The organism is Rhizobium sp. 01T437 (assembly GCF_056398505.1).
Map to the genome: position 1 here is coordinate 57,087 of NZ_JBFTPM010000007.1, position 113,521 is coordinate 170,607.

The 113,521-nt window shown below is 61.2% G+C and carries 107 protein-coding genes, 2 other RNA genes, 1 pseudogene and 1 riboswitch (1 of these 111 running past the window's edge); of the genes and pseudogenes, 66 read left to right on the forward strand and 44 right to left on the reverse strand.

The window, feature by feature from the left end; genetic code table 11:
- Positions 1-44: 44 nt before the first annotated feature.
- Complete coding sequence (locus AC1DM5_RS16275) at positions 45-1,436, forward strand: serine hydrolase domain-containing protein (protein ID WP_477823730.1); 1,392 nt, start codon at positions 45-47, stop codon at positions 1,434-1,436.
- A gap of 39 nt (positions 1,437-1,475) precedes the next feature.
- Here the strand turns inward: AC1DM5_RS16275 and AC1DM5_RS16280 are convergent, their stop codons facing one another.
- The 3 genes from AC1DM5_RS16280 to AC1DM5_RS16290 form a co-directional block, all read right to left on the reverse strand.
- A complete protein-coding gene (locus AC1DM5_RS16280) occupies positions 1,476-2,444 on the reverse strand; it encodes a transglycosylase SLT domain-containing protein (RefSeq protein ID WP_477975265.1) in 969 nt (322 codons plus the stop codon).
- Between the two features lie 115 nt (positions 2,445-2,559).
- Complete coding sequence (locus tag AC1DM5_RS16285) at positions 2,560-3,195, reverse strand: LysE family translocator (RefSeq protein WP_477823728.1); 636 nt, start codon at positions 3,193-3,195, stop codon at positions 2,560-2,562.
- 57 nt (positions 3,196-3,252) lie between these two features.
- Positions 3,253-4,464: a pyrophosphate--fructose-6-phosphate 1-phosphotransferase gene (locus tag AC1DM5_RS16290; RefSeq protein ID WP_477823727.1), complete on the reverse strand. Its 1,212-nt coding sequence runs from the start codon at positions 4,462-4,464 to the stop codon at positions 3,253-3,255.
- 467 nt (positions 4,465-4,931) lie between these two features.
- Here AC1DM5_RS16290 and AC1DM5_RS16295 point away from each other — a divergent pair, with 467 nt between their 5' ends.
- The 17 genes from AC1DM5_RS16295 to murB all read left to right on the forward strand — a co-directional run bounded on the left by AC1DM5_RS16295 (position 4,932) and on the right by murB (position 23,239).
- Positions 4,932-5,639: a J domain-containing protein gene (locus AC1DM5_RS16295; protein ID WP_025669494.1), complete on the forward strand. Its 708-nt coding sequence runs from the start codon at positions 4,932-4,934 to the stop codon at positions 5,637-5,639.
- A complete protein-coding gene (locus tag AC1DM5_RS16300) occupies positions 5,636-6,397 on the forward strand; it encodes an N-acetylmuramoyl-L-alanine amidase (protein WP_477975267.1) in 762 nt (253 codons plus the stop codon). Before AC1DM5_RS16295 ends, AC1DM5_RS16300 begins: the two co-directional genes overlap by 4 nt.
- 263 nt (positions 6,398-6,660) lie before the next feature.
- Positions 6,661-7,278 carry a lytic transglycosylase domain-containing protein gene (locus AC1DM5_RS16305; RefSeq protein ID WP_477823725.1) on the forward strand — a complete coding sequence of 206 codons (618 nt, stop codon included), beginning with the start codon at positions 6,661-6,663 and terminating at the stop codon, positions 7,276-7,278.
- An 81-nt stretch (positions 7,279-7,359) separates the two neighbouring features.
- On the forward strand, positions 7,360-8,535 hold the full coding sequence (locus AC1DM5_RS16310; protein WP_477823724.1) for an NAD(P)/FAD-dependent oxidoreductase: 1,176 nt from the start codon (positions 7,360-7,362) through the stop codon (positions 8,533-8,535).
- A 58-nt stretch (positions 8,536-8,593) separates the two neighbouring features.
- Positions 8,594-8,987: RNase P RNA component class A (rnpB, locus tag AC1DM5_RS16315), an RNA gene on the forward strand.
- Positions 8,988-9,417: 430 nt separating this feature from the next.
- Positions 9,418-9,855 carry a division/cell wall cluster transcriptional repressor MraZ gene (gene mraZ, locus AC1DM5_RS16320; RefSeq protein WP_037099643.1) on the forward strand — a complete coding sequence of 146 codons (438 nt, stop codon included), beginning with the start codon at positions 9,418-9,420 and terminating at the stop codon, positions 9,853-9,855.
- A gap of 17 nt (positions 9,856-9,872) precedes the next feature.
- A complete protein-coding gene (gene rsmH / locus AC1DM5_RS16325) occupies positions 9,873-10,898 on the forward strand; it encodes a 16S rRNA (cytosine(1402)-N(4))-methyltransferase RsmH (protein WP_477823723.1) in 1,026 nt (341 codons plus the stop codon).
- Position 10,899: 1 nt separating this feature from the next.
- Entirely contained in the window at positions 10,900-11,325 is a 426-nt protein-coding gene (ftsL, locus tag AC1DM5_RS16330; RefSeq protein WP_477823722.1) for a cell division protein FtsL, read from the forward strand.
- Positions 11,325-13,073, forward strand: a complete 1,749-nt coding sequence (locus AC1DM5_RS16335) for a peptidoglycan D,D-transpeptidase FtsI family protein (RefSeq protein WP_477823721.1) — start codon at positions 11,325-11,327, stop codon at positions 13,071-13,073. Before ftsL ends, AC1DM5_RS16335 begins: the two co-directional genes overlap by 1 nt.
- Before the next feature lie 64 nt (positions 13,074-13,137).
- Positions 13,138-14,598 (forward strand): UDP-N-acetylmuramoyl-L-alanyl-D-glutamate--2,6-diaminopimelate ligase, encoded by a 1,461-nt coding sequence (locus AC1DM5_RS16340; protein WP_477823720.1) that lies wholly within the window; start codon positions 13,138-13,140, stop codon positions 14,596-14,598.
- Complete coding sequence (locus tag AC1DM5_RS16345) at positions 14,595-16,028, forward strand: UDP-N-acetylmuramoylalanyl-D-glutamyl-2,6-diaminopimelate--D-alanyl-D-alanine ligase (RefSeq protein WP_477823719.1); 1,434 nt, start codon at positions 14,595-14,597, stop codon at positions 16,026-16,028. The genes AC1DM5_RS16340 and AC1DM5_RS16345 overlap by 4 nt, the downstream gene beginning before the upstream one ends.
- Before the next feature lie 20 nt (positions 16,029-16,048).
- Positions 16,049-17,149 (forward strand): phospho-N-acetylmuramoyl-pentapeptide-transferase, encoded by a 1,101-nt coding sequence (gene mraY / locus AC1DM5_RS16350; protein WP_477823718.1) that lies wholly within the window; start codon positions 16,049-16,051, stop codon positions 17,147-17,149.
- A 7-nt stretch (positions 17,150-17,156) separates the two neighbouring features.
- Complete coding sequence (gene murD, locus AC1DM5_RS16355; RefSeq protein ID WP_477823717.1) at positions 17,157-18,569, forward strand: UDP-N-acetylmuramoyl-L-alanine--D-glutamate ligase; 1,413 nt, start codon at positions 17,157-17,159, stop codon at positions 18,567-18,569.
- Position 18,570: 1 nt separating this feature from the next.
- The gene (gene ftsW, locus AC1DM5_RS16360; protein ID WP_477823716.1) at positions 18,571-19,725 is read left to right on the forward strand and encodes a putative lipid II flippase FtsW; all 1,155 of its coding nucleotides are present in this window, start codon (positions 18,571-18,573) and stop codon (positions 19,723-19,725) included.
- A 6-nt stretch (positions 19,726-19,731) separates the two neighbouring features.
- Complete coding sequence (gene murG, locus AC1DM5_RS16365) at positions 19,732-20,856, forward strand: undecaprenyldiphospho-muramoylpentapeptide beta-N-acetylglucosaminyltransferase (protein ID WP_477823715.1); 1,125 nt, start codon at positions 19,732-19,734, stop codon at positions 20,854-20,856.
- Positions 20,853-22,268, forward strand: coding sequence for a UDP-N-acetylmuramate--L-alanine ligase (gene murC, locus AC1DM5_RS16370; protein WP_477823714.1), 1,416 nt, complete (start codon positions 20,853-20,855; stop codon positions 22,266-22,268). Before murG ends, murC begins: the two co-directional genes overlap by 4 nt.
- Positions 22,265-23,239 carry a UDP-N-acetylmuramate dehydrogenase gene (murB, locus tag AC1DM5_RS16375; protein ID WP_477823713.1) on the forward strand — a complete coding sequence of 325 codons (975 nt, stop codon included), beginning with the start codon at positions 22,265-22,267 and terminating at the stop codon, positions 23,237-23,239. Before murC ends, murB begins: the two co-directional genes overlap by 4 nt.
- A 3-nt stretch (positions 23,240-23,242) precedes the next feature.
- Here murB and AC1DM5_RS16380 read toward each other — a convergent pair whose 3' ends face one another.
- Positions 23,243-24,172, reverse strand: coding sequence for a UDP-glucose 4-epimerase family protein (locus tag AC1DM5_RS16380; RefSeq protein ID WP_477823712.1), 930 nt, complete (start codon positions 24,170-24,172; stop codon positions 23,243-23,245).
- 114 nt (positions 24,173-24,286) lie between these two features.
- Positions 24,287-25,597, reverse strand: coding sequence for an MFS transporter (locus AC1DM5_RS16385; protein ID WP_477975270.1), 1,311 nt, complete (start codon positions 25,595-25,597; stop codon positions 24,287-24,289).
- Positions 25,598-25,874: 277 nt separating this feature from the next.
- On the opposite strand from AC1DM5_RS16385, the gene aqpZ reads away from it, so the two are divergent.
- The 10 genes from aqpZ to ligA all read left to right on the forward strand — a co-directional run bounded on the left by aqpZ (position 25,875) and on the right by ligA (position 38,640).
- Positions 25,875-26,561 (forward strand): aquaporin Z, encoded by a 687-nt coding sequence (gene aqpZ, locus AC1DM5_RS16390; RefSeq protein WP_477824158.1) that lies wholly within the window; start codon positions 25,875-25,877, stop codon positions 26,559-26,561.
- A gap of 277 nt (positions 26,562-26,838) precedes the next feature.
- Positions 26,839-27,765 (forward strand): D-alanine--D-alanine ligase, encoded by a 927-nt coding sequence (locus AC1DM5_RS16395; protein ID WP_477975272.1) that lies wholly within the window; start codon positions 26,839-26,841, stop codon positions 27,763-27,765.
- A complete protein-coding gene (locus AC1DM5_RS16400) occupies positions 27,753-28,685 on the forward strand; it encodes a cell division protein FtsQ/DivIB (RefSeq protein ID WP_477824160.1) in 933 nt (310 codons plus the stop codon). The genes AC1DM5_RS16395 and AC1DM5_RS16400 overlap by 13 nt, the downstream gene beginning before the upstream one ends.
- Positions 28,682-30,013, forward strand: coding sequence for a cell division protein FtsA (gene ftsA / locus AC1DM5_RS16405; protein WP_037099606.1), 1,332 nt, complete (start codon positions 28,682-28,684; stop codon positions 30,011-30,013). Before AC1DM5_RS16400 ends, ftsA begins: the two co-directional genes overlap by 4 nt.
- Before the next feature lie 56 nt (positions 30,014-30,069).
- The gene (gene ftsZ / locus AC1DM5_RS16410) at positions 30,070-31,782 is read left to right on the forward strand and encodes a cell division protein FtsZ (RefSeq protein ID WP_477824162.1); all 1,713 of its coding nucleotides are present in this window, start codon (positions 30,070-30,072) and stop codon (positions 31,780-31,782) included.
- A 260-nt stretch (positions 31,783-32,042) separates the two neighbouring features.
- The gene (gene lpxC, locus AC1DM5_RS16415; protein WP_477824163.1) at positions 32,043-32,999 is read left to right on the forward strand and encodes a UDP-3-O-acyl-N-acetylglucosamine deacetylase; all 957 of its coding nucleotides are present in this window, start codon (positions 32,043-32,045) and stop codon (positions 32,997-32,999) included.
- A gap of 274 nt (positions 33,000-33,273) precedes the next feature.
- Entirely contained in the window at positions 33,274-34,143 is an 870-nt protein-coding gene (locus AC1DM5_RS16420) for an outer membrane protein assembly factor BamD (RefSeq protein WP_477824164.1), read from the forward strand.
- A 5-nt stretch (positions 34,144-34,148) separates the two neighbouring features.
- Positions 34,149-35,822, forward strand: coding sequence for a DNA repair protein RecN (gene recN, locus AC1DM5_RS16425; RefSeq protein WP_477824165.1), 1,674 nt, complete (start codon positions 34,149-34,151; stop codon positions 35,820-35,822).
- A gap of 68 nt (positions 35,823-35,890) precedes the next feature.
- The gene (locus AC1DM5_RS16430) at positions 35,891-36,409 is read left to right on the forward strand and encodes a DUF6886 family protein (RefSeq protein WP_477975274.1); all 519 of its coding nucleotides are present in this window, start codon (positions 35,891-35,893) and stop codon (positions 36,407-36,409) included.
- Positions 36,410-36,483: 74 nt separating this feature from the next.
- Positions 36,484-38,640 carry an NAD-dependent DNA ligase LigA gene (gene ligA, locus AC1DM5_RS16435; protein ID WP_477824167.1) on the forward strand — a complete coding sequence of 719 codons (2,157 nt, stop codon included), beginning with the start codon at positions 36,484-36,486 and terminating at the stop codon, positions 38,638-38,640.
- A 37-nt stretch (positions 38,641-38,677) separates the two neighbouring features.
- On the opposite strand, the gene AC1DM5_RS16440 is transcribed toward ligA, so the two are convergent.
- A complete protein-coding gene (locus AC1DM5_RS16440) occupies positions 38,678-39,208 on the reverse strand; it encodes a GNAT family N-acetyltransferase (RefSeq protein ID WP_477824168.1) in 531 nt (176 codons plus the stop codon).
- Positions 39,209-39,480: 272 nt separating this feature from the next.
- On the opposite strand from AC1DM5_RS16440, the gene AC1DM5_RS16445 reads away from it, so the two are divergent.
- Together AC1DM5_RS16445 and AC1DM5_RS16450 are read left to right on the forward strand one after the other, a co-directional pair.
- Complete coding sequence (locus AC1DM5_RS16445) at positions 39,481-40,071, forward strand: 3'-5' exonuclease (RefSeq protein ID WP_477824169.1); 591 nt, start codon at positions 39,481-39,483, stop codon at positions 40,069-40,071.
- A gap of 88 nt (positions 40,072-40,159) precedes the next feature.
- On the forward strand, positions 40,160-40,651 hold the full coding sequence (locus AC1DM5_RS16450) for a CreA family protein (RefSeq protein ID WP_477975276.1): 492 nt from the start codon (positions 40,160-40,162) through the stop codon (positions 40,649-40,651).
- A gap of 48 nt (positions 40,652-40,699) precedes the next feature.
- Here AC1DM5_RS16450 and AC1DM5_RS16455 read toward each other — a convergent pair whose 3' ends face one another.
- Complete coding sequence (locus tag AC1DM5_RS16455; RefSeq protein ID WP_037099584.1) at positions 40,700-41,170, reverse strand: chemotaxis protein CheW; 471 nt, start codon at positions 41,168-41,170, stop codon at positions 40,700-40,702.
- 2 nt (positions 41,171-41,172) lie between these two features.
- Complete coding sequence (locus tag AC1DM5_RS16460) at positions 41,173-43,137, reverse strand: methyl-accepting chemotaxis protein (protein WP_477975278.1); 1,965 nt, start codon at positions 43,135-43,137, stop codon at positions 41,173-41,175.
- 376 nt (positions 43,138-43,513) lie between these two features.
- On the opposite strand from AC1DM5_RS16460, the gene AC1DM5_RS16465 reads away from it, so the two are divergent.
- Positions 43,514-44,116: an SCO family protein gene (locus AC1DM5_RS16465; protein ID WP_477822066.1), complete on the forward strand. Its 603-nt coding sequence runs from the start codon at positions 43,514-43,516 to the stop codon at positions 44,114-44,116.
- A 59-nt stretch (positions 44,117-44,175) separates the two neighbouring features.
- Entirely contained in the window at positions 44,176-45,054 is an 879-nt protein-coding gene (locus AC1DM5_RS16470) for a 50S ribosomal protein L11 methyltransferase (RefSeq protein WP_477822065.1), read from the forward strand.
- A gap of 170 nt (positions 45,055-45,224) precedes the next feature.
- On the opposite strand, the gene AC1DM5_RS16475 is transcribed toward AC1DM5_RS16470, so the two are convergent.
- Positions 45,225-45,398 carry a hypothetical protein gene (locus tag AC1DM5_RS16475; RefSeq protein ID WP_007814367.1) on the reverse strand — a complete coding sequence of 58 codons (174 nt, stop codon included), beginning with the start codon at positions 45,396-45,398 and terminating at the stop codon, positions 45,225-45,227.
- Between the two features lie 278 nt (positions 45,399-45,676).
- On the opposite strand from AC1DM5_RS16475, the gene AC1DM5_RS16480 reads away from it, so the two are divergent.
- The gene (locus tag AC1DM5_RS16480; RefSeq protein WP_477822064.1) at positions 45,677-47,512 is read left to right on the forward strand and encodes an aminopeptidase P family protein; all 1,836 of its coding nucleotides are present in this window, start codon (positions 45,677-45,679) and stop codon (positions 47,510-47,512) included.
- Between the two features lie 24 nt (positions 47,513-47,536).
- Here AC1DM5_RS16480 and AC1DM5_RS16485 read toward each other — a convergent pair whose 3' ends face one another.
- Positions 47,537-47,845, reverse strand: a complete 309-nt coding sequence (locus tag AC1DM5_RS16485) for an AzlD family protein (protein WP_477822063.1) — start codon at positions 47,843-47,845, stop codon at positions 47,537-47,539.
- 1 nt (position 47,846) lies between these two features.
- On the reverse strand, positions 47,847-48,578 hold the full coding sequence (locus AC1DM5_RS16490; protein WP_037099573.1) for an AzlC family ABC transporter permease: 732 nt from the start codon (positions 48,576-48,578) through the stop codon (positions 47,847-47,849).
- Positions 48,579-48,711: 133 nt separating this feature from the next.
- Between AC1DM5_RS16490 and AC1DM5_RS16495 the strand changes: the two genes are divergently transcribed.
- A complete protein-coding gene (locus tag AC1DM5_RS16495; RefSeq protein WP_477822062.1) occupies positions 48,712-48,963 on the forward strand; it encodes a DUF2164 domain-containing protein in 252 nt (83 codons plus the stop codon).
- Here AC1DM5_RS16495 and pncA read toward each other — a convergent pair whose 3' ends face one another.
- The 4 genes from pncA to AC1DM5_RS16515 all read right to left on the reverse strand — a co-directional run bounded on the left by pncA (position 48,964) and on the right by AC1DM5_RS16515 (position 53,679).
- On the reverse strand, positions 48,964-49,590 hold the full coding sequence (gene pncA, locus AC1DM5_RS16500) for a bifunctional nicotinamidase/pyrazinamidase (protein WP_477822061.1): 627 nt from the start codon (positions 49,588-49,590) through the stop codon (positions 48,964-48,966).
- Between the two features lie 207 nt (positions 49,591-49,797).
- A complete protein-coding gene (locus tag AC1DM5_RS16505; protein WP_477975280.1) occupies positions 49,798-50,307 on the reverse strand; it encodes a GNAT family N-acetyltransferase in 510 nt (169 codons plus the stop codon).
- A 205-nt stretch (positions 50,308-50,512) separates the two neighbouring features.
- Positions 50,513-51,025, reverse strand: a complete 513-nt coding sequence (locus tag AC1DM5_RS16510; RefSeq protein ID WP_477822059.1) for a hypothetical protein — start codon at positions 51,023-51,025, stop codon at positions 50,513-50,515.
- Between the two features lie 161 nt (positions 51,026-51,186).
- Complete coding sequence (locus AC1DM5_RS16515) at positions 51,187-53,679, reverse strand: ATP-dependent helicase (RefSeq protein WP_477975282.1); 2,493 nt, start codon at positions 53,677-53,679, stop codon at positions 51,187-51,189.
- A gap of 171 nt (positions 53,680-53,850) precedes the next feature.
- On the opposite strand from AC1DM5_RS16515, the gene AC1DM5_RS16520 reads away from it, so the two are divergent.
- Positions 53,851-54,117 (forward strand): hypothetical protein, encoded by a 267-nt coding sequence (locus AC1DM5_RS16520; protein ID WP_477822057.1) that lies wholly within the window; start codon positions 53,851-53,853, stop codon positions 54,115-54,117.
- A gap of 9 nt (positions 54,118-54,126) precedes the next feature.
- Here AC1DM5_RS16520 and AC1DM5_RS16525 read toward each other — a convergent pair whose 3' ends face one another.
- From AC1DM5_RS16525 to AC1DM5_RS16555, 7 genes are all read right to left on the reverse strand, one after another.
- Positions 54,127-54,804 carry a YoaK family protein gene (locus AC1DM5_RS16525; RefSeq protein WP_477822056.1) on the reverse strand — a complete coding sequence of 226 codons (678 nt, stop codon included), beginning with the start codon at positions 54,802-54,804 and terminating at the stop codon, positions 54,127-54,129.
- Positions 54,805-54,831: 27 nt separating this feature from the next.
- The gene (locus AC1DM5_RS16530) at positions 54,832-55,713 is read right to left on the reverse strand and encodes a VOC family protein (protein ID WP_477822055.1); all 882 of its coding nucleotides are present in this window, start codon (positions 55,711-55,713) and stop codon (positions 54,832-54,834) included.
- 40 nt (positions 55,714-55,753) lie between these two features.
- Positions 55,754-56,575 (reverse strand): alpha/beta fold hydrolase, encoded by an 822-nt coding sequence (locus AC1DM5_RS16535; protein ID WP_007814395.1) that lies wholly within the window; start codon positions 56,573-56,575, stop codon positions 55,754-55,756.
- A 129-nt stretch (positions 56,576-56,704) separates the two neighbouring features.
- Entirely contained in the window at positions 56,705-57,133 is a 429-nt protein-coding gene (locus AC1DM5_RS16540; protein WP_477822054.1) for a DoxX family protein, read from the reverse strand.
- A gap of 11 nt (positions 57,134-57,144) precedes the next feature.
- The gene (locus AC1DM5_RS16545) at positions 57,145-59,031 is read right to left on the reverse strand and encodes an amidohydrolase (RefSeq protein ID WP_477822053.1); all 1,887 of its coding nucleotides are present in this window, start codon (positions 59,029-59,031) and stop codon (positions 57,145-57,147) included.
- A gap of 28 nt (positions 59,032-59,059) precedes the next feature.
- A complete protein-coding gene (locus tag AC1DM5_RS16550) occupies positions 59,060-59,329 on the reverse strand; it encodes a XapX domain-containing protein (RefSeq protein ID WP_477822052.1) in 270 nt (89 codons plus the stop codon).
- A 69-nt stretch (positions 59,330-59,398) separates the two neighbouring features.
- The gene (locus AC1DM5_RS16555; RefSeq protein WP_477822051.1) at positions 59,399-60,088 is read right to left on the reverse strand and encodes a hydrolase; all 690 of its coding nucleotides are present in this window, start codon (positions 60,086-60,088) and stop codon (positions 59,399-59,401) included.
- A gap of 332 nt (positions 60,089-60,420) precedes the next feature.
- On the opposite strand from AC1DM5_RS16555, the gene AC1DM5_RS16560 reads away from it, so the two are divergent.
- From AC1DM5_RS16560 to AC1DM5_RS16580, 5 genes and pseudogenes are all read left to right on the forward strand, one after another.
- Positions 60,421-60,903 carry a VOC family protein gene (locus AC1DM5_RS16560; protein ID WP_477822050.1) on the forward strand — a complete coding sequence of 161 codons (483 nt, stop codon included), beginning with the start codon at positions 60,421-60,423 and terminating at the stop codon, positions 60,901-60,903.
- Positions 60,904-61,641: 738 nt separating this feature from the next.
- Positions 61,642-61,878, forward strand: a pseudogene (locus tag AC1DM5_RS16565) (helix-turn-helix domain-containing protein); the annotation flags it as partial.
- A gap of 193 nt (positions 61,879-62,071) precedes the next feature.
- Entirely contained in the window at positions 62,072-63,274 is a 1,203-nt protein-coding gene (locus tag AC1DM5_RS16570) for an efflux RND transporter periplasmic adaptor subunit (RefSeq protein WP_477822049.1), read from the forward strand.
- Positions 63,271-66,426, forward strand: a complete 3,156-nt coding sequence (locus AC1DM5_RS16575; RefSeq protein WP_477975284.1) for an efflux RND transporter permease subunit — start codon at positions 63,271-63,273, stop codon at positions 66,424-66,426. Before AC1DM5_RS16570 ends, AC1DM5_RS16575 begins: the two co-directional genes overlap by 4 nt.
- A 282-nt stretch (positions 66,427-66,708) precedes the next feature.
- Positions 66,709-67,707, forward strand: coding sequence for a flagellin N-terminal helical domain-containing protein (locus AC1DM5_RS16580; protein ID WP_477822047.1), 999 nt, complete (start codon positions 66,709-66,711; stop codon positions 67,705-67,707).
- Positions 67,708-67,773: 66 nt separating this feature from the next.
- Here the strand turns inward: AC1DM5_RS16580 and AC1DM5_RS16585 are convergent, their stop codons facing one another.
- Positions 67,774-68,367, reverse strand: coding sequence for an NADPH-dependent FMN reductase (locus AC1DM5_RS16585; RefSeq protein ID WP_477822046.1), 594 nt, complete (start codon positions 68,365-68,367; stop codon positions 67,774-67,776).
- Between the two features lie 77 nt (positions 68,368-68,444).
- Here AC1DM5_RS16585 and AC1DM5_RS16590 point away from each other — a divergent pair, with 77 nt between their 5' ends.
- The 3 genes from AC1DM5_RS16590 to AC1DM5_RS16600 all read left to right on the forward strand — a co-directional run bounded on the left by AC1DM5_RS16590 (position 68,445) and on the right by AC1DM5_RS16600 (position 71,076).
- A complete protein-coding gene (locus tag AC1DM5_RS16590) occupies positions 68,445-68,855 on the forward strand; it encodes a winged helix-turn-helix transcriptional regulator (RefSeq protein WP_477822045.1) in 411 nt (136 codons plus the stop codon).
- A 164-nt stretch (positions 68,856-69,019) separates the two neighbouring features.
- Positions 69,020-69,685, forward strand: a complete 666-nt coding sequence (locus AC1DM5_RS16595; RefSeq protein ID WP_477822044.1) for a YiaD family glycine zipper/OmpA-like lipoprotein — start codon at positions 69,020-69,022, stop codon at positions 69,683-69,685.
- Between the two features lie 326 nt (positions 69,686-70,011).
- Positions 70,012-71,076, forward strand: coding sequence for an aspartate-semialdehyde dehydrogenase (locus tag AC1DM5_RS16600; RefSeq protein WP_477975286.1), 1,065 nt, complete (start codon positions 70,012-70,014; stop codon positions 71,074-71,076).
- 34 nt (positions 71,077-71,110) lie between these two features.
- On the opposite strand, the gene AC1DM5_RS16605 is transcribed toward AC1DM5_RS16600, so the two are convergent.
- Entirely contained in the window at positions 71,111-71,518 is a 408-nt protein-coding gene (locus AC1DM5_RS16605; protein WP_477822042.1) for a DUF2000 family protein, read from the reverse strand.
- 33 nt (positions 71,519-71,551) lie between these two features.
- Between AC1DM5_RS16605 and AC1DM5_RS16610 the strand changes: the two genes are divergently transcribed.
- Entirely contained in the window at positions 71,552-72,466 is a 915-nt protein-coding gene (locus tag AC1DM5_RS16610; protein WP_477822041.1) for an AraC family transcriptional regulator, read from the forward strand.
- Here AC1DM5_RS16610 and AC1DM5_RS16615 read toward each other — a convergent pair.
- Positions 72,461-73,168 carry a helix-turn-helix transcriptional regulator gene (locus AC1DM5_RS16615; protein ID WP_477822040.1) on the reverse strand — a complete coding sequence of 236 codons (708 nt, stop codon included), beginning with the start codon at positions 73,166-73,168 and terminating at the stop codon, positions 72,461-72,463. The two genes, AC1DM5_RS16610 and AC1DM5_RS16615, sit on opposite strands and share 6 nt — an antisense overlap.
- A gap of 88 nt (positions 73,169-73,256) precedes the next feature.
- Here AC1DM5_RS16615 and AC1DM5_RS16620 point away from each other — a divergent pair, with 88 nt between their 5' ends.
- Positions 73,257-73,655, forward strand: coding sequence for a VOC family protein (locus AC1DM5_RS16620; RefSeq protein ID WP_477822039.1), 399 nt, complete (start codon positions 73,257-73,259; stop codon positions 73,653-73,655).
- Between the two features lie 430 nt (positions 73,656-74,085).
- On the forward strand, positions 74,086-75,039 hold the full coding sequence (locus tag AC1DM5_RS16625) for an NmrA/HSCARG family protein (RefSeq protein WP_477822069.1): 954 nt from the start codon (positions 74,086-74,088) through the stop codon (positions 75,037-75,039).
- Between the two features lies 1 nt (position 75,040).
- Here AC1DM5_RS16625 and AC1DM5_RS16630 read toward each other — a convergent pair whose 3' ends face one another.
- The 3 genes from AC1DM5_RS16630 to AC1DM5_RS16640 form a co-directional block, all read right to left on the reverse strand.
- The gene (locus AC1DM5_RS16630) at positions 75,041-75,961 is read right to left on the reverse strand and encodes a LysR family transcriptional regulator (RefSeq protein ID WP_477975288.1); all 921 of its coding nucleotides are present in this window, start codon (positions 75,959-75,961) and stop codon (positions 75,041-75,043) included.
- 117 nt (positions 75,962-76,078) lie between these two features.
- Positions 76,079-77,173 (reverse strand): AbrB family transcriptional regulator, encoded by a 1,095-nt coding sequence (locus tag AC1DM5_RS16635; RefSeq protein ID WP_477822068.1) that lies wholly within the window; start codon positions 77,171-77,173, stop codon positions 76,079-76,081.
- A 152-nt stretch (positions 77,174-77,325) separates the two neighbouring features.
- Complete coding sequence (locus AC1DM5_RS16640; RefSeq protein ID WP_477822037.1) at positions 77,326-78,228, reverse strand: LysR family transcriptional regulator; 903 nt, start codon at positions 78,226-78,228, stop codon at positions 77,326-77,328.
- 91 nt (positions 78,229-78,319) lie between these two features.
- On the opposite strand from AC1DM5_RS16640, the gene AC1DM5_RS16645 reads away from it, so the two are divergent.
- The 3 genes from AC1DM5_RS16645 (at position 78,320) to AC1DM5_RS16655 (ending at position 84,688) form a co-directional block, all read left to right on the forward strand.
- Entirely contained in the window at positions 78,320-79,372 is a 1,053-nt protein-coding gene (locus tag AC1DM5_RS16645; protein WP_477822036.1) for an aldo/keto reductase, read from the forward strand.
- 100 nt (positions 79,373-79,472) lie between these two features.
- Entirely contained in the window at positions 79,473-80,885 is a 1,413-nt protein-coding gene (locus AC1DM5_RS16650) for an FAD-binding oxidoreductase (RefSeq protein ID WP_477822035.1), read from the forward strand.
- Between the two features lie 89 nt (positions 80,886-80,974).
- On the forward strand, positions 80,975-84,688 hold the full coding sequence (locus AC1DM5_RS16655) for an AsmA family protein (protein ID WP_477822034.1): 3,714 nt from the start codon (positions 80,975-80,977) through the stop codon (positions 84,686-84,688).
- A 12-nt stretch (positions 84,689-84,700) separates the two neighbouring features.
- Here AC1DM5_RS16655 and AC1DM5_RS16660 read toward each other — a convergent pair whose 3' ends face one another.
- The 4 genes from AC1DM5_RS16660 to ssrA form a co-directional block, all read right to left on the reverse strand.
- Positions 84,701-84,922, reverse strand: coding sequence for a ribbon-helix-helix domain-containing protein (locus AC1DM5_RS16660; protein WP_477822033.1), 222 nt, complete (start codon positions 84,920-84,922; stop codon positions 84,701-84,703).
- 83 nt (positions 84,923-85,005) lie between these two features.
- A complete protein-coding gene (locus AC1DM5_RS16665; protein ID WP_037070786.1) occupies positions 85,006-85,194 on the reverse strand; it encodes a DUF4169 family protein in 189 nt (62 codons plus the stop codon).
- Positions 85,195-85,241: 47 nt separating this feature from the next.
- On the reverse strand, positions 85,242-85,754 hold the full coding sequence (locus tag AC1DM5_RS16670; protein ID WP_113325497.1) for an SspB family protein: 513 nt from the start codon (positions 85,752-85,754) through the stop codon (positions 85,242-85,244).
- 131 nt (positions 85,755-85,885) lie between these two features.
- Positions 85,886-86,262, reverse strand: a transfer-messenger RNA (tmRNA) gene (gene ssrA / locus AC1DM5_RS16675).
- Positions 86,263-86,376: 114 nt separating this feature from the next.
- Here ssrA and AC1DM5_RS16680 point away from each other — a divergent pair.
- From AC1DM5_RS16680 to AC1DM5_RS16705, 6 genes are all read left to right on the forward strand, one after another.
- Entirely contained in the window at positions 86,377-87,171 is a 795-nt protein-coding gene (locus AC1DM5_RS16680; protein ID WP_477975290.1) for a thymidylate synthase, read from the forward strand.
- Between the two features lie 113 nt (positions 87,172-87,284).
- Positions 87,285-87,806: a dihydrofolate reductase gene (locus tag AC1DM5_RS16685; protein WP_477822031.1), complete on the forward strand. Its 522-nt coding sequence runs from the start codon at positions 87,285-87,287 to the stop codon at positions 87,804-87,806.
- Positions 87,807-87,952: 146 nt separating this feature from the next.
- On the forward strand, positions 87,953-89,053 hold the full coding sequence (gene hflK, locus AC1DM5_RS16690) for an FtsH protease activity modulator HflK (protein ID WP_477822030.1): 1,101 nt from the start codon (positions 87,953-87,955) through the stop codon (positions 89,051-89,053).
- A 3-nt stretch (positions 89,054-89,056) separates the two neighbouring features.
- The gene (hflC, locus tag AC1DM5_RS16695; RefSeq protein WP_477822029.1) at positions 89,057-90,022 is read left to right on the forward strand and encodes a protease modulator HflC; all 966 of its coding nucleotides are present in this window, start codon (positions 89,057-89,059) and stop codon (positions 90,020-90,022) included.
- Positions 90,023-90,033: 11 nt separating this feature from the next.
- Positions 90,034-90,219 carry a DUF2065 domain-containing protein gene (locus AC1DM5_RS16700; RefSeq protein ID WP_477822028.1) on the forward strand — a complete coding sequence of 62 codons (186 nt, stop codon included), beginning with the start codon at positions 90,034-90,036 and terminating at the stop codon, positions 90,217-90,219.
- A gap of 103 nt (positions 90,220-90,322) precedes the next feature.
- Positions 90,323-92,068, forward strand: coding sequence for a Do family serine endopeptidase (locus AC1DM5_RS16705; protein WP_477822027.1), 1,746 nt, complete (start codon positions 90,323-90,325; stop codon positions 92,066-92,068).
- A gap of 173 nt (positions 92,069-92,241) precedes the next feature.
- Here the strand turns inward: AC1DM5_RS16705 and serB are convergent, their stop codons facing one another.
- Positions 92,242-93,132: a phosphoserine phosphatase SerB gene (serB, locus tag AC1DM5_RS16710; protein ID WP_477822026.1), complete on the reverse strand. Its 891-nt coding sequence runs from the start codon at positions 93,130-93,132 to the stop codon at positions 92,242-92,244.
- Here serB and miaA point away from each other — a divergent pair.
- The gene (gene miaA, locus AC1DM5_RS16715; RefSeq protein ID WP_477822025.1) at positions 93,131-94,024 is read left to right on the forward strand and encodes a tRNA (adenosine(37)-N6)-dimethylallyltransferase MiaA; all 894 of its coding nucleotides are present in this window, start codon (positions 93,131-93,133) and stop codon (positions 94,022-94,024) included. The genes serB and miaA overlap by 2 nt on opposite strands.
- Before the next feature lie 12 nt (positions 94,025-94,036).
- Positions 94,037-94,585: a histidine phosphatase family protein gene (locus AC1DM5_RS16720; protein WP_477822024.1), complete on the forward strand. Its 549-nt coding sequence runs from the start codon at positions 94,037-94,039 to the stop codon at positions 94,583-94,585.
- Positions 94,586-94,594: 9 nt separating this feature from the next.
- Here AC1DM5_RS16720 and AC1DM5_RS16725 read toward each other — a convergent pair whose 3' ends face one another.
- The gene (locus AC1DM5_RS16725) at positions 94,595-96,625 is read right to left on the reverse strand and encodes an ATP-binding protein (protein WP_477975292.1); all 2,031 of its coding nucleotides are present in this window, start codon (positions 96,623-96,625) and stop codon (positions 94,595-94,597) included.
- Between the two features lie 342 nt (positions 96,626-96,967).
- Between AC1DM5_RS16725 and AC1DM5_RS16730 the strand changes: the two genes are divergently transcribed.
- Together AC1DM5_RS16730 and ilvN are read left to right on the forward strand one after the other, a co-directional pair.
- Complete coding sequence (locus tag AC1DM5_RS16730; RefSeq protein WP_477822022.1) at positions 96,968-98,761, forward strand: acetolactate synthase 3 large subunit; 1,794 nt, start codon at positions 96,968-96,970, stop codon at positions 98,759-98,761.
- A 26-nt stretch (positions 98,762-98,787) separates the two neighbouring features.
- Entirely contained in the window at positions 98,788-99,360 is a 573-nt protein-coding gene (gene ilvN / locus AC1DM5_RS16735; RefSeq protein WP_113323364.1) for an acetolactate synthase small subunit, read from the forward strand.
- Positions 99,361-99,441: 81 nt separating this feature from the next.
- Here ilvN and AC1DM5_RS16740 read toward each other — a convergent pair whose 3' ends face one another.
- Positions 99,442-100,536: a class I SAM-dependent methyltransferase gene (locus AC1DM5_RS16740; protein ID WP_477822021.1), complete on the reverse strand. Its 1,095-nt coding sequence runs from the start codon at positions 100,534-100,536 to the stop codon at positions 99,442-99,444.
- 52 nt (positions 100,537-100,588) lie between these two features.
- The gene (locus AC1DM5_RS16745; protein ID WP_477822020.1) at positions 100,589-101,434 is read right to left on the reverse strand and encodes an aldo/keto reductase; all 846 of its coding nucleotides are present in this window, start codon (positions 101,432-101,434) and stop codon (positions 100,589-100,591) included.
- A gap of 151 nt (positions 101,435-101,585) precedes the next feature.
- Here AC1DM5_RS16745 and AC1DM5_RS16750 point away from each other — a divergent pair, with 151 nt between their 5' ends.
- The gene (locus tag AC1DM5_RS16750) at positions 101,586-102,179 is read left to right on the forward strand and encodes a LysE family translocator (RefSeq protein WP_037099475.1); all 594 of its coding nucleotides are present in this window, start codon (positions 101,586-101,588) and stop codon (positions 102,177-102,179) included.
- On the opposite strand, the gene AC1DM5_RS16755 is transcribed toward AC1DM5_RS16750, so the two are convergent.
- The 3 genes from AC1DM5_RS16755 to AC1DM5_RS16765 form a co-directional block, all read right to left on the reverse strand.
- Entirely contained in the window at positions 102,171-102,641 is a 471-nt protein-coding gene (locus AC1DM5_RS16755) for a DUF2269 family protein (protein ID WP_477822019.1), read from the reverse strand. The genes AC1DM5_RS16750 and AC1DM5_RS16755 overlap by 9 nt on opposite strands.
- Positions 102,641-103,924 (reverse strand): SDR family oxidoreductase, encoded by a 1,284-nt coding sequence (locus tag AC1DM5_RS16760; protein WP_477975294.1) that lies wholly within the window; start codon positions 103,922-103,924, stop codon positions 102,641-102,643. The genes AC1DM5_RS16755 and AC1DM5_RS16760 overlap by 1 nt, the downstream gene beginning before the upstream one ends.
- A gap of 99 nt (positions 103,925-104,023) precedes the next feature.
- Positions 104,024-104,716: a hypothetical protein gene (locus AC1DM5_RS16765; protein ID WP_477822017.1), complete on the reverse strand. Its 693-nt coding sequence runs from the start codon at positions 104,714-104,716 to the stop codon at positions 104,024-104,026.
- A gap of 255 nt (positions 104,717-104,971) precedes the next feature.
- Between AC1DM5_RS16765 and nthA the strand changes: the two genes are divergently transcribed.
- The 4 genes from nthA to AC1DM5_RS16785 all read left to right on the forward strand — a co-directional run bounded on the left by nthA (position 104,972) and on the right by AC1DM5_RS16785 (position 107,420).
- Entirely contained in the window at positions 104,972-105,667 is a 696-nt protein-coding gene (gene nthA, locus AC1DM5_RS16770; RefSeq protein ID WP_477975296.1) for a nitrile hydratase subunit alpha, read from the forward strand.
- Positions 105,664-106,323 carry a nitrile hydratase subunit beta gene (gene nthB / locus AC1DM5_RS16775; protein ID WP_477822015.1) on the forward strand — a complete coding sequence of 220 codons (660 nt, stop codon included), beginning with the start codon at positions 105,664-105,666 and terminating at the stop codon, positions 106,321-106,323. Before nthA ends, nthB begins: the two co-directional genes overlap by 4 nt.
- Positions 106,310-106,681: a nitrile hydratase accessory protein gene (locus AC1DM5_RS16780; RefSeq protein ID WP_477822014.1), complete on the forward strand. Its 372-nt coding sequence runs from the start codon at positions 106,310-106,312 to the stop codon at positions 106,679-106,681. Before nthB ends, AC1DM5_RS16780 begins: the two co-directional genes overlap by 14 nt.
- Before the next feature lie 184 nt (positions 106,682-106,865).
- Entirely contained in the window at positions 106,866-107,420 is a 555-nt protein-coding gene (locus AC1DM5_RS16785) for a hypothetical protein (RefSeq protein ID WP_477822013.1), read from the forward strand.
- A 122-nt stretch (positions 107,421-107,542) separates the two neighbouring features.
- On the opposite strand, the gene AC1DM5_RS16790 is transcribed toward AC1DM5_RS16785, so the two are convergent.
- From AC1DM5_RS16790 to AC1DM5_RS16805, 4 genes are all read right to left on the reverse strand, one after another.
- The gene (locus AC1DM5_RS16790; RefSeq protein WP_477822012.1) at positions 107,543-108,325 is read right to left on the reverse strand and encodes an anti-sigma factor family protein; all 783 of its coding nucleotides are present in this window, start codon (positions 108,323-108,325) and stop codon (positions 107,543-107,545) included.
- Positions 108,322-108,837: an RNA polymerase sigma factor gene (locus tag AC1DM5_RS16795; protein ID WP_477822011.1), complete on the reverse strand. Its 516-nt coding sequence runs from the start codon at positions 108,835-108,837 to the stop codon at positions 108,322-108,324. The genes AC1DM5_RS16790 and AC1DM5_RS16795 overlap by 4 nt, the downstream gene beginning before the upstream one ends.
- A gap of 10 nt (positions 108,838-108,847) precedes the next feature.
- Positions 108,848-109,228 carry a COG4315 family predicted lipoprotein gene (locus AC1DM5_RS16800; protein WP_477822010.1) on the reverse strand — a complete coding sequence of 127 codons (381 nt, stop codon included), beginning with the start codon at positions 109,226-109,228 and terminating at the stop codon, positions 108,848-108,850.
- A 91-nt stretch (positions 109,229-109,319) separates the two neighbouring features.
- Positions 109,320-110,351 carry a sensor domain-containing diguanylate cyclase gene (locus AC1DM5_RS16805; protein WP_477975298.1) on the reverse strand — a complete coding sequence of 344 codons (1,032 nt, stop codon included), beginning with the start codon at positions 110,349-110,351 and terminating at the stop codon, positions 109,320-109,322.
- Positions 110,352-110,523: 172 nt separating this feature from the next.
- Positions 110,524-110,604: riboswitch (ZMP/ZTP riboswitch) on the forward strand.
- Between the two features lie 26 nt (positions 110,605-110,630).
- Between AC1DM5_RS16805 and AC1DM5_RS16810 the strand changes: the two genes are divergently transcribed.
- Both AC1DM5_RS16810 and AC1DM5_RS16815 read left to right on the forward strand, forming a co-directional pair.
- Positions 110,631-111,938 (forward strand): bifunctional folylpolyglutamate synthase/dihydrofolate synthase, encoded by a 1,308-nt coding sequence (locus tag AC1DM5_RS16810; protein ID WP_477975300.1) that lies wholly within the window; start codon positions 110,631-110,633, stop codon positions 111,936-111,938.
- Positions 111,939-111,997: 59 nt separating this feature from the next.
- Positions 111,998-113,125: an ATP-dependent DNA helicase gene (locus tag AC1DM5_RS16815; protein ID WP_477822067.1), complete on the forward strand. Its 1,128-nt coding sequence runs from the start codon at positions 111,998-112,000 to the stop codon at positions 113,123-113,125.
- Between the two features lie 68 nt (positions 113,126-113,193).
- Here AC1DM5_RS16815 and AC1DM5_RS16820 read toward each other — a convergent pair whose 3' ends face one another.
- Positions 113,194-113,521, reverse strand: the 3' portion of a protein-coding gene (locus AC1DM5_RS16820; RefSeq protein ID WP_007817771.1) for a MerR family transcriptional regulator. The gene runs 365 nt beyond the window's last position; 328 of the gene's 693 nt are visible here — the last part of the coding sequence; its start codon lies beyond the right edge, outside the window — the gene reads right to left on this strand; the stop codon is at positions 113,194-113,196.

Sequence of the window (113,521 nt, forward strand, 5' to 3'; positions counted from 1 at the left end):
CGTGAGCCAAGTTTCCTGCTTCTCTCCGTTCCGTGGAGGATTGCATGCGAGTTGTTCCGCGTATCTTCAAGGGCTTGACCCTGCTCGTCATTCTCGTTGCCATAGGCGCAGCCGCGTGGCTCGCCATAAGCCCACCGGAGCTCCTGAAGGTGGGCAATGGCTATGCCGCCAAGATCGTCTGCTCCAATGTCTTTATTGCCGGCCGCGATCCCGATGCCGTGCTCCACGACGATGTCCAAGCGCCTGGAAACCCACTGCTCAGGCTGATGCGCGTCGAGATCGATCGTGACAGCGGGCGGGTGACTTCGCGTTTCATGGGCCTGTTTGCGCCGAGCTACGCGCTTTATCGCGGCGCCCTCGGCTGTACGAGTGTGCCTGATGGCAATTTCGATGCAGCTGCTAGGGCCGCGCCGCTGGTGCCGGCGCCGCGGGTGGGTGAAAATGATGCGGTCTGGCCGGACGGCGACGGCGCCGATCCGGCGACTGGCAATGCCAAGGTCGCGGCGCTTCTGGCCGATGCCAAGCTTGCTGGGCCTGCCATGCGGGCGATGGTCGTCGTGCAGGATGGCCGCATCATAGCCGAAAGCTACGGGCCGGGCTTCAACGCCGATACGCCGCTGGTCGGCTGGTCGATGACGAAGACCGTCAATGCGGCGCTGATCGGCAGGCTGATGCTGTCAGGCAAGATCTCCTTCGATGACACGCATCTCCTGCCGCAATGGGCAAATGATTCGCGCGGCGATATCAAGCTCTCCGATTTGCTCGGCATGGAAAGCGGGCTCGCTTTCAACGAGGATTATGGCGCCGTCGCCGATGTGACGCGCATGCTCTACCTCGACCCCGATATGGTTTCCCTGCCGGCCGGTGCGCCTCTGGTGGCTGCTCCAGGCACGGATTTCCGTTATTCAAGCGGTACGGCCGTGCTTCTGTCACGTATCTGGATGAACAAGGTCGGCGATCCGCGGGCGGCCTTCGATTATCCCCGCGATGCGCTGTTTTCTCCACTCGGCATGACGAGCGCAGTCTTCGAAGCCGATGAGCGCGGTACGTTTACCGGCAGTTCCTATCTCTATGCCACGGGGCATGACTGGGCACGCTTCGGCCAGTTCCTGCTCCAGGATGGTGTGTGGAACGGCCAGAGGCTTTTGCCGGAAGGCTTTGTTGCAATGATGCGCACGCCGACGGCAAGCTCGGGCGGTAAATATACGCAAGGCCAGGCTTGGCTTGCGGGGCCGGGGGGCGGCACGAGCGCGGAATTCGGCCTGCCGCAGGATACGTTCTGGATGCAGGGCCATGACGGCCAGACGGTGGCAATCATTCCTTCGGCCAATCTCGTCTTCGTCCGCTTGGGGTTGACGCCGAGCTGGCTGGACTACAGGCCGCAGATCGTGCTGAAGGAAATTCTCAATACGCTTCAGTCGGCGAAAGCCGGCTGAGGCCCGTCACTGATGGTGTTTTGTATCAGTAATGGACTATCAGTAATTGCCTTGGGCGATGTCGGTCATGCCCTTGCGCTTGGCGTCATAATAGTAACCGCGGGCATAGAGACGAACGGCGTCGTCTTCCTTCTTGTCGGCTACCTGCCAGGCGCCCTGCAAGTACTTGCCTGCATATTTGATATTGGTTTCGGCGTCGAAGAGGCCGGCGGGATTGCCGCCGTAACCCATCGACTTTGCGGTGTTGTACTTGATCTGCATGAGACCGAAGTAGCCGCGCTTGTTGTAGGCCTTGGAATTGTAGCGGCTCTCGCGATGAACGACGCGGTGGAGCAGCGATTCCGGAATTTCGTAAAGCTTCGAATATTTGCTGATGAGTTTGCTAACGAAGCTCTTTTCGACGGTCGGCGCATCGTCGCTGTCGTCATCGCTGAACATCGGCGGGGCGGCCGGCGGATCGATCGGACCGGACTCGTCGAAGCCGTAGTCCATGGCGAAGCGCGGCGTGGTATCGACGGCGGCAAGCGCTGCGAGCGCGCCGTTCTGCGGTGTCGTGGCGGCAAAGGCAAGCTGCGTGGAGGGGCTTGCGGGCGAGCCCGGACGCGGCGTCGGAACGACGGACTGGATTGCCGTCATTTCGGGCGTGAGCGGAATGGGAGCATAGCCGTTGACGGCAACCTGTTGGACACCGCCCTGCATGGCGAAATCGCCAGCCTGCTGCTGTACGGGGGAGACGACATTCGGCATGGCGGCTGCGGTGAGAACAGGTGCGGCGGTTGCTGCCTGGGGATTGAGAGTGGCGACGGCCGGGCCGTTTGCGCCTTCAGCGGTCGGGATAGCAGCCAGCGTTGCATCTTCACCCGGCTTCGGCATGGGAATCACGGTCTGTGCGGCGGTCAGTTCCGCCTGAGAGGTATATTCGACGCTCGCGCATCCGGAAATGACACCGCAGAGCATGGTAGAGACCACAAGACTGCGTTTCAGGCCGGAAAATCCGATCGCTACCATTATCTCACTTTCGTGAATCCCGCCGCCCCGGCAGCGTCTTAAAAGTTACTAAATACCTTAAGCCCGGGGAAAGCCATTAACCTATTCGTGGCTTTCCAGCAACCACGGAATATTACTAGGCTGCAATACGGCGATACCCGGCGGTTACAGCGCCGGCAGCGATGAGGAGAGTGCCACCGGTGCGGTTGACCGCGCGCTGCACGCTGGCCTTACGAATCAGGCCTCGGGCGGCATGCGCGGCCATGGCGTAGCAGGAGGCATTGATGGTGGCGAGGACGAGGAAGGTCGCTTCCATGATCAGCATCTGATCGAAGAAGGGAAGGGCGGGGTTGAGGAACTGCGGAACGAAGGCGACGAAGAAGACGATGCTCTTCGGGTTCAGCGCCGTCACCACATAGGCGTGCAGGAAGATCCGCAGCGACTTTTCTTCCGGCAGGTTATCGTTGTCAGCGATGTGTTCGCCGACGATAGGCGCCCGCCAGAGCTTGATTCCCAGCCATATCAGGTAGGCGCCGCCGATCCACTTCAGCACGGTGAACAGTGTCGCGGATGCGGCGAGCAATGCGCCCAGTCCGAAAAGCGACGCCGTCATGGCCGTGAAATCGCCGAGCGCCACGCCCGAAACGGTCGCCAGCGCCGTTTTCCGGCCATGACCCAGCGCATAGGAAACGACGAGAAGAATGGTCGGTCCCGGTATGGCGAGCATGATGGCGGATGCGGCTGCAAAAGCGAGCCAAGCTTCAAGCGACATGGAATCTCCTCCTATTCCTAGAGAACAAGCAAAGACACCATATTAGCCATCCGTCAATCATGCCGCTCTGTATTTTTGCCCGATCTGGCTCATTACTTCACCAAACCATGCGGTTGAAAGATCAAATGGCTTGCCACCCTTGATGCGCGGAAATTCTATTGTGCGCAACTTGCCGTTCTGCGCTTCATCATGGCCGGTTACACCCGAAATCTTGTTGAGAGCGCTTTCGACGGCGAGGTCGACCATGCTCTGGATCAGGCGCAGATCTTCGCCATTTGCCGGTGCGGAGCGGGCAAAATAACCGGATTTCTGGACGAGCGAGCGCTCGGCATCGAGCAGACTTGCGAACTGCTTCTGGAACCAGGCGCCGACATTGATCGTGTCGATCTTCACATGTCCGAAGGCATCACGCTTGACCGTCTCGCCGGCGGCCTCGCGTTCGGCTACGATGGCATCGAGGCAGGCGCCCTCCGATACGAAGACCGTGGCATGGCCGGTGCGGTCCATGATCTCCTTCAGGCGCGCGGCCTCGGCATCGAGGTCGAAGGCCATTTCCGGCAGATAGACGGCGTCGATGCTCTTCATATGCGCGTTCATCATCAGGCCGTCGACATATTCATTGCCTTTGGTGCGCTGGAGATAGGCACGGGCGGTAGCGGCCGTCAGCCAGCCGCAGTGGCGGCCCATGACCTCGTGAATGACGAGCGTGCGCGGGGCGGCGGTCTGTTCGTTGCTGACATTGTCGAAGAAGTGGGCGCCGACTTCGGCAGCCGTCCAGGCGCCGAGCGACTGGCGGATCGGCACGACGTCGTTGTCGACGGTTTTCGGCAGGCCGACGACCGTGAGGTCATAACCGTTTGCCGCAAGATAGGCGGCCAGATCCGCGGCTGTCGTATTCGTGTCGTCGCCGCCGATCGTGTGCAAGATGGTGACGCCGTCATTGGCAAGGCGTTCTGCGGCGACCCGCAACGGATTTTCGCCTTCCTTGACGAGGCCACGCTTCACGCAGTCGGCGGCATTGGTGAGCTTCACGCGGCTGTTGCCGATCGGCGAGCCGCCATAACGGTGCAGGAGCGGCGCCTTCTCGCGCATTTCCTTGTTGATCGCGACGCTGTCGCCGAGCAGCACGCCCTGATAACCGGACTTGTAGGCGATGAGCTCGATATCGGGTGCAACGTCGCTATAGCGCTCGATCAGGCCGCCGACGGCGGATGACAGGCAGGGCGCGAGGCCTCCGGCGGTCAGCATTGCGACTTTCTGTTTGGCCATAATCCCTCCTTTGGCGCCCGATGCGCGACTACGTGCAGCTTAAAGCGTGTCACGATCCTTCAGATCCGTCTGCCACGCGTTAAGTCTTTGTTTTCCGCATGTCGTGACCGCAAAACCGCTGCACAGTTTTGCGCGACCTGCTTCAGGTAACGCATGGATGCGGCAGGGAAAGTGGCCTGTAAAGTAAAGAATTTACGAAAACGCGCCTTTCTGCAGACCGGGTGCCGGAAGCGGCGATATAATCGGTTCAATGCCAGTCCACCTATCCATAAGTGTTGTGGAAATCGCCGGCCACTGTGCGGATAATGCAGAAAATGGTGGACACGGCGGATGGTCGCAGCATCAGCGACAATTACCGAATTGTGAAAACTGTTTTCAAACCTACGACCAATAGCCGCCTTGCAATGGAGACGATTATTTGGTCAAGGTGTTTCCTCTAGAACTTGCTGCATTGCGAGAAGATGACGATGTCTTTCTGGGAAAAACTGGTGAATGCCATTGGCAATACGGCGGGCAATGCGCTCTCCGCGGTGGTCGAGGCTATTCGCACGGTTTTCGAAGGTGATCCGGAGACGCGCCGCAAGGTTGCCTTCTCCGTAGCTGTCATTGCGCTTTCGGCCAAGATGGCAAAGGCTGACGGTATCGTCAGCGAAAAGGAAGTGCAGGCTTTCCGCGATATCTTCGAGTTTCCTCCGAGCGAGGCGAAGAATGTCGCGCGCCTCTATAATCTCGCCCGCCAGGACGTTGCCGGTTACGAGGCCTATGCAGCGAAGCTGTCTACGCTCTGCTCGACCTGCGCCGCCAATTGCCCGGTTCTGGAGGACGTTCTCGATGGTCTGTTCCATATCGCCAAGGCGGATGGGCTGATCCACGAGAAGGAAATGAATTTCCTGCGCCATATCGCCGAGATCTTCCAGATGAGCGAGGCGCGTTTCGATCAGATCGCTGCGCGTCACGTCTCCGATGGACGCGACCCCTACAAGGTTCTCGGGGTTTCGCCGGCAGATGATTTCCCGACGATCCGCCGCCACTACCATGTGCTCGTCAGCGAGCATCATCCGGACCGGCTGATCTCGCGCGGCGTGCCGGAAGAGTTTCATGCGATTGCCAACGAACGCATGGCAGCGCTGAACGACGCCTATGCGGCGATCGAAAAGGAACGCCGCGCCGCATGACCTCATTCGAGGCCGATTACAAGCAGGCGCACGTCCAACCTTCGCCGAACCATGGCGAACGCGCTGACGGACGCAAGCCTGATATGATCCTGCTGCATTATACTGGCATGCCGAGCCCAGAAGGAGCACTCGAGTGGCTCTGTCGGGACGAAAGCCAGGTCTCCAGCCATTATTTCGTGCACCCGGACGGCGAGGTCGTGCAACTCGTGCCTGAGAACCGCCGCGCATGGCATGCGGGCAAGAGTTTCTGGCACGGCGAGACGGATATCAACTCACTGTCGATCGGCATCGAGATCGCCAATGCCGGCCATCCGGGCGGGCTTCCGGATTATCCGAAAGAGCAGATTGCGGCGGTGATCGAATTATGTCGCGATTGCGGCGATCGCTGGTCAATCGCGCCTGAAAGGGTGCTCGGCCACTCCGACGTCGCCCCTGTGCGCAAGGTCGATCCGGGCGAAAAATTCCCATGGGGCGAGATGTATCAGGCCGGTGTCGGCCATTGGGTGGAACCGGYCGCTATTACCGGCGGGCGCTTCTTCCAGCGCGGTGATCGCGGGCAGCCGATCGAGGCGCTGCAGTCCATGCTGTCGCTCTATGGTTACGGCACTGAGATCACAGGCGAATTCAGCGACAAGACGGCCGGCGACGTGGAAGCTTTCCAACGGCATTTCCGCCCCGAACGGGTGGACGGGATCGCCGATTTCTCGACGATTGATACGCTGCATCGCCTGCTTTCGGCGCTGCCGCGATATTCCTGACCTTTCGTCATTTCTGACATTACCGATTTTCCATGTTCAGACGCGAAATTCGGGCTGCCACATCATTTCCCTATTATCTCCTCATTGCGATGGTCTAAGAGCTCTCGTCAAACGGCGCCGATGGTTGTTCCCAAGCTAAATCGAAGGCGTCATGTGAAACGATAAGAATTGCTGCGAAACCTGACCAGTTCTTGGCCAGGTATTCTCCATAATGGCGAGGCGCGCAGCCCGGCAATTCTTTGGGTCGGAGTGATCAAGACTACATGAGAAAATTTATTGTTGTTGCTGCAGCATGCGTTGGCATGGTGCTGGCGGGAAATAGCTTTGCCTTTGCGAATGACTGGGGCGTAAGAGCCGATGCGCCCGTGAAGAAAGTGGAGCGTCCGCAGAAGACAGCGGAGCGCGTGCATAAGAAAGAACGCCTGCAGAGGACGGCGCAGCGTGTACAGAAGAAAACAGAGCGTCCGCTGAAGACGGTCGAGCGCCAGAGCGGCTATCCCGTAGCCGATGTTTCCGGCAATTCCTATTCCGCATTGATCAGCAAATATGCCAATCAATATGATGTGCCGGTGGCTCTTGCGACCGCTGTCATCCGTGTTGAAAGCAATTTCAATCCGATGGCGCGCGGCAGCCATGGCGAAATCGGCCTGATGCAGATCAAGCCGGCGACGGCCCGCATGATGGGTTATTCCGGCGGTGCCAAGGGTCTGTTCGATCCGGAAACCAACATCAAATACGGCATGAAGTACCTGGCGGCCGCCCACGATCTCGGTGGCGGGCAGACCTGCAATACCATCCTCAAGTACAATGCCGGTCACGGCGCGACGCGCATGAACCCGGTCTCCAAGTCCTATTGCGGCAAGGTTCTTGCGATGCTCTGAACCGGAAGCGCTTGTCTCTGACAAGGGCCGGATGATTCAGAACGATTGCCATGTTATCGCTAGCCTTTAACGAGGTGAGATATGGCAGTCGATTATAAATTCATCGTCATCGGCCGCGGCATGATGGGTGCCGCGGCCGCAAAATATCTGGCACGCCAAACGGACGGCGTTGCCGTCATCGGCCCGGACGAGCCTGAAGACCGTAAGGCGCACGACGGCGTCTTCGCCAGCCATTATGATGAAGGACGCATCACCCGCACCATCGATCCGGATCGCGACTGGGCCCTGCTCGCCAATCGCTCCATCGCCCGCTATGGCGAGATCGCGAAAGAGAGCGGCATCGATTTCTATGCGGAAGCAGGCTGCGTCGTCGTGGCGCCTTCCGATAGCGATTATCTCAACGATACAAGGCGGGCAGCGAGCTCACTCGGTGCCGAGACCACCTCCCTCGACGAGGTTGGCCTGAAGAGACAGTTTCCCTATTTCGCCTTTCCCTCCGGCAGTACCGGCATTTTCGAAGCGAAGGGAGCGGGGCATATCAGCCCGCGCAAGCTTGTAAGGGCGCAGTCGCTGCTTGCCGAGAAGGCAGGTGCGGCGGTGATCCGTGATCATGTCATCTCGATCCGGGAGGAGGGCGGTGCGGCTGTCGTCACAACGGCGGTCGGCGAGGTCTATCGCGCCGAGAAAGTGCTGCTTGCGGCCGGCGGTTTTTCCATTTCGCAGAATCTCTTGCCGCAATCCGTTGATATGACGGTTTACGGGCGCACCGTGGCCCTTTTCGAAGTGGCGGAAGAGGATGCGCATCGCTTTGCCGGCATGCCGTCGCTGATCCTCGATGCACCCGGCATCGACATCTATCTATTGCCGCCGATCCGCTATCCCGACGGCGGGCTTTATCTGAAGATCGGCGGTGATCCGGACAATCTGGTGCTGAACAATGATAAAGACATGCGTGCCTGGTTCCGCACCGACGGGCGCGAAGTTGCACGCGAACACTTCAAGGGCATCGTTGCACGCATCGTGCCAGAACTCGAGGCGCGGTCCATTTCGAGTGCATCCTGCGCGGTCTCCTATACCAAGAGCCGCTATCCGATGATTGGCTATACCGCTTCGCCGCATATTGCCGTTCTGACCGGCTGCTCGGGAACGTCTGCCAAGAGCTCCGACGAGATCGGCAGGCTGGGCGCTGAACTGCTTCTGGCAGGCAGAATCAAGGATCAGGGCTACGCCACGGATTTCACACCTTATTTCCGTTAAGCCTGCCACCCCATATTTCGTTGGCATTTGCGGGCTTCCTCGTTTAAGGGAGCCCCTGCCAGTTGGCCGGGCAGCCGCGCTTTACCAATGCCGAAAGGCGGTAGGGTGAGGAAAGTCCGGGCTCCACGGAAACACGGTGCCGGATAACGTCCGGCGAGGGCGACCTCAGGGAAAGTGCCACAGAAAGCAAACCGCCTGTCTTGACAGGTAAGGGTGAAAGGGTGGGGTAAGAGCCCACCGCATCTCCGGCAACGGATATGGCACGGTAAACCCCACCGGGAGCAAAACCGAATAGGGATGACGCGGTTGGCGAAAGCCTTCCGGCCTGTTTCTGGGTCAGTCATCCGGGTGGGTTGCGTGAGGCAGCGTGCAAGCGCTGTCCCAGATGAATGGCTGCCACGTTCCGGTTCGCCGGAGCCATACAGAACCCGGCTTACAGGCCAACTGGCGATTACCTTTTCCGGCGTCCGCTTTGCCGCAAAATCCGATTTCCTTCCTATCAAGCCATTGAAATGTCTGAAATAGAGGCGAGGTCTCACGGATCTTGCCTGGCCGGATTTCCCGTTCGCCCGGGGTGCTTCGCGTGGCGTTTGAGAATCGCTTTCCTAACCCTTTGTTAAACTTAACAGCTTATAAATGTTTGATACTGCGCCCGCCTCAAAATGGGCTCATCCCATTGACGCCCATATGGTCCCATGCTATCCCAAATGCGCACTGCATCAGGGCAATCATCTGCCCATCAATCGCAAAGCAAAGGCGCCTTCCGGACCGGAAGCGTCGGGAGGACCTTGGTTCTTTCGGCTTGCGAAGCTGTGCCTGACTTTGAGGGTTTCGGGCGGCCAATGGCATTCCGGGCTCTTTCGGAAACGGATGTTTCGTGTCATGAGCCGCTTCCTTTCGAATGCGACCAACAGGATCGATACCAAGGGCCGGGTTTCCGTGCCGGCGGCGTTTCGTTCCGTGCTGGCGCAACGCAATATTCAGGAGGTTTACTGCTTCCAGGATTTTGTGTTTCCGGCGATCAGCGTCGGCGGTTCGGATCTTCTGGAAAGATTCGAGCGGCAGATTGCGGCGGAGGATCCGTTTTCGCCGGATGCAAACGAGATGTCGCTTCTCATTCATGGGGGCGGGGTCTTCATGAAGCTCGACGCCGAGGGGCGGTTGATGGTCACGGATTTCATTCGCGACTTCACCGGCATTTCGGACGAGGTGACCTTTGTCGGTCGGGCGGATCACTTTCAGCTCTGGCAGCCGCAAGCATTCGCGGCCGCACAGGCGCAGGCACGAGGGGAGCGCAAGCTGGCGGGCAAGCGTTCCTGAACGAACGAGGGAACGGAATGGCGGCGAATCCTGGCGGAGGTTCAACTGAAGCCGGTGGCGGACCGGTTCGCCACATTCCGGTTCTTCTCAAGGAAGTGCTTGCGGCGCTGGAGCCTTTTTCCGGCAAGGTCATTCTCGATGGCACCTTTGGCGCGGGCGGCTATAGCTCGGCCATTCTTGCTGAAGGCGCCGATGTGATCGCGCTCGATCGCGATCCGACGGCGATTGCCGCCGGCCAGGCACTTGTTGCGGCGCATGGCGGTCATCTCAAGCTCATCCATTCGCAGTTTTCGCAACTTGCCGATCATGCGCCCGACGGCGGGCTTGATGGCGTGGTGCTCGATATCGGCGTTTCCTCCATGCAGATCGATGAGGCCGAGCGCGGCTTCTCGTTCCAGAAGAGCGGCCCGCTCGACATGCGCATGTCGGCTGCGGGCGTTTCTGCCGCCGATGTCGTCAACCGCGCCAAGGTCGCCGATCTCATTCGGATCTTCCACTATCTCGGCGAAGAGAGCCAGGCGCCGCGCATTGCGCATGCTATCGAAAAGCGCCGCGTCGAAAAGCCCTTTGAGACGACGCGCGATCTCGCCGGCCTGATCGAGCTGGTGACGCCGCGCAAGATGAAGGACAAGATCCATCCGGCAACGCGGGTCTTCCAGGCGCTGCGCATCTTCGTCAATGACGAGCTCGGCGAGCTGGCGCAGGCGCTGTTTGCCGCCGAGCGGTCGCTGAAGCCCGGCGGTCGCCTCGTCGTCGTTACCTTCCATTCGCTGGAAGACCGTATCGTCAAGAAGTTCTTCTCCGACCGTGGCGGCAAGGCTTCTGGCTCCCGCCACCTGCCGATTGCACATGAGCGCGCCGCGACCTTCGAGCCAGTTGGCAAGTCGATGGTTTCTGCCAGCGAAGAAGAGGCTCAGGCCAATCCGCGCGCCCGTTCCGCCAAGCTGCGCGCCGGCCAGCGCACCACTGCCGCCGTTGAATCCGAAGACATGTCACTCTTCGGATTCCCAAATCTTGCCAGCCTCGGAAAGCTTGGAGGTTGATATGCTGAGAACGTTCGATCTTGTGCTCATCGGCATCATGACGGCGACAGCCGCCGTGACCTACACAATCAAGCACCGCGCCGAGCTGAAGCTCGAGGAGGTTCGCCGCCTCGAAGCGGAGATCAAGCTGGAAAAGGACACGATCGATCTCCTGAAGGCCGACTGGGCGCTGCAATCGCAGCCGAACCGGCTGGAGCGGCTGGTCAATGCCTATAACCGCGAACTGCAGCTGCAGCCGACGGATTCGACCTCACTTGCCCATGCGCGCGAGCTGCCGATGCTGAAGTCGCAGGTTCCTCCGCCTGATATCACCGAAGCCAAGGCGGGCGCCAAGCCAGGTGCTGCCGCCAAGGCTCAGCCGATTCCGATGCCAGCGCCCCGCGAAGCCGAAGACGCGGACCAGATCGAAACGGGAGCGCTGGAATAATGTCCTTCCTTTCCCGCATCATGGTGCTGAAGAGCCAGGCGCATTTTTCCGCCGGCGTCTACGACCGTTTCGGCGCCCCCTCGGGTATGGCGATCGAAGGCTCGCGCAAGCGCAAGGCCGGGCAGGCCAAGAGCCGCGTCGGCCTGCTGATCGTCGGCTTTACCGCCCTCTATGCGGTCATCGGCGCCCGTATGGTTGAATATGCGATGAAGGAGCCGGAATCGGTCTCGTCCATCCTGCCGCCCGACCGGCTGATGGCGTCGCGCCCCGATATTGTTGACCGCAACGGCGAAGTGCTGGCGACCGATATCCGCACCGTTTCGCTGTTTGCCGAGCCGAACAAGATCGTCGATACCGACGAGGCCGTAGAGAAGCTGCAGACGGTGCTTTCCGACCTCGACGTCAAGGACACCTACAAGAAGCTCTCGAGCCGCACCTCGCATTTCGCCTGGCTGCGCCGCCAGCTGACGCCGAAGCAGCAGAGCCAGATCCTGGCGCTTGGCATTCCCGGCATCGGTTTCCGTCCGGAAAAGCGCCGCTTCTATCCGGGCGGYGCGACCGCCGCGCATATCCTCGGCTATGTCAACATCGACAACCGCGGCGTGGCCGGCATGGAGAAATATATAGACGATCAGGGGCTTGCCGATCTCGCCTCGGTCGGCATGACGAGCAATCAGCCGTTGGAGCCGGTGCGCCTTTCGATCGATGTGCGCGTGCAGGCGATCGTGCGCGATGTCGTGGCCAGTGCCGTAGTCAATTACAAGGCGAAGGGTGCGGGTGCCGTCGTGCTGGATGCCCATACCGGCGAAGTGCTCGCCATGGCGTCTGCGCCGGATTTCGATCCGAACAATCCGCAGGAAGGCTCCAAGGACGGCTGGCTGAACCGCATGTCGAACGGCACGTTCGAGATGGGCTCGACCTTCAAGACTTTCTCGACCGCCATGGCGATCGACAGCGGCAAGGTATCACTGAAAGACAGTTTCGACGCGACCAACCCGATCCGCATCGGCGGCTTCACCATTCACGACTTCCACGGCCAGCGCCGCTGGCTGACCGTTCCGGAAATCTTCGAATATTCCTCCAACATCGGCACGGCGAGAATGATCGATATCGTCGGGATGGAGATGCAGAAGGACTATCTGACGCGCTTCGGCCTGCTGACCAAGATGCAGACCGAGCTGCCGGAGGTGAAGATGCCAAGCCAGCCGCGCGTCTGGAAAAAGATCAATTCCATCACGATCTCCTTCGGCCATGGTGTGGCGACGACGCCCCTGCAGACGGCTGTCGCCGGTGCAGCGCTAATCAATGGCGGCAAGCTGATCGAGCCGACTTTCCTGCCGCGCACCCGTGACCAGGCCGATGAAGTGGCCGAGATGGTCGTCAAGAAGGGGACGAGCGACGACATCCGCTATCTCTTCAAGCTGAATGGCCAGAAGGGCTCCGGCCGCAACGCCGACGTGCCGGGCTTCAATGTCGGCGGCAAGACCGGTACAGCCGACAAGGTCGTCAACGGCCGCTACGCCAGCAACCTCAATTTCAACGCCTTTCTGGCGGCTTTCCCGATCGACAATCCAAGATATGTGGTGCTGACCTTCTGCGACGAGCCGCTTGATGGCGAGCAGCATCAGCGCATCGCCGCCTATACGGCGGCGCCCATGGTCAAGAACATCGTACGCCGTGCAGCGCCCATCCTCGGCGTCGAGCCGGAATTTGGCGAAGACGGTTCGGCCTTGTTGGTGTCTTATTGAGTGTGAATCAATGTCGGTGTCGATTCGTAAGGGGCGGTCGACCTGAACCAGAAAAGTGCATTCGATGAAATTGCGGGACCTCGCCGGAAATGCGTTTCCGGAACTCAAAGCTGAACTTGAAGGACCGGCCGGGGCGCTGGATATATCAGGATTGTCTTCCGACAGCCGGAAGATCCTACCCGGAATGGCTTTCGTGGCGATTGCCGGCTCCAAGGCAGATGGTGCGGGTTTCATCGCCGATGCTGTTGCCAAGGGTGCTGCCGCCGTCATCGCATCGCATGCGGCTGAGACCCCCGTACCGGTTCTTGTCGTTTCCGAGCCGCGCCGTTTCCTTTCCGTTGCCGCTTCGCATTTCTACGGCCGCCAGCCGGCAACGATGGTTGCGGTGACGGGCACGGCCGGCAAGACCTCGGTTGCTTCCTTCACCCGGCAGATCTGGGCGCATGCCGGCCATGCGGCGGCGATGATCGGCACGACAGGCGTCATCTCGCCGACACGCAATGAATATGGATCGCTGACGACGCCTGATACTGTATCGCTGCACGAGTTGCTCGCCGAACTTGCCGATGAAGGCGTCACGCATGCCTCGATGGAAGCTTCCAGCCACGGCCTCGACCAATATCGCCTCGACGGCGTGAAGCTCGCGGCCGCCGCCTTCACCAATCTCGGCCGCGACCATATGGATTACCATCCGACGGTCGAAGACTATATGGCGGCCAAGATGCACCTCTTCGATCGGGTGCTGCCGAAGGGATCGCCCGCCGTCATCTTCGCCGATGATCCGTGGTCGGAGCAGGCGATCAAGGCGGCGACGGCTGCCGGCCATGATGTGCGAACGGTTGGCCGCAAGGGTGCCTATCTGACGTTGAAGCGTGTCGAGCATTTTCGTCACAAGCAGGTTGCGGAAGTCCATGCCGAAGGTGAGATTTTCGAAGTCGATATTCCGCTTGCCGGGGATTTCCAGATCGCCAATGCGCTGGTTGCTGCGGCGCTTGCCATGTCGACCGGCGTTCCGGCAAAGGTCGCGATGGCTGCACTCGAAAAGCTGCAGGGCGCTTCCGGCCGTCTTGAGCTGGTCGGTCATACCAAGGACGGCGCGCTCGCCTATGTCGATTACGCTCATAAGCCGGACGCGCTGGAAAATGTGCTAAACTCGGTGCGTCCGTTCACGACGGGCCGCGTCATCGTCGTGTTCGGCTGTGGTGGCGACCGCGACCGCGGCAAACGGCCGATCATGGGCGAGATTGCCTGCCGGCTTGCCGATGTCGTGATCGTCACCGATGATAATCCGCGCTCGGAGGAGCCGGCTGCGATCCGCGCCGAGATCATGGCCGCGGCCAAGTGCGCTTCCGAGATCGGCGACCGCGCCCAGGCGATCCGTGACGCGGTACTGCAGCTGAAATCCGGCGATACGCTGATCGTCGCCGGCAAGGGACATGAAGAGGGGCAGACGGTCGGTAGCGTCACGCTGCCGTTTTCCGATCATGCCGAAGTGCGCAAGGCTTTGGAGGAGCGGGTACCATGAACTGGCTCTGGACCACCGAAGACATGATCGCCGCGATGGCGGGCCGTCCGTTCGGTTCGCTGCCGCAGGGTATTACCGGCATTTCCATCGACAGCCGTTCGATTGCGCCCGGTGAGGCCTTCTTCGCGATCAAAGGTGACCGCGTGGATGGGCACGATTATGCTTCGATGGCGATGGCAAATGGCGCGTCGCTGCTGGTCGTCAGCGAGGCCCGCCTGCCGGCCATGGGCCGCCTGACGGTGCCGATGATCGTGGTCGAGGATGTGCTCGCCGCACTTGGCCGTCTGGGGCTTGCGTCGCGCGAGCGTTCGCGGGCGAAGATCATTGCCGTCACCGGATCGGTTGGCAAGACGACGACCAAGGAGATGCTGCGCCATGTGCTGTCTCCCTCCGGTAAGGTGCATGCGTCCGTTGCTTCCTTCAACAATCACTGGGGCGTGCCGCTGACCTTGGCGCGCATGCCGATCGACACCTATTTCGGCGTGTTCGAGGTCGGCATGAACCATCCGGACGAGATCCGGCCGCTTGTGAAGATGATCCGACCGCATGTCGCTGTCGTCACGACGATCGCGCCGGCTCATCTCGGCAATTTCCAGAACGTTCAGGAAATCGCCGCCGCCAAGGCGGAAATCTTCGAGGGGCTGGAGCCCGGCGGCGACGTCGTTCTCAACCGCGACAACGATCAGTTCAATTTCCTGGAGCAGGCCGCCCAGGCGCTCGGTATCACGAGGATCCATTCCTTCGGCCAGCACGCCAAGGCGGAGTTCCGTCTCGCTGAATTCAACGGCTCGGACGAAAGCTCGACGCTCTGGATGACTGTTGCAGGCGATACCAAGGAAGTGCGCATCGGCGCACCGGGTCGCCACATCGCTGAGAATGCGCTGGCTGCATTGGGCGTCGTGACGATTGTCGGCGCCAGCCTCGACAAGGCCATCGAAGCGCTTGCGACGCTGAAGCCGGAAAAGGGCAGGGGCAAACGCTACAGGCTTCCAATCGGCAATGGCAGCTTCACGCTGATCGACGAGAGCTATAACGCCAATCCGGCCTCCATGCGCGCAGCGATCGCGCTGCTTGCGACAGCCGAACCGACTGGCCGGGGGCGCCGCATCGCCGTGCTCGGCGACATGCTGGAAATGGGCGAATTTGCTGAGCAGGTGCATGCAGATCTTGCCGGCCCGCTGCTGGCCGCCGGTCTCGAACATGTCTGGCTCGCAGGGCCCGAGATGGTGGCGCTGAAAGAATCGCTTCCCGACAGCGTCGCGGTCGAGCATCGCGAGAAGACGGAAGAATTGTTGGAATTTGTATCGAACTCGGTCGCACCTGGCGACGTGTTGATGGTGAAGTCGTCTCTGGGGATCGGTTTCGGCAAGATTGTCGCCGCGCTCCTTGACAAGTACCCGCCAGTTTCAGACACGCAACGCGAACTATGATCGGGTAAAAGGGGCCTTGAATGCTGATTTGGCTAGTCGAACTGTCGGAATATTTCAAATTTCTGAATTTGTTCAGGTATATCACCTTCCGGACCGGTGCCGCTCTTTTCACCTCCGCCCTTATCGTCTTCCTCTTCGGGCCGACCATCATCAACTCGCTGCGCATCCGGCAGGGCAAGGGCCAGCCGATCCGTGCCGATGGGCCGCAGACGCATTTCAAGAAGGCCGGCACGCCGACCATGGGCGGCCTGATGATCCTTGCCGGCATCGTCGGCGCGTCGCTGCTCTGGGCCGACCTTTCCAACGTCTACGTCGTGGCGACGCTGCTCGTGACGCTCGGCTTCGGCGCCATCGGCTTCTATGACGATTATCTCAAGGTCACCAAGCAGAGCCACAAGGGCTTTTCGGGCAAGGCGCGTCTCGGCATCGAGTTCATCATTGCCGGCATCGCGGTGTATTTCATGATGCGCACGGCGCTCGTCTCGGGTCCGGCAGGCTCCACCTTCGGCTCCTCGATCGCATTCCCCTTCTTCAAGGACTTCCTGATCAATATCGGCATCATGTTCGTCGTCTTCGGCGGTTTCGTCATCGTCGGCGCCGGCAATGCCGTCAACCTGACCGACGGCCTCGACGGTCTTGCTATCGTCCCGGTCATGATCGCCGCCGCCTCCTTCGGCGTCATTGCCTATCTTGCCGGTAATGTGGTCTTTGCGAACTATCTGCAGATCAATTTCGTGCCCGGCACCGGCGAGCTTGCCGTGGTGCTCGGCGCCGTCATCGGTGCTGGTCTCGGCTTCCTCTGGTTCAATGCCCCGCCGGCGGCTATCTTCATGGGTGATACCGGGTCTCTGGCGCTCGGCGGCACGATCGGCACGGTTGCCGTCGCCACCAAGCATGAGATCGTCATGGCGATCGTCGGCGGCCTGTTCGTCATGGAAACGCTGTCGGTCATCATTCAGGTCGGCTTCTTCAAGATGACCGGACGGCGCGTCTTCTTGATGGCGCCGATCCACCATCACTTCGAAAAGAAGGGCTGGACGGAAAGCCAGGTTGTGATCCGCTTCTGGATCATTGCCGTCGGCCTTGCCTTGCTTGGCTTGTCCACTCTGAAGCTGCGGTGAGGCGGTCATGATCCCGGTCACGACGCTTGCAGGAAAGAAAGTCGCTCTCTTCGGTCTTGGCGGCTCCGGCTCGGCGACCGCCAAGGCCTTGATCGCTGGCGGTGCCGATGTCACGGCCTGGGACGACAATCCTGACAGTGTTGCCAAGGCCGCATCGGAAGGCATTACTATTGCCGACCTGCACACGATCGACTGGAGCGCGCAGGCGCTCTTCGTGCTTTCTCCCGGCGTGCCGCTCACCCATCCGAAGCCGCACTGGACCGTTGATCTCGCGCGTGCGGCTGGCGTCGATATTGTCGGCGATGTCGAGCTCTTCGTGCGGGAGCGCCGCGCGCATGCTCCCGATTGCCCTTTCATCGCCATCACCGGAACGAACGGAAAATCGACCACGACGGCGCTGATTGCCCATATCCTGAAATCGAGCGGTCGTGACACGCAGCTCGGCGGCAATATCGGCACGGCCGTGCTGACGCTCGATCCGCCGAAGAGCGAGCGCTATTTCGTCGTCGAATGCTCCTCCTACCAGATCGATCTTGCGCCGACGCTCAATCCGTCCGCCGGCATCCTGCTCAACCTGACGCCCGATCACCTCGATCGGCACGGCACGATGCAGCACTATGCCGACATCAAGGAACGGCTGGTCGCCGGCAGTGATGTCGCTGTTGTCGGCGTCGATGACAGCCATTCGGCGCTGATTGCCGACCGCATCGAGCGGGCAGGGGTGAAGGTGGTCAGGATCTCCCGCCGCAATGTGCTGGCCAACGGCATTTATGCCGAAGGCACGAAGCTCATCCAGGCAGCGGGTGGCGCCATGCTGCCCTTCGTCGATCTCGACGGCATCCAGACGCTGCGCGGCAGCCACAATGCGCAGAACGCTGCTGCCGCGGTTGCCGCCTGCCTCGCGGTGGGTGTCTCCGCCGAGGACATCCGTGCGGGTCTTGCATCCTTCCCCGGCCTCAAGCATCGCATGCAGCCAGTCGGCCGGCGCGGCAATGTCGTCTTCGTCAACGATTCCAAGGCGACGAATGCGGATGCTGCGGCTCCGGCACTTTCGAGCTATAACAGGATCTACTGGATTGCCGGCGGATTGCCGAAGGCGGGCGGTATTACGACGCTTGCGCCCTATTTCCCGCGCATCGCCAAGGCCTATCTGATCGGTGAGGCGGCGGCGGAATTTGCCGCGACGCTCGGCGAGGCGGCACCCTACGAAATATCAGGCACGCTGGAACGGGCAGTGGCGCGTGCCGCAGCTGACGCCGAAAATGATGAAACCGGTCCCGTGGCCGTGATGTTATCCCCGGCTTGCGCAAGCTTCGACCAGTACAAGAATTTCGAAGTCAGGGGCGATGCCTTTGTCGGCCATGTGGCCGCTCTTGACGGCGTGACGATGCTGATCAATTCGGCAACAGGAGGCAAATGACATGGTGAGCCGCGCGGAACGTGGAGCATTGGCCGATTGGTTCTGGACCATCGACCGCTTTTTCCTGGCCTTGTTCCTCTTCCTGATGGGCATCGGCTTCATGCTCTCCTTTGCGGCTTCGCCGGCGGTTGCCGAGCGCATCGGCCTGGAACCCTTCCACTTCGTCAAGCGCCACGCAGCCTTCATGATCCCGTCGATTGCGGTGATGCTTGGCCTCTCGTTCCTGACGCCGCGCCAGGTTCGGCGCACCGCGATCATCCTGCTGATCGTGGCACTCGCCATGATGCTGCTGGTGCTGTTCTTCGGCCAGGAGGTCAAGGGCGGCAGGCGCTGGATCTGGATCGCCGGCCTTTCCATCCAGCCGTCGGAATTCATGAAGCCGGCCTTCGTTGTGGTCTGCGCCTGGCTCTTTGCCGAACATGCGCGTCAGCCGGAGATACCGGGCAATCTCTTCGCCATCATCCTGTTTGGTATCGTCGTCGCCCTGCTCGTGGCGCAGCCTGACCTTGGTCAGACGATCCTGACGACGGCCGTCTGGGGCGGCATGTTCTTCATGGCGGGCATGCCGTGGCTCTGGATCATCGTGCTGGGTGCCGGCGGTGCGGGTGGTCTGGTAACCGCCTATTATGTCTTCCCGCATGTGGCGGGCCGAATAGACAAGTTCCTTACCGGCGAAGGCGACACGTTCCAGATCGATACCGCCCGCGAGGCAATCATCCGAGGCGACTGGTTCGGGCAGGGGCCGGGCGAAGGCATCGTCAAGCGCATCATTCCGGATGCGCATACCGACTTCATCTTCTCGGTCGCGGCCGAGGAATTCGGCATCGTCTTCTGCATCGCGCTCGTCGTCATCTTCACCGTGCTGGTGCTGCGCGGCCTGTCGCATGCCTATCGCGAACGCAACGACTTCAACCGCTTTGCCGTCGCCGGCCTTGTGCTGCAGATGGGCATCCAGTCGATCATCAATATCGGCGTCAATCTCGAATTGCTGCCGGCCAAGGGCATGACGCTGCCGCTGATTTCCTACGGTGGTTCGTCGATGGTGGCGATTTGCGTGACGGCCGGCTTCATTCTGGCGCTGACGCGCCATCGCCCGGAAAAACGTGCGCAGGACCGGAGCCTCTTCCGCGTGCCGCACGGCATGCCGGCGGAGTAGGATATTATGAGCAAGGGCATCGTCCTTCTTGCCGCCGGGGGAACCGGCGGCCACGTCTTTCCGGCAGAGGCGCTGGCCTTCAAGCTGAAGGAGCGCGGCTATTCCGTGCATCTCGTCACCGACAGTCGTGCCGAGCGTTATGCCGGCAAGTTTCCGGCTGACGAGATCCATGTCGTGCCGTCGGCGACGATCGGTTCCAAGAACCCCGTGGCCGTTGCCCGTTCTCTGTGGAAGCTCTGGACCGGAATGCGCGCCGCAAAGCGGCTGATCCAGCGGCTGAAGCCCGTGATCGTCGTCGGCTTCGGCGGTTATCCGACCGTGCCGCCGCTGCTTGCCGCCAGCCGCCTCGGTGTACCTTCCATGCTGCACGAGCAGAATGCCGTCATGGGGCGTGCCAACAAGGCGCTTGCGCCGCGCGTCAGGGCGATTGCCGGCGGCTTCCTGCCCGAGAGCGGCGGCACGTTTTCCGACAAGACGATTGCGACCGGCAATCCTGTGCGGCCGGCGATCCTTGCCGCGGCCGAACAGCCTTACATACCGTCGCATCCGGGCGAGGATTTCAATCTCGTGGTCTTCGGCGGCAGCCAGGGCGCACAATATTTCTCCAAGGCGATGCCGACGGCGATCAGCCTGCTCGACGATGCGCTGCGCGCGCGGCTCCGGGTAACCCAACAGGTTCGCCCGGAGGATATGGAGACGGTGCGCGGGTGCGTAGTGCAGCTGCAGATGGCTGCGGATATTGCGCCGTTTTTCAATGACATGGCGGAGCGTCTTGCCAAGGCGCATCTGGTCATCTGCCGCTCCGGCGCCTCGACGGTTTCGGAGATCTCGGTCATCGGCCGTCCGGCCGTGCTGGTGCCTTATCCGCATGCGCTGGACCATGATCAGGCGGCCAATGCCGCAGCGCTGGCGGCGACCGGCGGAGCCAAGGTGATCGCCCAATCCGAGCTTTCGCCCGAGCGTATCGCCTCTATCCTGACGCATGTCATGAACGATCCGGAAAAGCTTGCGACCATGGCGGCTGCCGCCAAGCTTGCAGGAAAACCGGATGCAGCGAACTTGCTTGCCGACATGGTTGAGGCTATTGCCGCCGGTAAGACAGTTGCAGAATTCAAGGGGGCACGCGCATGAAGCTGCCAAAGGCGATCGGCCTTGTCCATTTCATCGGCATTGGCGGTATCGGCATGAGCGGTATCGCCGAGGTGCTGCATAACCTCGGCCACAGGGTGCAGGGATCGGATCAGTCCGACAGTGCCAACGTTCAGCGCCTGCGCGATAAAGGCATCGAAGTCTTTGTCGGCCATAAGGCGGAAAACCTCGGCGATGCCGAAGTCGTTGTCGTGTCGACCGCGATCAAGAAGAGCAATCCGGAACTGATTGCCGCACGCGAGAAGCTGCTGCCGGTCGTGCGCCGCGCTGAAATGCTGGCCGAGCTGATGCGCTTCCGCAATGCGATCGCCATTGGCGGCACGCATGGCAAGACGACCACCACGTCGCTCGTTGCCACGCTGCTCGAAGCCGGCGGGCTGGACCCGACCGTCATCAATGGCGGCATCATCAATGCCTACGGCACGAATGCGCGCATGGGCGAGGGTGAGTGGATGGTGGTCGAGGCGGATGAGTCCGACGGCACTTTCCTGAAGCTGCCAGCCGATGTGGCCGTCGTTACCAATATCGATCCTGAGCATCTGGATCATTACGGCAATTTCGATGCGGTTCGCGCCGCCTTCCGGCAGTTCGTCGAAAATGTCCCCTTCTACGGCTTCGGCGTCATGTGCCTCGATCATCCCGAGGTTCAGGCACTGGTCAGCCGGATCGAAGACCGCAAGGTCATCACTTACGGCGAAAACCCGCAGGCCGATGTGCGCTTCATGAATGTGCGCATCGACGGCACGCGCTCGATCTTCGACGTTGAAATCCGCCGCCGCCGCACCGGCGAGGTCATCAGACTTGACGATCTCGTCATGCCGATGCCCGGCCGTCACAACATCTCGAATGCCACTGCGGCCATCGCCGTCGCCAACCGCCTCGGTATGTCCCGCGAGGATATAGCCAAGGGGCTTGCCTCTTTCGGCGGCGTGAAGCGGCGCTTCACGCTCACCGGCGAATGGAACGGCGTGCAGATCTTCGACGACTACGGCCATCACCCGGTCGAGATCAAGGCGGTGCTGCGCGCCGCCCGCGAGGCCTGCAAGGGCCGTATCATCGCCGTGCACCAGCCTCACCGCTATACCCGCCTGTCGAGCCTGTTCGAGGAATTTGCCGCCTGCTTCAATGATGCGGACAGTATTTTCATCGCGCCTGTTTATGCAGCAGGTGAGGAGGCCATCGAGGGCGCGGATTCGGAATCGCTGGTTTCCCGCATCAAATCGGGTGGTCATCGCGATGCGCGCTTCCTTCCTTCGGCGGAAGCTCTACCGCAGATGGTAGCAGAGATTGCAAAACCCGGGGACTTTGTAGTTCTGTTGGGTGCTGGTAGCATTACATATTGGGCAGCGGCGCTGCCGAAGCAGTTGCAAGACCTTTCAGGAAAATCCGCATGAAACAGGTTAACGGGGAAAAACTTCTTGCCTCTCTCGGAGAAGGCGTAAAGGACATTCGCGGCCGACTGACGCCGGATGCCCCCATGGACCGCGTCACCTGGTTCCACGCCGGCGGTCTGGCCGAGCTGATGTTCCAGCCGCATGACGAGGACGATCTTATCGCCTTCCTGAAGATCCTGCCGGATGAGGTGCCGCTGACGGTGGTCGGCGTCGGCTCAAACATCCTGGTGCGCGATGGCGGAATTCCAGGCGTCGTGCTGCGCCTTTCGGCCAAGGGCTTCGGCTTTGTCGAACTTGCCGGCGAAAACCGCATTCTCGCCGGCGCGATCTGCCCAGATAAGCACGTTGCCGCCATGGCGATGGATAATGGCATCGGTGGCTTCGCCTTCTATTACGGGATTCCTGGCGGTATCGGCGGCGCTGCCTGCATGAATGCCGGCGCCAACGGCTCCGAGACGAAGGATCGTGTGATCGAGGTCCGAGCGATCGACCGCAAGGGCAACAAGCATGTGCTGTCGAATGCCGAGATGGGCTATTCCTATCGCCACTCTGACGCTGCTGATGATCTGATCTTCACTTCGGTGCTGTTCGAGGGCTATCCCGACGACCGCGCCAAGATCCGCGCCGAGATGGATGCCGTGCGCAACCATCGCGAGACGGTGCAGCCGATTCGCGAAAAGACCGGTGGTTCGACTTTCAAGAATCCCGAGGGTCATTCGGCCTGGAAGCTGATCGACGAGGCGGACTGCCGCGGTCTCGTCATCGGCAGCGCGCAGATGTCCTCGCTTCACTGCAACTTCATGATCAACATGGGGCAGGCGACGGGCTACGATCTCGAATATCTCGGCGAGGAAGTGCGCCGCAAGGTTTTCGAGACGGCGGGCATCAAGCTCGAATGGGAAATCAAGCGTCTCGGGCTCTTCATGCCCGGCCGCGAGGTTCGCCCCTTCCAGGGCGTCACGACAGAGTAAGCGCTATTTTACCGCAAGTCTTAAACCTTCGCGCGACGTGATGACGGGCGACCAGCCCAGCACGTCGCGCGCGCGGGATATATCGACCTGCAGAGAGCCGCAGAGGCGCTGATAGACGGCTTCCTTTCCTGTGATTCTGGCTACCATGTGCATCAGGGACGGCGGGAAAGGGAGGAGCATCGGTTTGACGCCGAGGCCCGCGGCGATGCCCTCGATCAATCCCGGCGTCGACAGGTCCTCACCATCTCCTGCAAGGAATGTTTCGCCAGCTGCCGCCGGATGCTGCATGCAGGTGATGATCAGGTCGGCGAGGTTTTGTACCGCGACCAGCGTGCGGCGGTTTTTCAGTGACGCGAAGGGCAGGGGCAGCCTCTTGCGGACAAGGCCGACGAGCAGGGCGAAGTTACCGCGCGCGCCGGGGCCATAAACCAGCGGCGGGCGGACGATGACGACGTCCATGCCGGTGCGGGCGGCGATCTGCCGAAGGCCGATTTCGCTTTCCATTTTCGAAATGCCGTAGGGATCGATCGGCTTCGGTTGGTCGTCGTGCCGGAACGGCCGGTCGTTCTCTTCGCCGTTGACCTTGATGGTGCTGATGAAGACGAAACGCTTCACGCCGGCGCGAGCAGCCTGTTCGGCAAGATTGAGCGTGGAGGCGGTGTTGACCCGGCGGAAATCCGCCAGCGGATCGGCCGAACGATCGTTCATGATGTGAACGCGGGCAGCAAGATGGACGATGACATCGACGCCTTCGAGCGCTGCAGTCCAATCGGTCTTCTCGGTGATATCGATTGGGAAATGCCTGATATCCGGCGGGAAGGCTGATGTCGGGGATCGTGTCGTGACCGCTACGTCGCAAATCTGCTCCCTGTACAGCCGTTCGACAAGAGGAGCGCCGACGAAGCCGGCTGCGCCGGTGACGAGGCATCGCATGATCTTCTCCCTGTTGCGCCCGTGGAGGCCTTCGCTAGCCGGAACTGCCGATCGCATCAATAAAAAAAGCCGCGACGGTGAGCGTCGCGGCTTCTTGTTCAGGAAGTATGAGGTTCAAATTTCTTCGCGGCCCGACAGCCGGATGCAGATCAGCGAGATCGCAGCCGAGACGGCGAGGTAGTAGCCGACATAGTTGAGACTATAGTTGGTTGCGAGCCAGGTGGCGATATAGGGGGCGAGCGAAGCCCCGAAGATGCCGCCGAGGTTGAAGGTCATCGAGGCGCCGGTGTAGCGCACCATGGTCGGGAAGGGGGCTGCCAGTGCAGCGCCGATCGGACCATAGGTGAAGCCCATCAGGCCGAGGCCGATGATCGAGCACAGGAAGGCGCCAGTCAGGCCCGCCGTCAGCAGGCTTGCATAGAAGAAGCCGAAGATCGCAATGGCGATCGTGGTCAGGGTCAGGATCAGACGACGCGAGTAGCGGTCCGACAGCCAGCCGGAGAGCGGGATCGTCAGGCCGAAGAAGACGACGCCGACGAGCTGGACGACCAGGAACTGCTCACGCGAATAGCCAAGCCCGCCCTTTTCCAGAGGTGTGGTGCCCCAGGACAGCGTGAAGACCGTCATCAGGTAGAAGAGCACGAAGGTGGCAACGGCGATGAAGGTGCCGAGAATCAGGCTGCGCAGGTGGCCGCGGAAGACGGTCGCGACCGGAACGGCGACGCGCTCGTGCTTTTCGACAGCCTTCTGGAATTCCGGCGTCTCGGCGATCTTCAGGCGGACATAGAGACCGACGGCGACGAGCGCCAGGCTGGCGATGAAGGGAATGCGCCAGCCATAGGCGAGGAAGTCCTCGTTGCTCATGGTTTCCGCGAGAATCAGGAAGAAGCCGGAGGAGAGGATGAAGCCGATCGGCGCGCCGAGCTGTGGGAACATGGCGTACCAGCTGCGCTTGCCGGGAGGTGCGTTTTCGGTGGCGAGCAGCACGGCGCCGCCCCATTCGCCGCCGAGGCCAAGGCCCTGGCCGAAGCGGCACAGCGCAAGCAGCAGCGGCGCGGCGATGCCGATCGCATCGTAACCCGGCAGAATGCCGATCACCACGGTCGACAGGCCCATGGTCATCAGGGCTGCCACCAGCGTCGCCTTGCGGCCGACCTTGTCGCCGAAATGGCCGAAGACCACGGCGCCGAAGGGGCGGGCGAAGAAGGCGATCGAGAAAGTCACCAGCGACTGCAGCAGTGCGGAGGTCGGATCGCTCGACGGGAAGAAGAGGTGCGGGAAGACGAGGACGGCTGCCGTCGCGTAAACGTAGAAGTCGAAGAATTCGATCGTGGTGCCGATGAGGCTGGCGATCAGGACGCGTGCGGGGGAATTGACTTGCGTGCTGCTCGAAGGGCTCGGCGATACGGAGATCGCTTCTGTCATGTTCATTCCAATCAGTAACTTTATCGATTTGCTTGGGAGGTGTCGCTCTTAACGCAATTTTAAGGCTGAGAAAATGCCCGGACACGCAAGAATATGACGCAAGCGACATTGTCATCTGGTGTGACTGGGCTGCACCGATATGGCTATCCGTCTCCCCAGGCTCAGCGGTTTCTCAACCTTGCGCCAGGCTTGCCGGGAGGTAGCCCCGAACTTGACCGGAATCAAATTGCAATTGATTGATAAAGTGTTCTCTGGTTGAGAGAATGGAGGGGCATACATGCAAAAAAGTCTTGCTGCCGAGTTTCTCGGCACGTTCTGGTTGGTCTTCGGCGGATGCGGCAGTGCCGTGCTCGCGGCCGCCTATCCCGAACTTGGAATCGGTTTTGCCGGCGTGGCGCTGGCGTTCGGTTTGACCGTCGTCACCATGGCCTATGCCGTGGGCGGTATTTCCGGCGGCCATTTCAATCCAGCCGTCTCTCTCGGCCTTGTTGTTGCGGGACGTTTTCCTGCGGCGCGTCTCATTCCCTATATCGCCGCACAGGTGATCGGTGCCATTGTTGCTGCCGCAGCGCTCTATCTTATCGCCAGCGGCAAGGCAGGGTTCGAGCTCGGCGGGTTTGCCGCCAACGGATATGGCGAACATTCTCCGGGCGGTTACTCGCTGCTTTCGGCGCTGCTGATCGAAGTTCTGCTGACCATGTTCTTCCTGATCATCATCCTCGGATCGACAAGCAGCAGGGTGCCCGCCGGCTTTGCGCCGCTTGCGATCGGCCTGGGGCTGACGCTGATTCACCTTGTCGCGATCCCCGTAACGAACACCTCCGTCAATCCGGCGCGTTCGACCGGGCAGGCGCTTTTCGTCGGCGGTTGGGCGCTGCAGCAACTCTGGCTGTTCTGGATCGCGCCGCTTGCAGGGGGTGCGATTGGCGGCCTCGTCTGGAAGTTCTTCGGCGATAAGGACTGACTGCAGAACATCTGTGCATGCCATTGAACCCGCGTGGTTTTTCCGCGCGGGTTTTTCTTTTTCCATCGTGCTTGCGGCTTATTCGCCGCGATATTCGAGCGATCGTAACCGCAGAAAAATGAAGCGTACGGCAAGGCGGAGTTAACGAAAGTAAACGATTCGTTAACCATAATGATGCTCTAATGCACCCAAGTCAGACAAAGGACACGAACCGCGCAGACCAGCTCCGCGCAAGCCTCGGTTCGGCAGAGTGTAGGTTATTTTTTTGGGGGTGTTGATGAGTCGCGAGCACGTAGCTGTCCTGATGGGCGGATTTTCTTCGGAGAGGCCTGTCAGCCTTTCTTCGGGGAAGGCGTGTGCCGATGCTCTCGAAAGTGAAGGCTTCAAGGTGACGCGCATCGATGTCGAGCGCGACATTTCCGAGAAGCTCTCCGCCCTGAAGCCCGATGTTGTCTTCAATGCCTTGCATGGGCCTTTCGGCGAGGACGGCACCATCCAGGGCATTCTTGAGTATCTGCAGATCCCCTATACGCATTCGGGCGTGCTTGCTTCTGCGCTTGCCATGGATAAGGCTCGGGCGAAGCGTGTGGCTGCCGCTGCCGGTGTTCCGGTTGCCGAATCGCAGGTGCTGAATCGCTCCTCGTTTCCATCGGAGCATCCGATGAAGGCGCCCTATGTGGTCAAGCCGGTGCGCGAAGGCTCCAGCTTCGGCGTCGTCATCGTCGGTGAGGATCAGGCGCACCCGCCGCAGGTCATCGGCTCGGCCGAGTGGCGTTATGGCGAGGAAGTCATCGTCGAGCGCTACATCCATGGTCGCGAACTGACCTGCGGTGTGATGGGTGATCAACCCATGGATGTCATCGAGGTGGTGCCTCAGGGCCACAATTTCTATGATTACGACTCCAAGTATGCGTCGGGTGGCTCAAAACATGTCTTGCCGGCTAAAATTTCACCGAAAATTTACCAAAAAATACAAACATTGGCATTAAGGGCGCATCAAGCAATCGGTTGCCGCGGCGTCAGTCGGTCCGACTTTCGTTACGACGATCGTTTCTCCGAAGACGGCGAGATCATCTGGCTGGAGGTTAATACCCAGCCGGGCATGACTCCAACCTCCCTTGTGCCCGAAATGGCCGGCCATGCCGGATATTCCTTTGGTGCATTTCTCCGGTGGATGGTGGAGGACGCGTCTTGTTTGCGTTGACGGTCAAAAGGATAGGGCGCCCCAGCCGTTATGCCGAGCTTCCCGTTTCGGAAGCCGACGAACGCCGCGTGCTGCCGCGTCCGCTGCGCCGCGTCGTACGCTTCCTCGTCAGCCTCGGTAGCGGCCGCATCCATATCCCGGCCCACACGGGCACGGTTTCCGCGCTTGGCTTCCTCGCTGCGACCGGCCTCTACGGCATGTCGCTCGGCGGTCATACGGAAGCCGTCGCGCAGGCAACGACCAGCGCTGTCGGCTTTGCCATCGAGGACGTGAAGGTTTCCGGCAACAATCAGACCTCCGAAATCGAAATTCTGCAGCTTCTCGGACTCGATGGTGCGACATCGCTCGTCGCCCTCGATGTCGATGCTGCGCGCCAGAAGATCGCGCGCCTTCCCTGGGTCGAAAATGTCGAAGTCCGCAAGGTCTATCCAAAGACGATCGAGGTGAAGCTCTCTGAGCGCGCCGCCTATGCCATCTGGCAGCACGGCCAGGAGCTTTCGCTGATCGAGAAGAGTGGCAGCGTGATCGCGCCGCTTCGCGATAACAAGTTTTCGGCTCTGCCGCTGGTCGTCGGCCGTGACGCCGAAACGGCTGCGGCCTCCATCGAGGATGCCTTCGCCAAGTGGCCTGATGTGAAGGCTCGCGTGAAGGCTTACGTCTGGGTTTCCGGCCGTCGCTGGGACCTGCATATGGACAATGGCGTCGTCGTCAAGCTGCCGGAAGATGATCTCGACCAGGCGCTGGCGACGCTTTCGAAATTTGACAAGGAACAGCAGCTTCTGGAGCGCGATATCGCTGCAGTCGATCTCAGGCTGCCGGATCGCACGACGATCCAGCTAACGCCCGAGGCGGCAGCACGCCGTCAGGCGGCGGTTACGGCGCGCACCAAGGATTTGAAGAAGGCGGGGCAAAATATATGAGCTTGTTCGGTTCATCCCATTTCGGATTGCCGCGCCTGAAGCCGCTTTCGTCGAAGCGGTCGCATATCGTTTCGGTGCTGGATATCGGCTCGACCAAGGTCGTCTGCATGATCGGTCGGCTGACGCCGCGCGAGGAAAGCCAGATCCTGCCGGGCCGCACGCACAATATCGAGATCATCGGCATCGGCCATCAGCGTTCGCGCGGGATCAAGACCGGCGTCATCGCCGATCTCGACGCGCTGGAAAGCGTCATCCGTCTCGCCGTCGATGCGGCTGAGCGCATGGCGGGCCTCACCGTCGAGAGCCTGATCGTCAATCTCACGGCCGGCCGGCTTGGCAGCGACATCTATACCGCGACCATCGATCTCGGCGGCCAGGAAGTCGAGCTGAACGACCTGAAGAAGGTGCTTTCGGCCGCCTGCCAGCAGTCGCTGCGCCAGGACCGCGCCGTGCTGCATTCGCTGGCAACCGGCTTCTCTCTCGACGGTGAACGCGGCATCCGCGATCCGCTGGCGATGTATGGCGATGCGCTCGGCGTCGATATGCATGTGGTGACCGCGGAACGTTCGGCGCTCAAAAATCTCGAGCTCAGCGTCAACAGAGCGCATCTTTCGGTGGAAGGAATCGTTGCAACACCGTATGCATCCGGTCTTGCCGCACTCGTCGACGATGAAGTCGAACTTGGCTGTGCGGCCATCGACATGGGCGGCGGTACGACGACGATTTCGGTTTTTGCCGAAGGCAAGCTTGTCCATACCGATGCTGTCGGCCTCGGTGGTCATCATGTGACGACCGACCTCGCACGCGGCCTTTCCACCCGGATCGAGGATGCTGAACGTTTGAAGGTGGTCCACGCTTCGGCGCTGACCAACTCTTCCGACGAGCGTGAACTGATCTCCATTCCGCCGATCGGCGAGGATGATCGTGATCAGCCGACGCAGGTGCCGCGGGCTCTGGTGTCGCGCATCGTTTCGGCGCGCATCGAAGAGACGATGGAACTCATCCGCGACCGGATCCAGCGCTCGGGCTTCAGCCCGATCGTCGGAAAGCGTGTCGTGCTGACGGGCGGCGCCAGCCAGCTCACCGGCCTTGCCGAAGTGGCGCGCCGCATCCTGGCCCGCAACGTCCGTATCGGCCGTCCGATGGGTGTGTCGGGTCTGCCGACGGCGGCCAAGGGCCCGGCCTTTTCGACGGCCGTCGGTCTGATGATCTATCCGCAGGTCGCGGACATGGAAACACATGCGTCACAGAGCAGCCTGCTCCTGTCGCTTGGGGGTAATAACAGCCGCATCGCCCGCATGGGCCAGTGGCTGAAGGAAAGCTTTTGAAATTGAGTGAATTGGCCGGCGTGGCGATGCGGCCAGAGAGAGAAGGAACTGGTACCATGACTATCAAGCTGCAAAAGCCTGACATCACCGAACTGAAGCCGCGCATCACCGTGTTCGGCGTCGGCGGCGGCGGCGGCAATGCCGTCAATAACATGATTTCCGCAGGCCTCCAGGGCGTCGACTTCGTCGTTGCCAACACGGATGCCCAGGCGCTGACGATGACGAAGGCCGAACGGATCATCCAGCTCGGCGCCAGTGTCACCGAAGGCCTCGGCGCCGGCTCGCAGCCGGAAGTCGGTCGTGCGGCCGCCGAAGAATGCATCGACGAGATCGTCGATCACCTGAACGGCACGCATATGTGCTTCGTCACCGCCGGCATGGGCGGCGGCACCGGTACGGGTGCTGCTCCGGTCGTCGCACAGGCGGCCCGCAACAAGGGCATCCTGACGGTCGGCGTGGTCACCAAGCCATTCCACTTCGAAGGCGGTCGCCGTATGCGTCTGGCTGAGATGGGTATTCAGGAACTGCAGAAGTCTGTCGATACGCTCATCGTCATTCCGAACCAGAACCTCTTCCGGATCGCCAACGACAAGACGACCTTCGCCGACGCTTTCGCCATGGCCGACCAGGTTCTCTATTCGGGCGTTGCCTGCATCACCGACCTGATGGTGAAGGAAGGTCTCATCAACCTCGACTTCGCCGACGTCCGCTCGGTCATGCGTGAGATGGGCCGCGCAATGATGGGTACCGGCGAAGCTTCCGGTTCGGGCCGCGCCATGCAGGCCGCCGAAGCGGCGATCGCCAACCCGCTGCTCGACGAAACCTCGATGAAGGGCGCGCAGGGCCTGCTGATCTCCATCACCGGCGGTCGCGACCTCACGCTCTTCGAAGTCGACGAAGCTGCAACCCGCATCCGCGAAGAAGTCGATCCGGACGCCAACATCATCCTCGGCGCAACCTTCGACGAATCGCTCGAAGGCATCATCCGCGTCTCGGTTGTCGCCACCGGCATCGACCGCGCGATGCGCGAAGGTACCGACCGCACCTTCCAGCCGGCCGCAAAGCCCATTATCCGTCCCTCCGCGGCCGTAGCTCCGGCTCCGGCCGCAGTTCAGCCTGCCCCGATCATGCAGGCACCGAAGGCCGACCAGATCGCCCAGGCGATCCGCCAGGCTGAAGTCGAGATGGAACGCGAACTCGAAATCCCGGCCCAGCGCGCCGCTGCTCCGATCCAGCAGCAGCCCGTCATGCAGGAGACCTTCCGTCCGCAGAGCAAGATTTTTGCTTCTGCGCCTGAAGCAGCCCCGGTCATGCGCCAGGCTCCGGTACAGTCGGCTCCCGTCATGCAGCAGCCGGCTCCGCAGCCGGTCGTGCAGCAGCAGCCGGTCCGTCATGAGCCGGTGATCCGCCAGGCTCCCGAGCAGGTCCGCATGCCGAAGGTCGAGGACTTCCCGCCGGTGGTCCAGGCTGAGATCGACCATCGCTCGCAGCCTGCTGCTTCGCACGTCCAGGAAGAGCGCGGCCCGATGGGCCTGCTCAAGCGAATCACCAATTCGCTCGGCCGCCGCGAAGAGGAGGTCGCTCCGGAAATGACCTCCGCACCGGCCGCATCCTCGCAGCAGCGCCGTCCGCTGTCGCCGGAAGCAAGCCTCTATGCACCGCGTCGCGGTAACCTCGACGACCAGGGCCGTGCCGTTCCGCAGGCCCGCATGATGCAGGAAGACGACCAGCTGGAAATCCCGGCCTTCCTGCGCCGCCAGTCGAACTGAGAAGAGCACTTCTCCACAGAAAACGCCCGGGACTGTAATCCCGGGCGTTTGCATTTCTACCTGATTGAATTCTAAATGCTTTTCGCTCTGCGGATTTCGTAACAAATCGAAACGAACAGTGATTTGGATTGCAGCGCGCGTCCACGTAAGTATGAGGCAAGCGAACTGCCCTTAGAGTCCGCTTCGAGCGGTTCGGGCAGTATAGAAGAAAGATCCGGCCGGCTGGTAACAACGGGTACGGAAGAATAAAGGCAGATTTTATGGGACTTGGCTTGCTGGGCTTTCAGACGACGGTATCGCGTCCGGTGACTCTTTCGGGCATCGGCGTTCATTCTGGTGCCGACGTTTCGATCACCTTCAATCCGGCCGAAGCCGGCACCGGCGTGATTTTCCAGCGCATCCATGACAATGGCGACGTCACCGAACTGAAGGCTGTTTCCTCGCAGGTCGGCAATACCGATCTCTGCACTGTTCTCGGCTTCTCGCCGGCCCATTCCGTCGCGACGATCGAACACGTGATGGCAGCCGTTTACGCTCTCGGCCTCGACAATGTCGTCATCGAAGTCAGCGGCGCCGAAATGCCGATCATGGATGGCAGCTCGGTTCCCTTCGTCGAAGCCATCGAACAGGTCGGCCTCGTTTCCCTCGGCGTCAAGCGCCGTTACATCCGCATCACCAAGCCGGTTCGTATCGAGCATGGCGGTTCCTGGAGCGAGTTCCGCCCCTATGACGGCACGCGCTTCGAAGTCGAGATCGATTTCGAATGCCCGCTGATCGGCCGCCAGAAGTGGGAAGGCGATCTCACCGCTACTGTCTTCAAGACCGAGCTGTCGCGTGCGCGCACCTTCGGTTTCATGCGTGATGTCGAGCGTCTCTGGGCTTCGGGCCATGCTCTCGGCTCCTCGCTTGAAAACTCGGTCGTCATCTCCGACGACAATACCGTCATCAATGTCGAAGGCCTGCGCTATGCCAAGGACGAGTTCGTGCGTCACAAGACGCTCGATGCCGTCGGCGATCTGGCGCTCGCCGGCGCACAGTTCATCGGCTGCTACCGTTCCTATCGCGGCGGCCACAAGATGAACGCCAACGCTCTCAAGGCACTGCTCAGCGATGCCTCGGCCTATGAAGTGGTCGAGACTTCGACGCCGCGCCAGCGCGTTGCCGTTCGCGAATTCATTGCAGTCAGCGCTCCGGAATTCGCCCCCTGGTCGGCATGACCTCCAGTATACCAATTAAGGCCAGGGCCGCCTCCTAACGGGGGCGGTTTTTTTATGGGGAAGGGGTGCATAAGCGCGTCGATAGATGTTTTGCGGCATGTATTTAGCCGCTGCCGCTTCGAATGCCGGTGAAAAGCCCGACATTCTCGGCGGTGCTGCCACAAAAATGCGTTAATGCGTGATCATTGCGTTGCTCTTGACAGGTATTTGTGGCTAGAAACGCCAGCTAGGCGTGGCTGCCGTGGAGTGGACGGCGGCGGTGGGATTCTTTCGAATGGCTTATGCAAGGTCTGACATGATGATGAAGACAGCGCGCGCTTTGCTCGCATCCGTGATGGTGCTGAGCGCAGGTGCCTTGATTTCCGGCTGCCAGTCGGACCCTGATATCGATATCACCAAGCTCGGCCTCGAAACCGATCCGCCAGATGTGCTCTACACCCAGGGCCTCGCCAACATGAAGGCCGGCAATATGGCCGAAGCGGCGCGCAAGTTCGACGCAATCGATGCGCAGAACCCCTTCTCGGAATGGGCGCGCAAGGCGCTCGTCATGAGCACCTTCGTCAAATACCGCCAGGGCCGCTTCGACGACGCGCTTGCATCGGGCAACCGTTACATGGCGCAATATCCGAAGTCCAAGGATGCCGCTTACGTGCAGTATCTTGTGGGCCTGACCTATTCCAAGCAGATCGTCGACGTGACGCAGGACCAGCGCGCCTCGCAGAAGACGATCGAGGCGATGCAGGCAGTCGTCGACAACTATCCTGACTCCGAATATGTGGATGACGCGCAGGCCAAGATGCGCTTTGCGCGCGACCAGCTTGCCGGCAAGGAGATGCAGGTCGGCCGCTATTACATGGAGCGCAAGGAATATCTTGCCGCGATCTCGCGCTTCCGCATCGTCGTCGAGAAATATCCGAACACGAATCAGGTCGAGGAGGCGCTCGCCCGTCTCGTCGAAGCCTATTATGCGATGGGCGTCGTCGAGGAGGCGCAGACAGCCGCTGCCGTTCTCGGTCATAATTATCCCGACAGCCAGTGGTATGCTGATTCTTACAAGCTGCTGCAGTCGGGCGGCGCGGAACCGCGTGAAAACAAGGGTTCGTGGATCGCTGCAGCGGGCAAGAAACTCCTTCTCGGTTCCTGAGGCCAATGCTGATCCAGCTTTCGATCCGCGATATCGTTCTGATCGAGCGGCTGGATCTTGCCTTCGAGACCGGCCTCTCCGTGCTGACGGGTGAGACGGGTGCGGGCAAATCCATCCTGCTCGACAGTCTGTCGCTGGCCCTTGGCGGGCGCGGCGATGGCGGTCTCGTGCGCCATGGCGAGGACAAGGGCCAGGTGACCGCCGTCTTCGATGTCGGCTTGGATCATGGTGCCCGCAAGCTCTTGCGCGAAAACGGCATCGATGACGAAGGCGACCTGATCTTTCGCCGCCAGCAATCCTCCGACGGGCGCACCAAGGCCTATGTGAACGATCAGCCTATCAGCGTTCAGCTGATGCGTCAGGCCGGCCAGATGCTGGTCGAGATCCACGGCCAGCACGACGACCGCGCGCTTGTCGATACCAATGCCCATAGAACGCTGCTCGACGCCTTCGCGGGTATCAGCGAGGATGTGCAGGGTGTGGCCACGCTTTACCGCCAGTGGCGCGATAGCGAGCGCACGCTGAAGAAACACAGCGAGAAGGTCGAGGTAGCTGCCCGTGAGGCGGATTATCTGCGCTCCTCCGTCGAAGAGCTCGAAAAGCTCTCGCCACGCGATGGCGAAGAGGATGAGCTTGCCGACCGCCGCCAGAAGATGATGAAGGCGGAGCGTATTGCCGGCGATATCGCCGAGGCCTCCGAATTCCTCAACGGCAATGCCTCTCCCGTGCCGCATATCGCCTCGCTGGTGCGCCGTCTCGAGCGCAAGAGTCATGAGGCGCCCGGCCTGCTGGAAGACACCGTAGCCCTGCTTGACGCCGCGCTGGACCAGCTTTCGAATGCGCAGATGGAAGTCGAGGCGGCACTGCGCAAGACGGAATATGATCCGAAGGAACTGGAGCGCGTCGAAGAGCGGCTGTTTGCGTTGCGCGCTGCCTCCCGTAAATATTCCGTTCCCGTCACCGAGCTTCCGGCGCTCGCCGTGCGCATGATCAACGATCTTGCCGATCTGGATGCCGGCGAGGAGCGTCTCTCCAAGCTCGAGGCGGAAGTCGGGGTCGCCAAGGCGAATTACGATGCGGCCGCCCGCTCGCTTTCCGAGAAGCGTCACCACGCCGGCGATGCGCTGGCGCAGGCCGTTATGGCCGAGTTGCCGGCGCTGAAGCTCGAGCGCGCCCGCTTCATGGTAGAGATCACCACCGATGCGGAGGAGGCGACCGCCGAGGGCATCGATGTCGTGGAATTCCACGTCCAGACCAATCCGGGCACGCGTCCCGGCTCGATCATGAAGGTCGCCTCGGGCGGCGAACTCTCACGCTTCCTGCTGGCGCTTAAGGTGGCGCTTGCCGACCGCGGCTCGGCGCCGACGCTCGTCTTCGACGAAATCGACACTGGTGTCGGCGGGGCGGTGGCGGATGCGATCGGCCAGCGGCTGAAGCGGCTTTCCGAGCGCGTGCAGGTTCTCTCCGTCACCCATGCGCCGCAGGTGGCGGCCCGCGCTGCTACGCATCTCCTGATCTCCAAGGGACCGTCCGGCGAGGGCTCCGACAAGATCGCGACGCGCGTTGCCACGATGGCCCAGAAGGACCGCACGGAAGAGATTGCCCGCATGCTCGCGGGCGCCTCCGTGACGGAAGAGGCGAGGGCGGCTGCCGCGAGGCTGCTGGCCGGGAACGGCTAGTCATAAGCTGCCGGTGACAAGCCGGAGGCGCTGCGCTATCTGACGTCACTCACCGGTCAGGTCCATGCATGCGGCTTTTCCATTTCAGCGATGATCCCACTATTACGGCCTTTGAGCCGCGCCCGGTGCGCATTGCCTCCGATCGCCCGCCGGGCCGGGAATGGCTGAACGAGCCGCTCGTCTGGGCGATCGATGACATCCACGACTTCATGTATCTCTTTCCGCGCGATTGTCCGCGTATTCTGATCTGGGCGAGGCCCGAGACATCAGACGAAGATCGCCGCTTGCTCGGCGACTGGCGGGGTGCTGCCTATAGAGAGCGTGGATGGCTGGCGCGGCTGCAGGCCGAAAGCATCCACCGCTACGAGATGCCGTCCGATGGTTTCGAGGACCTGCAGGACGCGGGAATGTGGGTGTCGCGCAGGACGGTTCTGCCGCTCGCACTCACATCAATGTCCGGTCTCGATCGCGAATTTGCGCGGCGCGGCATCGAGCTCCGTGTCGTTGACAGCCTCATGCCGCTGAAGGCCCTGCGGGACCGCACGCTACATGTCAGCGCCATCAGACTGCGCAACGCGCAGCCATAATTCAAAACATTGGTGCTATTTCAATCGCGGAATTTTGCTCTAAAACCATTGCAGATTCTCTGGAGTGAAGCTGCATGTCGACCGAATCCGTCGCTGTTGAGGACCTGACCCTTGAAGACGCTGCCATCGAACTGGAACGGCTGGCCAAGGAGGTTGCGCGTAACGACGCGCTCTATCATGGCAAGGACCAGCCGGAGATTTCCGATGCGGATTATGACGCGCTGAAGCGTCGCAACGATGCGATCGAGGCGCGCTTCCCAGAGCTCATCCGTGAGGACAGCCCGTCGCGCCGGGTCGGTGCAGCCCCTTCCGCCACCTTCCAGCCGGTCGTCCATTCCCGGCCGATGCTGTCGCTCGACAATACTTTCTCGCAGGAAGATGTGCGCGACTTTGTTGCCAGCGTCTATCGCTTCCTTGGCCGCCTGCCGGACAATTCCATTGCCTTTACCGCCGAGCCGAAAATTGACGGGCTTTCCATGTCAATCCGCTATGAGAACGGCAAGCTGGTGACGGGTGCGACCCGCGGCGACGGTACGACGGGCGAAAACGTCACCGCGAATATCCGAACCATCAAGGAAATCCCGAACGAGCTGCCGAAGGGCGTTCCATCCGTCGTGGAAGTGCGCGGCGAGGTCTACATGGCCAAGAGCGACTTCATGGCGCTGAACGCTCAGATGGAGGCCGAAGGCAAGCAGACCTATGTCAATCCGCGCAATACTGCCGCGGGGTCGCTGCGCCAGCTCGATGCGAAAGTGACGGCGAGCCGCAAGCTGAGATTCTTCGCTTATGCCTGGGGCGAGATGTCGGACATGCCCGCCGATACGCAGATGGGCATGGTGGAGGTCTTCAAGAGCTGGGGTTTCCCGGTCAATCCGCTGATGAAGCGGCTGAACTCGGTTGACGATATCCTTGCCCATTACAGCGAGATCGGCCTCGAACGGCCGGACCTCGATTACGATATCGATGGCGTCGTCTACAAGGTCGACAGCCTCGAGCTGCAGCAGCGTCTCGGCTTCCGCTCGCGCAGCCCGCGCTGGGCGACGGCGCACAAGTTCCCGGCCGAACAGGCTTTCACTATCGTCGAGAATATCGACATCCAGGTCGGTCGCACCGGCGCGCTGACGCCGGTGGCGCGGCTGACGCCGATCACCGTCGGCGGCGTCGTCGTCACCAATGCGACCCTGCACAATGAGGACTACATCAAGGGCATCGGCAATAATGGCGAGCGCATCCGTGAGGAGGAGCACGATATCCGCATCGGCGACACCGTCATCGTGCAGCGTGCCGGTGACGTGATCCCGCAGGTGCTCGATGTCGTCATGGAAAAGCGTCCTGCTGAGGCGCAGCCCTATCAGTTTCCGAAAGTATGCCCGGTCTGCGGTTCGCATGCGGTGCGTGAGCGGCATGAGAAGACCGGCAAGCTCGATTCCGTCACCCGCTGCACCGGCGGCTTCATCTGCCGCGCGCAGGCGACGGAAGAGCTGAAGCACTTCGTTTCGCGCAATGCCTTTGATATCGAGGGACTTGGCTCCAAGCAGATCGACTTCTTCTTCGAGAGCGAGGATCCTGCGCTGCAGATCCGCACGGCGCCCGATATCTTCACGCTGGAGAAGCGTCAGCAACAGTCGATCACCAAGCTGGAGAATATCGACGGTTTCGGCAAGGTCAGCGTCGGCAAGCTTTATGCTGCAATCAATGAGCGGCGCAGCATCGCCCTTCACCGCTTCATCTACGCGCTCGGCATCCGCCACGTGGGCGAGACGACGGCGAAGCTCCTGTCGCGCTCCTATAATACCTACGAGGCCTTTGCGGCGGCGATGAAGGAGGCGGCAACGCTTTCGGGTGATGCCTGGAACGACCTCAACGCCATCGAAGGCATTGGTGAGGTCGTGGCGCGTGCCATCGTGGAATTCTACAAGGAGCCGCGCAATATCGAGGTGATCGGCCGCCTGCTCGACGAGGTGACGCCGCAGGAGGCCGAACAGCCGGTGACAGTGGGCAGCCCGGTCGCCGGCAAGACCGTCGTCTTCACCGGTTCGCTGGAGAAGTTTACCCGCGAAGAGGCGAAGGCGAGGGCAGAAGGCCTTGGGGCAAAGGTGGCAGGCTCCGTCTCCAAGAAGACCGATATCGTCGTTGCCGGCCCTGGTGCCGGCTCCAAGCTCGACAAGGCCCGCGAACTCGGCGTTCAGACCATGGACGAAGACGAGTGGCTGGCGCTGATTGAGGGGTAACGGAGGGAGGGCCGGCGACAACGCCGGCCTCTTTGTTTCAGGCCCTCAGCCGCGCCATCGTATAGGCATCGACATATTGCCCGTCGCGATAGCCGAATGATCGGAGGAGCCCTTCCTTTTCGAAGCCGAATTTTTCGTAAAGGCGGATGGCTGCCGCGTTGTCGGTATAGACAGTCAGCTCCATCCGCTTGATATCCTGCCAATTGTCGGCGGTATCGACAAACGCGGCCATCAGGGCGGTTCCGACGCCGCGACCGGTGAAATCGTCGTGCACACCCATGCCGAGGCTCGCGGCGTGCTGGCGCCGTCCTTCGAAGCGGTTCATGCCGCCATTGGCGACGATCCTGCCGTCGAGTTCGACAACGAGGTTGAGGGCGTTGGGTGAGGGGGATTCCATGCGCTTGCGCACCGCATCGATGCTTTCAAAAGGCGGGCGCAGCGTGCCGGCGCGATAGCCTGGCAGGTTCATCAGCTCGGTCACGGCTTCGACGTCGCTCAAGCGTATGGCGCGAACGCTCAGGCCTTGCAGAGAGGGCTTCTTGGGTGGGGTATCCTTGTTAGTTAACATCGTGCTCTCCTTGGGTTTCCAAAAGAGGAGAGCGGAGTTTCAGAAAACCCTGCTCGCCTCGGCAGGGTTTTCGGGGATGATCGGCTGCTAGTGGCGCACCATCTCTCCCGCGTACCCTGCATGGGTCGTGGTGATAAGATGAAGGGTGTGGACCACAGAGTTGATCATGCACGGAAGTTTCGCCATTCGCGTGCAGATGTCAACAGGTCAGAATTTGCCTTCGGATACGGCTAAGATTATTCCGGATGAGCAGACGATTCGGATATTTGCCCGTGAAGACTATCGCCATCGATTTCGAGACAGCCAACGAACAGCGCGGCAGCGCCTGCTCGGTCGGCCTTGCCTGGATTGAGGACGGGCAGGTGACGCGGGTCGAGGAGCGGCTGATCCGTCCACGCGACATGCGCTTTTCCGGCATGAATATCGCGATCCACGGCATTCGGCCTGAACATGTCGAGGATGCACCTGAATTTCCTGAAGTCATGGACGAGTTCCTTGAGGATTTCCGGGGCGCGACGATGATCGCCCACAATGCCGCCTTCGATTTCAGCGTCTGGCGGGCGAGCCTTGATCTTTACCGGCAGTCCTATCCGGAGCTCACCTATCTCTGCAGCCTGAAGATGGCGCAGCGCATCTGGCCGCATTTTCTGTCGTACCGGCTGAACCTGATTGCCGAGCATCTCGGCCTGCGTTTCGTCCACCATAATGCGGCTGAGGATGCTGCCGTCTGTGCGGCAGCGGCAATCGAGATGGCGAGGGCAGTCAAGGCTGCCACGGTTGCTGCCATTCCCGCCGTCATCGGCATGAAGCCCGGCAGGCTGACGGCCGCCGGCTACGAGCCCTGCACCTGCCGTAAGGCGTGACTTTCGCTTTCTTGCAAAGGGTTGGGCGCTTTCTTGCAAAGGGGTCGGCCATTCTTATCTTAACTTCCGGATCAACACGGGAGTTGTCATGTCCGCTTTGCGCAATCTTTTCTTTGGCTCAGTCTTCCTCGCCGCTTCCGCAGGCGCGACATCGGCCGAGGTCGTCGGCAAGGTCGGGGTCGACTGGATCGGCAATGACATCATCATCGAGGCGGTTTCCGACCCAGAAGTGAAGGGCGTAACCTGCCATGTCACCTATTTCGACCGCAGCCTGATCGACCGTTTCAAGAACGGCAACTGGTTCGAAGACCCCTCGAATAATTCCATCTCCTGCCGCCAGACGGGGCCGATCGAGATCGGCAATATCGATATGTCCAAGGATGGCAGCGAGGTGTTCCGGCAGGGCATGTCGCTGATCTGGAAGACCCTTGCCGTCAACAGGATCTACGACAAGAGCAACAATACGCTGATCTATCTCGCCCATTCGCGGCAGGTGACGGATGGTTCGGCGAAGATGTCGATTTCGACGATCCCGCTCTATGGACAGGATGTCGTTTGGAAGAACGGCAAGCCACAATGAAAAAGGCCCGGACGAGCCGGGCCTTCGAATTCGGAATAGTCAGATAGATCAGGCAGCTTCGCGCGACAGCTCGTCGGCGATGACGGTGTCGAGATTGAGGAAGCAGACCATGGTCTTTTCGAGCGCGACGATGCCGCGGCAGAAGGCGCGCTGGGCTTCCGGGATGATTTCCGGCGGCGGCTGAAGGTCTTCGCTCTTGATGGTCATCATGTCGGAGACCTGTTCGACCAGCAGGCCGACCAGCTTGCCGGCGATATCGGTGACGATGATGGCGGAACGCTCCGATGGTTCCGTCATCTTCATGCCGAGGCGGCAGGCCATGTCGATCACCGGGATCACGGCACCGCGCAGGTTGATGAGGCCGAGGACGTAGGGGGGGGTGTGCGGCATCGGGGTGACCGGCGCCCAGCCGCGGATTTCGCGGATCGCCATGATATCGATGCAGAACTCCTGGTCGCCCAGGTGGAACGAGACGATTTCGAGGTAGGCGCCCGACTGCTTGATGGCATTGTTGTTCATGGTCAGAATTCTTCCCAGTTGTCTCCGGCCGGAGAGGCGAGTGTCCTGGCGGCGCCGCCGCCCGTGAAGGCTCCCGCGACCTTGCCAATGAGGCGCCGTGCGGGTGAAGGTTTCGGATGCGAGGCTGCGGGGGCTTCTCGCGGCGTTTGACGGGCGTTCATGCCCTCGCCGATATTGAACTGCCGTACCAGCTGCGTCAGGTTTTCCGCATCACTTGCGAGAGTGTGGCTGGCGGCGTTCGTTTCCTCCACCATGGCCGCATTCTTCTGCGTCACCTGATCCATCTGGCTGATGGCTGTATTGATCTCGTTCAGTCCAACTGATTGTTCGCGCGCAGAGGTTACGATTGATTTAACATGACCGTCGATACGCAGAACATCTTCGCCGATCTGGCGCAAAGCCTCGCCGGCGGCCGTCACTAATTCGCCGCCGATTTTAACTTCGGCGCCGGATTTTCCGATCAAGGTCTTGATATCCTTGGCTGCTCCGGCTGCGCGGCCGGCAAGTTCGCGAACTTCCTGTGCAACGACCGCAAAGCCCTTGCCGGCTTCGCCCGCACGCGCGGCCTCGACGCCGGCGTTGAGTGCCAGCAGATTCGTCTGGAAAGCGATCTCGTCGATGACGTTGATGATGGTGCCGATCTCGCGGGAGGCGCCTTCGATTCGCTCCATTGCGGCCATCGCGTCGCCGACAATGGCATCGGATTTCTCGGTATTCTGGCGAGTATGAGCGACCATGTTGCCGACTTCCTCGGCGCGGCTGGTGGCGTTGCGGACGGTGGCGGTGATCTCGTCCAGCGCCGCCGAGGTCTCTTCCAGGGAGGCGGCCTGCTGCTCTGTGCGCTTGGCGAGGTCGTCGGCGGCGGCGCGCATCTGGTGGCCGTTGGCCTGAATCGAGCCGCTGTTCTGGGCAATGTCGCTCATCGCCCTGCGCAGGCGCATGGCGGTCTGGTTGAAATCCTGACGCAGCCTTTCCAGCTCGTCGCGGAAGGGCTGGTCGATGCTCGCGGTCAGATCGCCGTTGGCAAGGCGGGTGAGGCCCTGGGCGAGCGCTGTGACGGCGGCGTTCAGCGCTTCCGTATCGGCAAGCTTGGCAGATTCGCGCTCGCGGCGCTCGGCATCGCTGCGCTGACGGTCGGTCTCGGTGCGGGCTTCCAGATCGATCTTTTCGATGGCTGCAAGGCGGAAGCTTTCGGCGGCACGGGCCATTTCGCCGATCTCGTCGCCGCGTTCCTTGCCGGCGACGTTGCTTGTCAGGTCGCCGTTCAAGATGCGCAGCATGCTTTCACGCACGGTGACGATGCCGCGGCGAATGGAGCCGCCATGGATATATTGCAGCGCGGCCATGGTGAGGATGGCGATGACGCCAAGCGCGATCTGGATGACCAGCGAGCTGCGGGAGGTCTCGTTGGCGCTTTCGATACGCTTGCGGGCAACGACGGTGCCGTCACTGGCGAACTTGTCGAGGGTGGCGGCGAGCTTTTCGCCGTCAGCGTCGATACGATCGTCGATCTTGTCGAATTCGGCATCGGACGCGCCCTGTTCGACGAGCGCCTTGAGATCCACCTGGATGGCCTGGCGAAGCGCGCCGACATCGGAATCGTAGCTTTTCAGCAGGTCGCCGGCCTTCAGCTCCTCGGCGATCATGCTTATTTCCTTCGAGCCGCTGGAGAGAGTTGCTAGCGAATCGGCAACGATCTTCAGGCGGTCGGGCTGGATGATCTTCTCTTCCCGGTCGACGATCGAGTCCATGGCGGCGAGAACCAGCGTCAGATTGGCGACTCGCATGTCGTTGATGCTGTCGATGCTCTGCTGGATCTCGTCAGCGCGGCGCAGGCCGGTATCGACCTGCATGTTCTCGTACCAGCCGATGCCGAGCATCGAGCCGAAGCCGATGAGAGCAGCCCCGCCGAGCGTCCAGAGCCGCTGGCCGACCGAAAGGTTTCTGCGAACCGTCGAATTTGTCATAAAGCCACCCTCCGCCCCAGGCGGTTTTTAGTTCCCTCGATTTTTATGCTGATCCGGTTCATGCTCCGGCCGACATCATGTCGGAACAGCGCCGAAGCACTGTGTGCATTACTAAATATAGATATCCGCAATTAAGCCTTTCCTAACGATGTATTTCTTGGGGTTGCTTCGAGACGCTCGCGGCAAGCCGTTAGAAAGGTGCGATAATTCGTCTTTGTACGACTTTTCGCAGGACGTTTGCCCGCATCTGGCATTCATCAAGGTGGGGCAATTAATCACGGGTGAGAAAACGCATTCTTGAATTGCGCGCTTGCGATCGCGACTATAATCACACGGGCGAGACGGATGGGGGCATCCGCGCATCAAGGAAAGTACCATGAAGAATTTCCGTATCGCCGTCTGGATTGCAGTGCTGCTGCTTGCCGGCGTGCTCGGCTGGTTCACGCTGGACCAGAGCCGGACGAGGGAAGTGGTGGCCGAGGGGCCATTCGGCGTGCCGTTCACGCTGGTATCGCAGAGTGGCCAGCCGATCACGGAGCAGGCCCTGCGTGGCAAGCCGACGGCCTTGTTCTTCGGGTTTACGCATTGCCCCGAAGTCTGCCCGACGACGCTCTTCGAGCTCAACGGCTGGATGGAGAAGGTCGATCCCCGGGGCAACAAGCTGCAGGCCTATTTCGTGACCGTCGATCCCGAGCGCGATACGCCCGAGATCATGAACGAGTACGTCTCCAACGTTTCCAAGCGCATTACCGGCATTTCCGGCCCGCCGGACAAGATCGCCGACGTCATCAAGGGCTTCCGCGTCTATGCCAAGAAGGTGCCTGTGGACGAGAACAATCCTGATGGAGATTACACGATGGACCATACGGCCTCGGTCTTCCTGCTCGATTCGGCCGGGCGTTTTGCAGGAACGATCTCCTATGGCGAAAACCCCGATACGGCGATAAAGAAGCTTGAGAATCTCGTCGCCAAGGGATGACCGGCAGCTGAAAGCATCGCAACCGGTAGCGGGCGACGCAACCGGAAAGATTGCCTATCGTGAGTGAAATCCGCCTTTACGTGTCGACGACTGAAAAGCAGGCCGAGGAAATCCTCGACCTTCTGAGCGAGGTCTTCGGCGAAGAAGATTTTGCCATCGGCACGACCGAGATCGACGAGAAGAAAGATGTCTGGGAAGCCTCCGTCTACATGATGGCGGAGGAAGAGGCGGATGTGCGCACTCGTATCGAGGCGGCGCTGAAGGACGCTTTCCCGGATGCCGCGCTGTCGCGCGAGGTCATTCCGGATGTGGACTGGGTGGTCAAATCGCTTGAAGGGCTGAAGCCCGTCAGGGCAGGGCGCTTCCTCGTTCATGGCTCGCATGATCGCGACAAGGTGCGCACGGGCGACATCGCCATCGAGATCGATGCCGGCCAGGCTTTCGGTACCGGCCATCACGGCACGACGGCCGGCTGCCTGGAGGTGATCGACCGAGTGGTCCGGGCACGCAAGGTTCGCAATGCACTCGATCTCGGCACTGGAAGTGGCGTGCTGGCAATTGCGGTGCGCAAGCTGCGCAACATTCCCGTGCTGGCAACCGATATCGATCCGGTCGCCATTCGCGTCGCGGCCGAGAATGTACGCCGCAATGGCATTGCCAGCGGTATCAGCACGGTGACCGCACCCGGCTTCCATTCGACCGCCTTTTCCGAGCATGGGCCGTTCGACCTCATCATCGCCAATATTCTGGCGCGGCCGCTGATCAGAATGGCGCCGCAGCTCGTCACCAATCTGGCGCCGGGCGGATCGGTGATCCTGTCCGGCATCCTTGCCGGCCAGCGCTGGAAGGTGATTGCCGCCTATAATGGCGCGAAGCTTCGCCACGTGCGCACGATCTGGCGCAATGGCTGGGTGACGATCCATCTCGATCGTCCGTAATCTCAGGGAATTCCGAACAAGAAAAAAGGCGGTGCCAGAGACACCGCCTTGGACCGGCATTTAAATCCGGTCTTGCCCGCGAGCTCGAAGGAGGAGGATGCTCGAGCGGGCACTACTGCATTCCGATAGGCCTGTCCGGTGGAGGGAGGAGGATCGGAAGGGCTTTAAGCTCAGAATGCGTAGCTCGGTGCGCCTTTGTGGCGCGTGGAACGCTGGCCTGCTGCGAGCACCTTGAGGCTATCCTCATTCTGCGGGCGGCGGGCACCGATGACGTGACGCACAGTCTGGCGTTCGCCAGCCTGTACCGGGCTGCTGTAAGCGAAGCGCGAGAGAGAGGCGGTCATTTCAAAAAATCCTTTGTTGATGGTTCGTCGTGAACCGTTCGATGCGCTGTATATAGCTATTCCGTCATGCGGCGGCAGAGGGTTTGTTTCATTGCAGCCATGCGCGTAATGCATGAAGCGTGCCAGTTTCCCACATCGAGACACATTTCTGCCAAATTATTGGGCGGCCAGGCCTTCCCAGGTGCTTCGCGTCGCTTTTTCTCCCCAATGACTGAAAATTCGCTAACATGGCGACTATCCCATTAACCGGATTCGTTTCATTCATTCGGGTTTCCAGCATGTTCCAGTCTTTCGAAGTCACCTCCACGCCGCAGTTCGGCAGGGAACGGGTTTCCGCACTGCGCGCCAGTTTCGATGCGCTCGGCATCGATGCTTTCCTCGTGCCGCGCGCCGATGAATATAACGGCGAGTACGTGCCTGCCTGCGCGGAGCGGCTCTCCTGGCTGACGGGCTTCACCGGCTCTGCGGGCATTGCGCTGATCACCCGGACGGAAGCGATCGTCTATGTCGACGGGCGCTATGTGACGCAGCTTGCCGAGCAGGTGGATGGGTCGGTCTTTACCGGCGGCGATCTGGTCAACGAGCCGCCGCATGTCTGGCTGCCTGCGCATGGCAAGAAAGGGCTGAAGCTCGGCATCGATCCGTGGCTGCATTCGGGTGCCGAAGTGCGCAAGCTCGAAAAGGCGCTGTCGGAGATCGGTGGCGCACTGGTTTTTCTGCCGCACAATCCGCTCGACAAGCTCTGGGCTGACCGGCCGGCGGAACCGCTTGGGCCTGTCGTCATCCAGAACGTGGCGCAGGCCGGAATTCTCGCCAAGGACAAGATCGCGACCATCGCGGATGATCTCGCCAAGAAGAACCTGAAGGCAGTGCTCATCGCCGATCCGTCTTCCATCGCCTGGATCTTCAACATCCGCGGCGCCGACGTGCCGCACACGCCGCATCCGCTGGCGCGCGCCATCATCCATGCCGATGGCAAGGCGGAGATCTTTCTCGACAAGCGCAAGACCGGCATCGAGCCGGAAGCCTATCTCGCGCAGATCGCCACCCAGCTCGCGCCCTCGCTGCTGGATGAGAAGCTCGCTGCAGTCGCCAAGGATGGCGGCCGCATTCTCATCGATCCCGATATCGCCTCCTATGCGCTCGCCGAGATCATCCGCAAGGCTGGCGGCGAAGTCGTGGAAGGTGTCGATCCGGCAAAGCTGCCGCGGGCTGTGAAGAACAGCGTCGAGATCAACGGTTCGGCTGCCGCCCATCTGCAGGATGGTGCAGCCATGGTGGAATTCCTCTACTGGCTATCGCAGAGCAAACCCGGCACGATCACCGAAATTGGCGCCGCCGAACGGCTGGAAGCGGCTCGCGCAAAGCTGGGTCAGAGCATGCAGAACCCGCTGAAGGATATTTCCTTCGACACGATCTCGGGTGCCGGCGAACATGCGGCCATCATGCACTACCGGGTGACGACGGCGACCGACCGGCATATCCAGCCGGGCGAACTCTTCCTGATCGATTCCGGCGCGCAATATATCAACGGCACGACCGATATCACCCGCACTGTCGGCATCGGTGCTGTCAGCGAAGAGCACAAGCGCTTCTTCACACTGGTGCTGAAGGGCATGATCCAGATCAGCACGGCGCGTTTCCCGAAGGGCACGCGCGGCTGCGATCTCGATCCACTGGCGCGCATCGCGCTATGGCGGGCAGGGGCCGATTTCGCGCATGGCACCGGCCATGGTGTGGGCTCCTATCTCTCGGTTCACGAGGGGCCGCAGCGCATTTCGCGGCTGTCGACGCAGGAGCTGTTGCCGGGCATGATCCTTTCCAACGAGCCGGGTTATTACCGGCCGGGCCATTTCGGCATCCGCATCGAGAACCTGATCTATGTGCGGGAGGCTGAAGCCGTCGATGGCGGCGACATGCCGATGCTCGGCTTCGAGACGCTGACCTTCTGCCCGATCGATCGCAGCATCGTCATCCCGGAATTGCTGACGCATGACGAGCTGCACTGGTTCAACGAATACCACCGCCAAACGCGCGAGGCGCTGATGCCGCTGATCCACGACCATGACGTCAAGGCATGGCTGGAGAATGCGACTTTGCCGCTGGAATACTGAGCGGCGGGATATCCGGCCTTCGGTTTAGAGGCCGATCGTGTGTCGCCAGGTCATCACGATGATCCAGGCGGCCACGAGCATCCAGGTGTGCGAGAAGCGCAGGCCGATGACGAGGGCGACTGCGAGCGCCAGTTTCGAATCCCAACCACCGATGAAGAAGGCGGGCGCGACAAGCGTCGTCAGCACCGCGGCCGGCACGGCATTGAGTGCTGCTTCCATGCGCGGGGGAATGCGCTTCATCTTGGTGATCATGATATAGCCGCCGATGCGGGTCGCGAAGGTCGCGGCTGCGGCGGCCAGGATCACGAGAGCCATGTGGAGATCGAATTCCATCTCAGACCTCGTGGTTTTCGGTGTTGAGAGCGTCGGCTTCAAGATCCGGCTCCTCGGCGGGCAGGGGCATCAGAGCGGCAAGGATGATGCCTGCCACAGCGCCTAGGCTCACATGCCAGGGGGAGCCGACGAAATGATAGGCGATGACCGAGGCAACGGCGCTCGTCAGCGCCACAGCCAGGAAGTTGTCACGCTTGCGGAAGCCGAGCACGATGCCGAGGAAATAGGCCGGCAGCAGGATATCGAGGCCGATCGTCTTCGGATCGCCAATGAGGGACCCGAGCATGCCGCCGATAAGGCTGATGATGACCCACGGAATATAAATGATGATGCCGAAGCCGAGATACCAGGTGAAGGTAACGGGCTGACCTGCCTCACCGCGCCTGACGGTCTCGGCAAATTGCGGATCGACCAGCAGGAAGAAGGTGAAGAACTTCTGGATCGCCGTGAAATGCCTGATGTAGCGGGCAATCGCCGCAGAATAGAGCACGTGGCGGAAGTTAACCGCGAGGATCGATAGAACGATCACCCAGGCCTGCACATTGTGGCCGAAAAGCTCGATGCCGACCAGCTGACTTGCGCCCGCATAGACGGTGGCGCTCATGAAGGTAAGTTCGGAGAGCGACATGCCCTGCTCGGCGGCAAGGGCGCCGAACAGTGCTCCGAAGGGGGCAGAAGCGAGCGCCACGGGAAAGCCGCCCCGCAAACCTTCGACAAAGTCGGCGCGATTCATGGGATATGATCCTGTTGGAATTGGAATTTCCCTCTATGGTGTCTCACCTGCTGCGGCAATTGAATTTCCTTGATTCACCAATCGATTTTGCTGAAGCGTTACCAGGCTGCGTCACCGGGAAGTCGAGGAGCTAATGAAGAAGATCGAATTTTCGAAGGAAGAAAAGGCGGACATCGTTTCGCGTATCCGGCAATATTTCGACCGTGAGCTAGACCCGATCGGCGTGCTGCCGGCCGAATTCCTGCTCGACTTCTTCTCCGAGAATATCGGCGCCTATTACTACAATCAGGGCCTGCGCGACGCCCATGCCGCCTTCTTGAAGAAGATGGAGGATTTCGGGGAGGAGCTCTATCTCCTGGAACGGGAAAGCGGAAAGACGGACTGATTATTCGGCGAGAATATCCGCGCTGTTGATAATGTCGATGCCGCGTCCGCGCATCTCGCCGATGGCGGCAGCGACACCTTCCGGCGTGAGGCCGCGGCTCGCATCCTCGATGAAGCGGACCTTGACGCCGGGCATCATTTCCAGCGCATCGATCGCGGATAATATCACGCAATAATCGGTCGCCAGCCCGCAGACGTCGAGCTGGGTGACGCCCTGATCGTTGAGGAAATCGGCAAGGCCGGTCACGGCGTGCCTCTCATTGTCGCGAAAGGCGGAATAGCTGTCGACGTTGCGATCTTCGCCCTTCTGCTGGATGAGGTCGATCTGCGCCGAACGGAGATCCGGATGCAGTTCGGCGTCACGCGTGTACTGCACACAATGATCCGGCCACAACATCTGCGGTTTACCCGAGAGTTCGCCCATTTCGAAGGGCTGCTTGCCGGGATGGGAAGAGGCGAAGCTGCCGTGGCCGGGCGGATGCCAATCCTGCGAGGCGACGACGAGATCATATTTGCCGCTATCGATCAGGCTGTTTGCCACGGGAACGATCTTGTCACCATCGGGAACCGGCAGGTTACCTCCGGGACAGAATCCGTTCTGAATATCGACCAGCAGCAACGCCTTCATCAAGCTATCCCTTACGCATATCGCATCGCAAAATGCCAATCGCATTCGGCGCAATCAACTAGTGGATTTCCGGGGGGCTGGGCGCAAGTGCTATTTCTAGTATGAAGAGTGGCAAATGGCAGCATCAACGTATTTTTCTGCTGCCGTTCGCGTTATACGCGAAAGCGGCAAGTATCTCGCGTTTTATATTAGGATTTATGCATGCGGCTATGGAGCCGGATGCCTGAAGACCAGATCGTCGGTATCGCCTTCCTGGCGCGCCGCCGTTATATCCGGCACGGCGCCCAGCCGCTCGGCGAGCCGGATCGACCTCACATTGGGAGGAGCGATATAGCTCACCAGCGTCTTCAGGCCACGCACCGTAAAGGCCCAGTCGCGCAAGGCAACGGCTGCCTCATAGGCATAACCTTTGCCCTCGGCTTGCGGATAGACGAGCCAGCCCAGTTCCTTCTCAGGAAACAGCGGACCGTGATTGATGCCGACCTGGCCGAGGCATTGTCCCGTGGCGCGATCCTCCATCATCAGGGCGCCGTGGCCCATCAGCTCCCATAGGGCGACGTCATGGCAGAACATGCCCCAGGCGGCCTTGGTCGAATGCGGACCGCCCATATAGAGCGCGCGATCGGAGATCATCAGCGCATGATAATCCGGCCAGTCTTCCATCACGGGAGGCCGCAGGATCAGGCGCTCGGTTTGAAGTGTTGGTATAACCGTCATCGGATGTCTCGCCGGAAAATCGGGTTGAAGCCTGAGGTGAATGCCTGCGGTTGCAGATCATTTACAGGGTATCCACACGGTCGAAAAGGCCGATAAGAAAGCTTGGTGCCCTGAGGGGCGTGCCGCGGGTCAGAACGGATAATGCCGGCGGCGAAGTTTGCTTGCAGCCTGTTCAGCGAGGCTCCCCCGGCGGAGCCTCATTGCATCAGGCCGTCTGGTCGCTATCGCTGGTGGCGACGGGCGAGGCGCCATAGGTCGTCTGGTATGCGCGAAGTGCAGTCTGCATGTCGGTGAGGACCTTGGCCATCAGGCCGCTGTTATCATCATCACTGCCGGCGGCGGCAATCTTCTGCGGATCGGCGGCAAGAATTTCCGACGTGGTGAGCTTGCCATCGCCATTCGTATCAAGGGCAGAGAGTGCGCCCTTGGAGCCATCACCCTTGGCATCGGTGCCGGACTGGCTGTCGCTGTCATCGGTCTTCTGGAGCGAGAGCATGAGCGCCAGAATATCAGCTGCGATCTTCTGGACGACATCGGAGCCGGAGGAATCGTCATCGCCGGCGGACGAGGTGCTGGCGGTCGAGGCGCTGGCTGTTGAGGACTGGGAAGCGGCGGCGAGCTCGTCTGCCGAGACGACGCCGTCACCGTTCTTGTCGAGTGGGTTGAGGGGGGCTTGATACTGGGTCAGCGTGCTGCCCAGGGCTGAAACACTGGTCACTTGAACCTCCTTTGAAGGTCTTGTGAAGCCTGCCTTTCATGGGCGGGCAATGACCGGGCTAGGCTGATTTGCGAGTCGGGTCAAAGCGGCGTTTTGTCATCTGGAGAAGTGCGTGCGGCTGGGCCTGTGATTCCTGGCGAAGCGCCAAGGCAGTGGAGCGGTCAGGCCCGCTCCACAAACCCGTCGAGCACACGCTTCTGGCCGGCGCGGTCGAAGTCGATCGTCAGCTTGTTGCCTTCGATGCCTGATATGGAGCCGTTGCCGAATTTGATGTGGAAGACGCGGTCGCCGAGTGCGAAGCGCGAGGGTTCGGTGGCGGTGGATTTCGCCACCAGCTCGCCCTCTATGGTGCGGCCGCGCGGGCCGCTTTCACCGTAGCCGATGCGCTCCACGGCATGGCCGGAGCGGCTGCCCCAGTTGTCGCGGGTGGCGTCGGTCTTGTTGGCCTGGGCGCGTTTCCAGCCGGGTGTGGAATAGGAATTGGAAAAGGGATCGGCCTTGTCGAATCGCGACTGGCCATAACCGCCGCCGCGGCCGTAGCCGCCGTAATTCTGCTCCATCTCGGCGACTTCCACATGGGTCTCCGGTAGTTCGTCGAGGAAGCGCGAGGGGATGGTCGATTGCCACAGGCCGTGGATGCGGCGGTTGGAGACGAACCAGATGTGGCAGCGGTGCTTGGCGCGGGTGATGCCGACATAGGCGAGGCGACGCTCTTCCTCGAGGCCGGCGCGGCCGGACTCATCGAGCGAGCGCTGATGCGGGAAAAGGCCTTCCTCCCAGCCCGGCAGGAAGACGGTGTCGAATTCCAGGCCCTTGGCCGAATGCAGCGTCATGATGGAGACGGCATCGAGATTTTCATTGGTCTCGGCATCCATGACGAGGGAGACGTGCTCCAGGAATCCACGCAAGGATTCGAAGCTGTCCATGGAGCGGATAAGTTCCTTGAGGTTTTCAAGGCGACCCGGCGCTTCGGCGCTCTTGTCGTTCTTCCACATATCGGTATAGCCGGACTCTTCGAGTATCTGTTCGGCAAGCTCGGTATGTGATGTGTTTTCAAGCAGTTCCTGCCAGCGGCGGAAAGATTGAATCACATCGAAGAGGGCCTTGCGGGCCTTCGGCTTAAGTTCGTCCGTCTCGATCATGTCGGCGGCGGCGGCCAACATCGGGATGTCGCGGGCGCGTGCATAATCGTGGAGGGCGCGCACCGTGGTGTCGCCGAGGCCGCGCTTCGGCGTGTTGATGATGCGCTCGAAGGCGAGATCGTCGGCCGGCTGGGCGACGAGACGGAAATAGGCCATGGCATCGCGGATTTCGAGGCGCTCGTAGAAGCGCGGGCCGCCGATGACGCGGTAGTTCAGGCCGAGGGTGACAAAGCGGTCTTCGAATTCGCGCATCTGGAAGGAGGCGCGCACGAGGATCGCCATGTCGTTCAGCAGATGCTTCTTGCCGTCGGCATCGCCGCGTTGCAGGCGCTCGATTTCCTCGCCGATGGCACGTGCCTCTTCCTCCGAATCCCAGGAAGCGTGAACCTGCACCTTGGCGTCGTCAGGGTCGGAGCGATCGGTGAAGAGCGTCTTTCCGAGGCGGCCTTCATTGTGGGTGATGAGATGGGCGGCAGCACCGAGAATATGGGCCGTCGAGCGATAGTTCCGCTCCAGCTTGATGACCTTGGCGCCCGGGAAATCCTTTTCGAAGCGCAGGATATTGTCCACTTCCGCGCCACGCCAGCCATAGATCGACTGGTCGTCGTCGCCGACGCAGCAGACATTCTGCGGCTCGCCCTTGGGCCGCTGGGCGAGAAGCCGCAGCCACATATATTGGGCGGTGTTGGTATCCTGATACTCGTCGACGAGGATGTAGCGGAACTTCTGGTGATATTCCTTGAGCAGATCCGGCTGCTTGCGGAAGATCGCGATCGGATGCATCAGCAGGTCGCCGAAATCGCAGGCATTCAGCGTCGAAAGGCGGTTCTGATAGGCGAAATAGAGATCGCGGCCGCGGCCATTGGCAAAAGCGCGGGCGTCTCCCTCAGGAATATCGGCAGGGCCGAGGCCCTTGTTCTTCCAGGTATCGATCATGCCGGCGAATTGCTTGGCCGGCCAGCGCTTGTCATCAAGGCCTTCGGCCTGGATGATCTGCTTGATGAGGCGGATCACATCGTCGGTATCGAGGATGGTGAAATCGGAACGCAGGCCGACGAGTTCGGCGTGACGGCGCAGAAGCTTGACGCCGATCGAGTGGAAGGTGCCGAGCCAGGGCATGCCTTCGACGGCGCCGCCGACGAGAAGCGCTATACGCTCCTTCATCTCGCGGGCGGCCTTGTTGGTGAAGGTCACGGCAAGGATCTGCGAGGGGAAGGCGCGGCCTGTCTGAAGGATATGGGCAATGCGGGTGGTGAGCACGCGCGTCTTGCCGGTGCCGGCGCCCGCGAGCACGAGGACGGGGCCTTCGAGTGTCTCGACAGCTTCGCGCTGTTCCGGGTTGAGGCCGGTGAGATAATCGGGGCGGCCGCCATCGCGGGCCGCCATGGCGCGGGCAGCAATGCCGCCGCCGGCAGTGGGCGCCCTTGCGGGAGCAGCGGGCTGTTGCGGCTTGCGCGGCGCATCGCCCGGTTCTTCGTCGAAGAAGGGCATATCGTCGAAACTATTGCTCATGGCGCGTAATGTAGTGATTCGGGAAGGAAAGACCAGAAAGTTGTTCTGCTTTCATTCCCGGACGCTCAGCTATCCTCAGGCGGTTTGCTTGGCTTGATCTGAAGCCATCCCCGGAGTTGTGGTCACCCCGCGCCTCAACTATGGTTTCGCTCCAGCCATCGGGAGAGCCATATGCATATCATCGCCATTCTTGCCAACCTGATCCTCTTGATCATCGTCGCGACGTTGATCGCAGGGAATGGCTTGCCGGATGGTGCGGGCTTCGGAATCTTCGTCGCTGCCATTGCGGCTCCCGCATTGAGCACGATCGCCTTGGTGCGACGCAATGGGTCAATCTCCGAACTCATTTCCCTTGAGATACAAGCGCGAAAGATCACGCTGCGGCAACGTATTGCCGAGGCGGAGGCAAAGGCGGCCGGCAACGGCATCGGCCGCTAAGGGCTGCTCTTAAGCGGCCTGCGGGCCGGCAAAAGCCAAGCAGACCGAGACCAGCGCAAAGAGCGGCGGCAGGGCCAAGCACCAGACGCCAATGGTCGCAAAGAGCAGGGCGGCAAGGCCGCAGCCGAGGGCGAAGGCGAAAACCGCGACCGTCATGTGCGACAGGCGGCTCTTTACGGGCTTTGCCTGATCGCCGGCGCTGCCATGGGCGAGGTCGGCGAGGTCGATCATGATCTGCGTCGTGGTGCCGGTCATCAGCGTGCTCGGCGGTGAGGCGCCGAGATGGATGCGGTGGGCGGCGTTCTGGATCGCCATGGCGATGACGAGCAGCATGCCGGTCGCGACCAGCGGCAGGCCATCCGGATTGGTAAAGGGCGCAAGCCAGATGGCGCAGGCGCCGCCGGCAATCAGGAAGAGAAGCTTGATCACGAGCAGGATGCGCAAGCCCTTCTCATCGCCTGGCGGCACATTGTGGGTGACGTAGCGCAGCAGAAGGATCGTCAGGCAGAAGACCGGCAGCGCCAGCAATTTGGCGATGATGCCAGACGTGCCGTGAGTGAGCGCTGCGCCAAGCGTCACGAAGTTGCCAGTGACGTGGGCGGGGAAGAGGCCGCCAAGCGCCAGGAAGCCGGCTGTATCAACATAACCGCCGGTCAGGCTCAGGAGCACGGGCAGGGCTGGGCGCATTGTTTTTTCCTCTATGAATTCGTTTGCCTAGTGTGCCGCGACGGTGTGGATTTCGGCAATATAGCCGCCCGGGAATTCCACCATGGCGGCGCGGCGATCGCCGGACTGGTAGGGTTCGACGAGAATTTCAGCGCCGCTCTCCTTAGCCTTCGCAAGAGTGGCGTCAAGATCGGCGGTCTCATAGCCGGTCATTTCGCGACCATAGGGGAAAGGCAGCTGGCCATCGGTGACGAGCACGGTCATGCGGCCGAAGACGGATTCGATGCGCAGGCGGTGAAAGGCCTTGTCCGGCAGGCCAATCTCGGTGCCGGGCGCCTTCTCGTCGTCGGAGACGACCTTGCCATGCGAGAAGGCGAGAAAGGCATGGGTGAAGGCGGCCACGCGGTCGGCGGACACGTAGACGCGGTTTTCCGGGATGGTCGTGAAGGCCGGATAGTTTGGCGTGGTCGTGTGCCAATAGAGCTGCATGTTGACACCGCCCGGCCACTGGATGACGGCATCGCGGCCGATCGGATCCGGGAAGGCGGAGACGATGACATCGGCGCCGGCAGCCTTTGCGGCTGCTATGGCCTTGTCAAGATCGGTGACGAGATAGCCTGATCGTTCGGCGCCGAAGGGATACGGGATCGGCGTCTTGAAGCCGAAGAGCGAGACGGTACCAACCGGCGTCTGCAGAAGCTGCGACGTTGTGCTGCTCGGCGTCGGCGTAACGGTTGCCGTTACCTGCTTGGTGCTGGTGCCGCCGAAGGTGGCGAGGAAGCTTTTGGCGAAGGCGTCCACGTCGCCAGGAGCGACGTAGACATGGGTCGTATCGTATTGCGCGCCGACGCCGAATTGCGGCGAGGCGGCATAGGCCGGGGCACCGGCCAGGCCGAGAAGGGCAACAAGGGCTAACGACAGACGAAGCATTGCGTGATCTCCTTCGGCCTGGCCGGCCGCTACTCCCGGTTTACGCCTTGATGAAGGCGAGAACGTCGGCGTTGAACTTGTCTGCTTCGGTCTGGGCGAGGCCATGCGGAGCGCCCGGATAGACCTTCAGCGTGCCGTTCTTCAGAAGCTTGATGCCCTTTTCGGCAGCAGCCTGGATCGGCACGATCTGGTCGGCATCGCCATGGATGAGGAGCGCCGGAACGTCGATCTTCTTGAGGTCGTCGCTGTAATCGACCTCGGAGAATTCGCGGATGCAATCGTAATGGCCCTTGATGCCGCCGGCCATGCCCATCAGCCAGAAGGTTTCGCGCAGACCCTCATTGACCTTGGCGCCATCGCGGTTGAAGCCGTAGAAGGGCATGGTGAGGTCGCGGTAGAACTGCGAGCGGTCGCCGGCCGTGCCTTTGCGGATGCCGTCGAAGACTTCGATCGGCAGACCTTCGGGATTGGCAGGGGTTTTCAGCATCAGCGGCGGAACGGCGCCGACGAGCACGACCTTGGCGACGCGGCTGGTGCCATGGCGGCCGATATAGTGGGCGACTTCGCCGCCGCCGGTAGAATGGCCGATCATGATGAGGTTCTTCAGATCGAGCTTCTCGATGAGCTCGGCGAGGTCATCGGCATATTGATCCATATTGTTGCCGTTCCACGGCTGCGAGGACTTGCCGTGGCCGCGGCGGTCGTGGGCGATGACGCGGTAGCCCTGCTGGGCGAAATAGAGCATCTGCACTTCCCATGCGTCGCCCGAGAGCGGCCAACCGTGGGAGAAGAGGATCGGCTGGCCGTTGCCCCAATCCTGATAGTAAATCGTCGTTCCGTCTTTGGTGGTGATCGTCGGCATTGAACTTGTCCTATGCTGAGGTTGGCAGGATCTACGCCCTGGGGGCGGATGGTTTGCACAGCGGTGCTGACACGGTCAGGAAACATTTTTGCAATGGTCAGCGGAAGTGATGCTTAGGTGCAGGTTGCTCTATGCCTTTTGCCTGAGATCGAGCCAGGCGACGAGCAGGAAGCCGCCGACGAGGCCCAGATGTTCGAAGAAGGAATTGGCGGCCATGAAGCGCTCCATTCCATCAGGCAATTCCCAGAAACGCAGGGCGAGGAAGGTGGCCATCAGTGTGAAGCCACCAAGGGCGATTGCGCCCAGCCAACGGAAAAAGCCGGTCAGAATCATGAGTGAGGCGGCAAGCTCCAGGAGGATGACGAGCACGGCAAAGAGCGGGGCAGGCGAGAGGCCGAAATGCGTCATCTCGCCGATCGCGGCCGGAAAGTCCGTGAGCTTGTTGAGGCCGCCCTGCAGATAGGCGGCGCAGAGGCCGAGATAGGCGATGAAGCGCATGAAGTCGGCGCCGAAAAGAGGGCGGGCGAGGGACGCAAGTCGAATTTCAAGGGCATGCATGGCATCGATCCTCAGACGGCCCAGCAGGCGCAGCCGAGCGCACCCCAGAAGCTCTTGAGATCGGAGACCGGGGCCTTCGAACCCCAGGCACTGGCGTGGGCATGACCGTGGACATTGCAATCATTGGCGCAGCCGCAGGCGGAAAGCAGGCGGCGATGCAACGAGTTCTTGCCGGCTCCTTCAGGCTCACCCCAGGCGGCATATCCACCGAAGGCGCGTACCGGCGACCAGTCGGGCATGGCGGGCGGCACCGGGTTATCATCGAGCTCGGCGAAGTGGCCCGCGCCATAGACGATCTTGCCGCCGACCATGGTCAGTTCTGATGTAAGGAAGGAGATTTCCTCTTCGGCGCAGGCAAAGAAATCCTTGTCCGGCACGATGAGATCGGCGAACTGGCCTTTCTCGATGCGGCCCTTCTTGCCTTCCTCATTGGAGAACCAGGTGACGTTTTCGGTCCACATGCGCAGCGCCGTTTCGCGATCCAGGCAGTTTCGGCGCGGATAGATCGCTATGCCGCCGACGGTGCGGCCCGTAATCATCCAGGAGAGCGACACCCAGGGATTATAGGAGGCAACGCGGGTGGCATCGGTGCCGGCGGAAACCTTGACGCCCTTTTCCAGCATGCGGGCGACGGGCGGGGTGGCTTCGGCCGCACCGATGCCATAACGTTCGACGAAATATTCGCCCTGATAGGCCATGCGGTGCTGCACGGCGATGCCGCCGCCGAGAGCGGCGATGCGGTCGATCGACTGTTCGGAAATCGTTTCGGCGTGGTCGAAGAACCAGTTGAGGCCTTCGAGCGGGATATCCTGATTGACCTTTTCGAAGACATCGAGCGCACGGCTGATCGTCTCGTCATAGGTGGCGTGCAGGCGCCAGGGCCAGCGGTTTTCCGCAAGTACGCGCACGACCTCTTCCAGTTCGCCTTCCATTTCCGGCGGCATGTCCGGTCGCGGCTGGCGGAAATCCTCGAAATCGGCGGCGGAAAAGACCAGCATTTCGCCGGCGCCATTATGGCGGAAGTAATCTGTGCCCTGCTTGTACTTCACCGAGGACGTCCAGTTCAGGAAGTCTTCCTTCTCCTGCTTTGGCTTCTGGGTGAAGAGATTATAGGCGAGGCGAACGGTCATCTGGCCGTCATCGGCAAGCTTCTGGATGACGGCATAATCATCGGGATAGTTCTGGAAGCCGCCGCCGGCATCGATGACGCCTGTTACGCCGAGGCGGTTTAGCTCGCGCATGAAGTGGCGGGTGGAATTGACCTGATAGTCGAAGGGCAGTTTCGGACCCTTGGCGAGCGTCGAATAGAGAATGCCGGCATTCGGTTTGGCAAGCAGCAGGCCGGTCGGGTTGCCGTTCGCATCGCGGGTGATCTCGCCGCCGGGCGGGTTTGGCGTGTCCTTGGTATAGCCGACGGCGCGAAGAGCTGCGCCATTCAGCAGGGCACGGTCATAGAGATGCAGGATGAAGACCGGAGTGTCGGGCGCGATCGCGTTGATCTCGTCGATGGTCGGCAGGCGCTTCTCGGTGAACTGATGCTCGGTGAAACCGCCGACGATTCGCACCCATTGCGGTGCAGGTGTAATCGCCACCTGGCGCTTCAGCATGTTCATCGCGTCGGCGAGCGAGCGCACACCATCCCAGCGCAGCTCCATGTTGAAGTTCAGACCGCCGCGGACGACGTGCGTGTGGTTATCGATGAGGCCCGGAAGAACACGTTTGCCCTTGAGATCGACCACCTTGGTGTCCGGCCCCTTGAGCGCCATGATCTCGGCATCGTGGCCGACAGCGAAGAACCTGCCATCCTTGACGGCGACGGCGCTGGCGGTCGGGTTGGAGCGGTCGAGCGTGGTGATCAGCCCGTGATGCAGGATCAGGTCGGCGGTTGCGTTTTCCATAATCTTCGTCCTCGAGCGAGAGCAGGTATCAGACCTTGTCGGAGGGCCTGGTGTCGGCGGGATTTGTGCCCTTGGGCAAATGGCCGAACATGTGTGGCTTGATCTGATGCAGCCACGAGACCGCGGCCGGCTCCTTGTTAATAATCGTTTTGGCGAAGGGAATGATCTGTTCGCCGACAAGGATGCCGAGCAGGCCGACAAGCGCGATCACCGGAGGAGCCGGCGAACGGACGTTCAGGAGGCTGTAGACAATGCCGACGAGCAGGCCGGCGCCGAGGGAGAGGAGATAGATTTTCATTTGGGGCCTCGATTCATTTCGGCATGCAGCAACGGGGAAGCGGCGATGAAGCCGCTCCCTCTGGAGAATTCACTTGGCCGGGTTCGGGCCAATGCGCTTGCCATGCGTGACGCGCTCGGCCGCCTTGTGGACATGGGTATAGGCGTAATCGACGCCCATGCCGTAAGCGCCGGAATGTTCCTTCACGATGGTGGTGACGGCCTCATAGGTTTCGCGGCGGGCCCAGTCGCGCTGCCATTCCAGCAGCACCTGCTGCCAGGTGACGGGAACGCAGCCAGCCTGGACCATGCGGTCCATGGCATATTTGTGGGCATCGGCGGAGGTGCCGCCCGAGGCATCGGCGACCATGTAGATCTCGTAATCGGTGTCGTGCATGCAGGAGAGCGCAAAGGTGGTGTTGCAGACTTCGGTCCAGAGGCCTGACACGACGACCTTCTTGCGGCCGTTGGCGGCGTTCTTCGCCAGCGCGTCGCGAACGTTCTGATCGTCCCAGGAATTCATCGAGGAGCGTTCGAGAATGGTGTTTTCGGGGAAGACAGCGAGCAGTTCCGGATAGGTGTGGCCCGAGAAGGCTTCGGTCTCGACCGTGGTGATGGTGGTCGGCACCTTGAAGGTTTTGGCTGCTTTGGCGAGGCCGACGACGTTGTTCTTCAGCGTCTGGCGGTCGATGGACTGGACACCGAAGGCCATCTGCGGCTGCTGGTCGATGAAGATGATCTGGCTGTTCTGCGGCGTGAGGACTTCAAGATATCTGGACATTGGTCGTTCTCCCTAGTCATGAGGCCTTAAAGGCAAGAAACGTGTTGCCGACTTGCGTTCCGAGGGGCGTCGGTCGGCATCGCTTCCCCGCAAGTGCGAGGCCGCGTATTGCCGCGAACCTACTTGGCAAAAACCAATTCCGATTGTTTGTTCTCACCCTCTTTTGTCGAAAATTGCCCTGACCTGCAGGGCCGTGTTGAGGCTTCGGAAAACCGAAAAACGGGAGGCCGAAAAAGAAGGCCGGTAAAATTCTCGTACTCCGCTGTCGGGACGGGCACGGCTCACACGTCTTAGCCATGAACGGAGACCAACAGACCAAAGGAGGACGTTTCATGGTCAAGGTCATTTCACATCTCTGGTTTGCAGAAAGCGCTCGCGAGGCGGTCGAATTCTATGTCTCGCTGGTGCCCAATTCCGCTATCGGCGAAATCACCGCCGTGCCGGCGGAAACGCCGAGCGGCCCTCCGGGCAGCGTCGAGATCGTGCAGTTCACGCTCGGCGGCCAGAATTTCGTCGCCATGCGGGCCGGGCCGTTCGAACCGTTCAACCATGCCTACTCCGTGCAGGTCATCTGCGAAGATCAGGCGGAGGTCGATCGCATCTGGGATGGCTTCCTTGCCAACGGAGGCACGGCAGAACAATGCGGCTGGCTCCGGGATCGCTGGGGTCTTTCCTGGCAGATCGTGCCCAAGGCGCTGATCGAGATGATGGGCGGCGCGCGCAAGGGGAATGCCAGGAAGATGACCGAGGCGATGCTGCAGATGGTCAAGATCGACATCGCAACGCTTGAAAAGGCGTTTCAGGAAGCCGCCTGATCTTTCGGGAAAGGGTATGACGGACGGCAGTCTCGGGAAGGGGCTGCCGTTTCGATTCCGTCAGTGGTTTTTGAGGGGAAATCATGTAATTGTGATGGCGGGGGGCAATTCGAAAACGGGGGTGATTGAATTGGCGTCTCGGCCAAAGATTTCATTGCTTCAAGCCGGTGCGGTCTCGATCGTGCGCATGCGCAGCAATAGCGCCGACCATGACGAAAGCGGGCCGATTCCCCAGGCGGAGGCTTTCAGCGTCATCGCCCAGTTGAAACCTTTCGACAATCATCGCCTCTGGCGCAGCGGCAAGCTCGTCCATGACGGCGGCCATCCGGCAGGCGCGCTGGCGATCACCGATCTTGGGGAAGAATGGCGCTGCCATCATCGCTCCTCCTTCGACAATATGCGCTTCAATATATCCCGGCAGGGGCTTTCCGATTTCAGCTATGAGGCAGGACGTTCGGGTTTTGACGGGCTCGATTGCGGGCAGGGGCAGCTCGATCCTGTTGTACAGGGGCTTGCCATGGCGCTGCTGCCGGCGCTCAGCCAGCCGGCACATGCGAGCGCGCTCTTCATCGATCACATTCTCCTGGCGCTGCAGGCGCACCTAGTGACGCGTTACGGCAAGGTCAATCTGCCTGCAGAGCGTAGCGGCGGACTTTCAGGGCGCCAGCTCAATATGGCGACGGCGTTCCTCGCCTCGCTGACGGCGCGGGAGGCGACGATATCAGATGTCGCGGCGCAATGCGGGCTTTCGACCAGCTACTTCATCCGCGCCTTCAAGAAATCGACCGGCCGCACGCCGCATCGCTGGCTCATGGAATACCGGGCGGAGAAGGCGCGGCAGATGCTGCTCGGCACGGCTCCATCGCAGAGATCGCGGTTGCATGCGGTTTTGCCGACCAGAGCCACCTGACGCGTATCTTCACGGCGCTCAATGGAGTTTCGCCCGGAACATGGCGGCGGGAGCGGCGTATTTAGCTTCGCTCAAGTAAAAGTGACCGGACGGGTTATTTTCAAAATTTGCTGACATTACAAATCCGTAATGACGGGTGGTTACGCTTGCTGCCGGCCGGGGGAAGGTGCGATATTGTCGCACCAGGCGGGACTTGTCATCCCGCACGCCTCTTTCGACCGACCCTGGACCTAACCTCGAGTCCCTCCGGAGACGTGAATGCCCTTTTGGAAGCAATTTGCACTTTGCATCGTCGTCATTTTGGCCGGTTTTGCCGCGTGGGTTTACTTTGTGCCCGGCGCCGGCGAGACGATGCGCAATGCTGGTATTCCTGACAATATCGTCTCCATGATCGCACCCAAAGGCGAGGAAGCAGCCGATGCCGGCGTGCAGGCGCAGGGTGCTCAGGGGCAAGGGCAGGGCCGTCGGAATGGCGGTGGCAGCGGCGGCGGACGCAATGCTGCCGTGCTCGTCGTCACCCAGGCCGTGGTACAGGGCGTCGTCAACGACCGGCTGAATGCGATCGGCACGGGTGATGCGATCCGCTCCGTTGCAGTCACGCCGCAGGCGACGGGCACGATCCGCGAAATCCTCATCAAATCAGGCGATATGGTCAAGCAGGGCCAGGTTCTCGCCAAGCTCGACAGCGAAGAGCAGGTGATTGCCCAGGGGCAGGCACAGGTGGCGCTGAACAGCGCGCTTGAGAAGTCCAACCTCTACCACAGCATCAAGTCCAGCGTTTCGCGCATGGACGTCTTCGATTCCGAGATCGCCGAGCAGAATGCGCGGCTGCAGCTGCAGGCCGCCGAGCTCAATCTTACGCGCCGCAACATCGTGGCGCCGATCGACGGCATCGTCGGCATCGTGCCCGTCAATATCGGCGACAACGTCACGACCTCGACGTCGATCGTGACACTGGACGATCGCACTGAAATCCTCGTCGATTACTGGGTGCCGGAGCGTTTCGCCAATACTGTTTCTGTCGGCCAGGTGGTCGAGGCAACGTCTGTGGCGCGGCCGGGCAAGGTCTTCTCCGGCGTTCTGGAAGCGGTCGACAACCGCATCGACCCGGCAAGCCGCACGCTGCGCTTGCGGGGTCGGATCGACAACGGCTCCGACGAACTGCGCGCCGGCATGTCCTTTTCGGTCAGCATGAAGTTTGCTGGCGATAAGTATCCGGCCGTCAACCCGCTCTCCGTGCAATGGGATGCTCAAGGCTCCTTCGTCTGGCAGGTGACCGACGACAAGTCGCACAAGGTGCGGGTCACGGTCGTGCAGCGCAATCCGGATTACGTGCTTGTTAAGGCCGACCTGAAGGACGGCGATCAGATTGTCACCCAGGGCCTGCAGCGCGTGCGCGAGAACGGCGCGGTGCGCGTGGCAACTGATGTCGCCTCGAACGACAAGGTCGCTGCCCAATGAGCGTGACCGAGATCCACCACGGCAAACCGGAATCCAACAAGGCGACCTTCACCGCGCTTTTTGTGCGGCGGCCGATCCTGGCGCTGGTCTTCAATACGCTGATGGTGGTGGCGGGCCTTGCGGCCTATGTCGGCGTCGAAGTGCGCGAGCTGCCCGATGTCGACCGGCCGGTCGTGACCGTGCGCACGACTTTCGACGGCGCTTCGCCGCAGACGATCGACCAGGAACTGACCAAGGTCATCGAAGGTGCGGTCGCGCGTGTCAGCGGCCTCAAGTCCATCTCCTCCAGTTCCCAGTTCGGCCAGAGCCGCGTGACGCTGGAATTTTCCGATTCCATCGATCTGGCCGTTGCCGCCAGCGACGTGCGCGACGCGATCGGCCGTATCGCCCAGAACCTGCCCGATGAGGCGGATGCGCCGCAGATCGTCAAGGCGGATTCGGATTCTTCGGCGATCATGCGCCTTGCGGTGACGTCGGATACGCTCAACATGGACGACCTGACGTTGCTCGTCGAAAACGAGGTGGTCGACCGTCTGGCCTCCGTCGACGGCGTGGCCGATGTCGAAGAATACGGCGATCAGGAAAAGGTCTTCCGCGTCGACGTCGATCAGGGCGCGCTTGCAAGCCGCGGGCTGACCATCGGCGATCTCACAAAGGCGCTCGACAATGCCGCGCTCGACGTGCCGGCCGGTTCGCTGAAGAGCCCAATGCAGGATATCGTGGTGCGCGCTACCGCCAGCCTGCAGACGCCCGAGGACTTCCAGAACGTCATCCTGCAACACAATGTGCGCCTCGGCGATGTTGCGACCGTGACACTCGGGCCGCGCGACGGCGAGACGGCGCTGCGTTCCAACGGCAAGCCGGGCATCGGTCTCGGCATCATCCGCCAGGCGCAGTCGAATACGCTGAATATTTCCACCGGCATTCACGCTGCTGTCGAGCAGCTTTCGAAGACGCTGCCGAAGGGCACGACGATCGCGATCACCAGCGATGACGCCGTGTTTATCGAGGGCGCGATCCATGAAGTGGTGCTGGCGCTGCTTTTGTCGGCCGTCATCGTCACCGTCGTCATCTATCTCTTCCTGCGCGACTGGCGCGCGACGCTGATCCCGTCCGTTTCGATGCCGGTGGCGCTGATCGGCACGCTGGCGGCGATCTATATGGTCGGCTTCTCGATCAACATCCTGACGCTGCTGGCGATCGTTCTTGCGACCGGTCTTGTGGTCGACGATGCCATCGTCGTTCTTGAAAACATCGTGCGCCGCCGCTCCGAGGGCATGGGACCGCGCGCGGCTGCCGTGCTCGGCACACGCGAGGTGTTCTTCGCCGTCATCGCGACGACGGCGACACTTGCTGCCGTCTTCATTCCGCTATCCTTCCTGCCGGGGCAGGTGGGCGGCCTGTTCCRCGAGTTCGGTTTCGTGCTGGCCTTCTCGGTCGGCCTATCGTCGATCGTGGCGCTAACGCTGTGTCCGATGCTCGCCTCGCGCATGCTGACCAAGCCGATGATCGAGGATCACGGGTTGCTCGGCCGTTTCGGCGAGGCCTTCGCCCGCGTCTATAAATGGGCACTGCATGCCTGCCTGAACGCGCCTGTTGTCGTCATCGTCTTCTCGCTCATCTTCGGCGCTGCAGCCGTTGTCGCTTTCGGCACGGTCAAAAGCGAGCTGACGCCGGAAGAAGACCGCGCCATGGTGCAGATGCGGCTGACGACACCACAGGGCTCCAGCCTCGAATATACGCGCGACAAGATGCAGCTGGTGGAGGAATACCTCCAGCCGCTCGTCGACAGCGGCGACATCAGGAACATCTTCTCGATTTCCGGCCAGGGCGGCTCATCCAATAGCGGCTTCATGGTTCTGACCTTGGCGCCCTGGGGCGAGCGCCATCGCACGCAGGCCGACATCGTCCGCGACATCAACCAGGCGGCCTTCAAGGTGCCGGCGCTGCGCGGCAATGCGATCTCGTCGAACAGCCTGCGTATCCGCGGCGCCGGCAGCGGGTTGCAGATGGCGCTGATCGGCAATGATCACGAGGCGCTGACGGCGGCTGCCGCCAAGCTGGTGCAGCAGCTCGACGCGAGCGGCCATTATGATACGCCGCGCCTGACCAACGAACCCTCGCAGGCCCAGGTTTCCGTCGCGATCGACCGCGAACGGGCTTCCGATCTCGGTATCGACATTACCGGGCTTTCGACCGCCATCCAGTCGCTGCTCGAAGGTCGCTCCGTTGTCGACGTCTTCGTCAACGGCGAATCCTATCCGGTGCTTCTGACCTCGACGATGCGGCCGATCGACGATCCGACCGATCTCGAAAATGTCTTCCTGAAGACCGGCGATGGCAAGATCGTGCCGATGTCGGTCATCGCTTCGTTGAAGGAAGGCTCAGTCGCCCCGCAGCTCAACCGTGAACAGCAGCTCGCCTCCGTGGCGATCACCGCCGGCCTGAAGGATGGCATGTCGCTCGGCGACGCTGTGAAGAACGTCACACAAATGGCAGCACCGCTCCTGCCGCCTGGCGCGCGCCTGCTGCCACTCGCCGAAGCTGCGACACTGGAAGAGAATTCCAGCGGCATGGCGCTGACCTTCGGCTTTGCGATCGTCATCATTTTCCTGGTGCTGGCGGCACAGTTCGAAAGCGTGCTGTCGTCGCTGATCATCATGTCGACGGTGCCGCTCGGCCTTGCCTGCGCCGTCTTTGCGCTCATCATCACCGGCTCCAGCCTCAATATCTACAGCCAGATCGGCCTCGTGCTGCTTGTCGGCGTGATGGCGAAGAACGGCATCCTGATCGTGGAATTCGCCAACCAGCTGCGTGACCGCGGCGAGGATGTGCGCTCTTCCATCGAGAAGGCCTGCGCGCTTCGCCTGCGCCCGGTGATGATGACGATGATCGCGACCATTCTTGGGGGTGTTCCCTTGGTCTTTGCGCATGGCGCCGGTGCGGAAGCGCGCGTGGCACTCGGCTGGGTCATCGTCGGCGGCCTTGGCTTCGCGACGCTGGTGACGCTGTTCATAACGCCTGTCGCCTATCTCCTGATTGCCCGCTTCGCGAAGCCGCATGCCCATGAGGAAGCGCGCCTGCACGAGGAAATGACGCATGCGACGCGTCCGAAGCCGAGCGCGGAAGAACAGCTTCAGGCTGCTGAGTAAGAGCGCGAACAAGCCTTTTTTAATACTTTCGGAAGCGCCCGCCGGATCTCTCCGGCGGGTGTTTTTATGGTGTATGAAGTCTTGTGAAATAAGATAAATTACTTCTGAACTTTAGCCGTTTTTTAAGCATAACCGGCAATGATTGCCATCAGTAACCGGTCGGTCTTCCTCGTTTTTCGAAGGCCATTGCGCTGATTTTCCAGCGACGGCGGACATGAATGTCCGCGTGATTTCGGTACATCCTGATCTGTTGCGTTCTGTTTGTGTTTTGGAGTTCGTACCGTGAGTATTTATCAGCGCACCTCCGTGGATGCGGCGCTTCATGTGCTGCGTGATATCAATCGAAATATGACGGTGACGCAGAACCATATCACGACGGGTCTGCGTGTCGAAAAATCCAGAGATAATGCCGCCTATTGGTCGGTCGCGACGACAGCGCGCCATGACAACAAGGCACTTTCCGCCGTTCAGGATGCTCTCGGCATGGCGGCTGCCACCATGGGAACGGCATCTGCCGGCGTCGACAGCGTCATCGACGTCGTCACCGAGATCAAGGCAAAGCTTGTCGCCGCAACCGAGCAGGGCGTCGACAAGACCAAGGTCGGTGAAGAACTCGAGCAGTTGAAGGCGCAGCTGCGCAGCGTTTCCGAGGGCGCAGGCTTCAACAACGACAACTGGATCATTCTCGACAATACCACGACGCCGACGCAGCCGCGCCAGATCCCGGCCTCCTTCATCCGTAATTCTGACGGTACGGTATCGGTCGGCATGCTGAGCTACCATATCGATATCCCGCCGAGCGGCGCGACCTCCTCCAAGGATGCACGCTACGTGATCGACGACCGGGCAGGCGGCGCCGGCGAGTATGGCGTGCTGACCTCCGCCTTTTTCGCCACCGAACTGGGTACCGCGCAGACCTGGGTGCTGACGAAGAGCAAGAACGGCAACACGACCGGCCAGGTGGAAATCGGCCTGACGGCGAATACCAGCAAACAGGACCTGAACGAGATGATCAGCGTCGTCGATGCCGCGCTTGGACAGTTGACGACCGTCGGTTCGGCTTTCGGCGCACTGGAAAAGCGCATCAGCATCCAGGACGAATTCGCCAAGAACCTGTCCGACAACCTCACTTCAGGCATCGGCCGCCTCGTTGATGCTGATATGGAGGCGGAATCGAGCAAGCTCAGAGCACTGCAGACCCAGCAGCAGCTCGGCCTGCAATCGCTGAATATCGCAAACGCGTCCTACGACACGGTACGTCAGCTCTTCCAGAACTTCTAAGTCTGAATTCAAGAACATGACCGCGCGGCAAGCCATGCTCGCCGCGCGGTTTTCTTTTTGCGGAGCTCAGGCTTCGGCGGCCTTGGCGGCCATCGTTGCCTTGGCCCACCAGACCAGTTCGTCGAGGGCGGTCTTTGCCGTGGGCAGCAGGCTCGTCTCGATTTCCTCGATCGGCTTGTTGCCGAAAGCCGGATGAACAGCCATGAAATCGCCGCCGCCAATATGGACGGCAGCATGTGTGGACACCATCTGCAGTTCCACGCCGATTCCCCTGAGGTGTTCGACCGCACGCGTGGCGCCCGTGCCACCATAGCCGATGGCGGTGAATGGCTTGCGGTTCCATTCCTTATAGGCCTGATCGAGCGCATTCTTCAGAGTCGCTGTTATCGAATGGTTGTATTCGGCGACCACGAAGATATAGCCGTCGAAACGGCCGACGGTTTCCTGCCAGCGGACCGCTTCGGGATTCTGGCTCGGCATCCACAGGTTTGACGCCATCTCGTCGAAGAAGGGGAGAGGATGATCGCGAAGGTCGATCAGTTCCACGTCGAAGTCATCACGTGCCTGAGCTTGTTTCAATATCCATTGTGCCGGGGCGTCGGCGAAACGGGTGGGGCGAGTGGAGCCGATAATAACGGCGATACGGGGCTTAGAATTCAAAGTAACCTCCTGTATGCTGGTTTCTTACGGTAACCAGATTACGAATGGTTTGCGTAGCCGCACAAGGAGGCACTTTGTTGAAACCAGATAACCATCAGGAAACCGCGCCCTGCGAGGAAGTCGATGGCTGCCAGCAAGTCCGCGCCTGTGATCACATCAGTCGCATGCTGGCGCGCATCAGCGACAAGTGGAGCCTGCTGGTGGTGCGCGTGCTGGGTCACGGGCCGCTGCGTTTCAACGCCTTGCGCCGCGAAGTCGGCGAGATCAGCCAGAAGGTCCTCGCATCGACATTGCGGGAGCTGGAGGAGAACGGCTTCGTTTCCCGGACCGTGACGCCCACCACGCCGCCGCAGGTCGAATATGCGCTGACGGATCTCGGTCGGGAGTTCCTGGATCCGGTTCGGGGGCTTGCCGAGTGGGTCGTCGCAAACTCCGCACGCATGGACGAGGCGCGGGCGGCCTATGCCAAACGCCGCGGGCTCGACTGAGGCAAGCGCTGCGGTTTGCCAAGAAAGCTGGTGATATCGGGGCACGGCTGCAACAGGCCGATGTTTTCCATGGGAAATTTAGCTTATCAGATTGGCATCTTCATCTTGTTGCCGCATTCCCTAATATCTGCTCGCACCAGCTTCGAACGGAGAACCTCCTGTCCATGATCAAGAAATTCATCCTTCTGGCCGTTGCGGCGAGTTACCTCTCAGCTTGCACGACGACCGACCCCTATACTGGTGAGCAGAAGGTATCCAATACCGCTGGCGGTGCTGCCCTTGGCGCGCTCGGCGGTGCCCTCGTCGGTGTCGCCGTCGGCGGCGGCGGCCATGGTAAGCGCAATGCGGCGCTGATCGGCGCCGGCATCGGCGCGCTCGCCGGCGGTGCGATCGGCAATTACATGGACCAGCAGGAAGCCGAGTTGCGCGCCCAGCTCGAAGGCACCGGCATCTCCGTTACCCGCCAGGGCGATAACATCATCCTCAACATGCCGTCGAACATCACCTTCGATATCGACCAGGATGCTGTGAAGCCTGGCTTCTATCCGACGCTGAATTCTGTCGCGATCGTGTTGCGCAAGTTCAACCGCACGCTCATCGACATCAACGGCCATACGGATTCCACCGGCAGCCTGCAGCATAACCAGGACCTGTCGCAGCGCCGCGCGTTTTCGGTTGCCGATTATCTCGGCGGCCAGGGCATCGACCAGCGCCGCGTTTCGGCCGTCGGCTACGGTCCGTCGCAGCCGGTTGCTTCCAATGCGACCGAAGCCGGTCGCGCCCAGAACCGCCGCGTCGAAATCCAGATTGCACCGATCACCCAGGGCTGATCTGGGAGGGCTGATCGGGCAAAGCCCGAGTAAGGCCTGTCTGAGCAGATTTTACCGTCCTCCGCAGCGATGCGGGGGACGTTTTCGTTTCCGGTGTCGAACGCGCGGAGAACCGTTTGGCTGGGGGCAAAGCTTCATGCTACAGCTTGCTCATGCGCATGATGATGACCAGCAAATGCACGACGAAAACGACCGTCCTTTCGGGGCGCTCCTCGGTGCATGCGCGGTCAATGGCATAGCGCAAACCACCCGAAGGCCCCACCGGAGACGGACGGGGCCGACAACAGAGACAGGTCCCGTTCTCCCATCCCAGATGTGAGAGACATATGCTGACCAATCTCGAAGATACTGCCTCAACCATTTCCCGCCGGTTCCGTACGTCAACGCCCGCTGTTGCCATTGTTGGCRCCACAGGTGCTGTGGGTGCTGAACTGCTTCAATGCCTGGAGCGGCGGAACTTCCCGCTCAGCCGCCTGCGGCTGCTTGCTTCCGCGCGTTCTGCCGGCAGGACGCTGCCCTTCGCCGGACAAGAGATTGCCGTGGAGGAGCTGACCGAAGTGAGTTTCGACGGGATCGACCTCGCGCTCTTTTCCGCCGGCAGCGGTATTTCCAAGCACTATGCCGATGCTGCCGTTCGGGCCGGCGCTATCGTCGTCGACAATTCCTCGGCCTTCCGCATGCATCCTGGTGTGCCGCTGGTCGTGCCCGAGGTGAATGGCGCAGCACTCGCCTCCCATCGCGGCATCATCGCCAATCCGAATTGCGTGGCGGCGATTGCGACCGTGGCGCTGGCGCCGCTCCACAGGGCGCATCCGATCCGCCGCCTCAATATCGCGACCTATCAGGCGGCATCCGGGGCAGGGGCCGCGGCGATGGAGGAGCTCAGGGAATCGACGGCGGCCTATCTCAAGGGTGAGGCTTATGAGCCGCGTGTGCTGCCGCATCCCTATGCGTTCAACCTCTTCAGTCACAATGCCGATATGGACATTGAGAGCGGCTATAATGGCGAGGAGCTGAAGGTGATTGCCGAGGTTAGGCGCATCCTCTGCGCAGACGAACTTCCTGTTGGTATCACCTGTATCCGCGTGCCGGTGCTGCGGGCGCATGGCATGGCGATGACCGTCACCTTCGATGAGGCTGTCACGCCGGAAGAGGTGCGCCGCCTTTATGCCGATGCTCCGGGCCTACGGCTGGTGGATGACCGTGCGGCCAATCATTTTCCGATGCCATCGGAGGCTTCCGGTCAGGACGACGTGCTGGTCGGCCGCATACGCAAGGATTTCGGCGATGCCACGGGGCGCAGCATCGCGCTCTTCGTCGTCGGGGACCAGTTGCTGAAGGGGGCTGCCCTGAACGCGGTGCAGATCGCCGAACAGCTACTGGCCCGCTGAAACGGGAACGGCCGGGATGACCCGGCCGTTTGCCTCAATGCTGCATCGTCGCGCCCTTGGTGATCTTGTCGACGATCTTCTTGTCGGCGCGCAGAGCAATGCCGACAACCTTGGCATCATCGGGGGCGTATTCGGCGAAGACGGCGCGATTGGCCGCATCATGGCCGGTTGCAAACATCTCCTCGATGAAGATGGAGGAGGTCACGTCGCGCTCCAGCGCGCGGCGGTGGATGGTCGATATCGTCACTTCGTCGGCCGACAAGACGATGATCGGCTGGATGGATAGCGGGTTGTAGAGATTGCCGGCACGATCCTTGTAGGGCTGGCCGATGATTTCAGGATATTGCCCGGCGATACCTGTCGAAAGGAAGGCCGTGACATTCAGCTTCTGCCAGCCGGCAAGATTGTTTCGCAGGACGATCGCAATTTTGGTATCAAACATTCCAGTCTCTTTCATCAGGGTATCGGAAACGCATTGAGCCAGGATCTAACGCCGCAGGTCTTCGAGGGTCTTGAACGTTTGTGCGAGCCGCAGGGAGGCAGCGGCATACTGGCCGCGCCTGCCGGTGGCGGCATCCTGACTGCGCCGGCCTTTCCGGGCATCGAGCGTATCGAAGCGCAATTCTCAGGCAATGTCTTCGAGCCGCACCGGCACGATACCTATGCGCTCGGCGTGACGCTGCATGGCGTGCAGACCTTCACCTATCGCGGCGAGCGGCGCTTCAGCATGCCGGGGCAGGTAATCGTCCTGCATCCCGACGAGGAACATGACGGCGGAGCGGCGACGGAGGCGGGCTTGCATTACCGCATGCTCTACATGGAGCCGGCGCTCTTGATGGAATGCCTGGAGGCGGAAAAGATCGGGCTTCCCTTCGTCGATCAGCCCGTCATTGCCGACGGAGCGCTGGCGCAGGTGCTGCTCGCAGCACTCCGCGAACTCGACCGGGAGCTGGACGAACTTTTCGTCGACGATTTCGTCAGCCGCGTGGCGGGCGGCCTGTCGCGTCATTCGCAGGTACGCCGCCGGGCTCTCGGCGCCGTTGCCTGGAGGCAGGTGCGGGCGGCGCGCGATTATCTGGAGGCGCATGCTCTGAGGCCAGTGCGCTCCGGCGAGCTGGAGAGCATTACCGGCCTCGACCGTTTCACGCTGTCACGGCATTTCCGCACGGCCTTCGCCACCAGCCCGCACCGCTACATGCTGATGCGGCGGCTGCAGCAGGCAAAGGCACTGATGGGCGAGGGCGAAGGTTTCGCCGATGTGGCGGCCGCCACGGGCTTTGCCGATCAGGCGCATTTCATCCGGCACTTCAAGAAGGCCTATGGAGTGACGCCTGGACGATGGGTGGGGCTTCAGCGGACGGCGCAGGTCAGCAATGGCGGCGTATCATAGCGCTTGGCGCGAACGGGAAAGTTCGGCTTCACGCCATTGCAGCCATTGCTGTCTCAATTTGCCTCTAGACAGGCCGATAGTTTCTTCGAGAACCTTGAGATCGAGAATGCGTTCGGTACGAAAATGGCGAAAGGCCTGTTTCGATTCGCACCACGCAATCAAAAGACAGCGCGCATCCTCATAGCCTAGGAGCACCGGCCACACGATACGGCTGGTTACCGCGCCATTCGCGGCGCGATATTCAAGCTCAATCTTTCGCCCCTCCCTGATCGCCCGCCGGACTGGACGGCTGTCGAGCGTCAGGCTGTCCATAACCTCGTTAGGTTTCAGGCTGACCGAAGGTTCGGCAATGAACGGAAGAAGGTCGTCCGGTACGGTTGATGCAATCTTTGCGATGACATCTCTGGCCGCAGCGTTGATGGCCGGGTCACCCAGCTTTGCCACCATCTGAACGCCCAGCAGAACAGCCTCGATTTCCTCTGCAGTCAGCATCAGCGGCGGCATATCGTATCGTGGGTCGAGGACGTAGCCAAAGCCAGCTTCCCCTTCGATGGGAACGCGCTGGCCAATCAGGTGGGCAATGTCACGATAGACGGTTCGTCGCGCGACCTCGAGTTCGTCCGCAAGCTGCGCCGAGGTGACCGGACGGTTTGACCTTCGAAGAATCTGAATGATCTGAAAAAGCCGTTCCGCTTTTCGCATGGCTGGTGACTCCTGCTGCCACAACGCTGGCAGGACGACTATGTCACAAGAGCAGGCAAAGACATCGTTACGCGTGAAGGAGAAAATGATGAAACTCGCATCCACCCGTCTCATCGCTTCGGATATCGAAAGCATGGTGGCCTTCTATGAGCTCGTGACGGGCTATCGCGCGGACTGGCTTGCTCCCGTCTTTGCCGAGATCGTCACACCCGGTGCCGTGGTGGCAATAGGGAGCGCGGAAACGGTCGCGCTCTTCAAGGAGGGCAGTGCGGAGCCACGCGCCAATAAAACCGCCGTTCTTGAATTCATGGTATCGGACGTCGATGCTGAATTCGCTCGGCTCAAGGATCATGTCGAAGTGGTGCATGAACCCAAGGATTTGCCGTGGGGAAATCGCACGGTTCAGTTCTCCGACCCRGAGGGCACCCGCGTGGCGCTTTATACACCCGTTACCGAGGCTGCGAGACAACGCTTCAGCGGTCGTTAACTCGCCTGCGGGCCGCGTGGCAGCGGCAACCGGCTTTGCCAATCAGGCGCATTTCAACAATATAGGGTCACACTAGGGCGCTGGCGGCTTGAGCGGCTTTCTGCGGCAACGGTCAGCAAATGGTGGTCACAGTCCTTTTTCATGGAGCAGACCTGAAAAACAAGGGCGTGACTCGATGGCCTGACGTGATCTCATCTCCTGCCTGGATTTTGAAATCCTGCACGGCCAGCGGCTGATACAGGCACGGCCAGCCACGGTATTTATCCATAAAATGGCATTATCATATGCATTGCGCATGCCTACAGCAAGAAAGCTTGATGAGATAGCTTGCCTCCGGGTCCGAGATCGGCATCAGCCGAATGCTCTCCAGTATGACGCTTGGCTAGCGCAGTCGGCAGCCAGCAACAGGGAAAAGGTTCAAGGCGCAACTATGTCTTCGAATGATAAGCCACTTATCGCAATTGTCGGTGCAACCAGCAAACAGGGTCGTAGCGTCGCGGCGACGCTCCTTCGCAGCGAACGTTTCCGCGTACGCGCCCTTACCCGAAAAAAGGATTCACCCGAGGCTTTAAGTCTGGAGAGACTTGGAGCTGAAATTGTAACCGTCCCTCTCCAGCTTGGTTTCCAGAAGGACCTCGTTGCTGCCTTCGAAGGTGCGGACGGGGCATTTCTGATGACGCCGCCCGTCATGCCACCGGAGACAATAGAGGCTCCTATCGGCCGCCAACTGGCGGATGCAGCGGTTGAGGCAGGCGTCGGACATATTGTTTTCAGCACGCTCGAGAATGTCGACGCCATCTCCGGCGGGACGAAGTATGCTCCGCACTTCACCGACAAAGCGCGCGTTGCAGACTATATTCGCGGTCTGCCGATCTCTCATTCCTTCGTCATCCTGGCATTCTTCTACACGAATCTTCTCGAATATTATCCGCCGCGCATGGAAGGTGACACGCTCCTGCTGCCGATTTATCTTCCTGAAGATTTTCGAGCGCCTTTTGTCGATCCGCTCACGGCAACCGGGCCGGCTGTGCTGGAAATTTTCGCAAATCCCGAGCGCTACAACGGGAAAACGCTGCCTATCGTCGGCGATATCATCTCTCCGCGCGAGATGGTCGAAACTTTCCGAGAGGTAACCGGTCTCAAGGCAGAATATCGAGATGCATTCACCAGGGATGGCCTGCTGCAGCATTTTCCGGAGTTTGCCGCCAACGAGTTTCTCGTGCGAGAGCTTCTGGGGATGGTCGAGTATGCTGTCGAATATGGTTATTTCGGCAGGGAGCATGATCTGGAATGGAGCCGTCGCCTGAATCCCGACACGCTCGACTGGGAACAGTATCTTCGGACTACGGGCTGGCGCGGCGACAAGCGATCTTTCGGGCTCTGAGTCACGATGGCCGGATTCCCGGCAGTTTGGAAATCTCGGCGACAAGAAAATCGGTGAGAAGGCGAACGCGAGCAATAGCGGAACGCTCGGGCACGATGAGCAGGCTTAGCGGGACCGGCGACGGACGATAGTCTTCGAGCACGACCTCGAGTTGACCGCTGTCCAAGAGATCGTGGACCAGCCAAAGGTGGGTGGGACCAATGCCGCGTCCTGCGGCCAAGGCTTCGCGTGCCGCGAGCCCGTGATCAACGCGCAGCTTCCCATTGACTGGAACCGTCACATCCGCGCCATGGCGGGAGGAGAGAGTGACCTGATCGCTCCCGGCTATATTGGACATGATGACGGTTTCGTATCGCGAGAGATCGTCCGGGCGCTCCGGCCGCCCGTGGGCGGAGAAATAAGCCGGAGCGCCGACCATCAGCCGATGGCTTTTTCCAAGCGCATGAAGCTTCATGGAGCTGTCGGTGAGAGGCCCAAGCCGGAGTGCCACGTCAACGCCTTCGCGAACCAGGTCGATGCGCTCGTCGGTCAGGTTGAGATCGACGCTGATGTCCGGATGCTGGTCCTGAAATTGGAAGATGAGGCGGGTGATGTGCATCACGCCAAGCGCTGCAGTACACGAGAGCCTGACAGCGCCTGCGGCCGTGCGACGGGCATTTCTGGCTTCCTCGGTAGCCTGCTCGACCAGGCGTAATACCTGAAGGCAGTTGGCATAATAGCGGCTGCCTTCGTCGGTAAGGGTGACGCGACGCGTGGTCCGGCTGAGGAGAGGTACGCCGACTGCGTCCTCGAGCTCATTGAGGTGCCGCGTCACGGTTGATTGACCGACGCCGAGTTCCTTTGCCACCGTAGACAGGTTGCCCCGCTCTGCAACGCGAACAAAGGTGCGCATCCTGTCGAGAGACAGTCCCGTGTTATCCATTTTTCAGCACAGTGATGGTCATTCAACCAATGTAGGGAATAACCGGGCCTGCGACTAGTTAAGCATAGGCAGAACAGTTCGCTTTCGACGGCTTCACATGCCGACGATTTCCCGACCTCAAGCGGCATTTTCCGCAAGATCGGAGCGGCGGGCGATGAAGCGGGCGAGCGCCGGGCCGATCAACAGGATCATCATGAAGCGGCCGGTCTGCATGGCCATGACGAAGGGCACGTCGACATCGCTGGACGCGGCAATGATGGCGACGGAATCGGCACCGCCGGGGCTGGTCGCGAGATAGGCGGTGAGCGGGTCGATGCCGGCAAATTTGTGGAGTGCCGCCGCCATGCAGCCGCAGAGCGCCATCAGGATGATGATGGAGGCGGACACGCGCGGCAGAGCGCGGGCGGCGTGTTTGATGATCGAGCGGGTAAAGCGCAGGCCGATGCTCCAGCCGATCAGTGCGTAGCTGAGCGCCAGGATCCAGGTGGGTAGCTCGATCTTCAACAGGCCAAAGCCCTGCAGAAGAGCGCCGCCGATCAGCGGGATAACGATATTGCCGCCCTGGATGCGGAAGCGGAAGACGGCGTAGCAGCAGAGGGCAGCGAAGGCGACAGTCAGGGCGAAGGCCGGCCAATCGACCGGCGGGAAGAAGATGACCGGCGGCGGCTCTTCGCCATCGGCGGCGACCCAGAGGCGGGAGATGACGGAAGCGCCGACGGCGACGAAGACGACACGCAGATATTGCATGAAGGCGACGAGGCGGGCATCGGCGCCATAGGCTTCCGACATGATGACCATGGCCGAGGCGCCGCCGGGCGTGGAGCCCCAGACCGCGGTTGTGCCCGGCAAGACCTGCCAGCGCGTGAGCAGCCAGCCGAGACCGGCGGCAATGGCGATTACCGAGACGATGAAGACGAAGAAGAGTGGTGCGTCCTTCGCCATGGTGCCGAGGATATCGGGCGTGATATTGCGCGCCATCAAGAGGCCGACCAGCACTTGGCCGAACTGCAGCGGCCAGTAGGGGATGCGCAGCTGCCCCGTGCTGACGGTGAGCGCCAGCACGATGGCCGCGACCATCGGGCCGATCAGCAGCGAGGCGGGCAGGGCGAAGAGTTCGAGGAAAAGGACTGATATGGCCGACAAAGCGAGCAGCAATGCCCATTTGGGCAGGCTCGCTTTCTGATGGAAGCTGCTTGCGTCCAAAATTGTGATCCCCGAACTTTTCGACCGGAGCGAGCCCGAAGGCGGAGGTGGGAGGAGGCCCCGGCAGTATGAAGAGGCCGGCTGCGAGGGCCGGCAGGTGCAGACCGGATATAGGCGCGGGGTGGCCAAGGGGTCAATTGCGGAATCTGACCTTTGCGCTTCTAAAGGCGGATGTGTTTCGCGAGGAAATCAAGCAGGGCGCGAACGCGTGCGGGAAGAGGGCCGCCCTGGCCGATATAGACGGCATAGAACTCCTCGACATCGCCGGGATTGAGTTTTTCCAACACGGGAACGAGCCGACCGACGGCGATATCGGTGCGCACGGTGAATTCTGTCATGCGGGCAAGGCCGGCGCCCGAGAGCGCGAGATATCGCATAGCCTCGCCATCGCCGACCTGAAGGCCGGGGGTGAGGGGAATGGTGATCGTCTCGCCGGCATCGATGACCGGCCAGCCTTCCAGTGCGCGGGCATAGGAAAAGCCGATGCGGCGGTGATTGTGCAGTTCGGCGGCCGAGCGCGGTTTGCCGTGTCGCTCAAGATAGTCGGGCGAGGCGACGATGATCTTTCTGGCAGCGCCGAGCTTGCGGGCGATCAAGCTCGATGTCTTCAGCGGGCCGGCGCGGATCGCCACATCGGCACGCTCTTCCAGCAGATCGACCACCTTGTCGGTATGGGTGATATCGAGGGTGACATCCGGGTGCTCGGTCATGAAGGCCGGGATCAGCGGCGCCAGAACATGATTGCCGAAGGAGCCGCTGGTGTTGATGCTGATGCGGCCCGCGGCCTGTTCTCCGGCCGAGGCGAAACGTTCGGCCTCCGATATATTGGCGAGGATCGCGACACTGCGCTCGTAAAAGGCGCAGCCCTCGGGCGTCAGTTGCAGTTTGCGTGTCGAGCGGTTGACGAGGCGGGCGCCGAGCCTGGTTTCCAGCCGGGCGACCAGCTTGCTGACGGCCGATGGCGTCATGCGCCGCACCTGGGCGGCAGCGGAAAAACCGCCGCGCTCGACGACGCTGACGAAGACCTCCATTTCGCCCGATCGATTGATGTCCTGACGGCTCATGATGAATTCAAATCACAGATGATATGCTTTAAGGTAATCTATATCATCGTTCTGGCCGGGTCTATCTCTTCAAAAAACAGGAGATTGAATCATGGAATACAGAAATCTGGGCGCATCGGGCTTGAGGGTGCCGGTGCTGAGCTTCGGGGCCGGCACCTTTGGCGGCAGCGGGCCGCTCTTCGGCGCTTGGGGCACGACGGATGCGCAAGAGGCGCGGCGCATGGTGGATATCTGTCTGGAGGCGGGTGTGACGCTGTTCGATACGGCGGACGTCTATTCGGCCGGTGCTTCCGAGGAGGTGCTGGGGCAGGCGATCTCCGGAAAGCGCGACGCGGTGCTGATCTCGACCAAGACGGCGCTGCCGATGGGCGAGGGGCCGAATGATTGGGGCACCTCGCGGGCACGGCTGATCCGCGCGACCGAGGATGCGCTGCGCCGGCTTGGTACCGACTATATCGACCTCTTGCAGCTTCATGCCTTCGATGCCTCGACGCCTGTCGAAGAGGTGCTTGCGACGCTCGATGGGCTCGTGGCCGCTGGCAAGGTTCGCTACATCGGTGTTTCCAATTTCTCCGGCTGGCAGCTGATGAAATCGCTTGGGCTTTCCGAGAAGTATGGATACCCGCGTTACGTGGCTCATCAGGTCTATTATTCACTCGCCGGGCGGGATTACGAATGGGAGTTGATGCCGCTTGCCGCCGACCAGGAAGTGGGTGCATTGGTCTGGAGCCCGCTCGCCTGGGGTCGGCTGACCGGCAAGATCCGCCGCGGGGCGCCTTTGCCCGAGGGAAGCCGTCTGCACCAGACGGCCGAATACGGGCCGCCCGTCGATGACGAAAAGCTTTTCGATATCGTCGATGTGCTGGATGAAATTGCCGCCGAGACCGGCAAGACCGTGCCGCAGATCGCCATCAACTGGCTGATCGGCCGGCCGACGGTTTCAAGCGTCATCATCGGCGCGCGCAACGAGGCGCAGCTCAGGCAAAATCTCGGCGCGGTCGGCTGGAGGCTGACGCCGGAGCAGATCGGGCGGCTGGATGCGGTGAGTGCCGTGACCCCGCCCTATCCCTATTTTCCCTATTATCGGCAGGAGGGCTTTGCGCGGCTCAACCCGCCCGCAGTCTCTGCAACAAAGATGGGATGAAATCTTCCCGAATCTTGGCTGGACAGCCGCTTTGACTTGCCTCATACCCGGCCTGCTACAGATGCTGTAGCAGGCTGTGGAATGCAGGGAGATCAAGGGCATGGCACTGCGCGACGCGAAGGCTGGGGTGCGAAACGAGGCGGGCACAGAGGCCGTCACCGGCATTCTGAAACAGCGCTTCGGAGAGCGCTTCCAGACCGGCCAGGCTTTTCGCGCCCAACATGCGCATACGACCACCTATATTCCCGCCCAACTGCCCGACGGCGTGCTTTTTGCCGAGACCGCTGACGATGTGAAGACCGCTGTGCGGGCCTGCGCCGATCATAAAGTGCCTGTTATCGGCTTTGGCACCGGCTCCTCGCTTGAGGGGCAGGTCAATGCGCCAAATGGCGGCATTTCCATCGATTTCAGCCGAATGAACCGGGTGCTTGAAGTCAATCCGGAGGATCTCGATTGCACGGTCGAGCCGGGCATCACCCGCGAAGCGCTCAACATCCATCTGCGCGATACCGGCCTGTTCTTCCCGATCGATCCCGGCGCCAACGCCTCGATCGGCGGCATGACCTCGACGCGGGCGTCCGGCACCAATGCCGTTCGCTACGGAACGATGAAGGACAATGTGCTTGCCGTTACGGCAGTGACCGCCTCCGGCGAGGAAATCCGCACCGCGCGGCGGGCGCGCAAATCGTCGGCCGGTTACGATCTCACACGGCTCTTCGTCGGTGCGGAAGGCACGCTCGGCATCCTGACCTCGGTGACGCTGCGCCTGCACGGCATTCCGCAGAAGATCGCTGGAGGTGTGTGCGCCTTCCCGAGCGTGAAGGCTGCCTGCGACGCCGTCATCATGACCATCCAGATGGGCATTCCGGTGGCGCGTATCGAGCTTGTCGATGCGCTGCAGATGCGCGCCAGCATCGCCTATGCCGGTCTTCCCTATGAAGAGAGCCCGGCGCTCTTCCTCGAGTTTCACGGCACGGATGAGACGGTGGCTCTGCAATCGGCAGCCTTTGCCGAGATCGCGACCGAATGCGGCGGCGGCGAATTCAAGTGGGCGGCGAGCCCGGAGGAGCGCACGAAGCTCTGGAAGGCGCGCCATGATGCCTACTGGTCGGTGCGGGCGCTCGCGCCCGGACTTGCCGTACTTTCGACCGATGTTTGTGTTCCGATATCGCGGCTTGCGGATTGCGTTGCCGAAACGCAGGCCGATATCGAGGCAAACGGGTTGCTGGCGCCAATCGTCGGCCATGCGGGCGACGGGAACTTCCATGTGCAGCTTTTGTTCGACGACAAGAGTGCCGCGGGGATTGCCACGGCCGAGGAGTTCGTGGCCCGGCTGAATGCGCGGGCACTGGCAATGGATGGCACATGCACCGGCGAACACGGGATCGGGCAGGGGAAAATGGCATTTCTGGAACAGGAGCTCGGGGGTACGGTGGACCTGATGCGCCAGATCAAGCGCTCGCTCGATCCTGACAATATCCTCAATCCCGGCAAGATTTTTCATCTGGGCTGAAAATGGAATAATCTCATGATCTTGGCCCTTGCCCCCGGCATGAATAGCGCTAGTGTCGGCAACAGAATCCCGAATGGAGAATCCCTGACTTGGTAGGCCGGTTCCTCATCTTTCTAGGAGGAGTGATCGTCGTAGTGCTCTTCGTGGCGCTGCTGGCACCGCTGTTCATCGACTGGACGGATTTCCGGATGAATTTCGAGGATCAGGCAAGCCGCATCATCGGCAAGAAGGTGACGGTGCATGGCACGGTCGACGCACGGCTGCTGCCGTTTCCGTCCGTGACGCTGCATGACGTGCGCGTCGGCCAGGAAGAAGACGGCACGCCGGTGGTGCAGGTCGAGCAGTTCTCCATGGATGCCGAGCTTGCGCCTTTCCTCTCGGGCGAGGCGCTGATCTTCGACATGCGCGTCGTCAACCCCAAGGTGCGGCTGCGGCTTCTGAAGGACGGCTCGCTGGACTGGATGCGCGGCAGCCAGCCGGAAATTCCGGCCAAGACCGTCGTTCTGGAAAATGTGCATGTCAACGGTGGCGAGATCGAGTTCATCGACGACCAGTCCGGCCGTTCGCGGCATGTGACGGGGCTCAATGCCGAAATGTCGGCGAAGTCGCTCGCCGGTCCATGGCGCATCGAGGGCGACGGCACGCTCGACGGCGAACATGGCAGCTTTTCCATCTCCAGCAATCAGCCGGACGAGAGTGGTGTGTTGCGCGTGCGCACGCGGCTTGCGCCGGACAAGCATCCTGTCACCGTCGATCTCGATGGTGAACTCAAGCTCGTCGACAGCCGGCCGAACTATCAGGGCACGCTGGTTGCGGCGATCGAAAACCGTGAGGGCAAGAGCGAAAAGGGGGAGGCGCCGCCGCGCCTCAAGGGTCGTTTCGAACTCACCAACGACCGCATCCGCGTTCCCGAATACCGTATGGAAGTCGGCTCGACCGATGACCCCTATGTGATCACGGGCGAGGCGACGCTCGACACCGGCAGCGCGCCGGAATTCCTGCTGACCGCCGATGGCCAGCAGATCGACGTCAACCGCATCGGCAACCAGGGTGCCGCGGGCAAGACCAACCGCGATCCTGCGGTTTCGGCACGTCAGCGATTGAACTCGCTGCTCGAAATTGTCGGCCAGGTGCCGATCCCGCAGGTGCCGGGCAAGGCGACGGTGCGCCTGCCGGCAATCGTTGCCGGCGATACGACGATCCGCGACGTGGCGCTGGAACTGAGGCCGGCCGGCAATGGCTGGATGATCGACAATGCCGTCGGCACGCTGCCCGGCCGCACGCAGGTGGAAGGCAAGGGCAAGCTGACGCTCACGGGCGATCCGTCCTTCAACGGCCAGATGGTGGTTGCCTCCACGCAGCCTACGGGCCTTGCCTCCTGGCTGGCAGGTTCGGTCGATCCGGCGATCCGCCAGCTCCGGCAGGCCGGTTTCTCCGCCAATGTCAGCCTGACGCATGATCTGCAGCGCTTCGAAAACCTGGAGATCGCGATCGGTGCTGCGACGCTGAAGGGTCGGCTGGAGCGGCAGGCGACCAATGGTCAGACGCCGTCGCTTTCCGTTGCGCTCAATGGCGATACACTTGATCTCGATGCGCTGAGGGCGTTGACCGGCCTCTTTACCGGCCAGGATGCCGGCGACAATGTGCTCGATCACAAGATTGCCGCGCAGCTCAAGGCCGACAAATTCACAGCCTTCGGTGTGCAGGCCGATAATGTCGAGACGACCTTTACGCTCGCCAACGGGGCGCTTTCCGTCGACCGGCTGTCGATCAAGAACCTTGCAGGCGCCGAACTGACGGCGACGGGCAAGGCGGAGGGATCGCTGCTCGATTATAAGGGCACCGGCGAGATCACCTTCAAGGCCGCCGATCCCGGCGCTTTCTTCGCCATGCTGCGCGAGCATCTGCCGCATCACCCTGTGATGGACCGACTGGTGCGCAACGCCGGCTGGTATGGCAATACGGCGCTGCGCGGCGCGCTGACGCTCGGCGGCGACGACGGCAATGCGCTTTCGGTGACGCTCGCAGGCGTTTCGAACGGCAGCCGCGTCAATCTCGACTACCGCATGTCCGACCTTCTGGCGCTGACCGGCAGTGGGACGACGACGCTGGAGGCGACGCTCGACAATGCCGTGCCGTCGATCCTGTTCGGGCAGGCGGGTCTCGATCCGCTGCCGGTTGATGCCGGCGCCAATGGCCGCATGACGCTGAAGGTAACCGCGGCGGGCAACGATCCTGCCGATGCCGCGCTGACCTTCGCGACAGACCGGACGTCGTTTACGGCAAACGGCAAGGTCGATGTACGACCCGACACTTTCATGAACGGCAATGTCGCCATATCACTCGAAAGCGCCGATCTCGATCCGTATCTGGTCATGAACGGCATCGCGCTGCCTGAGCTTGGCACCGGGCTGCCCTTCAAGCTGCAGACCAACGCGACCATCGATGCCGACAAGGTGGTGTTGGCGGATCTCAACGGGCATGCGGCCGACAATGAATTTGCCGGCGGGCTGACCTTCGATCGCAAAGCGGCAAAGACGACGGCGAGCGGCACGCTCGCGCTTTCCAAGGCCGATCTCGGCTGGCTCGGCGAGGCCGTGTTCGGGCAGATCAACGATCCCGCCAACGGCCAGTTGACGACGGCGGCCCTCGGCCTGCCGCTCTTCCGCGATCTGGACGTCAATCTGAAGCTTACCGCCAAGCAGTTCTGGCCGGGACTTTTGAACACGGCTGTGAATGATTTCACCTCAAACGTTGCCTACAAGGGCGACGAGCTGCAGCTCAACGACATGGCCGGCAACTGGGATGGCGGCGCGCTCTCCGGCAATATGCTCTTTACCAATGCCAATGGCACGGGCTTCCTGCAGTTGCGGCTGGCGCTTGCCGATTCCGATCTCGGCGGCGTCGTCTGGCCGCGCGACGGCGCGCCTGTCGCCAACGGCAAGTTCGGCATGTCGCTGGCGCTCGAAGCTTCGGGCAAGACGGTTTCGGAAATTGCGAGCTCTCTGAACGGCTCGGGCGAAATCCGGCTCGGCGAGACGAGCGTTCGCGGGCTGAACCTTGCGATCCTGGCGCCGCTGCTGGCCGCCACCGATCCGATGCAGGACCAGATCAATGCCGGCAAGATACATCCGATTGTCGAAACGCTGCTGAACAATGGCGAGGCGAAGCTGCCGCCACTCGGCATTCCCTTCAACGTGACTGACGGTACGCTACGGGTCCAGAATGTCAGCGTTGCCAACGATCTGGCGCATTTGAGCGCCGACGCGCAGATCGAGCTGCCGCAGGGGCGCATCAGCGCGACGCTCGGCATCGGGCTCAATCCCGGCTCGGAGGCGCTTTCGGGTGCGGAGCCGGGCATCCGGCTGAACTTCTCCGGCCTGCTGGCCTCGCCCGGCAAGACGATGGATGTGACCGATATCACCAGCTTTCTCTCGCTGCGCGCCTTCGAGCGCGAGCGGCGGCGCGTCGAGCGGCTGCAGACCAATGTGCTGGAAAAGCAGCGGCTGCGGCGCGAGGTGGCGCTCTATCGCTTCAATGACGCCCAGCGGGCTGCGGCTGCCGAGATCGAGCGGCAGCGACAGGCGGAAGAAGAGCGGCTGAGGGCTCTTGCGCAGGAGGCGGCCCAGCGCAAGGCGGAAGCCGAGGCAAAGGCGGCTGCCGAAGCTGCGGCGCGCGCCAAGGTTGAGGCTGAAGCGAAGGCAAGGGCCGCGTCGGAAGCTGAGGCCGCGCGGCGGGCCGAACAGCCCTTGCAGCCCGGCCAGCTCAATTTCGATCAGTTGCCGGGCGTTCAGGCCCAGTAAGGAAAGGGCCGATCAGGCGTTCGCCGCGGCGTTTTTCAGCCAGCACAGCACGTGCAGGCGCAGCGCCGAGGAGAGGTTGCTGTCAGCCGCGCGGCCATCGTCTATTTCTGATATCAGTGCCGCGAGCGGCATGGAACGACCTGCGGCAATCGCCTTCAACTCGGTCCAGAATTCATCTTCCAGCGAGAAACTGGTGCGGTGCCCATGCAACGTCGCCGAATGTTTGCGGATCATCGGCCTGCTTCGTCTTCGTTGAGAAAGCGATTCAGTCAGGAACCGCATCTGTCTGATCGCCCAGGCTTTTCACCCGCCGGCGATCAGGTCTTGTCGTCTTCGATCCGGCCCTGATCAAGCGCCTTTTCGGCCTTTTCGTTGAGGGCGCGGGTCAATTGCTTTTCAGCCTTGGTCCGGCCGTGGGAGATACGGTTCTGCTCTGCCTGCTTCTCCTTTTCGGAGCGAGCCTGCTGCTTGCGGAACTGGCGTAGATTGACGATTTCGGCGCTCACGCGGTTGCCTCCATCATGAAAAAGGGAGGCTTTCGCCTCCCTCGGCATTACTGCTTCTTGCGGAAAGAATCGAGCGAAACGACGGAGCCCGGTTTCTTTTCCTCGCCTTCTGCGGCAGGCTTTGCGGCCGCGTCCTCCGTCTTGACGGCATCAACGGGATAGGCAGTGATCTCGGCCGCCGGCAGCTCCTCGCCGTCGCTCAGCGGTACGTCGAACTCCAGCTCGAAATTGACCGAGGGGTCGTAGAAGCCGCGGATGGCGTTAAAGGGAATGACGAGCTTTTCCGGCACGTCTGAGAAGGACAGGCCGATCTCGAAATGGGATTCGGTGATCTTCAGTTCCCAGAACTGGTGCTGGATGACGATGGTCATCTGCTCGGGATATTTGGACTTCAGGTGCTGCGAGATGCGCACGCCGGGAGCGCCCGTGAGAAACGTGATGAAGAAGTGATGGTCGCCGGGCAGACGGCCCGTCGTTGCGACTTCGGTCAAGACCTTGCGGATGACACCGCGCAACGCGTCCTGTGCCAGAATGTCGTAGCGGATATGATCCTGCCCCATGCTTTTCCTGTCTTTCGTCGGTTTGGAAGTCTTTTCACGAACTTGTATGGCACGTCCGGGCGCTTTGGGAAAGGCGCAAGCCGATTCATGCGTTCATCAAGCATACATGATTTCACCGAAAAAGGGGAGAAGGTGAAGGCTTCTGTTGCCAGGTGCCTTCGGACCCCGCCTTACGGGGCTAACCGTAAGGACTTAGAGCGGAATTCCCGCACCGCCGTTAGGCAGCGAGAGCGTATTCCTTAGCGTTGTTGTCGTTTGCAACTACACTTGTGACCCGATAACGGCGGTATCATGCCGAGCGAAAAGTCGATCTTTACACCCTTGTCGATCCTATTTCGCCCCCATCAAAAGCAGGCCCTTCTCCAAAAGGAGAGCCGCCTGTTTTTGGTGGAGGCGCCGGGTACCGCCCCCGGGTCCAATAGGTTTATTCCACCGCCCGTTTATCGCCATAGCCGGCCCGAAAGCCGGCATGGGTGATATAGTGTTTTTGTGATCGCAAGGGAAGGGGATACGTCATAAAAGGGTCGTGCTCTCCAGGGATTTTGCTTGGATAATCAGCAAGACGCATTGGTTTGCGGCCGCTTTGCCCTTAAATTRGGTGCAAAAGGAATCGGTGGCGACCATGAAGCAWTATCTCGACCTCTTGAGCCATGTGATGGAAAAAGGCACCGACCGGGGCGACCGCACGGGCACCGGCACGCGTTCGGTCTTCGGCTATCAGATGCGCTTCGATCTCGATGCCGGCTTTCCGGTGCTGACGACGAAGAAGCTGCATTTGCGCTCGATCATCTATGAACTGCTGTGGTTCCTCAAGGGCGAGACCAATATCCGCTACCTGCATGAAAACGGCGTCAGCATCTGGGACGAATGGGCCGACGAGAACGGCGATCTCGGCCCGGTCTATGGCGCGCAGTGGCGCTCCTGGCCGGCACCCGATGGCGGGCATATCGACCAGATCGACAATCTCGTAAAAGGCCTCATCAAGAACCCCAATTCGCGCCGTCACATCGTTTCGGCCTGGAACCCGGCAGAAGTGGACGAGATGGCGTTGCCGCCCTGCCACTGCCTGTTCCAGTTCTATGTGGCTGACGGCAAGCTTTCCTGCCAGCTCTATCAGCGCTCGGCGGACATCTTCCTCGGCGTTCCCTTCAACATCGCCTCCTACGCGTTGCTGACGATGATGGTGGCGCAGGTGGCCGGGCTGAAATATGGCGAGTTCGTCCATACACTCGGTGATACACATCTCTATCACAACCATTTCGACCAGGCGAAGCTGCAGCTGGCGCGCCAGCCGAAGCCGCTGCCGCGCATGCTGATCAAGCGCGATGTGAAGGATATCTTCGGCTTCGTCTACGAAGATTTCGAACTCGTCGGCTACGACGCCGATGCCAATATCAAGGCGCCGATTGCCGTCTGAAGCGTGTCGCGATCTTTCAGATCGCTTGCCACGCTTTAGGCTTTTGTTTCGCATGTCGTAATCGCAAAACCGCTGCACATTTTTGCGCGACATGCTCCAAGCCGGGAAGGCCAATGTCCGATATCCGCAAGACCATCTTCGTTGCCGTTGCGCGCAACGGCATCATCGGCCGCGACGGCGACATGCCCTGGCGGCTTTCGACCGACCTCAAGCGCTTCAAGGCGATGACAACAGGCAAGCCTGTGGTCGTCGGTCGCAAGACCTTYGAGAGCTTCGGCGGCAAACCGCTGCCGGGGCGCCAGCACGTGGTGATCTCGCGCGGTGCCGCTATCGATCTTCCCGACGTGCAAATGGCCCGCTCTCTCGACGAGGCGATAGAGATGGCCGAGGGGCTCGCCCGCAAGCAGGGTGAAAACGAGATCTCCATCCTCGGCGGCGGGCAGATCTACGCGCAGGCGATGGCGATCGTCGACCGCATGTGCGTGACGCATGTGGAAGCCGATGTGGATGGCGACACGTCGTTTCCCGACATCGATCCCACAATCTGGGTGGCGACCGAGAGCCTTGATGTTCCCTCGGGGGAAAGGGACACCTATCCCACGCGTTTCGTCGTTTATGAACGGCGAGATGCCTGAAAAGGAACTATTTTCCAATTATATTGACCAAGTTTCTGACGCTGCGTTGAAAGCAGATGCGGCGATACCTATAACGGTCGGATCGCATCCGCCGGCAGCCCCCACGGCGGTCGGATGTGTATGACGTAACGAACAACGAGGTTTTGATGCCCTGGAGCAATCAGAATGGCGGCGGCGGCCCTTGGGGCGGCGGCGGCGGTAATAATCAGGGACCATGGGGGCAGGGGCCGAACCGTCCACGCGGCGGTGGCGGTGGCAAGGGCGGTCCGCCCGATCTGGAAGACATCATCCGGCGCGGGCAGGATCAGCTGCGCGGCTTCATTCCGGGTGGTTTCAACGGCGGTGTCGTTGCGATCATCGTGGCTGTTGTCGCGATCTTCTGGCTTTTCCAATGCATTTACGTCGTCCAGCCGGACGAGCGCGGCGTTGAGCTGCGCTTTGGCAAGCCCAAGCAGGAGATTTCCATGCCGGGCCTGCATTTCCATTTCTGGCCGGTTGAAACCGTCGAGACGGTCAAGGTGACGGTGCAGCAGTTGAACATCGGCGCGACCACGGCAGGCTCTTCGAGCGGGCTGATGCTGTCGAGCGACAAGAGTGTCATCAACGTGCAGTTTGCCGTCTTCTATACGATCAGCGATCCCAAGGCCTATCTTTTCGGTGTGGAAAATCCGGCTGAAACACTGCAGCAGGTTTCCGACAGCGCCATGCGCGAAGTCGTCGGCCGGCGTCCGGCACTGGATGCTTTCCGCAGCAACCGCCAGCCGATAGAGACGCAGGTTCTCAACATCGTTCAGGATACGATGAACCGCTACGGCGCGGGCATTACCGTGACCGGCGTGACGATCCAGAACGTGGCGCCGCCGCGCGAAGTCGCCGACTCCTTCGAAGAAGTCCAGCGTGCCGGTCGCGACCGCGACAGCACGATCGAGGACGCCAACCGCTATACGAACCAGAAGCTCGGTCAGGCACGAGGCGATGCAGCCCGCATCCGAGAAGACGCAGCCGCCTACAAGGATCGCGTCGTCAAGGAAGCGGAAGGTGAAGCGCAGCGCTTTACGGCCATCAACGACGAATATTCGAAAGCTCCCGACGTGACGCGCAAGCGCCTGTTCCTGGAAACGATGGAGCAGGTTCTGAAAAACTCCAAGAAGGTCGTGATCGACGACAAGCAGGGCGTCGTGCCCTACCTGCCGCTCAACGAGATCAACAGACCGGCGGCAGCAGCACCGGCACGGCAGGGAGGTTGAACCATGGTATCGAACAGACTTCCCGTAATCCTCATCGCGCTCGCGATCCTTCTCGCCATTCTTTATTCGTCGATCTTCGTCGTGAATGCGCGTGAGCAGGCCATCGTCGTGCGCTTCGGTCAGATCCAGTCGGTGAAGAGCGAGCCCGGCCTCTACTTCAAGCTGCCGTTCGGCTTCATGGATGCCGACCGCGTGCAGTTCGTGGAAAAGCGTGCGCTCAGGCTCGACCTCGACAATATCCGCGTTCAGGTTCAGGACGGCCAGACCTTTGATGTCGACGCCTTCGTGATCTACAACATCTCGGATGTGCGCCGTTTCCGCGAAACGGTCTCGGGCGACCGCGACGCTGCCGAGGCACGGCTGCGTGCGCAGCTCGATTCCTCGCTTCGCCGCGTCTACGGTCTGCGTGACTACAATGCCGCGCTTTCGGAAGAGCGCGTGGCGATGATGCTCGAAATCCGCGACGATCTGCGCACCGATGCCGAAAATCTCGGCCTGCATATCGATGACGTCCGCATCCGCCGGACGGACCTTTCGCCGGAAGTGGCTCCGAACACCTACAATGCCATGCGCTCCGAGCGTCTGGCCGAAGCCGAGCGCATCCGCGCCGAGGGTAATGAAGAGGGCCAGCGTCGCCGGGCTGTCGCCGACCGCCAGGTCGTCGAGATCACTGCCGATGCGCAGCGCGATTCGGAAATCCTACGGGGTCAGGGTGATGCGGAGCGCAACCGTATCTTCGCCGATTCCTTCGGCAAGGATCCGGCCTTCTTCGAGTTCTACCGCTCGATGGCCGCCTATTCCGCGGCACTTTCCTCGCCGGATACGACGCTGGTGCTTTCGCCGACCTCGCAGTTCTTCCGCTACTTCGAGAATGCGGACGGCAACCAGCCTGCTGTACCGGGCCAGACCGGTGGCCTCGTGCCGCCTGCGGCCGCACAGCCGGCCGCTCCGGCACAGCCGGCGAACTGACGACAGACTGAATGCAGGACCTCCTGACCGGACTTGCATTCTTCCTTATCATCGAGGGGCTGGTCTACGCACTGGCCCCTCGTTTTCTTATCGAGATGGCGAAGCTGCTCCCCATCGTTCCGGAGCGGCAACTCAGGGTCTTCGGGCTTGCAGCGATAGCCCTCGGCGTCGGCTGTGTCTGGCTTTTGCGAGGCTAGATCACATTCGCACGTGGATTTCGCGAAAAGGTGATTTCGCCCTCCATCATTCCGCCTTATGCTGGTGCTGTATGTGCGCCTTTACCCCAGACGAGGAAGCTTGATGGCCCCCACGACTCGCTCGCCCTTCAGACGAACGCTCGCGCTGCTGGCCGGCACCGCCCTTCTGGCAAATGTCGGCGCAAGCGGTGTTGCGCATGCGCAAACCGCCCCCGCACCAGCGACACCTGAACAGGCAGCACCGGCCCCTGCGGCCCCTCAACCTGCGCCGATTTCCCCGGCCGCGGTGGCGCCCGCCGCTCCGCCCATGCAGATGACGGCTCCGGGCAATGGACCGGCTTCGGTCGCCGATCTCGCCGAGGGACTGCTCGATGCCGTGGTCAATATTTCGACCTCGCAGAATGTGAAGGATGACGAGGGCGCAGGCCCGGCGCCGCGCGCGCCAGACGGCTCGCCCTTCCAGGAATTCTTCAACGATTTCTTCAACAAGCAGCAGGGCAATCGCGGGCCCAACCACAATGTCAGCTCGCTCGGCTCCGGCTTTGTTATCGATCCCACCGGCTATATCGTCACCAACAATCACGTGATCGAGGGCGCCGATGACATCGAGATCAATTTCGCCAATGGCTCCAAGCTGAAGGCCAAGCTGATCGGTACGGACACTAAGACCGACCTTTCGGTGTTGAAGGTGGAGCCGAAACAGCCGCTGAAATCCGTCAAGTTTGGCGATTCCAGCGTCATGCGCATCGGCGACTGGGTGATGGCAATCGGCAACCCGTTCGGCTTCGGCGGATCGGTGACGGTCGGCATCATTTCGGGCCGCGGCCGCAACATCAATGCCGGCCCCTATGACAATTTCATCCAGACGGATGCGGCCATCAACAAGGGTAATTCGGGTGGTCCGCTCTTCAACATGAAGGGCGAAGTGATCGGCATCAATACGGCGATCATCTCCCCGTCGGGCGGCTCGATCGGCATCGGTTTCTCAGTGCCGTCGGAGCTTGCCTCCGGCGTGGTCGACCAGCTTCGCGAATATGGCGAGACGCGGCGCGGCTGGCTCGGCGTGCGCATCCAGCCTGTCACTGACGAAGTGGCCGACAGTCTCGGGCTCGACACCGCCAAGGGCGCGCTGGTCGCTGGCGTCATCAAGGGCGGGCCGGTCGATGACGGCTCGATCAAGGCCGGCGACGTGATCCTGAAATTCGACGGCAAGGTCGTCAGCGAGATGCGCGACCTACCGCGCGTGGTGGCCGAAAGCCCCGTCGGCAAAGAGGTCGATGTGGTGGTGCTGCGTGACGGCAAGGAGCAGACCGTCAAGGTAACGCTCGGTCGTCTCGAGGATAGCGACCAGGCCGCCGCCAACGACAATTCGACGGATGACGGTGTCATCAATCCCGATCCCGGTGAAAACAACGATATGGACGAACCGGATCAGGGCGGTAATCAGGGGCAGGCCGCACCTGACGGCCAGGACCCGCAGCAACAGGGGCAGGGACAAGGGCAAAGCCAGAGTCAGGGCCAGGATCAGGCAACGCCCGGTCAGGCTGCTCCGAAGCATGTGCTCGGTCTTTCACTCTCGCTGCTCAGCCCAGAGACCCGCAAAGCCTTCGGCATTGCCGAAAGCGTCGATGGTGTCGTCGTGACCGAGGTTGCGCCGGGTTCGGCCGCCGCCGAAAAGGGCTTGAAGCCCGGCGACGTGATCGTCGAAGTCGCGCAGGAATTCATGAAGTCGCCGGATGCGGTTGCCACCAAGGTGCAGACGCTGAAGCAGGAAGGCCGGCGCAATGCGCAGATGATGGTCGCTGCAGCGAATGGCGACCTGCGGTTTGTCGCAGTGCCGATGGAGTGAGGGCTGTCGTGTAACGGCAGAAGTAACGGGCGCTCTTAGTCGATCGCGGCGCTCTACAAACTCTCCCTCATTCCTGCGGCAAGCAAGTGAGGGTGGTGGAGGATGTGCCCTCCCGAAACAAAAAAGGAGCGGTCATGCCGCTCCTTTCCGCCTTCAGCGATGCCTCGTCAGGCTCACATCGTCACAAAATCCGTCTTCCGGTAGCCCTGGATATAGAGCAGCGCCGTCAGGTCGCCGTGGTTGATCTGCATGTCGGCTTCGGCAGCGACAGCCGGTTTGGCGTGGAGGGCGACGCCGGAGCCGGCCAGATGCAGCATGCCGAGATCGTTGGCGCCGTCCCCGACGGCAATGGCGTCTTCGGGGGAAATGCCGAGGCGGGCGGCGATGTCGTTCAGGGCATCGACCTTGGCCTGCTTGCCGAGAATGGGCTCCGCGACGTGGCCGGAGAGGAGGCCGTCTTCCTCAAGCAGGAGATTGGCGCGGTTTTCGTCGAAGCCGAGGGTGGCTGCGATGCGGCTGGTGAAGACCGTGAAACCGCCGGAGACGAGGGCGGTATAATAGCCTTTCGACTTCATGGTAGCGATCAGTTCGGGGCCGCCCGGGGTAAGCGTAATGCGCTTTGCGATCACTTCGTCGACAACCGAGATCGGCAAGCCCTTCAGGAGGGCGACGCGTTCGCGCAACGCCGGCTCGAAGGCGATCTCGCCGTTCATGGCGCGGGCGGTGATGGCGGCGACCTTTTCCTTGAGGCCGACTTCGGCGGCGAGTTCGTCGATGCATTCCTGGCCGATCATGGTCGAATCCATATCGGCGATCAGCAGCTTCTTGCGGCGGGTTTCTTGCTCCTGGATGACGAGGTCGATCGGGGTGTTGGCGATGACGGCGAGCAGATTGGCCTCGGCCGCCTGCCCGTCAGAGCCGTCTGCGAGCACGATATCGCAGGCAATGCCATCGGCCAGCCAGTAGAGCCCGGATGCCTTGACGGCGTCTGAAGCGCGCTCGGCGATCTCAGGCGAAAGAACGGGGTTTGACGGATTGGCAACAAGCGTGGCAACGAGGGCCATGATGGAAAACCTTCTGAGCGCTGTGAATGCGATCCTGATAACCGGGCCGACTGCCAGCGGCAAGTCCGCGCTCGCAGTGGAATTGGCCAAAGAGCATGGCGGCGTGGTGATCAATGCCGACAGCATGCAGGTCTATGACACGCTGCGAGTGCTGACGGCGCGACCCTCCGAAGAGGATATGGATGGTGTGCCGCATCATCTCTACGGCCATGTGCCGGCCGCGCAGGCCTATTCGACCGGTTCCTGGCTGCGGGACGTGACGGCGCTTCTGCCGCGCATCCACACCGAAGGAAAGCTGCCGGTCTTCGTCGGCGGCACCGGGCTTTATTTCAAGGCGCTGACGGGCGGGTTGTCGGAAATGCCCGTCATTCCCGAGGAGGTAAGGCAGCGGCTGCGCGCACGGCTTCTGGATGAGGGGCCGGAGGGTCTGTATGCGGAGCTTGCGAAGGTTGATCCCGCCATGGCCGAAGGCCTGAACGTGCAGGACGGGCAGAGGATCGTGCGGGCGCTTGAGGTTTTGGAGGCGACGGGCCAGTCGATTGCGGAATTCCAGGGGCAGGCGGGGCCCGTCGTCGTCGATCCCGACACGGCGCGCAAGATCGTCGTGCTGCCGGATCGCGCCGTGCTGCACCAGCGTATCAACGGACGTTTCGAGAAAATGCTGGAGCAGGGGGCGGAAGACGAGGTGAGGGCGCTACTCGCGCTTGATCTTCCCCCGGAAATGCCGGTCATGAAGGCGATCGGCGTGTCGCAGATCGCGGCGATGCTGCGTGGTGAGATAAGCCGTGCCGAGGTGATCGAGCGCGGGGCCGCCGCCACACGGCAATATGCCAAGCGGCAGATGACCTGGTTCCGTAATCAGATGGATGAAAGCTGGGAGCGGTTGACTTGAGGCGTTCTAGCGATGCGTGAAATTTATCTTGTTCGCCATGCAGAGACGATGCCCGATCCGGAGCGCCCTCCCGCCTCCTGGGAGTTGACCGATGCTGGCCGTGCAGTGGCTGCATCTCTCAAAGGCATGTTGCCCGAACTGGTCTTCAGCAGTCCTGAATCGAAGGCGTTGCAGACGGCAAGACAGCTGACGCACCTGCCGGTGACCGCTATTGAGGAATTTCGTGAGCATCGAGCCAACAAAGCGGCGTGGATATCAAGCGACGATTTCGCGATGTCGGTCGAGCGCTATTTTGCCGATCGGGAAAACCAGGTCTGGGGCGATTCCCATGCCGAAACGGCAGCGAGATTCAGAACTGGTCTCAGTCAGATCGTCTCGCGGCTGGACGGAGCGACGCGATGCACCGTCGTTTCTCACGGCCGCATTCTCTGCAGCTTCCTTGGGAATCTGACTGGAACGTCTGGTTATGAATTATGGAAGCTCCTCACCATGCCAACAGTCATAAAACTGGCGGTCGAAGACGAGACCATGCGGATCGAGGCGATCTCCTATTTCCACTGAGCTGACGGCTCAGTCCTTATCGTAAAGGCTGCTCAGCGGTTTCTTCAGGATGCTTTCGCGCAGCGACATTCCGCCCTCGCGGCGCGGCGCTGACGTCTGTTCGCCGAAGGCCGGCCTCGGCTGCTCGTCGCGACGCATTTCGCGGCGCAGCGCTTCCAGGCGTGCGTCGATCGAGGTCTGCGGCGAGAGCGGCGGGGGCTCGGGATGTTGCGCGCGGCTTTGCGGCAGCAGTCCGGAGCGATAGGGTTCAAGCGGCGTCTGTGCTGCTGATGGAGTGGCATAGGGCTGGTCGGCGGTTTCGTCGATGAAATCCTCTTCCGACTCGTAATCCGCTATCGCTGCACTGTAGTTCTGCTGGAAGGTGGAGATATCGGGGCCTGATGTGATCGCCCGCATGCGGGTGACGATGCGGCGCAGGTCGACGGTGTCAGGGTCTTCCTCCGCATGTTTGCTGGTGGCGCTATGGGCCTTCGGCAGCAGGGTTTCGTCGACGCGCAAGAAGCGCATGCGCATCGGCACCCGGATCGCCTCACCGAAGGCGATCGCCTCTCCGTTGCCGATCGAGGAAATGAAGCTCGTCGTCGAGATCGAGGAATTGGGGATTGCCGAGCGGATGATTTCCTGGTCGCGGTCGTTGGCAAGGCGCATGGCAAAGAGCGTCGAGCACTGCGACAGGATCGTCTGGTCGAGTTCGCCGGGGCGCTGGGTGATGATGCCGAGCGAGACGCCGTATTTGCGGCCTTCCTTGGCGATGCGGGCAATCGCCTGCCGCGTCGGGACAAAGCCGAGGTTCGGGTCCGAGGGTATATAGCGGTGCGCTTCTTCGCAAACGACCAGCATGTGAATGGCGCCTTCGCTCCAGAGCGCGATTTCGAAGGCCATGCGGCAGAGTACCGAGGCAACGGAGTTGACGACCTCGGAGGGGATGCCGGCGAGCTGGAAGGTGCAGATCGGTCTGTTGTCGCCGGGGATGCGGAAGATCTGCGCGATGGTCTCCGTGATCGTGTCGCTAATCGTGTTGCTGGAGAACATGAAATGGTAGCGCGGATCGTTGATCGCGGCGATGATGCGCATCTTCAACGAGCGCAGGAAGGGCTTTTCGGCGCGACCTTCCAGCCTGCCGATGCGCTCGTCGATGAGGGCGAGCAGATCGGCGATGCGATAGGGCACCGGAGTGTCGGCGGTGATCGAGCTCTTTTCCGTCTGGCGGCGCACCAGCGAACTGTCGCTGCCGCGAAAGGCGCGTTTGGCCTCCGGCAGAATATCGCGCAGCATGTCGAGCTCTTCGGGCACCGGCGGGCGGCCGCGGAAGACAACTTCAGCGAATTCCTCGAGCCGCATCAGCCAGAAGGGCAGGTCGAGCGTGTCGGTGTCGATGGTGACGGCGTGTTTCGGGAAGGCGGCGGCAAATTCATTATGCGGATCGAGGATCAGTACGCGCAGCTTCGGATCGGCCTCGATCGCCTTGTGCAAGAGCAGCGAGACGGCGGTCGACTTGCCGACGCCGGTGGATCCGACGACGGCGAAATGCTTCGACAGCATCGAGGGGACATGGATCGCCGCGTCGATGCTTTCATCCTGCGTCAGGTTGCCGATGACGGCGGTGGCGCCCTTGCCGGCATCGTAGATGCGTATCAGGTCGGCGGCGCGGATGCGGTGAGCGACGGCGCCGAGATAGGGATATTGGGAAATGCCGGTCGAGAATTCCTCGCGGCCGTCTTCATCGACACGAACTTCGCCAAGCAGTTCGGTCTCGATGCGGAAGACATTGTCCTGGCCTTCGCCCCAGCCCTGGTTGCCGGTATTCATGGAGAAGACGAGGGCGACGACACGATTGCGGCCGACGGTGATGGAGATCAGCCGGCCAACGGACCATAACTCGGTGAGATCGGTGCCGCCGGCTTCCGCTACGGCGGCGATGGTGGCGCGAGACCCGCTGCACGCAACGACACGCCCGAGAAATCGATTCCCCGGTGTTAGGCTATCACGACGGTCCTGTTCGCCCGCCCGGCTGGACGTTCTCATGTCGTTATTGAGCAAAGGGTTACTCCCTGCATTAAAGAGCAGGATAGAATCGATCCTTTAATAAATCCTTCAGCCCCAGAATTGGACGGTCCATTGGACGGTTTGCGCAGTTGACCGGCTGCGGATTTTTTATTGCGGAATGCGTTGACGCTGCGAAATTTTCTGTCTATCACTTCCGCCCATGACAATTTCGAACGTTCTTATCGTGGTGGGAAAGCGCATGGGCAGGATGGTGTAACCATCCGGCGATAGCCACCCATGCGCAAGACGAAGGCTCCTTAGGGGCCTTTTTTTATGCCCGAAATCAGGGCTTCCGGCCACAAACCTCAGATCTCCAGCATCAAACGGAACAGACACATGGCGAGCACGGACAATCAAGCGGCAGACAACAGGATGACGGGAGCGGAAATCGTTCTCCGCGCGCTGAAGGACAATGGTGTCGAGCACATCTTCGGCTATCCCGGCGGTGCCGTCCTGCCGATCTATGACGAGATCTTCCAGCAGGAGGATATCAAGCACATCCTCGTGCGCCACGAGCAGGGGGCCGGCCATGCGGCCGAAGGTTATGCCCGCTCCACCGGCAAGGTCGGCGTCATGCTGGTCACGTCAGGCCCCGGTGCCACCAATGCCGTCACGCCGCTGCAGGATGCGCTGATGGATTCCATTCCGCTCGTCTGCCTCTCCGGCCAGGTTCCGACGCCGCTGATCGGTTCGGACGCCTTCCAGGAATGCGATACTGTCGGCATCACGCGCCCCTGCACCAAGCACAACTGGCTGGTCAAGGATGTCAACGAGCTCGCCGCCGTCATCCATGAGGCCTTCCGTATTGCCCAGTCGGGCCGTCCGGGCCCCGTTGTCGTCGATATCCCGAAGGACGTGCAGTTTGCCACCGGCACCTACACGCCGCCGGCCGATCATGCCATCCAGAAGAGCTACCAGCCGAAAATCCAGGGTGACCTGAACCAGATCCAGGCGGCGATCGAGTTGATGGCCAACGCCCGCAAGCCGGTCTTCTATACGGGCGGCGGCGTCATCAATTCCGGCCCGGAAGCCTCCCGTATGCTGCGCGAGCTGGTCGAATTGACAGATTTCCCGATCACTTCGACGCTGATGGGCCTCGGTGCCTATCCGGCTTCCGGCAAGAACTGGCTGAAGATGCTCGGCATGCACGGCTCCTACGAGGCCAACATGGCGATGCATGATTGCGACGTCATGGTCTGCATCGGTGCGCGCTTCGACGACCGCATTACCGGCCGCCTGAATGCCTTCTCGCCGAATTCCAAGAAGATCCATATCGATATCGATCCATCTTCGATCAACAAGAACGTTCGTGTCGACATCGGCATCCGCGGCGATGTCGGTAATATCCTGGAAGACATGATCCGCCTGTGGCGGGCGCTGCCGAAGAAGCCGGAGAAGAGCCGCCTCGATGCATGGTGGGGCGATATCGCCCGCTGGCGTGCACGCAATTCCTTCGCTTATACGATGAGCAAGGACGTGATCATGCCGCAATATGCGCTGGAGCGTCTCTTCGCGCTGACCAAGGATCGCGACACCTACATCACGACCGAAGTCGGCCAGCATCAGATGTGGGCAGCTCAGTTCTTCGGCTTCGAACAGCCGAACCGCTGGATGACCTCGGGCGGCTTGGGCACGATGGGCTACGGCCTGCCGGCAGCGCTTGGCGTGCAGATCGCCCATCCGGAAAGCCTCGTTATCGATATTGCCGGCGATGCGTCGATCCAGATGTGCATCCAGGAAATGTCGGCGGCGATCCAGCACAATGCGCCGATCAAGATCTTCATCATGAACAACCAGTACATGGGCATGGTGCGCCAGTGGCAGCAGCTGCTGCATGGCAACCGCCTGTCCAATTCCTATACGGAAGCGATGCCTGATTTCGTGAAGCTCGCCGAGGCCTATGGCGCGGTTGGCCTGCGCTGCGAGAAGCCTGATGATCTCGATGCGACGATCCAGGAGATGATTGACGTCAAGAAGCCGGTCATCTTCGATTGCCGCGTTGCCAATCTCGCCAACTGCTTCCCGATGATCCCCTCGGGCAAGGCCCACAATGAAATGCTGCTGCCGGACGAAGCCACGGATGAAGCGGTCGCCAATGCGATCGACGCCAAGGGCCGTCAGCTAGTATAACAATAGATAGGTAGGAACCCAGGATCATGAACGCACACCTTCAACCCACCGGCTCTGCCTACTTCATCTCTCCGGAAACGGCAGCCGTCGAGAGCCATACGCTCTCCGTGCTGGTCGATAACGAACCGGGCGTTCTCGCCCGCGTCATCGGCCTGTTTTCCGGCCGCGGCTACAACATCGAAAGCCTGACGGTTTCGGAAACGGAGCATGCGGCGCATCTGTCGCGGATCACCATCGTCACCCGCGGCACGCCGCACGTGCTGGAGCAGATCAAGGCGCAGCTCGAACGCATCGTGCCTGTCCATCGCGTGGTGGACCTGACGGTGCGCGCCCGCGAACTCGGCCAGGACCGGCCGATCGAGCGGGAAGTGGCGCTGCTGAAGGTGATTGGCAATGGCGAGACCCGCGCGGAGACGCTGCGCCTTGCCGATGCTTTCCACGCCAAGGTGGTGGATGCGACGATCGATCACTTCATCCTGGAGATCACCGGTAAGTCCTCCAAGATCGACCAGTTCATCGCGATCATGAAACCGCTCGGCCTCATCGAAGTCTGCCGCACCGGCATTGCCGCGATGAACCGCGGCGGGCAGGGCATGTAAAGATTACAGCCCGGGCATGTAAAGATTACAGCCCGGGCAGGTGATACACTACTCGGGCAGTTCATCGACGCGACAATGGATTCACCGATTTTTCTTCGATAATACCACGGCCGCCATGTAAGGTTCGTGAGGTTTCGGATCTTCCGTCAAGCGCTGCTCAAATCGAGCAAACAGCTCATCGATAAACGTGGTCGGTTCGAGGGCGCGTGGCGTGACGCTGGCGATCGTCGGGCCACTCCATGCCCGCGTCATGTTCGCATGATGTTTGGCGAACGCCACTCTGTCGCCGCTGCTATCGAATTCCGGCCAGAACGGATCTCTGACTTTCACCAGGTCGAGGTGTTCCAACACCAATTCAGCGAAACATCCGGATTGTCTGAAAGGAGCCTGAATATCCTCCAGGGATCGAAGGCCGATTGGTATCGTAATTTGCTCCTGCTCTCGTTGCGACAGCAAGCCGTCTTTTCTCATGTCTCCGATTGCCGACCATAGTTCGCCGAGCAGCCATTCCCAGCCCGTGTCGGCTTCGGCGCGCGCCGTGAATCCGGCCACGAGTTTCGCGCCTGGTCGCATCTCTCGTGACCGTTGCGTCAGAAAGCACTCCCAATCGCGCGCTTGCTGCGCCGCGACTGCAGCGGCGACAGCCGGTGACCTGCTCATTCCCGCGAGGATATGATCCGGCGCATCGATTTCGTTGGTGCTCATCCACTGCAACGCCCAGGTCGACCAGCCAAGGTGCACTCGGCCAGGTGGGAGCAACGACGCGAAATATGATTTGCCGATCGCCAGAGGGAAAACATCGGCGGTTCCCGTCATGTAGCTATCGGGGTCTGCAATTAGGCCTTCGAACAGAGACGAGAAATCGTTGGACGGAAGGTCGGTGTGGATGACTTCGATGGGAAGGGTCGCCCCCGCACTCAAGCGCAAAAACTCAATCGCCTTTCGCATGGGGAGCATCGAATTTCGGCCCTGGGAACAGCCATAGTCGACGATGGTCACAGGACTTTCGCGAATGTCCACTGTCCGGCATGCAGCTTCCCACAGGGAAAGCAGAGCAGCAATACCGGTGGCCTGCATGGCGGAATGGCGGTTGTAGAAACCGCTCCCTTGCATAGCCGCCAAATCATTTCGCGTTGGACCACCTGGCATGGGATTGCCTCGCTTGGTGTTGCCCAAATTATCAGGCTTTCCCCTGCATGGCGAGCCAAATCCCCTGCGCTGCAGGGGGTCAGAGCATCTCCAACGGCGTTTTCTTTGATGGCGGCGGGAAGGCGGCGTCGAGGGCTTCCCAGTCCTCGTCGGTGATATCGAGGGAGACGCAGTCGCGGTTTTCGCGGGCGCGCTCGATATTCGAAGTCTTGGGAATGACGAAGACGCCGTCGCGTTCGAGCAGGAAGGCGAGAGCCAGCTGAGCCGGTGTTGCCTGATAGGCCTTGGCGATATGGATCAGGTCGGGGTGGTGCAGGATGCGGCCCTGTTCGATCGGCGAATAGGCCATGATCGGAATGTTGCGGCTCTGGCACCAGGGCAGGAGATCATACTCGATGCCGCGGCGGGCGAGATTGTAGAGCACCTGATTGGCGGCGACGTTACGACCGCCGGGAACGGAGAACAGCTCCTCCATATCGTCGGTATCGAAGTTGGAGACGCCCCAGGCACGGATCTTGCCGGCCGCTTTCAGCGTCTCGAAGGCTTCGACGGTTTCAGCGAGCGGATAATTGCCGCGCCAATGCAGCAGATAGAGGTCGATGCGGTCGGTGCCGAGGCGTTCGAGGCTGCTTTCGCAGGCGGTGATCGTGCCGGTGCGGCTGGCATTCCAGGGATAGACCTTGCTGACGATGAAGGTCTCGTCACGCCGGCCCTTGATCGCCTGTCCGACGATTTCTTCGGCGCCGCCGTCGCCATACATTTCGGCGGTATCGATCATCGTCATGCCGAGGTCTAGGCCGGCCTTGAGGCTTGCGATCTCTTCCTTCGCATGGCCGGCATCCTCGCCCATGCCCCAGGTGCCCTGGCCGAGCGCCGGCACTTCGGTGCCATCGGGGAAGGTGATGGTGGGGATCGGGTCGTCCATGACAGTTCTCGTCCTTTGAGAGATTGGCAGACTATCAGGTAATCCTGTCACCATGACAATCATGTTATGGTGACAGTGGTTTAGGGCAGTTATGCTGACCTAATTTCAACAAGCCGCCTTGCTATGAACCTGTGCGGATTGGGAGGGTTTCATGCCGCTGGATACGTTTCTGGCTCTGCTGCTTTTTGCCTTCACGACCTCGATCACGCCGGGGCCGAACAATATGATGCTGTTTGCCTCGGGCGTGAATTTCGGCTTCCGTCGAACCATCCCGCATATGTTCGGCATCGGGGCGGGTTTCCTGTCGCTGCTGCTTGGCGTTGGCCTGGGGCTCGGGGCGCTGCTGCACACGGTGCCGGCGGTCTATATCGCGCTGAAGTTTGCGGGCGGGGCCTATCTCGTCTGGATCGCCTGGAAGATAGCGACGTCGCGGTCGCTGAGCGAAGGCAAGAGCGGCGTGAAGCCGATGTCCTTCCTTGGCGCTGCTGCCTTTCAGTGGGTCAATCCCAAGGCCTGGGTGATGGCGGTGACGGCGATGGCGACCTATACGAATCCGGAGCTTTATCTGATCAGCGTGCTGCTTGTCGGCCTTGCCTTTGCGGCAGTCAATGTGCCCTCCGTTTCCACCTGGGCGGGCTTCGGCTCGGCGCTTCGGGAGTGGCTGTCCGATCCGGTACGGCTGAAATGGTTCAACATCACCATGGCAGTGCTGCTCGTGCTCAGCCTGTGGCCGATGCTAAAATAGCGTCGGCTTTGATAGCATTAACAAGAGAATGCCTGTTACCGCGAAGAAGGCCGGAAAGCCGAAGGCGAACCAGACGCGGTAGAGGCTGAAATAGGCCGGCGGCAGGGCAGTGCCCGAGGCGGCTGCTGCGCGGGCGAGATTGCGCAACCGGATCTGGATCCAGACGACCGGCAGCCAGAAGATGCCGGTCACGACGTAAAGCACCAGCGACAGCGCAATCCAGCTTTCCGTCAGATCCCAGCCGATGATGCGGGCGAGAAGATAACCTGTCACCGGCTGGAGGATGGCGGCTGTGGCCGTAAAGACCGTATCGGCGATCACGACGGTGCCGGCGACATGGGCGATCAGGACAGGGTTACTGGTGCGATGGGCCATCACCATGAAGAAGGCGATGCCGGCCCCGGTGCCGAAGAGCACAGTTGCGCCGACAACATGGGCGAGAAGCAGCAGCTGTGCGAGCATCAGCGTTCGTCCAGGATGGCGAGTGCTGCAAGCGTCAGCAGCAGCGATGGCAGGACCTTGACGAGCGGCCCAAGCGGATCGAGCCAGAGCGCGTGCTCCAGAACAGTGCCGCCGGCGAGATAGGCAAGGGAGACGACGAGTGTGCCGAGAAGGGCGCGGCGGGCGAGGGGCCGGAAGAGCACAGCGGCGCCGAGCGCGATATCGATCAGGCAGGTGAGGACTGTCACTGTGACCGCAGCACCCGCGGGCATGAAGGGCAGGAAATGGGCGCTCGCCCGTTCTGGCGCCAGAAGCGGGATGAGTCCTGATATCAGCCAGAAGAGCGACAGCCCGGCAATGACCGGCGCCTTCAGGAGATAGAGGCGGGCAAACCATAGGTCCTGAACGCCGGAGGGATGGGCGGCAAGCGTCTCCGCAGCCGAGAGTGTCGGCAGACCCGAGGGCGTGGGGCCGTCCATGCGCACACCCTCGGACATGACGGTCATGGCGGTAGAGCGTAGCGGCGAGCGCCAGCCCAGATAGCCAGCAATATCGGCAAGCCATGAGATCGGCCGTGCGATTGCCGGCGGGATGGAGATGACAGGCGCATCCGGCAGGCCGAGCCAGGCACGGTGCAGTTTGACGAGGCTTGCGAGCGTGTGCCGTTCCTCGGCGGCGAGTTCGATATCGCTGCCGGAGGGGAGTGCGCCGGAGATCGCGGCCGAGACGGCAGAGGCGACATCTTCGGCGGCGACGGTCTCGACCGGGCTGTCGGCATGGATGAGCGGCAGCGCAAGCGGGGAGGATGCGAGCGCGCGCAGAAGTGCGGTGCCGCCATGGGCGTTGCGGCCGAGCACGAGGGATGGGCGCAGGATCACGTAAGGCAGGCCGGATGCCGCAAGCGCTGTATCGGCAGCACGCTTGGTGGTGAGGAAGGGCAAGTGGCTGCCGGCGCCGTCGGTTCGGGCCGAAATCTGGACGATGAGTGTCACGCCGGCTGGTCGCGCCGCTTGCTGGAGCGCGATCATTGCGCGTTGCTGGGTGGCTGCGAGATTGTCTGAAAGACCGTCCTGGAGGGCGCCGGCACTGTTGACGACTACGTGCTGGCCTTCCAGCACGGAGGCCCAGTCGGCCACATTGGTCATCTTCTCCAGATCGGCCCGGATCCAGCGGATAGCGGGCCGGCGAACCCGTGTCCGGTCGGGATTGCGGGCAAGCCCGGTCACTGTGTAGCCGTCCGCAAGCAACCGTGCTGCGATCGCCGAGCCGATGAAGCCTGTGGCACCGAGAATCAGGATGTTCATAATGAGAGACTACCGAAAAACGGCATATCGAGCAGGGGGCGGCCGTGTAACGCCCGCGTATCGCTCGCAAGAAACTGCCTCGCTTTCATGCCGGATAGCTCAAGCGATAAGGCGAGGATCGAGTTTCGCCATGGGAATAGCGCATTCGGTGACGATCCGCGCCGCCAGCGACGGGTCGAGCGGCGGCCTGACCTGGTAGAAGGCAAGCTCCAACGCCAGGCCGATCGCGAAAGGTCGCCTGCTGATGGGCACGATATTTCGATCGAGAGCATCGGCCAACTTCGGCCACAGGCGGCGAACGTAGGCAAGGGGCGTATCGCCTGGACGGTGTTCATCCATCAATCGCGGTATTCCGAACTGCGGATGTCCGATGGTTGAGACCACGTAACGAAGCGCTTCCATCGCCATCTCTTGCGAGATCACAGCACCGGACCTTCTTGCCGCGCCGTATGTCAGGTTGAGCAGGGAATCATGGCTTTCCAGAAGGAAGGCGTTCGGCAGATTGCCGGTATAATAGCGGGAGCCATCCTCAGTTTCCATGGCGATGAGATCAGCGTCGTCGCTGAGCTGTCCGGCGGAAGCGATATCAAAGGCGGTGAGGACGCATGAAAAACCGCCAACCGATCCCAGGGCTGCGAACAGATCGATCGAATGAACATTGCCGTCCGTCGCCATTTCCTGAATCAGGTGGTCGAGCAGGGCGCGTGCAACCAGCCCCGGGCTCTGCACGGTATCTTCGGTCTCGCGCCGGCGCGAATCGGCAGAGGCCGAGCTGTGCGCAAGGCTCTCCATCTCCTCTCGCGGAGGGGCGGACGGAGGCGCGGGCGGTTTGGTGCTGCGGCCGAATGTCGGAACTTTCATGTGTGCAATGTTGAGATGAAGCCATTAACGTTTGGTTAGGATGGCGGCGAAAAATAAGTAATTGCTTAATTAGCTTTCCCTTCAGTCCTTGCCGATGGCATTCATTGGGGCACTTCTTGACGAGAAATACGCTTGGCGGCCCTCCGATCGGCGCATAAGATCGAGCGCTCTACCCTGGAGAGCGCCATGCGGCACAGAGACGACCACGCAGATCATGACCACGATCATCATGATCATGACCACGACAACCACTATTCGGACATGCAGGCGCGCGTGAAAGCGCTGGAAACGCTGCTGACGGAGAAGGGGCTGATCGATCCGGCGGCGATCGATGCGGTCGTTGAGACCTATGAGACGAAGGTCGGGCCGCGCAATGGTGCACGTGTCGTTGCGAAAGCCTGGAGCGATCCGGACTTCGCCGAATGGCTGAAGCGCGATGCGACGGAGGCGATTGCGAGCCTCGGTTACACCGGCCGGCAGGGCGAGCATATGCGCGCCGTCTTCAATACATCAGACACGCATAACCTCATCGTCTGCACGCTCTGCTCCTGCTATCCGTGGTCGGTGCTCGGCCTGCCGCCTGTCTGGTACAAGGCGCCGGCCTATCGCTCACGCGCGGTCATAGATCCGCGCGGCGTGCTTGCGGAATTCGGGGTGACGCTGCTTGAGAGCAAGAAGGTCCGCGTCTGGGATTCGACGGCGGAGCTGCGTTATCTCGTCATTCCCGAGCGGCCAGAGGGGACCGAAGGCATGGACGAGGAGGCGCTTGCCGATCTTGTCAGCCGTGATGCGATGATCGGAACGGCCATTGCTGGCAGCCCGAAGGTCTCGGCTGCCGGCAACCCGGAGGCGACGGCTGCCGGCACAAAGGTGCCGGCGTGAACGGCCCGCACGATCTCGGAGGCCAGATGGGCTTCGGCCCCGTCGCGCCCGAAACGAACGAACCCTATTTCCATGCCGAATGGGAGAAGCGGGCGCTCGGCATCACACTTTCCTGCGGCGCTTTCGGCGCCTGGACGATCGACGAGAGCCGGCATGCGCGCGAAAGCATTCCGCCGGCTGATTATCTCTCAGCGAGCTATTACGAAATCTGGATCCGCGGCATCGGCATGCTCCTGGAGCGCCACGGCTTTGCGAGCCGCGAGGAGCTGCTGTCCGGCCACAAGCTGCAGGATGGCACCGTGCCGAAGCGGGTGCTGAAGGCGGAGATGGTATCAGGGGTGCTCGCCAAGGGCGCTCCCTGCGACCGGCCGGTCGAGACCGCGCCGCTCTTTCTCGTCGGCGAAACGGTGAAGACGAAGAATTTCAATCCGGCGACCCATACGCGGCTGCCGCGTTATGCGCGCGCCAAGACGGGCGTGATCGAGGCGGTGCAGGGCTCCTTCGTCTTTCCCGATGACAACGCGCATGGCAAAGGCGAGAATCCGCAATGGCTCTATACCGTCGTCTTCGATGGTGGTGAGATCTGGGGCGAGGGCGCGGATCCGTCGCTGACGGTCTCCATCGATGCCTGGGAGAGCTATCTTGAGCGTGTGTGAGATCCCGTCTCAACTGGCGCAGTCGCCGGGCCTGCCGAAGTCGCCGGAGGGTGATCCGGTTTTCCCCGAACCCTGGGCGGCGGAAGCTTTTGCCATGACCGTGCATCTGCACGAGAAGGGGCTGTTTGCCTGGGGTGAATGGGCGGAGGTCCTGTCGAAGGAATTGCAAAGGCACGGCCGGGCGCAGGATGGCAGCGATTATTTTGACTGCTGGGTGGCTGCCCTTTCCGAAATGCTTATCAGCCGGGGCGTTGCGGATGCTTCTGTCATTCTCAAGCTGCAGAAGAGCTGGCAGCGGGCGGCGGAGGCGACGCCGCATGGCAAGCCGATCGAGCTTACCAACGATCCGCTGCGGTGAGATCACGGCCCTGACACTGTCGATGAGATTTATCGACGGGCACACGCTGAAGTTTTATATTTACACAACGAATCATCGCGATAATGTCATCGCAAACCCAGTCTATTCACACTCAGGCATGACGCCCGGTCAAACCTACGCATTGTTCCCATGACGGTCGAACAGGTGCGGTCGAGGACCATGCATGACTTCGATTTCATCGACCAATCAAGCCGCGTTGCTGATCCTTCAGCAGAGTGTTTCCCCTGTTAATTCCACTGACGCCAAGAAGACGGATGGCGACAATCTGGTTGCGATCGCTCATGGCCAGCCGGCCAAGCAGACATCCGGCGTGACCCCGCAGCCGACGGCGGCACAATCCAAGATTTCGGAATCCCTGTTCAGTGTGAACGATCGAAGCGTTACGCAGATGAAACTCGATCTGATCGACCGCGCAGGCGATGCATTGGGTGTGAAAAAGAGCGACTATGCATCGATGGACGAGTTCGTCGCCGCGACGAAAAAGGCTTTTTCAGATCTCAAGAGCAAGCCGGACGGACAGCGGGCCATTGCGAAGATCGAGAGTGATCTCGGCCTGAAGCTCGGCATCACGCTGGAAGACCTGATCAACAGCGCTGATGACCCTGATAAGAACGACAAGGTCACACAGGCTTTGAAGAAGCAGCTCGCCGAGGGCGCTGAAGGCGGTTCCATCCTCCAGCAGGATGAAATCGGCCGCTACCGCGTCGTGTCGGCCTGATCGAATAGCTTGCGCTGCAGTTCCCGTTTTAGAGTATTTCCGTTTTTCTTCGAATCACGGAAACACTTTGTTTTGACGTAATTCCGGACGCAAAACCGCTATGCGCTCTTGCTGAAATTGCTCTAGGACGGGAACTGCCGGTAACATTCCTCGGCCACCTTGCGCAGCATGTCGCGGGAGATTTCGCCCGTTACCGCATAGCCGAGTTCACCGTCGATCCAGTAAAAAGTCTCGACATCCTTGGCTGAGGCGAAGCGGAAGCTTGTCGTCCTGTTTTCCTTGTTGCGGCCGACGATGACGGTGAGGCGTTCGCCGCCCTGGTCCTCGTACATGAACATGGCGCCCGGCCTGTTATCGACAGGCAGCAGGCGGCCGCCGACAAGGTGGAAGCCGAGGGGTTTGAGGTCCGGCACCTTGAGATCGGGGATTGCCAGCCGCTTGCCGAGCCAGGTCGCCAGATGCGCTTCCTCATTGGCGAAGACTTCGACCGGGTGGCGCACTTCACCGGCATAGACGAGGAAGGCGGTCTCCGCCTGCTTCGGCAGGGTCTCGGATTCGGCCAGCTGCAGCGGCGGGGGTTGGAAGAGCGGCGGGATGAAGCGATCGCTGACCGCGCCAAGCGCGAAGAGCATGACGGCGGCAGCGGCAAGGGCAGAGCGTGTCTTCCAGGCGGAGACAGTGTCAGCAGGTGCCACCATCCGGAGATCGGTGTCGCGGCTCTTCTCATAGCCTGAAAACAGGGACTTGATGCCGGCATTCTGCGCCTGCCAGCCGGCGACCATGGCGGCCTCCTCGGGGTTTTCGACGAGGTAGGCTTCCACGCGGGCGCGGGCGGCTTCAGGCAATTGCCCGTCGGCAAAGGCGTGCAGGTCCGCTTCGGTGACGGTGGGGTTGGTCTCGTTCATTTCGGTCTCCGAAGCGTAATCACATTATCGGCTTTCATATGGTCGCTCATGCGCTGGCGTGCGCGCGACAGGCGCGACATGACGGTGCCGATCGGGATGTCCAGCATGGTTGCCACTTCATGATAGCTGTAGCCTTCGATGACGACGAGCATCAGCACGGAGCGGTAGTCTTCCGACAGACTGTCGAGAGCCTGTTCCAGCCGCAGGCGCTCCAGCGGATCGGCTTGCGCCTCCGGAACGGCGAGTTCTTCGGCGGCATCGAGTTCGACCAGCCGGTCGCGGGGGCTTGCGCGGCGGGTGTTGCGGTAGAGGTTGGTCATCGTCGTCAGCACCCAGCCGCGCAGGTTGATGCCGCGCCACTGGCCGCGCCGGGCCAGAACCTTTTCCACGCAATCCTGAAGCAGATCCTCGCCTTCGGCATCCGAGCGGGTGAGGCTGCGGGAATAGCGCCGGAGCGAGGGAAGGAGGGCCAGGATCTGGCCCTCGAACGTATCGGGTGGGGGCGTCTTCACACTTGCCTCATCAGGGCTTTGCGAGGTCCCAGACACCGCCGACGCCGTCGCCGGTGATATCGCCGGACTTCATGTCCTTCGCCCAGTAATAGAGCGGCATGCCGTCCTTGGCCCACTGCTTCTTTCCATCCTTGCGTTCGACGAGCGAGTATGCACCTTCGGCCTTGGCGCCGCTAGCGGCGAGGAAGGGCGGCCAGTTGGTGGCGCACTTGTCGTAGCAATTCGTGACACCCTTTTCGTCCTTCTTGTAGGTGTAGAGCGTCATGCCCTTTTCACCGGCAAGAACCTTGCCCTTGGTCGTTTCAACGGCGGTGACCGCGGGGGCGGCGAAGGCTGCAGTGGCGGTGGCAGCAACGACTGCCAGCACGGACAGGAATTTCACGGACTTCATGGTCTCTCTCCTCGGGTTGGGCACGCATTTTTGCGATACCGGAGATGAGACACGGCGGGTGTCCGTTTTATTCCCGGTTCTTTTTCAAACGTCAGTTCGGATTGAAAACCACATAGCAGTCCCGTCCGGCAGCCTTGGCGCTATAGAGGGCGCCATCGACGTTGCGCAGCAGTTCGCGGCGGCGGCGGCCACCTTGCGGGGCGAGTGCTGCACCGATACTCAGGCGCGCGCGGATAATATTTCCCTCGATGGTGAAGGGGCTGCGGAAAGCCGAGAGCAGGCGTTCGGAGACGGAGACCAGCGCTTCTGTGTTCGGCGGGTTCGGTACGAAGATCGCAAATTCATCGCCGCCCATGCGCACGACGATATCGCCGGAGCGGATGACCGAACGAATGCGGTTTGCCGCCTCCCGCAGCACTTCGTCGCCGATATGGTGGCCGAGCGTATCGTTGATCGACTTGAAGCCGTCCATGTCGAGATAGAGAGCGCCGAAGGTCTGGCCGGAGGCAAGGGCTGATTCCAGCGCGCGGTCGACAATGGCATCAAGTGCGGCGCGGTTGAGGAAGCCGGTCAGCGGATCGGTCATGGCCGCAGTGCGCAGACTACTTTCGGCAAGGCCCATGACGAAATTCGCCTTCTGCAGCCGCAGAAGCGCGCTCGCGACACGGGCGAAACGGCGAAGATTGGCCGCCTCTTTTTCGGTGAAGAGGCGCGGCTTCTGATCGAGGATGCAGAAGGCGCCGATGACCAGKTCGTTTTCCAGTTCCAGCGGTGCGCCGGCATAAAAACGGAAATGCGGYGGGCCTGTCACATAAGGCGCGGCATTGAGCTCCGCATCCTGTTCAAGATCAGGAACGACGACCATGTCGTTTGCGAAGACGACACGGGTGCAGAAGGAAAGGTCGCGCGGGCATTCCGAAAGCTGCATGCCCGCTTCGCCGGCAATACGCAGCCAGTCCTCGTCGACGATGTTGACGGCGGCATAGGGCATTGCGAATGCATTCTTGGCGAGCTCGGCAAGTGCCGCAAGCTCCGGCGTCGGGCTGCTGCTGATGGCGCTTAGCGAGCGCACGGCAAGCAGTCTCTGCGGTTCGTTGACCGGAATTCGGACAGTCTGTCCCATTCGAATCTCCGCCTCTTGTCATAGACAGGAGCTAAAGTGGCGCTCTTGCCAATCTCCGCAAGAGCTAAAATTCACCAGCGTTAACTGGCAGTTGCCGCAGGCGGCGTCGCTGCGGAGCCGTGATGATGACGCTTGCGAGGCTAGGCAGGGCAGCGGAAAGGTTCTAGTGTCGGCCGGCCTGCGTGACTGGCGAGACAGATGGAGAACCATCGGGAAGCGCAGGTTGCCGATGCCGCTCGCCTGGGCACCAAAATAACTCCTGTAACCTGTGCCATGCCCATGCAGATAGAAAATCCCCGCCTTATCGAAGCCCTTTCGCAACTTGATCAGCTCACCAACTGGGAACAGCGTCCGCGCGGCGAAATGCGCGTCGGGCTGGAGCCGATCCTCGACCTCTCAGCCCGTCTCGGCAATCCGCACCGCGCTTTCCGCTCGATCCATGTGGCGGGCACCAAGGGCAAGAGTTCGACCTCGGCGCTGCTAGAAGCAGGCTTGCGCCATGCCGGCATTTCCGTCGGGCGCTATGCCTCGCCGCATGTGGAGCATATTTCCGAGCGTGTCAGCCTGAATGGCCAACCGGTCGAGGAGGCTGTGCTCGCCGAGGCGCTTTTCCTGGGGCTCGATGCTCTCAAGGCCGCAAGGGCGGAAGGGACGGCAGCGGAAGCTGCAACATGGTTCGACATACTGACAGCGGCCGGTTTCCTGATTTTCCGCGATGCGGGCGTTCAATGGGCCGTGATCGAGACGGGGCTCGGAGGCCGGCTCGATTCGACCAATATCGTCGACAGCGACGTTTCCATCATCACCAATATCGGTCTCGAACATACGGAGATATTGGGCAAGACACGGGCGGCCATTGCCTTCGAAAAGGCCGGCATCATCAAGCCGCGCTCGACCGTCGTTACGCCGCTCGATGCGGATGATGAAGCGGGTGCCGTGATTGCCAGGCGGGCAGCAGAGATCGATGCGCGTCTGATCCGTCCGGATTTTTCCGGAGCGTCGACGATTGCCGGGCGCAATGTCGCAGTCGCGGGGGCCGCGCTCGATGTACTCGGTGAACTTGGCGTCAAGGCGCGCGACGGCAATGCGGTCGGCGGATGGCTGATCGATGCAGAGGCCGAGCGGGAATCGCAGCTGCCGGGGCGGCTGGAGCGTTTCATCGTGCCTGTCTCTGGGCCTGTTGCGGGCAGGGGCGTTGCCGTTGCGCTCGACGGGGCACATGTGCCGTTCAATCTCGAAGCAGTGCTCGACGATCTCTCCGGTATGGAAGGATTTGCCGGGCCGGGCATTGCGGTCGTGGCGATCGCGACAGACAAGGATGCTGCCGGGCTTCTCGAGGTGATGGGCAGCTACGGCGTCTCGCCGATCTTCACCTCGGTTTCCAATCGTTTCCGCTCGCCTGCCGAATTGCAGACGCTTGCCGGTCAGATCGGTCTCGCGAGCGAGGTGATCGAGGATCCGCAGGCGGCCTATGAAAAGGCGCTCGAACGGGCAGCCGCCTCCAGCACCTGGGTGATCCTGACGGGATCGCTCTATCTCGTTGGCTTGCTGCGCGAGCGGGTCATCAGCGAGGCTGCGAAGAGCTAGGTCGCTTCAAGGAAAATTCCGCCTTGCCTATGCCGGGCGAATCCTGCCAAGTCGCTTCCATGCAATTCGCCCCACAACAGGATGAAGCCCTGAAAGCCGTTTCGAACTGGCTGAAGGAGGGCAGGTCGCCGCTCTTCCGTCTGTTCGGCTATGCCGGCACGGGCAAGACGACGCTTGCCAAGCATTTTGCCGAGCATGTCGATGGCGACGTGCTGTTTGCCGCCTTCACCGGCAAGGCGGCGCAGGTGCTGCGCTCGCGCGGGGCATCGAATGCCAAGACCATTCATTCGCTGATCTACCGGCCGCGCGGCGAGGAAGAGGTGGAGGACGAGGAAACCGGCAAGACCTCGATCGCGCCGATGTTTTCCATCAACCGCCAGAGCCCGGTCGCCAAGGCGGCACTGATCATCGTCGACGAATGCTCGATGGTGGACGAAGCGCTTGGCAAGGACCTGATGAGCTTCGGCACGCCGATCCTCGTGCTCGGTGACCCCGGTCAGCTGCCGCCGGTCACCGGCGGCGGCTACTTCACCAATCAGGACCCAGACTACCTGCTCACCGATATTCATCGGCAGGCGCGCGACAATCCGATCATCAAGCTCGCCATGCAGGTGCGTGAGGGCAACGAGATCATGTATGGCGACTACGGCAAGGCGCAGGTGATCTCGAAGAACGAGGTGACGCAGCCGCTGGTCATGGATGCCGATCAGGTGCTCGTCGGCACAAACAAGACGCGGCGGCGCTATAACCAGCGCCTGCGGGAACTCAAGGGTTTTACGACCGAACATCCGCAGACCGGCGATAAGCTGGTCTGCCTGCGCAACGACCCGGCAAAGGGCCTGCTCAACGGCTCGCTCTGGCAGGTCATGACCTCATCCAAGGAAACGACGAAGCCGGGCATCAACCTGCTGGTCCGCCCCGAAGATGACGACATGGATCGGGGGGCTGCGAAGATCAAGCTTCTGAAGCAAGCCTTCGAGAATGTGGAAGGCGAGATCCCCTGGAACACACGCAAGCGCTATGACGAATTCGATTACGGCTATGCGCTGACGGTGCACAAGGCGCAGGGTTCGCAGTGGAACAATGTCGTATTGTTCGACGAAAGCTGGGCCTTCCGCGATACGCGCGAGCGCTGGCTTTACACCGCGATTACACGCGCAGCAGAGACGCTGACGATCGTTCGCTAAGATTGGCGTCCGCTGGAAACTGGCGTTTGTGCTCCTACAGGGATGCGGTGGCGGCCGCTGCCCAGTGATCAGGCCTGCACGATGCCGAGGAGAACCGCCTTGGCGATCGCCTGAAAGCGGTTGTTGGCTTGGAATTTCATGATGATGTCGGCTTCCAGCGCGCGCGTTTCCTCATGCCTGAGGTCGAGGGCGCGGGCGATGCGCTGCGTCGAATATCCCTCAGCCATCAGCTCCAGGCATTGGCGCTCCTGATCGGTCAGGCTCGCCGGATCCCTGTTGTCGTTGATCGGCGGCAGGTCGAGGCTGCTGTCGTAATCGAGAAGGTCGCTCACCTGCTGCAGCTGCCGGTGCAAAGTCGACATTTCGGCCGTCAGCTCGCGCTTGCGCTGGGAGAGG

Coding starts and splice junctions, on each gene's coding strand:
- AC1DM5_RS16625 (WP_477822069.1), top strand. CDS start 74,086: ATGTCTTCGAATGATAAGCCACTTATCGCAATTGTCGGTGCAACCAGC.
- AC1DM5_RS16570 (WP_477822049.1), top strand. CDS start 62,072: ATGCCCTTTTGGAAGCAATTTGCACTTTGCATCGTCGTCATTTTGGCC.
- ftsW (WP_477823716.1), top strand. CDS start 18,571: ATGGTGAGCCGCGCGGAACGTGGAGCATTGGCCGATTGGTTCTGGACC.
- AC1DM5_RS16810 (WP_477975300.1), top strand. CDS start 110,631: ATGCAGATAGAAAATCCCCGCCTTATCGAAGCCCTTTCGCAACTTGAT.
- pncA (WP_477822061.1), bottom strand. CDS start 49,590: ATGAAGGCGTTGCTGCTGGTCGATATTCAGAACGGATTCTGTCCCGGA.
- AC1DM5_RS16520 (WP_477822057.1), top strand. CDS start 53,851: ATGCATATCATCGCCATTCTTGCCAACCTGATCCTCTTGATCATCGTC.
- AC1DM5_RS16560 (WP_477822050.1), top strand. CDS start 60,421: ATGGTCAAGGTCATTTCACATCTCTGGTTTGCAGAAAGCGCTCGCGAG.
- AC1DM5_RS16310 (WP_477823724.1), top strand. CDS start 7,360: ATGGCAGTCGATTATAAATTCATCGTCATCGGCCGCGGCATGATGGGT.
- AC1DM5_RS16420 (WP_477824164.1), top strand. CDS start 33,274: ATGGCTTATGCAAGGTCTGACATGATGATGAAGACAGCGCGCGCTTTG.
- AC1DM5_RS16595 (WP_477822044.1), top strand. CDS start 69,020: ATGATCAAGAAATTCATCCTTCTGGCCGTTGCGGCGAGTTACCTCTCA.
- AC1DM5_RS16340 (WP_477823720.1), top strand. CDS start 13,138: ATGAAATTGCGGGACCTCGCCGGAAATGCGTTTCCGGAACTCAAAGCT.
- murG (WP_477823715.1), top strand. CDS start 19,732: ATGAGCAAGGGCATCGTCCTTCTTGCCGCCGGGGGAACCGGCGGCCAC.
- AC1DM5_RS16745 (WP_477822020.1), bottom strand. CDS start 101,434: ATGGACGACCCGATCCCCACCATCACCTTCCCCGATGGCACCGAAGTG.
- AC1DM5_RS16285 (WP_477823728.1), bottom strand. CDS start 3,195: ATGTCGCTTGAAGCTTGGCTCGCTTTTGCAGCCGCATCCGCCATCATG.
- AC1DM5_RS16670 (WP_113325497.1), bottom strand. CDS start 85,754: ATGGGGCAGGATCATATCCGCTACGACATTCTGGCACAGGACGCGTTG.
- ftsA (WP_037099606.1), top strand. CDS start 28,682: ATGAGCTTGTTCGGTTCATCCCATTTCGGATTGCCGCGCCTGAAGCCG.
- AC1DM5_RS16515 (WP_477975282.1), bottom strand. CDS start 53,679: ATGAGCAATAGTTTCGACGATATGCCCTTCTTCGACGAAGAACCGGGC.
- murD (WP_477823717.1), top strand. CDS start 17,157: ATGATCCCGGTCACGACGCTTGCAGGAAAGAAAGTCGCTCTCTTCGGT.
- AC1DM5_RS16660 (WP_477822033.1), bottom strand. CDS start 84,922: ATGATCCGCAAACATTCGGCGACGTTGCATGGGCACCGCACCAGTTTC.
- AC1DM5_RS16480 (WP_477822064.1), top strand. CDS start 45,677: ATGTTCCAGTCTTTCGAAGTCACCTCCACGCCGCAGTTCGGCAGGGAA.
- ligA (WP_477824167.1), top strand. CDS start 36,484: ATGTCGACCGAATCCGTCGCTGTTGAGGACCTGACCCTTGAAGACGCT.
- AC1DM5_RS16765 (WP_477822017.1), bottom strand. CDS start 104,716: ATGGAGAGCCTTGCGCACAGCTCGGCCTCTGCCGATTCGCGCCGGCGC.
- AC1DM5_RS16525 (WP_477822056.1), bottom strand. CDS start 54,804: ATGCGCCCAGCCCTGCCCGTGCTCCTGAGCCTGACCGGCGGTTATGTT.
- AC1DM5_RS16455 (WP_037099584.1), bottom strand. CDS start 41,170: ATGAACAACAATGCCATCAAGCAGTCGGGCGCCTACCTCGAAATCGTC.
- hflK (WP_477822030.1), top strand. CDS start 87,953: ATGCCCTGGAGCAATCAGAATGGCGGCGGCGGCCCTTGGGGCGGCGGC.
- ilvN (WP_113323364.1), top strand. CDS start 98,788: ATGAACGCACACCTTCAACCCACCGGCTCTGCCTACTTCATCTCTCCG.
- miaA (WP_477822025.1), top strand. CDS start 93,131: ATGATGGAAAACCTTCTGAGCGCTGTGAATGCGATCCTGATAACCGGG.
- AC1DM5_RS16385 (WP_477975270.1), bottom strand. CDS start 25,597: ATGACAGAAGCGATCTCCGTATCGCCGAGCCCTTCGAGCAGCACGCAA.
- recN (WP_477824165.1), top strand. CDS start 34,149: ATGCTGATCCAGCTTTCGATCCGCGATATCGTTCTGATCGAGCGGCTG.
- murB (WP_477823713.1), top strand. CDS start 22,265: ATGAAACAGGTTAACGGGGAAAAACTTCTTGCCTCTCTCGGAGAAGGC.
- AC1DM5_RS16815 (WP_477822067.1), top strand. CDS start 111,998: ATGCAATTCGCCCCACAACAGGATGAAGCCCTGAAAGCCGTTTCGAAC.
- aqpZ (WP_477824158.1), top strand. CDS start 25,875: ATGCAAAAAAGTCTTGCTGCCGAGTTTCTCGGCACGTTCTGGTTGGTC.
- AC1DM5_RS16705 (WP_477822027.1), top strand. CDS start 90,323: ATGGCCCCCACGACTCGCTCGCCCTTCAGACGAACGCTCGCGCTGCTG.
- AC1DM5_RS16460 (WP_477975278.1), bottom strand. CDS start 43,137: ATGACAAATTCGACGGTTCGCAGAAACCTTTCGGTCGGCCAGCGGCTC.
- AC1DM5_RS16465 (WP_477822066.1), top strand. CDS start 43,514: ATGAAGAATTTCCGTATCGCCGTCTGGATTGCAGTGCTGCTGCTTGCC.
- rsmH (WP_477823723.1), top strand. CDS start 9,873: ATGGCGGCGAATCCTGGCGGAGGTTCAACTGAAGCCGGTGGCGGACCG.
- AC1DM5_RS16790 (WP_477822012.1), bottom strand. CDS start 108,325: ATGAACGAGACCAACCCCACCGTCACCGAAGCGGACCTGCACGCCTTT.
- AC1DM5_RS16785 (WP_477822013.1), top strand. CDS start 106,866: ATGACTTCGATTTCATCGACCAATCAAGCCGCGTTGCTGATCCTTCAG.
- AC1DM5_RS16615 (WP_477822040.1), bottom strand. CDS start 73,168: ATGCGAAAAGCGGAACGGCTTTTTCAGATCATTCAGATTCTTCGAAGG.
- AC1DM5_RS16485 (WP_477822063.1), bottom strand. CDS start 47,845: ATGGAATTCGATCTCCACATGGCTCTCGTGATCCTGGCCGCCGCAGCC.
- AC1DM5_RS16700 (WP_477822028.1), top strand. CDS start 90,034: ATGCAGGACCTCCTGACCGGACTTGCATTCTTCCTTATCATCGAGGGG.
- AC1DM5_RS16490 (WP_037099573.1), bottom strand. CDS start 48,578: ATGAATCGCGCCGACTTTGTCGAAGGTTTGCGGGGCGGCTTTCCCGTG.
- AC1DM5_RS16535 (WP_007814395.1), bottom strand. CDS start 56,575: ATGCCGACGATCACCACCAAAGACGGAACGACGATTTACTATCAGGAT.
- murC (WP_477823714.1), top strand. CDS start 20,853: ATGAAGCTGCCAAAGGCGATCGGCCTTGTCCATTTCATCGGCATTGGC.
- AC1DM5_RS16505 (WP_477975280.1), bottom strand. CDS start 50,307: ATGACGGTTATACCAACACTTCAAACCGAGCGCCTGATCCTGCGGCCT.
- nthA (WP_477975296.1), top strand. CDS start 104,972: ATGCGGCACAGAGACGACCACGCAGATCATGACCACGATCATCATGAT.
- AC1DM5_RS16280 (WP_477975265.1), bottom strand. CDS start 2,444: ATGGTAGCGATCGGATTTTCCGGCCTGAAACGCAGTCTTGTGGTCTCT.
- AC1DM5_RS16800 (WP_477822010.1), bottom strand. CDS start 109,228: ATGAAGTCCGTGAAATTCCTGTCCGTGCTGGCAGTCGTTGCTGCCACC.
- ftsZ (WP_477824162.1), top strand. CDS start 30,070: ATGACTATCAAGCTGCAAAAGCCTGACATCACCGAACTGAAGCCGCGC.
- AC1DM5_RS16720 (WP_477822024.1), top strand. CDS start 94,037: ATGCGTGAAATTTATCTTGTTCGCCATGCAGAGACGATGCCCGATCCG.
- AC1DM5_RS16430 (WP_477975274.1), top strand. CDS start 35,891: ATGCGGCTTTTCCATTTCAGCGATGATCCCACTATTACGGCCTTTGAG.
- ftsL (WP_477823722.1), top strand. CDS start 10,900: ATGCTGAGAACGTTCGATCTTGTGCTCATCGGCATCATGACGGCGACA.
- AC1DM5_RS16755 (WP_477822019.1), bottom strand. CDS start 102,641: ATGCTCGCACAGCTGCTGCTTCTCGCCCATGTTGTCGGCGCAACTGTG.
- AC1DM5_RS16305 (WP_477823725.1), top strand. CDS start 6,661: ATGAGAAAATTTATTGTTGTTGCTGCAGCATGCGTTGGCATGGTGCTG.
- AC1DM5_RS16540 (WP_477822054.1), bottom strand. CDS start 57,133: ATGCATGCCCTTGAAATTCGACTTGCGTCCCTCGCCCGCCCTCTTTTC.
- AC1DM5_RS16275 (WP_477823730.1), top strand. CDS start 45: ATGCGAGTTGTTCCGCGTATCTTCAAGGGCTTGACCCTGCTCGTCATT.
- AC1DM5_RS16345 (WP_477823719.1), top strand. CDS start 14,595: ATGAACTGGCTCTGGACCACCGAAGACATGATCGCCGCGATGGCGGGC.
- AC1DM5_RS16630 (WP_477975288.1), bottom strand. CDS start 75,961: ATGGATAACACGGGACTGTCTCTCGACAGGATGCGCACCTTTGTTCGC.
- AC1DM5_RS16605 (WP_477822042.1), bottom strand. CDS start 71,518: ATGTTTGATACCAAAATTGCGATCGTCCTGCGAAACAATCTTGCCGGC.
- AC1DM5_RS16530 (WP_477822055.1), bottom strand. CDS start 55,713: ATGCTTCGTCTGTCGTTAGCCCTTGTTGCCCTTCTCGGCCTGGCCGGT.
- AC1DM5_RS16450 (WP_477975276.1), top strand. CDS start 40,160: ATGTCCGCTTTGCGCAATCTTTTCTTTGGCTCAGTCTTCCTCGCCGCT.
- AC1DM5_RS16295 (WP_025669494.1), top strand. CDS start 4,932: ATGTCTTTCTGGGAAAAACTGGTGAATGCCATTGGCAATACGGCGGGC.
- hflC (WP_477822029.1), top strand. CDS start 89,057: ATGGTATCGAACAGACTTCCCGTAATCCTCATCGCGCTCGCGATCCTT.
- lpxC (WP_477824163.1), top strand. CDS start 32,043: ATGGGACTTGGCTTGCTGGGCTTTCAGACGACGGTATCGCGTCCGGTG.
- AC1DM5_RS16440 (WP_477824168.1), bottom strand. CDS start 39,208: ATGTTAACTAACAAGGATACCCCACCCAAGAAGCCCTCTCTGCAAGGC.
- AC1DM5_RS16475 (WP_007814367.1), bottom strand. CDS start 45,398: ATGACCGCCTCTCTCTCGCGCTTCGCTTACAGCAGCCCGGTACAGGCT.
- mraY (WP_477823718.1), top strand. CDS start 16,049: ATGCTGATTTGGCTAGTCGAACTGTCGGAATATTTCAAATTTCTGAAT.
- mraZ (WP_037099643.1), top strand. CDS start 9,418: ATGAGCCGCTTCCTTTCGAATGCGACCAACAGGATCGATACCAAGGGC.
- AC1DM5_RS16760 (WP_477975294.1), bottom strand. CDS start 103,924: ATGAACATCCTGATTCTCGGTGCCACAGGCTTCATCGGCTCGGCGATC.
- AC1DM5_RS16640 (WP_477822037.1), bottom strand. CDS start 78,228: ATGAGCCGTCAGGACATCAATCGATCGGGCGAAATGGAGGTCTTCGTC.
- AC1DM5_RS16395 (WP_477975272.1), top strand. CDS start 26,839: ATGAGTCGCGAGCACGTAGCTGTCCTGATGGGCGGATTTTCTTCGGAG.
- AC1DM5_RS16555 (WP_477822051.1), bottom strand. CDS start 60,088: ATGTCCAGATATCTTGAAGTCCTCACGCCGCAGAACAGCCAGATCATC.
- AC1DM5_RS16750 (WP_037099475.1), top strand. CDS start 101,586: ATGCCGCTGGATACGTTTCTGGCTCTGCTGCTTTTTGCCTTCACGACC.
- AC1DM5_RS16730 (WP_477822022.1), top strand. CDS start 96,968: ATGGCGAGCACGGACAATCAAGCGGCAGACAACAGGATGACGGGAGCG.
- AC1DM5_RS16545 (WP_477822053.1), bottom strand. CDS start 59,031: ATGGAAAACGCAACCGCCGACCTGATCCTGCATCACGGGCTGATCACC.
- serB (WP_477822026.1), bottom strand. CDS start 93,132: ATGGCCCTCGTTGCCACGCTTGTTGCCAATCCGTCAAACCCCGTTCTT.
- AC1DM5_RS16645 (WP_477822036.1), top strand. CDS start 78,320: ATGGAATACAGAAATCTGGGCGCATCGGGCTTGAGGGTGCCGGTGCTG.
- AC1DM5_RS16290 (WP_477823727.1), bottom strand. CDS start 4,464: ATGGCCAAACAGAAAGTCGCAATGCTGACCGCCGGAGGCCTCGCGCCC.
- AC1DM5_RS16550 (WP_477822052.1), bottom strand. CDS start 59,329: ATGAAAATCTATCTCCTCTCCCTCGGCGCCGGCCTGCTCGTCGGCATT.
- AC1DM5_RS16650 (WP_477822035.1), top strand. CDS start 79,473: ATGGCACTGCGCGACGCGAAGGCTGGGGTGCGAAACGAGGCGGGCACA.
- AC1DM5_RS16380 (WP_477823712.1), bottom strand. CDS start 24,172: ATGCGATGCCTCGTCACCGGCGCAGCCGGCTTCGTCGGCGCTCCTCTT.
- AC1DM5_RS16495 (WP_477822062.1), top strand. CDS start 48,712: ATGAAGAAGATCGAATTTTCGAAGGAAGAAAAGGCGGACATCGTTTCG.